At 44.8% G+C, this 115343-nt stretch carries 109 protein-coding genes and 2 tRNA genes (2 of these 111 running past the window's edge); 76 read left to right on the top strand and 35 right to left on the bottom strand.

The genetic code is table 11. From position 1 onward, the window contains the following. From BMW79_RS32260 to BMW79_RS32250, 3 genes are all read left to right on the top strand, one after another. Positions 1 to 268 carry the 3' portion of a 50S ribosomal protein L25 gene (locus BMW79_RS32260; protein ID WP_089903417.1) on the top strand. Its footprint begins 323 nt before the window's first position, so the window shows 268 of its 591 coding nt (coding positions 324–591); the start codon falls outside the window, past its left edge; it ends in the stop codon at positions 266 to 268. Between the two features lie 105 nt (positions 269 to 373). After that, on the top strand, positions 374 to 955 hold the full coding sequence (pth, locus tag BMW79_RS32255; RefSeq protein WP_089903414.1) for an aminoacyl-tRNA hydrolase: 582 nt from the start codon (positions 374 to 376) through the stop codon (positions 953 to 955). Positions 956 to 1008: 53 nt separating this feature from the next. Next, positions 1009 to 1620, top strand: coding sequence for a fumarylacetoacetate hydrolase family protein (locus tag BMW79_RS32250; protein WP_089903412.1), 612 nt, complete (start codon positions 1009 to 1011; stop codon positions 1618 to 1620). 119 nt (positions 1621 to 1739) lie between these two features. Here the strand turns inward: BMW79_RS32250 and BMW79_RS32245 are convergent, their stop codons facing one another. Beyond that, a complete protein-coding gene (locus BMW79_RS32245) occupies positions 1740 to 2174 on the bottom strand; it encodes a MarR family winged helix-turn-helix transcriptional regulator (RefSeq protein ID WP_089903409.1) in 435 nt (144 codons plus the stop codon). 130 nt (positions 2175 to 2304) lie between these two features. On the opposite strand from BMW79_RS32245, the gene BMW79_RS32240 reads away from it, so the two are divergent. Then, complete coding sequence (locus tag BMW79_RS32240) at positions 2305 to 4383, top strand: alpha-ketoacid dehydrogenase subunit alpha/beta (protein ID WP_089903406.1); 2079 nt, start codon at positions 2305 to 2307, stop codon at positions 4381 to 4383. 109 nt (positions 4384 to 4492) lie between these two features. Here BMW79_RS32240 and BMW79_RS32235 read toward each other — a convergent pair whose 3' ends face one another. The 6 genes from BMW79_RS32235 to BMW79_RS32210 form a co-directional block, all read right to left on the bottom strand. Continuing rightward, positions 4493 to 6124, bottom strand: a complete 1632-nt coding sequence (locus tag BMW79_RS32235; RefSeq protein ID WP_089903403.1) for a RagB/SusD family nutrient uptake outer membrane protein — start codon at positions 6122 to 6124, stop codon at positions 4493 to 4495. Between the two features lie 20 nt (positions 6125 to 6144). Beyond that, positions 6145 to 9120 (bottom strand): SusC/RagA family TonB-linked outer membrane protein, encoded by a 2976-nt coding sequence (locus tag BMW79_RS32230; RefSeq protein WP_089903400.1) that lies wholly within the window; start codon positions 9118 to 9120, stop codon positions 6145 to 6147. A 677-nt stretch (positions 9121 to 9797) separates the two neighbouring features. Next, positions 9798 to 10226, bottom strand: a complete 429-nt coding sequence (gene yiaA, locus BMW79_RS32225) for an inner membrane protein YiaA (RefSeq protein WP_089903397.1) — start codon at positions 10224 to 10226, stop codon at positions 9798 to 9800. Positions 10227 to 10374: 148 nt separating this feature from the next. Next, positions 10375 to 10446, bottom strand: a tRNA-Met gene (locus tag BMW79_RS32220). A 262-nt stretch (positions 10447 to 10708) separates the two neighbouring features. Further along, entirely contained in the window at positions 10709 to 12358 is a 1650-nt protein-coding gene (locus tag BMW79_RS32215) for a family 2A encapsulin nanocompartment cargo protein cysteine desulfurase (protein ID WP_089903394.1), read from the bottom strand. Further along, positions 12345 to 13268, bottom strand: a complete 924-nt coding sequence (locus BMW79_RS32210; RefSeq protein WP_089903391.1) for a family 2A encapsulin nanocompartment shell protein — start codon at positions 13266 to 13268, stop codon at positions 12345 to 12347. Before BMW79_RS32210 ends, BMW79_RS32215 begins: the two co-directional genes overlap by 14 nt. Positions 13269 to 13467: 199 nt before the next feature. On the opposite strand from BMW79_RS32210, the gene BMW79_RS32205 reads away from it, so the two are divergent. After that, a complete protein-coding gene (locus BMW79_RS32205) occupies positions 13468 to 14373 on the top strand; it encodes a LysR family transcriptional regulator (protein ID WP_089903389.1) in 906 nt (301 codons plus the stop codon). 36 nt (positions 14374 to 14409) lie between these two features. Here the strand turns inward: BMW79_RS32205 and BMW79_RS32200 are convergent, their stop codons facing one another. Continuing rightward, positions 14410 to 15180, bottom strand: coding sequence for an NIPSNAP family protein (locus BMW79_RS32200; RefSeq protein WP_089903386.1), 771 nt, complete (start codon positions 15178 to 15180; stop codon positions 14410 to 14412). A gap of 99 nt (positions 15181 to 15279) precedes the next feature. On the opposite strand from BMW79_RS32200, the gene BMW79_RS32195 reads away from it, so the two are divergent. The 4 genes from BMW79_RS32195 (at position 15280) to BMW79_RS32180 (ending at position 18551) form a co-directional block, all read left to right on the top strand. After that, entirely contained in the window at positions 15280 to 16392 is a 1113-nt protein-coding gene (locus BMW79_RS32195; protein ID WP_089903383.1) for a suppressor of fused domain protein, read from the top strand. A 150-nt stretch (positions 16393 to 16542) separates the two neighbouring features. Further along, positions 16543 to 17418, top strand: coding sequence for a TraB/GumN family protein (locus BMW79_RS32190; protein ID WP_089903380.1), 876 nt, complete (start codon positions 16543 to 16545; stop codon positions 17416 to 17418). A gap of 13 nt (positions 17419 to 17431) precedes the next feature. Further along, complete coding sequence (locus BMW79_RS32185; RefSeq protein WP_089903377.1) at positions 17432 to 17935, top strand: RNA polymerase sigma factor; 504 nt, start codon at positions 17432 to 17434, stop codon at positions 17933 to 17935. Next, positions 17925 to 18551, top strand: coding sequence for a hypothetical protein (locus tag BMW79_RS32180; protein ID WP_089903373.1), 627 nt, complete (start codon positions 17925 to 17927; stop codon positions 18549 to 18551). The genes BMW79_RS32185 and BMW79_RS32180 overlap by 11 nt, the downstream gene beginning before the upstream one ends. 65 nt (positions 18552 to 18616) lie before the next feature. Here BMW79_RS32180 and BMW79_RS32175 read toward each other — a convergent pair whose 3' ends face one another. Next, on the bottom strand, positions 18617 to 20572 hold the full coding sequence (locus tag BMW79_RS32175; RefSeq protein WP_089903369.1) for a glycoside hydrolase family 97 protein: 1956 nt from the start codon (positions 20570 to 20572) through the stop codon (positions 18617 to 18619). A 76-nt stretch (positions 20573 to 20648) separates the two neighbouring features. After that, positions 20649 to 21920, bottom strand: a complete 1272-nt coding sequence (locus tag BMW79_RS32170; protein ID WP_177192423.1) for an erythromycin esterase family protein — start codon at positions 21918 to 21920, stop codon at positions 20649 to 20651. 315 nt (positions 21921 to 22235) lie between these two features. On the opposite strand from BMW79_RS32170, the gene BMW79_RS32165 reads away from it, so the two are divergent. The 10 genes from BMW79_RS32165 (at position 22236) to BMW79_RS33785 (ending at position 33964) form a co-directional block, all read left to right on the top strand. Beyond that, positions 22236 to 24014 carry a type VI secretion system Vgr family protein gene (locus BMW79_RS32165; RefSeq protein ID WP_089903365.1) on the top strand — a complete coding sequence of 593 codons (1779 nt, stop codon included), beginning with the start codon at positions 22236 to 22238 and terminating at the stop codon, positions 24012 to 24014. 20 nt (positions 24015 to 24034) lie between these two features. Next, a complete protein-coding gene (locus tag BMW79_RS32160; RefSeq protein WP_089903362.1) occupies positions 24035 to 25534 on the top strand; it encodes a zinc metalloprotease in 1500 nt (499 codons plus the stop codon). Position 25535: 1 nt separating this feature from the next. Continuing rightward, positions 25536 to 26012, top strand: a complete 477-nt coding sequence (locus tag BMW79_RS32155) for a hypothetical protein (protein ID WP_089903359.1) — start codon at positions 25536 to 25538, stop codon at positions 26010 to 26012. Between the two features lie 9 nt (positions 26013 to 26021). Further along, positions 26022 to 26960 carry a hypothetical protein gene (locus tag BMW79_RS32150; protein WP_089903356.1) on the top strand — a complete coding sequence of 313 codons (939 nt, stop codon included), beginning with the start codon at positions 26022 to 26024 and terminating at the stop codon, positions 26958 to 26960. Between the two features lie 17 nt (positions 26961 to 26977). After that, the gene (locus BMW79_RS32145; RefSeq protein ID WP_089903353.1) at positions 26978 to 27460 is read left to right on the top strand and encodes a DUF4280 domain-containing protein; all 483 of its coding nucleotides are present in this window, start codon (positions 26978 to 26980) and stop codon (positions 27458 to 27460) included. A gap of 11 nt (positions 27461 to 27471) precedes the next feature. Further along, on the top strand, positions 27472 to 30447 hold the full coding sequence (locus tag BMW79_RS32140; RefSeq protein WP_089903351.1) for a hypothetical protein: 2976 nt from the start codon (positions 27472 to 27474) through the stop codon (positions 30445 to 30447). Next, complete coding sequence (locus BMW79_RS32135) at positions 30444 to 31397, top strand: hypothetical protein (RefSeq protein WP_089903348.1); 954 nt, start codon at positions 30444 to 30446, stop codon at positions 31395 to 31397. Before BMW79_RS32140 ends, BMW79_RS32135 begins: the two co-directional genes overlap by 4 nt. A 179-nt stretch (positions 31398 to 31576) precedes the next feature. Then, complete coding sequence (locus tag BMW79_RS32130) at positions 31577 to 32044, top strand: hypothetical protein (protein ID WP_089903344.1); 468 nt, start codon at positions 31577 to 31579, stop codon at positions 32042 to 32044. Between the two features lie 456 nt (positions 32045 to 32500). Further along, positions 32501 to 33061 carry an RNA polymerase sigma factor gene (locus BMW79_RS32125; RefSeq protein WP_177192422.1) on the top strand — a complete coding sequence of 187 codons (561 nt, stop codon included), beginning with the start codon at positions 32501 to 32503 and terminating at the stop codon, positions 33059 to 33061. A gap of 546 nt (positions 33062 to 33607) precedes the next feature. Continuing rightward, complete coding sequence (locus tag BMW79_RS33785; protein ID WP_143059316.1) at positions 33608 to 33964, top strand: hypothetical protein; 357 nt, start codon at positions 33608 to 33610, stop codon at positions 33962 to 33964. 5 nt (positions 33965 to 33969) lie between these two features. Here the strand turns inward: BMW79_RS33785 and BMW79_RS32115 are convergent, their stop codons facing one another. Next, entirely contained in the window at positions 33970 to 34491 is a 522-nt protein-coding gene (locus BMW79_RS32115) for a GNAT family N-acetyltransferase (protein WP_089903335.1), read from the bottom strand. A 268-nt stretch (positions 34492 to 34759) separates the two neighbouring features. Between BMW79_RS32115 and BMW79_RS34040 the strand changes: the two genes are divergently transcribed. The 4 genes from BMW79_RS34040 to BMW79_RS32100 all read left to right on the top strand — a co-directional run bounded on the left by BMW79_RS34040 (position 34760) and on the right by BMW79_RS32100 (position 40246). Next, on the top strand, positions 34760 to 34915 hold the full coding sequence (locus BMW79_RS34040; protein ID WP_177192421.1) for a chryseobasin-related MNIO class RiPP peptide: 156 nt from the start codon (positions 34760 to 34762) through the stop codon (positions 34913 to 34915). Between the two features lie 30 nt (positions 34916 to 34945). Then, on the top strand, positions 34946 to 36070 hold the full coding sequence (locus tag BMW79_RS32110) for a multinuclear nonheme iron-dependent oxidase (protein WP_245752765.1): 1125 nt from the start codon (positions 34946 to 34948) through the stop codon (positions 36068 to 36070). Between the two features lie 97 nt (positions 36071 to 36167). Continuing rightward, positions 36168 to 37730, top strand: a complete 1563-nt coding sequence (locus BMW79_RS32105; protein WP_089903330.1) for a UvrD-helicase domain-containing protein — start codon at positions 36168 to 36170, stop codon at positions 37728 to 37730. Between the two features lie 143 nt (positions 37731 to 37873). Continuing rightward, complete coding sequence (locus BMW79_RS32100) at positions 37874 to 40246, top strand: ABC transporter permease (RefSeq protein ID WP_089903327.1); 2373 nt, start codon at positions 37874 to 37876, stop codon at positions 40244 to 40246. A gap of 43 nt (positions 40247 to 40289) precedes the next feature. Here BMW79_RS32100 and BMW79_RS32095 read toward each other — a convergent pair whose 3' ends face one another. Beyond that, a complete protein-coding gene (locus tag BMW79_RS32095) occupies positions 40290 to 41729 on the bottom strand; it encodes a RagB/SusD family nutrient uptake outer membrane protein (protein ID WP_089903323.1) in 1440 nt (479 codons plus the stop codon). Positions 41730 to 41742: 13 nt separating this feature from the next. Next, entirely contained in the window at positions 41743 to 44817 is a 3075-nt protein-coding gene (locus tag BMW79_RS32090; RefSeq protein ID WP_089903320.1) for a SusC/RagA family TonB-linked outer membrane protein, read from the bottom strand. A 706-nt stretch (positions 44818 to 45523) separates the two neighbouring features. Here BMW79_RS32090 and BMW79_RS32085 point away from each other — a divergent pair. Further along, the gene (locus tag BMW79_RS32085) at positions 45524 to 48238 is read left to right on the top strand and encodes a hypothetical protein (RefSeq protein WP_089903317.1); all 2715 of its coding nucleotides are present in this window, start codon (positions 45524 to 45526) and stop codon (positions 48236 to 48238) included. Between the two features lie 18 nt (positions 48239 to 48256). Here BMW79_RS32085 and BMW79_RS32080 read toward each other — a convergent pair whose 3' ends face one another. The 3 genes from BMW79_RS32080 to BMW79_RS32070 all read right to left on the bottom strand — a co-directional run bounded on the left by BMW79_RS32080 (position 48257) and on the right by BMW79_RS32070 (position 50270). Continuing rightward, entirely contained in the window at positions 48257 to 48805 is a 549-nt protein-coding gene (locus tag BMW79_RS32080) for a hypothetical protein (RefSeq protein ID WP_143059315.1), read from the bottom strand. 65 nt (positions 48806 to 48870) lie between these two features. Continuing rightward, positions 48871 to 49404: an RNA polymerase sigma factor gene (locus BMW79_RS32075; RefSeq protein WP_245752764.1), complete on the bottom strand. Its 534-nt coding sequence runs from the start codon at positions 49402 to 49404 to the stop codon at positions 48871 to 48873. Positions 49405 to 49439: 35 nt separating this feature from the next. Continuing rightward, positions 49440 to 50270, bottom strand: coding sequence for a hypothetical protein (locus BMW79_RS32070; RefSeq protein ID WP_089903310.1), 831 nt, complete (start codon positions 50268 to 50270; stop codon positions 49440 to 49442). A gap of 210 nt (positions 50271 to 50480) precedes the next feature. Between BMW79_RS32070 and BMW79_RS32065 the strand changes: the two genes are divergently transcribed. The 3 genes from BMW79_RS32065 to BMW79_RS32055 all read left to right on the top strand — a co-directional run bounded on the left by BMW79_RS32065 (position 50481) and on the right by BMW79_RS32055 (position 52618). Then, positions 50481 to 50909 (top strand): lipocalin-like domain-containing protein, encoded by a 429-nt coding sequence (locus BMW79_RS32065; protein ID WP_177192420.1) that lies wholly within the window; start codon positions 50481 to 50483, stop codon positions 50907 to 50909. Positions 50910 to 51372: 463 nt separating this feature from the next. Then, entirely contained in the window at positions 51373 to 52242 is an 870-nt protein-coding gene (locus tag BMW79_RS32060; RefSeq protein ID WP_089903304.1) for a hypothetical protein, read from the top strand. Between the two features lie 13 nt (positions 52243 to 52255). Beyond that, on the top strand, positions 52256 to 52618 hold the full coding sequence (locus tag BMW79_RS32055) for a hypothetical protein (RefSeq protein WP_089903301.1): 363 nt from the start codon (positions 52256 to 52258) through the stop codon (positions 52616 to 52618). A gap of 71 nt (positions 52619 to 52689) precedes the next feature. Here the strand turns inward: BMW79_RS32055 and BMW79_RS32050 are convergent, their stop codons facing one another. The 4 genes from BMW79_RS32050 to BMW79_RS32035 form a co-directional block, all read right to left on the bottom strand. Then, entirely contained in the window at positions 52690 to 53163 is a 474-nt protein-coding gene (locus tag BMW79_RS32050) for a hypothetical protein (RefSeq protein WP_143059313.1), read from the bottom strand. A gap of 918 nt (positions 53164 to 54081) precedes the next feature. Further along, entirely contained in the window at positions 54082 to 54555 is a 474-nt protein-coding gene (locus BMW79_RS32045; protein ID WP_089903294.1) for a DUF6265 family protein, read from the bottom strand. Between the two features lie 216 nt (positions 54556 to 54771). Then, a tRNA-Met gene (locus tag BMW79_RS32040) sits at positions 54772 to 54845 on the bottom strand. A 124-nt stretch (positions 54846 to 54969) separates the two neighbouring features. After that, the gene (locus BMW79_RS32035) at positions 54970 to 57495 is read right to left on the bottom strand and encodes a mechanosensitive ion channel family protein (protein WP_177192419.1); all 2526 of its coding nucleotides are present in this window, start codon (positions 57493 to 57495) and stop codon (positions 54970 to 54972) included. Positions 57496 to 57681: 186 nt separating this feature from the next. Here BMW79_RS32035 and BMW79_RS32030 point away from each other — a divergent pair, with 186 nt between their 5' ends. Beyond that, the gene (locus tag BMW79_RS32030; RefSeq protein WP_089903288.1) at positions 57682 to 59250 is read left to right on the top strand and encodes a glycerol-3-phosphate dehydrogenase/oxidase; all 1569 of its coding nucleotides are present in this window, start codon (positions 57682 to 57684) and stop codon (positions 59248 to 59250) included. Positions 59251 to 59290: 40 nt separating this feature from the next. Here BMW79_RS32030 and BMW79_RS32025 read toward each other — a convergent pair whose 3' ends face one another. The 4 genes from BMW79_RS32025 to BMW79_RS32010 are packed head-to-tail and all read right to left on the bottom strand — an operon-like array spanning position 59291 to position 61466. After that, positions 59291 to 59881, bottom strand: a complete 591-nt coding sequence (locus BMW79_RS32025) for a nitroreductase family protein (protein WP_089903285.1) — start codon at positions 59879 to 59881, stop codon at positions 59291 to 59293. Positions 59882 to 59893: 12 nt separating this feature from the next. Continuing rightward, positions 59894 to 60334 carry an acyl-CoA thioesterase gene (locus tag BMW79_RS32020; RefSeq protein WP_089903281.1) on the bottom strand — a complete coding sequence of 147 codons (441 nt, stop codon included), beginning with the start codon at positions 60332 to 60334 and terminating at the stop codon, positions 59894 to 59896. A gap of 20 nt (positions 60335 to 60354) precedes the next feature. Next, positions 60355 to 60939, bottom strand: a complete 585-nt coding sequence (gene rdgB, locus BMW79_RS32015; protein WP_089903278.1) for an RdgB/HAM1 family non-canonical purine NTP pyrophosphatase — start codon at positions 60937 to 60939, stop codon at positions 60355 to 60357. A 29-nt stretch (positions 60940 to 60968) separates the two neighbouring features. After that, on the bottom strand, positions 60969 to 61466 hold the full coding sequence (locus BMW79_RS32010) for a hypothetical protein (RefSeq protein ID WP_089903275.1): 498 nt from the start codon (positions 61464 to 61466) through the stop codon (positions 60969 to 60971). Positions 61467 to 61597: 131 nt separating this feature from the next. On the opposite strand from BMW79_RS32010, the gene BMW79_RS32005 reads away from it, so the two are divergent. From BMW79_RS32005 to rpsG, 3 genes are all read left to right on the top strand, one after another. Beyond that, on the top strand, positions 61598 to 62698 hold the full coding sequence (locus BMW79_RS32005; protein ID WP_245752763.1) for a branched-chain amino acid aminotransferase: 1101 nt from the start codon (positions 61598 to 61600) through the stop codon (positions 62696 to 62698). 288 nt (positions 62699 to 62986) lie between these two features. Then, complete coding sequence (gene rpsL, locus BMW79_RS32000) at positions 62987 to 63367, top strand: 30S ribosomal protein S12 (protein WP_012789278.1); 381 nt, start codon at positions 62987 to 62989, stop codon at positions 63365 to 63367. Between the two features lie 29 nt (positions 63368 to 63396). Beyond that, the gene (gene rpsG / locus BMW79_RS31995; RefSeq protein WP_089903272.1) at positions 63397 to 63864 is read left to right on the top strand and encodes a 30S ribosomal protein S7; all 468 of its coding nucleotides are present in this window, start codon (positions 63397 to 63399) and stop codon (positions 63862 to 63864) included. A 468-nt stretch (positions 63865 to 64332) separates the two neighbouring features. Here the strand turns inward: rpsG and BMW79_RS31990 are convergent, their stop codons facing one another. From BMW79_RS31990 to BMW79_RS31975, 4 genes are all read right to left on the bottom strand, one after another. Continuing rightward, positions 64333 to 67899 (bottom strand): collagen-like protein, encoded by a 3567-nt coding sequence (locus tag BMW79_RS31990; RefSeq protein ID WP_089903269.1) that lies wholly within the window; start codon positions 67897 to 67899, stop codon positions 64333 to 64335. A gap of 29 nt (positions 67900 to 67928) precedes the next feature. Further along, complete coding sequence (locus BMW79_RS31985; RefSeq protein WP_143059312.1) at positions 67929 to 68369, bottom strand: hypothetical protein; 441 nt, start codon at positions 68367 to 68369, stop codon at positions 67929 to 67931. Positions 68370 to 68436: 67 nt separating this feature from the next. After that, a complete protein-coding gene (porV, locus tag BMW79_RS31980) occupies positions 68437 to 69615 on the bottom strand; it encodes a type IX secretion system outer membrane channel protein PorV (protein WP_143059311.1) in 1179 nt (392 codons plus the stop codon). Between the two features lie 34 nt (positions 69616 to 69649). After that, entirely contained in the window at positions 69650 to 70156 is a 507-nt protein-coding gene (locus BMW79_RS31975; protein ID WP_089903259.1) for a T9SS type A sorting domain-containing protein, read from the bottom strand. Positions 70157 to 70629: 473 nt separating this feature from the next. Between BMW79_RS31975 and fusA the strand changes: the two genes are divergently transcribed. From fusA to carA, 36 genes are all read left to right on the top strand, one after another. Beyond that, complete coding sequence (gene fusA / locus BMW79_RS31970; protein ID WP_218150489.1) at positions 70630 to 72774, top strand: elongation factor G; 2145 nt, start codon at positions 70630 to 70632, stop codon at positions 72772 to 72774. 349 nt (positions 72775 to 73123) lie between these two features. Then, positions 73124 to 73849 (top strand): glycosyltransferase, encoded by a 726-nt coding sequence (locus tag BMW79_RS31965; protein ID WP_177192418.1) that lies wholly within the window; start codon positions 73124 to 73126, stop codon positions 73847 to 73849. Between the two features lie 6 nt (positions 73850 to 73855). Further along, positions 73856 to 74632 (top strand): polysaccharide deacetylase family protein, encoded by a 777-nt coding sequence (locus tag BMW79_RS31960; protein ID WP_089903249.1) that lies wholly within the window; start codon positions 73856 to 73858, stop codon positions 74630 to 74632. A 378-nt stretch (positions 74633 to 75010) separates the two neighbouring features. Then, entirely contained in the window at positions 75011 to 75607 is a 597-nt protein-coding gene (locus BMW79_RS31955; protein WP_089903247.1) for a hypothetical protein, read from the top strand. A 2375-nt stretch (positions 75608 to 77982) separates the two neighbouring features. Beyond that, a complete protein-coding gene (gene rpsJ, locus BMW79_RS31940; RefSeq protein ID WP_012789286.1) occupies positions 77983 to 78288 on the top strand; it encodes a 30S ribosomal protein S10 in 306 nt (101 codons plus the stop codon). A 192-nt stretch (positions 78289 to 78480) separates the two neighbouring features. After that, positions 78481 to 79098: a 50S ribosomal protein L3 gene (gene rplC, locus BMW79_RS31935; protein ID WP_089903236.1), complete on the top strand. Its 618-nt coding sequence runs from the start codon at positions 78481 to 78483 to the stop codon at positions 79096 to 79098. A gap of 1 nt (position 79099) precedes the next feature. Continuing rightward, on the top strand, positions 79100 to 79738 hold the full coding sequence (gene rplD, locus BMW79_RS31930) for a 50S ribosomal protein L4 (protein WP_089903233.1): 639 nt from the start codon (positions 79100 to 79102) through the stop codon (positions 79736 to 79738). A 63-nt stretch (positions 79739 to 79801) separates the two neighbouring features. Beyond that, on the top strand, positions 79802 to 80101 hold the full coding sequence (gene rplW, locus BMW79_RS31925; protein ID WP_089903230.1) for a 50S ribosomal protein L23: 300 nt from the start codon (positions 79802 to 79804) through the stop codon (positions 80099 to 80101). An 84-nt stretch (positions 80102 to 80185) separates the two neighbouring features. Next, positions 80186 to 81019, top strand: a complete 834-nt coding sequence (gene rplB, locus BMW79_RS31920) for a 50S ribosomal protein L2 (protein WP_089903227.1) — start codon at positions 80186 to 80188, stop codon at positions 81017 to 81019. A gap of 68 nt (positions 81020 to 81087) precedes the next feature. Further along, entirely contained in the window at positions 81088 to 81354 is a 267-nt protein-coding gene (rpsS, locus tag BMW79_RS31915) for a 30S ribosomal protein S19 (protein WP_079470771.1), read from the top strand. Positions 81355 to 81449: 95 nt separating this feature from the next. Beyond that, the gene (rplV, locus tag BMW79_RS31910) at positions 81450 to 81797 is read left to right on the top strand and encodes a 50S ribosomal protein L22 (RefSeq protein ID WP_079470770.1); all 348 of its coding nucleotides are present in this window, start codon (positions 81450 to 81452) and stop codon (positions 81795 to 81797) included. A 64-nt stretch (positions 81798 to 81861) separates the two neighbouring features. Next, positions 81862 to 82653 (top strand): 30S ribosomal protein S3, encoded by a 792-nt coding sequence (gene rpsC, locus BMW79_RS31905; protein ID WP_089903224.1) that lies wholly within the window; start codon positions 81862 to 81864, stop codon positions 82651 to 82653. Between the two features lie 55 nt (positions 82654 to 82708). Next, positions 82709 to 83128, top strand: a complete 420-nt coding sequence (gene rplP / locus BMW79_RS31900; protein WP_079470768.1) for a 50S ribosomal protein L16 — start codon at positions 82709 to 82711, stop codon at positions 83126 to 83128. 67 nt (positions 83129 to 83195) lie between these two features. Then, a complete protein-coding gene (rpmC, locus tag BMW79_RS31895) occupies positions 83196 to 83396 on the top strand; it encodes a 50S ribosomal protein L29 (protein WP_089903221.1) in 201 nt (66 codons plus the stop codon). 91 nt (positions 83397 to 83487) lie between these two features. Next, positions 83488 to 83748 (top strand): 30S ribosomal protein S17, encoded by a 261-nt coding sequence (gene rpsQ, locus BMW79_RS31890; protein WP_079470766.1) that lies wholly within the window; start codon positions 83488 to 83490, stop codon positions 83746 to 83748. 75 nt (positions 83749 to 83823) lie between these two features. Then, the gene (gene rplN, locus BMW79_RS31885) at positions 83824 to 84192 is read left to right on the top strand and encodes a 50S ribosomal protein L14 (protein ID WP_079470765.1); all 369 of its coding nucleotides are present in this window, start codon (positions 83824 to 83826) and stop codon (positions 84190 to 84192) included. A gap of 168 nt (positions 84193 to 84360) precedes the next feature. After that, entirely contained in the window at positions 84361 to 84699 is a 339-nt protein-coding gene (gene rplX, locus BMW79_RS31880) for a 50S ribosomal protein L24 (protein WP_089903218.1), read from the top strand. After that, complete coding sequence (gene rplE / locus BMW79_RS31875; RefSeq protein WP_089903215.1) at positions 84699 to 85274, top strand: 50S ribosomal protein L5; 576 nt, start codon at positions 84699 to 84701, stop codon at positions 85272 to 85274. Before rplX ends, rplE begins: the two co-directional genes overlap by 1 nt. Positions 85275 to 85294: 20 nt before the next feature. After that, a complete protein-coding gene (gene rpsN, locus BMW79_RS31870) occupies positions 85295 to 85564 on the top strand; it encodes a 30S ribosomal protein S14 (RefSeq protein ID WP_089903212.1) in 270 nt (89 codons plus the stop codon). 114 nt (positions 85565 to 85678) lie between these two features. After that, entirely contained in the window at positions 85679 to 86077 is a 399-nt protein-coding gene (gene rpsH, locus BMW79_RS31865; protein WP_089903208.1) for a 30S ribosomal protein S8, read from the top strand. Positions 86078 to 86202: 125 nt separating this feature from the next. Continuing rightward, the gene (gene rplF, locus BMW79_RS31860) at positions 86203 to 86757 is read left to right on the top strand and encodes a 50S ribosomal protein L6 (protein ID WP_089903205.1); all 555 of its coding nucleotides are present in this window, start codon (positions 86203 to 86205) and stop codon (positions 86755 to 86757) included. 90 nt (positions 86758 to 86847) lie between these two features. Next, complete coding sequence (rplR, locus tag BMW79_RS31855; RefSeq protein WP_089903202.1) at positions 86848 to 87201, top strand: 50S ribosomal protein L18; 354 nt, start codon at positions 86848 to 86850, stop codon at positions 87199 to 87201. A gap of 51 nt (positions 87202 to 87252) precedes the next feature. After that, positions 87253 to 87771, top strand: coding sequence for a 30S ribosomal protein S5 (gene rpsE, locus BMW79_RS31850; RefSeq protein WP_089903199.1), 519 nt, complete (start codon positions 87253 to 87255; stop codon positions 87769 to 87771). A 92-nt stretch (positions 87772 to 87863) separates the two neighbouring features. Then, a complete protein-coding gene (gene rpmD, locus BMW79_RS31845) occupies positions 87864 to 88049 on the top strand; it encodes a 50S ribosomal protein L30 (protein WP_079470757.1) in 186 nt (61 codons plus the stop codon). A gap of 121 nt (positions 88050 to 88170) precedes the next feature. After that, positions 88171 to 88617 (top strand): 50S ribosomal protein L15, encoded by a 447-nt coding sequence (rplO, locus tag BMW79_RS31840; protein WP_089903195.1) that lies wholly within the window; start codon positions 88171 to 88173, stop codon positions 88615 to 88617. 78 nt (positions 88618 to 88695) lie between these two features. Beyond that, positions 88696 to 90039, top strand: a complete 1344-nt coding sequence (secY, locus tag BMW79_RS31835) for a preprotein translocase subunit SecY (protein WP_089903192.1) — start codon at positions 88696 to 88698, stop codon at positions 90037 to 90039. Positions 90040 to 90209: 170 nt separating this feature from the next. Beyond that, positions 90210 to 91010: a type I methionyl aminopeptidase gene (gene map, locus BMW79_RS31830; protein WP_177192417.1), complete on the top strand. Its 801-nt coding sequence runs from the start codon at positions 90210 to 90212 to the stop codon at positions 91008 to 91010. A 148-nt stretch (positions 91011 to 91158) separates the two neighbouring features. Continuing rightward, the gene (infA, locus tag BMW79_RS31825; protein WP_012789309.1) at positions 91159 to 91377 is read left to right on the top strand and encodes a translation initiation factor IF-1; all 219 of its coding nucleotides are present in this window, start codon (positions 91159 to 91161) and stop codon (positions 91375 to 91377) included. Between the two features lie 70 nt (positions 91378 to 91447). Next, positions 91448 to 91564 (top strand): 50S ribosomal protein L36, encoded by a 117-nt coding sequence (gene rpmJ, locus BMW79_RS31820; RefSeq protein ID WP_073083232.1) that lies wholly within the window; start codon positions 91448 to 91450, stop codon positions 91562 to 91564. A gap of 59 nt (positions 91565 to 91623) precedes the next feature. Further along, a complete protein-coding gene (gene rpsM, locus BMW79_RS31815; RefSeq protein ID WP_089903187.1) occupies positions 91624 to 92004 on the top strand; it encodes a 30S ribosomal protein S13 in 381 nt (126 codons plus the stop codon). Positions 92005 to 92113: 109 nt separating this feature from the next. Further along, positions 92114 to 92515, top strand: coding sequence for a 30S ribosomal protein S11 (rpsK, locus tag BMW79_RS31810; protein ID WP_079470752.1), 402 nt, complete (start codon positions 92114 to 92116; stop codon positions 92513 to 92515). 156 nt (positions 92516 to 92671) lie between these two features. After that, positions 92672 to 93277, top strand: a complete 606-nt coding sequence (gene rpsD / locus BMW79_RS31805) for a 30S ribosomal protein S4 (RefSeq protein WP_089903184.1) — start codon at positions 92672 to 92674, stop codon at positions 93275 to 93277. 71 nt (positions 93278 to 93348) lie between these two features. Further along, on the top strand, positions 93349 to 94344 hold the full coding sequence (locus tag BMW79_RS31800) for a DNA-directed RNA polymerase subunit alpha (protein WP_079470750.1): 996 nt from the start codon (positions 93349 to 93351) through the stop codon (positions 94342 to 94344). A gap of 117 nt (positions 94345 to 94461) precedes the next feature. Continuing rightward, positions 94462 to 94953, top strand: a complete 492-nt coding sequence (rplQ, locus tag BMW79_RS31795; protein ID WP_089903182.1) for a 50S ribosomal protein L17 — start codon at positions 94462 to 94464, stop codon at positions 94951 to 94953. A gap of 108 nt (positions 94954 to 95061) precedes the next feature. Further along, on the top strand, positions 95062 to 95889 hold the full coding sequence (locus tag BMW79_RS31790) for a zinc ribbon domain-containing protein (protein ID WP_089903179.1): 828 nt from the start codon (positions 95062 to 95064) through the stop codon (positions 95887 to 95889). A gap of 138 nt (positions 95890 to 96027) precedes the next feature. Next, complete coding sequence (gene carA, locus BMW79_RS31785) at positions 96028 to 97140, top strand: glutamine-hydrolyzing carbamoyl-phosphate synthase small subunit (RefSeq protein WP_089903176.1); 1113 nt, start codon at positions 96028 to 96030, stop codon at positions 97138 to 97140. Between the two features lie 702 nt (positions 97141 to 97842). On the opposite strand, the gene BMW79_RS31780 is transcribed toward carA, so the two are convergent. Together BMW79_RS31780 and BMW79_RS31775 are read right to left on the bottom strand one after the other, a co-directional pair. After that, positions 97843 to 99042 carry a pyridoxal phosphate-dependent aminotransferase gene (locus BMW79_RS31780; protein ID WP_089903174.1) on the bottom strand — a complete coding sequence of 400 codons (1200 nt, stop codon included), beginning with the start codon at positions 99040 to 99042 and terminating at the stop codon, positions 97843 to 97845. A 107-nt stretch (positions 99043 to 99149) separates the two neighbouring features. Further along, the gene (locus tag BMW79_RS31775; protein ID WP_245752762.1) at positions 99150 to 99560 is read right to left on the bottom strand and encodes a DUF1573 domain-containing protein; all 411 of its coding nucleotides are present in this window, start codon (positions 99558 to 99560) and stop codon (positions 99150 to 99152) included. 218 nt (positions 99561 to 99778) lie between these two features. On the opposite strand from BMW79_RS31775, the gene BMW79_RS31770 reads away from it, so the two are divergent. The 3 genes from BMW79_RS31770 to BMW79_RS31760 all read left to right on the top strand — a co-directional run bounded on the left by BMW79_RS31770 (position 99779) and on the right by BMW79_RS31760 (position 104341). Next, entirely contained in the window at positions 99779 to 102157 is a 2379-nt protein-coding gene (locus BMW79_RS31770; protein ID WP_245752761.1) for an alpha-ketoacid dehydrogenase subunit alpha/beta, read from the top strand. 264 nt (positions 102158 to 102421) lie between these two features. Continuing rightward, complete coding sequence (locus BMW79_RS31765) at positions 102422 to 103378, top strand: D-2-hydroxyacid dehydrogenase (protein ID WP_089903169.1); 957 nt, start codon at positions 102422 to 102424, stop codon at positions 103376 to 103378. A 240-nt stretch (positions 103379 to 103618) separates the two neighbouring features. Continuing rightward, a complete protein-coding gene (locus tag BMW79_RS31760) occupies positions 103619 to 104341 on the top strand; it encodes a response regulator transcription factor (protein ID WP_089903167.1) in 723 nt (240 codons plus the stop codon). 88 nt (positions 104342 to 104429) lie between these two features. Here the strand turns inward: BMW79_RS31760 and BMW79_RS31755 are convergent, their stop codons facing one another. Together BMW79_RS31755 and BMW79_RS31750 are read right to left on the bottom strand one after the other, a co-directional pair. Further along, positions 104430 to 105140 carry a YebC/PmpR family DNA-binding transcriptional regulator gene (locus BMW79_RS31755; RefSeq protein WP_089903164.1) on the bottom strand — a complete coding sequence of 237 codons (711 nt, stop codon included), beginning with the start codon at positions 105138 to 105140 and terminating at the stop codon, positions 104430 to 104432. Between the two features lie 172 nt (positions 105141 to 105312). Beyond that, positions 105313 to 106809 (bottom strand): amino acid permease, encoded by a 1497-nt coding sequence (locus BMW79_RS31750; protein WP_089903161.1) that lies wholly within the window; start codon positions 106807 to 106809, stop codon positions 105313 to 105315. 197 nt (positions 106810 to 107006) lie between these two features. Here BMW79_RS31750 and BMW79_RS31745 point away from each other — a divergent pair, with 197 nt between their 5' ends. The 3 genes from BMW79_RS31745 to BMW79_RS31735 all read left to right on the top strand — a co-directional run bounded on the left by BMW79_RS31745 (position 107007) and on the right by BMW79_RS31735 (position 110338). Further along, on the top strand, positions 107007 to 108284 hold the full coding sequence (locus BMW79_RS31745; protein ID WP_089903158.1) for a dicarboxylate/amino acid:cation symporter: 1278 nt from the start codon (positions 107007 to 107009) through the stop codon (positions 108282 to 108284). Between the two features lie 66 nt (positions 108285 to 108350). Next, positions 108351 to 109031 (top strand): DedA family protein, encoded by a 681-nt coding sequence (locus tag BMW79_RS31740; RefSeq protein WP_089903154.1) that lies wholly within the window; start codon positions 108351 to 108353, stop codon positions 109029 to 109031. Positions 109032 to 109102: 71 nt separating this feature from the next. Beyond that, positions 109103 to 110338, top strand: a complete 1236-nt coding sequence (locus BMW79_RS31735) for an MFS transporter (protein ID WP_089903151.1) — start codon at positions 109103 to 109105, stop codon at positions 110336 to 110338. On the opposite strand, the gene BMW79_RS31730 is transcribed toward BMW79_RS31735, so the two are convergent. The 3 genes from BMW79_RS31730 to BMW79_RS31720 form a co-directional block, all read right to left on the bottom strand. Next, complete coding sequence (locus BMW79_RS31730; RefSeq protein WP_089903148.1) at positions 110339 to 110800, bottom strand: MarR family winged helix-turn-helix transcriptional regulator; 462 nt, start codon at positions 110798 to 110800, stop codon at positions 110339 to 110341. A gap of 219 nt (positions 110801 to 111019) precedes the next feature. Beyond that, positions 111020 to 111961, bottom strand: coding sequence for a malate dehydrogenase (mdh, locus tag BMW79_RS31725; protein ID WP_089903145.1), 942 nt, complete (start codon positions 111959 to 111961; stop codon positions 111020 to 111022). A gap of 98 nt (positions 111962 to 112059) precedes the next feature. Next, positions 112060 to 112515: a peroxiredoxin family protein gene (locus BMW79_RS31720; protein WP_177192416.1), complete on the bottom strand. Its 456-nt coding sequence runs from the start codon at positions 112513 to 112515 to the stop codon at positions 112060 to 112062. Positions 112516 to 112752: 237 nt separating this feature from the next. Here BMW79_RS31720 and efp point away from each other — a divergent pair, with 237 nt between their 5' ends. The 3 genes from efp to accC all read left to right on the top strand — a co-directional run. Then, positions 112753 to 113319, top strand: coding sequence for an elongation factor P (gene efp, locus BMW79_RS31715; protein WP_089903140.1), 567 nt, complete (start codon positions 112753 to 112755; stop codon positions 113317 to 113319). A 132-nt stretch (positions 113320 to 113451) separates the two neighbouring features. Further along, positions 113452 to 113931 (top strand): acetyl-CoA carboxylase biotin carboxyl carrier protein, encoded by a 480-nt coding sequence (accB, locus tag BMW79_RS31710; RefSeq protein WP_089903137.1) that lies wholly within the window; start codon positions 113452 to 113454, stop codon positions 113929 to 113931. 102 nt (positions 113932 to 114033) lie between these two features. Beyond that, positions 114034 to 115343, top strand: partial view of an acetyl-CoA carboxylase biotin carboxylase subunit gene (gene accC, locus BMW79_RS31705; protein ID WP_089903135.1) — the 5' portion only. The gene runs 28 nt beyond the window's last position; only the first 1310 of its 1338 coding nucleotides appear in the window; its start codon is at positions 114034 to 114036; the stop codon falls past the right edge of the window.

Here is a 115343-nt window from a genome sequence, read left to right as displayed (position 1 = left end):
AGGTCAGTCAGTAGGTGTGAAAGCCGGTGGTAAACTGGTTAGCAAACTGAAAGCACTGAAAGTGAAAGCGTTACCTAAGCACCTGGTTGAAAATATCGAAGTAAACATCGATAACCTGGAACTGAACGCTAACATCCGCGTGGAAGATGTGAAAATCGAAGGTGTTGAAATTACCAACTCTCCTCGTATTCCTATCGCTTCCGTGGTAATGACCCGTCAGCTGCGTCAGGAAGAAGCAACTGCTGAAAAAGATGCTAAAAAGAAATAATTTTTTAGATATATTTTTCCAAAAAGCCTCTCTACTTTTAGAGGGGCTTTTTAATTGGAGGATGTGCCGGATATCAGCACTTCCCATGGTCCGAAAACGACTCGTATGAAATACTTAATTGCAGGATTAGGCAATATCGGCGACGAATACAAGCATACCCGTCATAATATAGGTTTTGACGTGGTAGACGATTTTGCGTCCCGGCATAAGGCGTCATTCAGAAACGATCGCCTCGCAGATGTGGCAGAAGTGAAGTGGAAAGGAAAAACGTTTATCGTCATTAAACCTACTACTTACATGAACCTCAGTGGCAGGGCCATTAAATATTGGATGGATAAGGAAAAGATCCCGGTGGAAAACCTGCTGGTGATCCTCGACGACCTGGCCCTTCCGCTGGATGTGCTGCGCTTACGCCCCGGTGGCAGTGATGCCGGCCATAACGGTCTGAAAAGTATCCAGGAGTTGCTGGGTACCAATCAGTATCCCCGCCTGCGTTTCGGGGTGGGAAACAACTATCCCAAAGGACGCCAGGTAGAATTTGTACTCAGTAAATGGAAGAATACAGAAGAACCGGTGGTGGAAGAGAAGATCTGGAAATGTTCGGATATTATTGAAAGTTTTGCCAGTATCGGCATTGCCCGTACTATGAACGATAGTAATAAGCTGACGTTCCCATCTGTGAAATAAATTTGTTCATCTGCCCGCTATCCGTTTTTTTTATACTTTAAAACAAACGCATTATGAAAATTATTTGCGTAGGCAGGAATTATGCCGACCATGCCAAAGAGCTGAAGAATGAGGTGCCTACTGAACCGGTGTTGTTTATGAAGCCAAAGAATGCTTTGCTTCAGAATGGCCATCCCTTCTATTACCCGGAATTCACCACCAATCTGCACTACGAATGCGAACTGGTGCTGCGTGTGAGTAAAAACGGCAAACATATCCAGGAGAAATTTGCGGATAAATATTATGATCATATCTCCGTAGGGATCGACTTCACCGCCCGCGACCTGCAGGATAAACAGAAGGCGAAAGGATTACCCTGGGAAATCGCCAAAGCATTTGATAACTCGGCTGTAGTTGGTAATTTTATACCTATTACGCCGGAGATGGATAAGAAAGACATCAATTTCTGCCTGTACAAGAACAAGGTGATGGCACAAACAGGCAACACGCAGGACCTGTTGTTTTCCTTTGATTTCCTGGTGGCTTATATTTCCCGCTTTTTTACCCTGAATATAGGTGATCTCATTTTTACCGGTACTCCGGCCGGTGTAGGTCCTACCGAAATCGGGGATGCATTTGAAGCCTTTATTGAAAATGACAGTCTGCTGGAATTTTCTGTGAAATAACCGGAATTGTCGCTTTTTTCCGTTTTTATATGTTTTTATAAAATTTTGGGAGATGAGAAACGGATATATCCATTTCCCATCTCCCAAAATTTTTCAGGACCCCATGTAATGAATCCAGCCTACGGAATATTCGCGTAGATAGTATCCAGAATGCGTGTCAGTTCTGCGTAATCGGTTTCCGTCAATGTTTTCCACCCTATTTTCCGCATATCATACACCAGCGATTTCACATCTTTATATTTTTCCACACCTTCCGGGGTAAGTTGTAAATACACTTTGCGGCGATCGTATACATCGGCTTCCCGCTTCACTAATCCCTTCTTAACCAGCAGTTCAATAATGCGGGAAATGGTGGTAATATCCTTGGAGGTATTACGGGCCAGCTCGTTATGCGTAGTTTTTTTGTGCTTATATAGGTTCTCAATCAGTAGCCACTGATCCACTGTAATGTCCTTCTGGTGGGCATCAAACATTTTTTGCCAATAGTTGCGCAATTTTTTGAGCGTAGCATCCAACTTAAAAAAAGAGGGATTACTGACGAAAGTATCAGGCATATTAATTAATTTGCATTAGCAACTGTTGCTATGGCAACTATTGTTTTTGAATTACCATCATCACCAAAACAGTCTTATTGTGTTTAAAGATAGCACAAGCGTTTCAACTTTAAAAGCGCCAGCCTCCAATATGGATGGTAACAGCGGCGAAAGAGCTGAGTTATTAACAGCCTGGCGCCTGATGTGTGAGGCTGGTAGTATGGCCGCCACCTACGAGGCCAACCGACCTCTCTGCAAGTATGTTCACTCCACTTCACGCGGTCATGAAGCCATACAAATAGCCACAGGACTGCAATTGCGGTCATGGGATTTTGTAAGTCCCTATTACCGCGATGAAAGTATGCTGCTGGCCATGGGCTTCACCCCTTACGAATTAATGTTGCAGCTGCTGGCGAAAGCAGATGATCCGTTTTCCGGAGGAAGATCTTATTACAGTCACCCGAACAACCGGGCGGCAGATAAGCCACAGATTCCCCACCAGAGCAGCGCCACCGGTATGCAGGTAATTCCTACTACCGGTATTGCGCAGGGACTGCAATACCTGGAGCAGATCCATTCTTCCCTGCTAAAAGTGGGGCCGGAAGGAGAACTGCCGGTTGTGATCTGTTCACTTGGAGATGGCAGTGTTACCGAAGGAGAGGTGAGCGAGGCGCTGCAGTTTGCGGTGCTGAAACAGTTGCCGGTTATTTACCTGGTGCAGGATAACGACTGGGGTATTTCTGCTACTGCAGCGGAAGTACGCACCATGGACGCATATGAATATGCCGCCGGCTTTAAAGGCCTGGAACGGATGCGGGTGGATGGCAGCGACTTCACCGCCAGCTATGCTGCCATGGAAACTGCGATCAGTTATGTAAGACATGAAAGAAAACCTATCCTGGTGCAGGCTAATGTGCCTTTACTGGGACATCATACTTCCGGAGTCCGTAAGGAATGGTACCGTACAGCGGAAGACCTGGAAAAGCATGCAGCGAACGATCCGGTACCCAAACTCAAAGCCCTGTTGTTGAAACATGGGGTGTCTGAAGCCGAACTGGAAGAGATAGAAAGAAATGCCGCCGCCGATATAAAAGCTGCTTTTGATAAAGCGGTACAGGCGCCGGAACCATCACCTGAAACAGTGACGGAGCACATATTTGCACCGGCGGCCGTAACGGTTGAAAGTGGCACCCGTACGCCTGCCGGTAAAAGTAAAGTAGTGATGGTGGATGCCGCCTTGCATGCTGTGGAGGAAATTATGCAACAATATCCTGAGGCTATCCTGTTTGGACAAGACGTAGGAAGCAGGCTGGGAGGCGTTTTCCGCGAAGCGGCTACCCTGGGTGATAAATTCGGGGCACACCGCGTATATAACACCGCGATACAGGAAGCGTATATCATCGGCGCTACTACCGGGTTATCTGCCGTAGGCGTAAAACCCATTGTGGAAGTACAGTTTGCCGATTACATTTATCCTGGCTTCAATCAGCTGGTGACTGAGATTTCAAAATCATGTTACCTGAGTAATGGTAAATATCCGGTGCAAACGCTGATCCGTGTGCCTATTGGCGCCTACGGGGGCGGAGGACCTTATCATTCCGGCAGTGTGGAATCTACCTTGTTAACTGTCAAAGGGATTAAAGTAGTGTACCCTTCCAATGCGGCGGATATGAAAGGCCTGATGAAGGCTGCATTCCTGGATCCCAATCCGGTGGTAATGCTGGAACATAAAGGGCTTTACTGGAGTAAGGTGCCTGGCACCCTCGACGCCATGACCATAGAACCTGCGGCCGATTACCTGCTGCCACTGGGCAAAGGAAATATTGTGCAACGTGCACATCCGAAGGATACGGCACAGGGCAATGCGCTTTGTATCATCACTTATGGTATGGGCGTTTATTGGGCAAAAGCCGCAGCTAAGGCTTATCCCGGTCAGGTAACGATCGTGGATCTGCGCACCTTGTTCCCGCTTGATGAAGAACTGGTATTTGAGATGGTGCAACAGCATGGGAAATGCCTGATCCTCACAGAAGAACAACTCAATAATTCTTTTGCACAGGCATTGGCGGGACGGATTCAGCAGCACTGTTTCCGCTTCCTGGATGCACCTGTATTTACGATGGGCGCGCTGGATTTGCCGGCAGTGCCACTGAATACCGGTCTGGAAGCCGCCATGCTGCCTACTCCTGCAAAAGTAGAAGCGAAGATCAGGGAAGTGCTGGCGTATTAACAGCATTAAAATTTTACAAAAATAAAAGGCCATCTCTTACGAGACGGCCTTTGTTGTTTTTCCGCATCCGGGTTTTAGTCGTTTATCACATCAAACCCAAATCAGTTTATTAGTAACCGGGATTTTGTACCAGGTTAGGATTGATGCTTGTTTGTTTGAATGGAATCGCAAACAGCTTGTATTTGTCAGCAGATGGCTGATGATCCCACCAGGTTGCAGTAGTGAATTTACCAAAGCGGATCAGATCAGAGCGGCGTTTACCTTCAAAAATGAATTCGCGGCCTCTTTCAGCGAGTAATTCATCCATGGTGAGACTGGTAGTAGTATAAGCTTCTGCAGCCCAGTCTTCCGCCTTGAAAGCACGCTTTTTGCAGGTGTTGATGAGATCAACCGCATCCTGTGTCGCAATTTTACCATTCTTTCTTATCAGTGCTTCTGCTTTGTTGAAGTAGATTTCTGTCAGACGATATAATACGAAGTCGTTGCCCCAGTAGTTTGGATCATCTTGTGAACCCTGGCGATATTTAGCAAAACGGGCGCCGCTATTTTCTTCTCCACGTGTCATGCCACCGGCTCCGGTTTCGCCGTCAGAGTTTCTGCGGATTTCTTTTACAAAAACCAATGGTTTGTTATTGTATTCCTCTGTACCGAGTACGAGGCTGTCGGCTTCGTTTGCACGTAGTGCTTTTGCTTTTTTCTGTGGACCTATCAGCATCCAGTTGGTTTTACGCAGGTCATTGTCTTTGAAAGCATCATAAGCAGAGGGAATTACAACGATACCATTATTGCCATCTACGTCTGCGTTATCGATCTGGCGTTGGCGGTAGTGCCAGAAATCTCCTTGCCAACCGAAGCGGGAGTTACCAGCTCTCAGGTCATAGGTAAGCTGGAACAAGTTTTCGGGAGACTGGCTGTTCGTATTGGCGAAAGCACCGAAGATATTAGGTTCCAGGGCAGGAATAGTTCCTTTCAGCGCGCCGCCTTCACCGGCAATGATTTTATTACAGTAGGTGATACAATCGTCCCAACGTGCGGTACCAGTCCACTCTTCAGCATTGAGATATAATTCAACCAGCATGGAGTAAGCAGCAGCTTTTGTCATGCGACCTACCATTTCACCGGATAATGGTTGCAGCAGGTCCAGGTTTTCTTTGATTTCTTTTTCAACAAATTGAAATACTTCTTTGCGCGGTTTGGTAGCAGGGGAGGCAGAAGAACTGACTAAGGTGTCGATTGGAATATTGCCATAGAGATCCATCAGTTTCAGGTAATGCCAGGCGCGTATTACTCTTGTTTCTGCGAGTAATGTGGTTTTTTCTGCTTCTGTCATACCGATCTTTGCAAAATCGAGTGGTGTCAGATCTTTGATGGTATTATTACAGAAACCCATTCCCCAATACATCAATTTCCATGGAAGCCAGGTGTTGTCATCATTGGCAATCCAGGTATGATTATGTAAGCGTATCCAGTTACCGCCATCGTAACCATGTTTACCTTTCTGTGGCCACGCCAGTTGATCTGCGGATAACTCCTGCAAACGCCAGTAGCCGGTTTGTCCGGTAGGAGCGGCCCAGGCACCGGCGTGTGTGAACGGGCGAAGTATGGCCGACATGACCTCCTGTTTGTTATTGTAGAACTGGTCTGAAATAATTTCGCTGTATGGTTTTTCCTCGAGCTTGGTGCAGGCGCTCAAACCGAGTGCCAGCAGGGCTGCGCTGATATATGCATTACTCTTTTTCATACGTTACAATTTTGCTGCTTTTAAAATCCAAGGTTCAATCCGATAGTATAAGAGCGGGTACGTGGATAAAATCCTCTGCCATCTATACCGGAATCCAATGCGGTATCCTGTAATTCCGGATCGAGACCACTGTAATTGGAGATAGTTGCAATATTACGTCCGCTGGCATATACCCTCAGATTGCGGATATATTTGGTTTTCAGCTGGAAGTTATAGCCCAGGGTAATATTATCCAGTTTTACAAAGTCACCTTTTTCCAGGTAGTAATCAGAGAACTGAGGATCATCATTCAGCTTAGCATTTTTACCGATAGCAGAAGCCAGCATGTTATTAGGTTTCCATGCCTGGTTGCCAAAGTACATATCCTGCAGGTTAAGGATATCGAAACCGAATTTACCACGGAAGAAGATACTCAGGTCAAAATTCTTGTAGCGGAAAGTATTGTTCCAGGATGCCATGTATTTGGGAATACCATTTCCGATAACGGCTTTATCATCCGCATTTACTTCTTTGACGCCTCCAATGGTACCATCTTTCTTGTAGAACTGCCATTTGCCATCATCGGTTAAACCGGCATAACGATATCCAAAGAAAGTGCCCAGAGGACCACCTTCTACAACGCGGATAGCGGAGCCCAGGTTACCTGGAGAAGGAAGATCGCCGTAAAACTGTTCAGTCGCTTTAAAAATCTGGTTGGAGAATGACACCATTTTATTCCGTTGGGAATTGAAAGTCAGGTCACTGTTCCAGGTAAATTCTTTAGTTTTTACAGGCACTGTATTGATTACTATTTCCACTCCGTTATTGGAGATTTCACCTACGTTGGTGAAGATATTGTCCAGGATATTGGAAGGCAGCTGCGCTGTATAGTTGAATAGCAGGTCTTTTGTTCTACGGCTGTATACATCTACGGAACCGCCGATTCTATTTTGCAAGAGAGAGAAGTCAATACCGGCATTGAATTCTTTTTTCTTTTCCCATCTCAGGTCCGGATTTGGATTTTTATTGGGTCCGTAAGTCTGGATCCATTTGCCATACTGAAGATACGCTCCACCTGTTCCCAGTGTCAGCAGGGACTGGTAGCTGGGAATGCCCTGGTTTCCGGTAATACCATAGCCAGCGCGCAGTTTCAGGTTGTTAATGACAGTGATATCCTGCATGAAAGATTCTTTAGAGATCACCCATCCTGCGGATATGGCGGGGAAGTTACCCCATTTGTTGTTGGCACCGAAGCGGGAAGAACCTTCATGACGCAGGATAGCCTGCAACATGTATTTCTGTTTGTAGTTATAGTTAATCCTGCCGAAGAATGCGATCAGCGTATTGTCTATTTTGTTGCTGCTCTGTGAAGGGCGAGGCAGTTTTGGATCATTCAGTGCATTACCTGCGCCGATATTCCAGTCTTCAAAGGCATCAGTGAGGAAGCCGTTGTTATCCATGGCATACTTTTCCAATGTGCTGTACTGGTAGCTGTAACCACCGAGTACGTTGAAAGTATGGTCTGAGTTAACAGTTTTTGTATAGTCAACTGTTGCTTCAAAGGTTTTATCCAAGGCAGCAGAGTTAGCTTTATAAGCATAACCACCACCCTGGTAACTGAGAAGGGAAGAGCGGGAATCTTTTTTCTTATATTGACGATCGGTATATTCATCACGTACAATGGCACCAAAGGCAGAGAATTTCAGATCGCGTATAGGCTCGAGGGTGATACGGGCATCACCGGAATAGGTTTTCTGATCCCTGTCGTACAATTCCTGTTGTAAACGTGCCAGTGGGTTATAGTTATTGAAACCGTTTGTTTCAATGTATTTACCATCAGGACCGATAACCGGTGCGGTAGGATTGCGTTGAACAGCCTGTTCAAAATCGGCGCCTGCGTTGCCGGCTTTGTTGTCGCCGCCACCACTGTTACCACCGTTCAGGTTGGCTTTGTTGAAGTTCCCTGCGAGGTTGAATTGCATCGTGAGCATGCCCTGTAAGCCGGTCTGGTTTACATTCACCCTTCCGCCATATTGTGTACGGCCGTTCTGAAGCGCAATACCATTGGCATCGTTGTAATAGAGGGACGCGCGGTAGTTGCTGTTCGCAGTACCACCAGACGCCGCGAAATTGTGATAATGACTGAGGTTGTTTTTGTCGAGCAGCATATCATACATGTCAACATCGGCTCCCTGATTATTACCTTCGCCTGCTACTTTAATATAGTCGGCAACGCCCAGGATCGCTGGTCTTCTGGCCACTGCTTCCCTTTGCAGATAAGTAGAGTAGGTATATTGCGGATCGCCTGCTTTCCCTTTCTTGGTAGTGATGAGGATAACACCATTGTTACCGCGTGTACCATAGATAGCGGCAGCGGAACCATCTTTCAGTACGTCGAAGGTAGCGATATCATCCTGTTGTAACAGGTCGAGGTTACCACCGGGAATACCGTCAATTACAATCAGCGGATTCATATCACCGGATACGGAGCTGATACCTCTGATCTGGATAGAAGCGCCACTGTTCGGGTTGTTACCTTGTGTTCTGGTAACGGATAAGCCGGCCACTTTACCCTGAATCAGATCCATTGGAGAGCGGGAACCACCCTGGTTAAAGTTTTCCGCTTTTACGGTGGCTACGGAAGTGGTGACTTCATTTCTTTTCTGTGTACCATAACCTACTACTACCACGTCCTGTAAAGATTTTACGGAAGCGGCGAGTTTTACGTTCATAGCTGTGGCAGAAGCAGGTAATTCCTGCGGCAGGTAACCAACGAAGCTGAATATCAGGGTTGCATTTTCCGGCGCCTGAATACTGAAGCTACCATCAGCTTTGGTAATGGTACCTACACTGGTACCTTTCACCTGAATAGACACGCCTGGAATGGCGGTCTTGTCGTTAGCATCCGTCACTTTTCCGGATATGGTTTTGCCCTGTGAAAAGGCAAATAGCGAGAAGAGCATCAGTACCATACTGGCAAAGCAGGTCCGTGCCCAAAACGTGGATCGTTTGTGCATATACGTGTTAATTGAAGTTGGTTAATAAAGAAAAGCCTGAAACATATTGAAAAAACGATTTAGCAATAGGCCTGCAGACTATTATTTACAAGTTTTCAGAACTGGTTTTAATCATTTAATAGTGAAAAAAAATTCGTAAACGTAGTATCTGCCTGGTTTCCGGTCAGGCAGGCAATGGTTTCCCTGATATTCGCATAAGCAAAATGTACGATTCCTTACAGTACTGTTAAAATCAGTAGTATATCGATTTAGCAAACAATAAGAATAACAAGTTAGATCTCTTTTTTATTACCTGGAATACGCTTTAAATTTCTTTTTTATTTCCTTCATACGCGGGTATGTAATGCATGGATTCCCCAATGTTGATCATAGTTTCCTTAAAAAATCGATTTAGCAGTGGGTTCAAAAAAAAAGACTCACGGGAATCTTTTTACAATAACAAGTTAAAATAACACAGCACAATTTCTCTCACTCCGGAATAAAAGTAATATTTATTTGCGTTAAATGAAATCATTTTTAACATTTTTTTTGAGCGAGGCGAACAATATGCATATGCATTTCATCTCCATTGCAGACCACGCGCGTTTTTCACGGATTGGTAACAGATGCAATAAAAAAAGTCATTAGCAGGTTTCCTGCCAATGACTTTGAAATGAAAAGATTTTTTGAGAAGAAAACTAAATATCGGTGCCTTCTTTTGGAAGCGTGACAACTGCTTTTGCTGCCTGGGAATCACGGGTGTTTTTCTGTACTGTAATGGCACCGAATACACTCAGCAAAAATGCGAAGGCATAAAATCCTTTTTCGCTCGGTGCCAGTGTCGCATTCCACAAACCAACCGTTAACAACAGGATGGTAAGGATCATCGACACCCAACTAAGACCATAATAGATGTCGGTCACCGGGATGCCTTCGATTTTATCTCTCACGCATTTCTGTACAGATACAGCGGCAAACAGCCCGTACATCAGTACTGTGAAATAATATCCTTTTTCATTCAGTTGCATAGTAGACGCATTCCACAGGCCTATGATAAAGCCCAGGATACCTGCAAGTACTGCTACCCAGGAGGCGGCAATAAATGCCATTGAAGGTTTTTGTTTCATTGATGGATTAAATTTTAATTCAGGGATTTGGTGTTGGCTAACAAAACTGCTACCAGCTTATTGAGGCCGCTGTAATAATACTATTTATTTTTTATCCGTCAGGGGATAAAAAAAGTCCTGCACTTTTAGTACAGGACTTTTTTATTTGTAGCGAGGAGCGGATTCGAACCACTGACCTTCGGGTTATGAGCCCGACGAGCTACCTCTGCTCTACCTCGCATTGTGGAGTGCAAATGTAGGTAAATAATTTAAACTGCAAAATTTAAATGTTGTTTTTTCTGAGCACAGCCGCGTGTTTCAGCTTGTATGAGATATTCAGGTAAAAATAAAAATGCCTGTAATGCGCTGCTGTGGCTTGTTAGGAGTGTTGATGGTAAGCAGTGTTTTCTTTTCTCTCCGGTGTGAAAATATTTTTCGGAAGAAGAGATGATCTATATTTTTCTGTGAAATGCAAACACAGATCCCCTCCTCTCCCGAAAAAATTATATCCTGCTTTTGCGTAATCGCAGTAAAGTATTTACCAGGAGATCTATATCCGCGCAGCTGTTATAAAACGCCAGGGACGGCCTCACGGTGCTTTCTACACCAAACCGGCGCAGAATAGGTTGTGCACAGTGATGACCTGATCTCACGGCAATACCTTCCTGGTTCAGCGCCGCACCCACCTGTTCCGTCGTGAAATCCTTAAAGATAAAAGACAACACACTGGTTTTGTCGGGAGCTGTGCCTATCAGGCGCAGACCTGGTACATCTTTCAGTAATTGCGTGGCGTATACCAGCAGGTAATGTTCATATTGATATATAACATCAATGCCTATATGATTTACGTAGTCGATAGCAGCGCCGAGTCCAACGGCATCGGCTATATTGCCGGTACCTGCTTCAAAACGTCCGGGTGCAGGATGGTATTGGGTATGCTCAAACGTTACATCTTTGATCATATTGCCACCTCCCTGCCAGGGTTGCGTTTCGTTGAGCAGCGCTTCTTTTCCGTACAATACACCGATTCCGGTAGGACCGAAAACTTTATGCCCGGAAAACACGTACCAGTCGCAGTTGAGCCGCTGTACATCCGCCCGCATATGCGAAACCGCCTGTGCGCCATCTACCAGTACTTTGGCGCCGGCCTGGTGGGCGAGGTCTACGATCTGCTGTGCCGGTGTTACGGTACCAAGGGCATTCGATACCTGCGTAAAGGAGACCAGCTTGGTTTTGGTACTGAGCAATTTCTGGTATTCAGATATGATCAGCTGACCATCTTCATCTACCGGAATCACTTTGATCACCAGTCCCTTTTTTGCCGCCAGTTGCTGCCAGGGCACAATATTGGCGTGGTGTTCCAGGTGACTCAGAATAATTTCATCACCTGCCTGCAGGAATTGTTCGCCCCAGCTTTTGGCTACCAGGTTGATAGCCTCTGTAGCCCCGCGTACAAATACGATTTCATTAACGGAAGCAGCGTTCAGAAAGGCCCGTACTTTTTCGCGGGCGCCCTCATAGGCGTCTGTAGCGCGGGCAGCCAGTTCATGTGCCGCACGGTGAATATTTGAATTTTCGTGTTCGTAGAAATAACTGATCCTTTCAATCACACTTCGTGGCTTCTGAGTGGTAGCGGCATTGTCCAGCCAAACCAGCCTGCGGCCATTTACATGTTCCTGCAGAATAGGAAAATCGGCCCGCACCCGGTTTATATCCAGTGGTGGCTGCGCCACACCGGTAATTCCGGCGGCTTTTTCTGGCAGGAAATAGTAAGAAGTACCAGCTGTGGGCAGCTGGGAAGTGTAAGCAGAAGAAGGAATATTTTTCAACGCCTTTTGCAGTTCCTGTTCAAAGGAAGGATCATAGGCCGCTGACGGGTGCGTTAAAGCAGCCGGAGAAATACCGCTGCCAGCTACGGAAGCAGGGATGCCACCATTACCGGAGAAATGAGGATCCGGTAAACTGGTGGGCGCATGTGTAACATCCGTTACACTTCCCTGTTGCAGCAGCGGGTCCTGGATGGGGGCAGCTGATGTGTAGCCCGTTGAAGGCACATCATTACCGGATTGCAGGGAGTGGAACAACTGGTTGGCCAGTTTCTCCAGCGCGGCAATATCCGGTAATCCATCGGGTTGAAAATTATTTGTATTCATGGTACTTGCCTATTTCAACATCATCCAAAACAGCAATAGCATCATCTACCAGTACTGCCAGTGAGCAATACAACGACACAAGGTAAGACGCAATGGCCTGATGGTTGATACCCATAAAGCGCACGGATAAACCTGGTGACTGCTCTCCTGGTAAGTTAGGCTGGTAAAGGCCTACAACGCCTTGTCTGCTTTCGCCGGTGCGTAAGAGGATGATTTTTGATTTGCCATTTTCAATGGGCACTTTATCGGAAGGAATCAACGGAATACCGCGCCAGGTAATAAACTGCGAACCAAAAAGAGAAACAGTTGGTGGTGGTACGCCCCGTCTGGTGCATTCCCGGCCAAAGGCCGCAATGGTTAATGGGTGCAACAAGAAGAAACCAGGTTCTTTCCACACTTTGGTAATGAGTTCATCCAGATCGTCGGGAGTAGGGGCGCCGGTACGTGTTTTAATGCGCTGGGAAGCCACTACACTGCTCAATAAGCCATATTCCTTATTGTTAATCAGTTCACTTTCCTGGCGTTCTTTGATGGTTTCAATGATCAGCCGCAACTGCTCACTGATCTGGTTGTAAGGTTTGCTGTAGAGGTCTGACACGCGGGTGTGTACATCCAGCACAGTATTCACTGCACTGAGGTTATACTCACGGGGATTATCAATATAATCCACAAACGTTTGGGGTAGTTCGCGTTCATCCCTGCCGGAACAGTCTACGGCTACATTGCTTTCGTCTTTTACTTTGTTGAGCCGGTATACACCCGATTCTACGGGGATCCAGTTCAGCAGCTTTGTAAGCCAGCGGGGAGTAATGGTGGACATCTGCGGCACCGTGCGGGTGGCAATGGCAAGTTGTCTTGCGGCGACGTCGCCAAGGGCAGTCTGCACCTTCTGTTGAGTTTCATCAGCCATGGGGGATCAGTTTTTGAATTTTTAAAAAAGTGGTGTTGTTACCAGGAATGAAAATGTGTGGTGGCTCATTTTCGTCCTGCTGGTGGGTGTAATAAGGCTTAAATTAAGTCTTTTTGTTTAATTATTGACGCGGAAATTATAGTATAAATTAACTGATGAATTTTATTGATAAGCATAAATGTTTTTATAATTTTATGCTATGATCAATTTTGAATGGTACCGTACCTTTAAGGCCATCTACCAGTCTGGCACCTTAACCGGCGCCGCACAGGAACTGCTGATCTCACAGCCCAATGTAAGTCAGCATTTATCCGCCCTGGAAAATTATATCGGTCATCCTTTGTTTGAGCGTAAGCCCCGGCAGATGGTGCCTACCAGCTATGGCAAATTGTTTTATACACAGATCATCGAATCGGTGGAGAAACTGGAAAAAGTGGAAGGCGATTTCAGTCGCAGCTGCGTGGCCCGTTGTATGACAGTCATCAATGTAGGAGCGCCGAAGGAGTTTTTTGATGCCCGGTTATCCGGTAACATCGACCGGATCGGAGATGCTAACCTGGTAGTGGAGTTCGGGCTGACGAAAGACCTGGTAGCAAAGTTGCTGAAAGGAGATCTTAATTTCGTGATATCTACCAGCGCAGTGGAAGAAAAGAACATCGTGAGTGAGCCGGTGCTGCTGGAAAAATTTGTACTGGTGGGAAGCCCGCAGATGGACACGACTCATTTAAAGAAGTTTATCCGTCAGAATGATATTGCGCAGATAGAAGACTGGATGCAGATGCAGCCCTGGTTCGCCTATAGCAGCGACTTGCTGGCCATCCGCCGTTTCTGGCTGCATAATTTCAGGAAAAGGCCGGGATTCCGCCCCCGCTTTATTATCCCCGGTTTCGATTCTATCCTGAAGGCCATGCAGGAGGTACCCGGTATCACTGTGGCGTCGGATTACCTGGTAAAAGACCTGGTAAAGCAGAAAAAACTGCAACTTTTATGGGAAGGGAATGAGCCTACTATCAATACCATCTACCTGGCCTACGATAAAACAAAGGCCACTGCGGTAAATATCGAAGCGGTGAAAGCCCTGTTCGGGGAAGCTGTAACGGTATAAAAAATGGGTGGCAGGACTGGCCCGCCACCCTGGAGATTACAGGTCAGAATAATTTGTGGGTCTTAAAAAGAGAATATCTGATTTAGATACATTGTGACTATATTCTTCCAGGGCAGAAAGACTTTTCCATTTTGGATCCGCAACAAATGCTTTCCAGTGTGCATCACGGTCTTCCTTGTTATTGAATGTAGTCATGTACATCAGATTGGGCATACGTGGTCCGGAAATAACGGACGCATAAAACACCGCATTAAAGTTCAGATTTTTGAAGATACCGATTTCATCGCCGGTATTAAACATCTTTACTTTATTAACATGGTATTTTTCGGTAGGACTTTCATAGCTGCGTAATTCGTATACCCGTTCGCTTTTGGGCGCCTGCAGGGAAGGAGCCTGTAGTACGGGCAGACCGGGAAACGCCAGCAACAGGATCGACTCTATACGGGTATAGGGCATTTTATCCCAGGCTGCGTCCGTGTAGTCTTTCCCGTTATCAACAAATGATTTATCTGCCTGTAATGTTTTATCCAGGTTGGTAAATTGTTCCAGCGATTTAAACGGGATCAGTACATAGATCCTGATATCCGCTGTATCGGCTTCCAGTGGTTTGAAGACGCCGGCCTGCGGGATGCCTGCCTTATGTAATGCCGGCAGGAAAGCCTTTTCCAGGTAAGCATCTACCATTTTTTCCTGATCCTTTGTTTTCAGGTGATAGATTTTAATCTGGTAAAACTGGCGCTCTTTGGCGCTTATGGTAGCAGAACAAAGCATCAGGCATACAAATAACAAGGTGGAATATATCTTCATAAAAATAATTGTATAATTGACAAAATACGGCAAATAAAGCAGGAATTATAACCCTGACAGGAATGCCTTCATTTGCAGGATCTTAAAAAAAATGTAATTATGTCTGAGCCGGTAATACTGATTGACCAGCCAAATAACAGGGGAACGATGTACGCCATAGTGGAACAGGACGAGAGAGTGGCTTATTTTTACCTGTATCCGTCTGAATTACTTACCACTAAATATTCTCCCCGTCCCTGCTGGTTACGTAACCTGCAGCCTGCGCCTCCACAGCGGGATGTAGCTGCTATGAAAGAAGGAATGGCTCCCATGCTGGAAGCCCCCTACTGCAATCATCCGGAAGGGAAGGCGCCACTGGAAGCGGAGCGGATTACGATTGTATGGATGGAAGAAGGAGACGGCGCCGCCGTTTTATATGATAATGAGATATTGGGTGTTATTCCGGGCTGGAGCCTGTATAATGAGGAACATGCGGTAGCCTATGCTGCGGATTGTATCGATGCCGCAGACACCGACCGCCTGATGCCGCTGGGCAAACGGGGCGTGAATGCGATGTACGAACGCGTGGATCAGGCCATTGCTTTCTGGAAAGACTGGGAAGATGAAGCCAGCCAGGCCTGGAGCATTTTACAGGATCAATATATCAAGGCGTATGAGGAAATGTTTGGACCACTGGTACAATACTATGCCATAGACGGTGGTCAATGGCCTCCTATGGGATTGGGTAAATTTGAAAAGGATGGTGTGGTGTACCTGCTTACCCTTGGAGTGAGCATCCGCCCGATGCCCTGGGTGGAATTGTTATACAACGACCGCGCCCCGGGCTTCCGCAGAATGGAACTGGCTATGGCAGTGAGTAAAACTGATTTTACCGATAAAGAAATCATGGCCATGGCCGGATTGATATCCGGTATCGCCGACAGACCCTGGAAGCAGGTTACCTGGTTAGGGGAAGGGCATACTATCTCGGCGGAGTTGCCGGCGCCTTTTGAAAGCGTGATCGTTTCCAGCGCGTTATATAATGGTGCGGCCGTGCCTATACCCACTGTATACAGCGATAAGGTAAATCTTTACTGGCTGAGCCCCATTACCAAACTGGAACGGGAATATGCCCATTCCAGGCCTAACGCGGGGTATGATCTGCTCGAAAGAATGATTCATCATCAACTGAATCATATCGTTACCCAACGGCAGGAACTACCGGCTGACTAAAAAGAGAAGAAGAAAGAATATAAAAGGCCTGCCAGGAGCAGGCCTTTTGCTTGCTGGAGGCGGATTTGAATTTTTTTGAAAAAAAGTGTCGAATAGCTGTAACGAAATGATATAGTCGCCTACTAATCTGAAAAAGAAATTCAAAAGCATATGAAAAATATCTTCAGAAATATCGCAGCAGCTTCGTTGGTAATAACTGGTTTATTTGCAGGCAGGGCATCTGCACAGGCTCCCGCAGCAAAAGACAAATCCTTATTATGGGAAATCACCGGCAATGGCCTCGCAAAGCCCTCTTACCTGTATGGTACCATCCATATGATATGTGAAAAAGATTTTAAAGTAGCAGATAAAACAGAAAAAGCCCTGCACGCGGCTGGTCGGCTGGTGATTGAAGCCAACGTGTTTGATCCGGAAATAAATACCATTTTAGCGAAAGAAATGGCAGCAGAAGTGCCTTTGAGTAAAAAACTATCGCCCGCTGATTATCACGATATAGATTCTATCCTTAAAAAAACATGTGGCATTCCATTGGCGCCGTTTGAAAACTACCGTCTCGCTGTTCTTGTGTCATTGATGGCCCAGAAATCATTTCCCTGCAAGGAATTGAAATCCTATGAAGATACTTTTGTGAAAATGGCAAAGACAGATAAAAAAGAAATTGGCTATTTTGAAGGACTGGCCGAGCAAACCAGGTATATGCTGAAATCGATGAACGACCAGCAGATCATTGACCAGATAAAAGCATTCGACAGTACAAAAATGAATAATGATAAGATGGTGGAAGCCTATAAGGCGGAGGACCTGAATACCCTGTACAGCGCCGTCACTACTCCGGAACTGATGGATGAAAACGGTATTCACTGGTTACTGGAAGTAAGAAACAAAAACTGGGTAGCTAAAATGCCGGAGATGATGAAGCAGGAAAGTACTTTTTTCACAGTGGGAAGTGCACACCTGGCAGGCCCCATAGGAGTGATCAAATTATTAAGAGAGAAAGGATATACCGTTAAACCTATTTTGAACTAAAGCCAGCACCAATTTGAAAACCAAGGAAAAGGAATTTCTTGAACAAGTGGAGGCACATAAAGGAATCATTCACAAGATCTCCAGGATGTACATGGATACGGATGATGATCAACAGGATCTGACGCAGGAAATCATCTATCAGTTATGGAAATCCTATGACTCCTTTCAACAGCAAAGCCAGTTTTCTACCTGGATGTACAGGGTGGCACTGAACACCGCGCTGGTATTCTTCAAAAAAGAAAAAAAGAAAATGCCGGTGACCGATTCCATGCCAGAACACTTAGCTATGGAGGAAAATGCAACCGCTACCAAAGAACTGCAACTGACCCACTTTTACAGGGCGGTGCAAAAACTGGAAAGATTAGAAAAAGCGTTGGTTTTTCTTCATCTCGAAAATTATTCCCACAAAGAAATCGGCGAAAACCTGGGTATTTCGGAAGGCAATGCCAGAACGAAGCTCAGCAGGGCGAAAGACAAATTAAAAGAACTGATTAAAAAACAAGGTTATGAATTTTGATGATATACAATCCGCCTGGAATAACGATAATGATAACAGTAAAGTAGTGATTCCTTCCAGTGTTGATCAATTAAAATCGTTACAGATGCCAGTAGAGAAACTGCGAAAGAACATGCAACTCGAATTTTATGTACAGTTTGGCAGCCTGCTATTGTGTGCGTTTTTACCGAAAATGTTTTACCTGAGCCCAGTAATGATCGCACCTTTTTATGCCATGTACCTGGTGGTAATAGCTATTTCTGTACACTATTTTTATAAATTCTATCTCTTCTATAATAGCCTGCGCACCAATACACTCAGCTCAAAAGATAATCTGTATTCACTTTATTATGAAGCAAAGCTGAATATCGAGATGTATAAAGCTTACACCTATACGCTGTTTCCTTTCGCATTAATTATAGCCGTGATGTTTATGGCCAGCGATAAGGCAAATAAGGCGGCCATAGTTCTGGAACAGGCCCTGGTGCATAAAGGCATGGCTATTGGTATCGCTGTTACTTTTGTAATATTAATACTCATGATCATGATGATCACAGAATCCTGGATCAAAAAGTATTATGGAAAATACCTGACACAGATAGGGCAGGTGCTGGATCAGTTTAAGGAGAATGCGTAGCAGGTAATAAAATAAAAGCGGGCAGATAACCAGTTATCTGCCCCGCTTTTATTTTATATAGATAATCAGTTTTTCCGGACGATTCTCGCAGCCCAGCCACCACCAATGCTCATCACAACGGGTACCTTGGAGTTTTTTGTAACCGTGATCTGTTCCATTTTGTAGTCCTGTGCATTTCTGTCGGCATTAATACCATCTTTCCATACCTGCATGCTATAGGTGCCTTCCGGCAGGAAAGAGCAATCCAGTGTTAAGGTGCGGGCAGTGTAGTTCGTCATACCACCTACGTACCAGTCACCGTTTCCAGCTTTGCGTGCGGTCAGGATATACTGGCCCACGCTGGCCTGAAGAGGAATAGTGGTATCCCATACACTCGGTACTGCCTGGAGAAACTGCATGCACTCCGGCTCTTTGTAGTAATGGGTAGGATTATCTGCCAGCATCTGGAGCGGACTTTCATATACTACGTACATCGCCAGCTGATGACAGCGGGTGCCGATACTCATCGGATTGCTCCAGTGAGGCGCCCAGTCGTTTTTCTGAGCATTCAGCATGGCGCCGGGTGTGTAGTCGGCCGGTCCTGCTGCCATGCGGATAAATGGGAAAGTTACGTTGTGATCCGGCCCGATAGATTTGCTCTGATCTCCTTTACTTTGTTCCAGGCCATATACCCCTTCAAATGAAATGACGTTGGGATAGGTGCGTTGCAGTCCTGCCGGTTTGTAGGCGCCGTGGAAATCTACCAGCATTTTATGTGCTGCTGCAGATTTCGCTACTCTTTCATAGTAGTTGACCATCTGTTGATCATCGCGCTGCATGAAATCCACTTTGATCCCTTTGATATTCCATCTGGAGAATTGGTCCATAGCAGCGTCCAGCTGCTGATCCAATGCCAGCCAGGTGGTCCACAGGATGATACCCACATTTTTGGAAGCAGCGTATTGCGACAATGCTTCCATGTCTATGTCCGGTGAGGTTTTCAGCAGGTTGCGGGTGTCGCTCCAGCCTTCATCCAGCACCACGTATTCCAATCCGTATTTCGCAGCAAAGTCGATATAATATTTATAAGTGGCCGTATTGATGCCTGCGCGGAAATCTACCTGATAGATGTTGTTGTCGTTCCACCAGTCCCAGATGGCTTTACCTGGTTTTACCCAGCTGTAATCGCCGCTAGATGGCTCTGCCAGCTGATAAGGCAGCTCATTTACCAGCAGGTCTTTATCTTCCGGGGCAATCATGATAATGCGCCAGGGTAATTGCGCGGCGCCTTCTTTTTTTGCGATGAAAGGCTCCCGGCTGCTCACTTCTTCATCCCGGTCGGAAGTAATTTTTTTCTGGATCGGATAATGGGGGAATACTCCCTGTAGCGTATTGCTGCCATTGCCTTGCAGCCACATACCTGCGTAGTTCAGCAACGCCGTTTCTGTAATCAGGATTTTTGTGCCATCTACGCTGAACAGTGCAGGCAAGCTGGCGAGACTTTTATTATCACGTATATTATTTACCGTTAGTTGCTGGTAGCGCCGTTCATTGTGGGAGAAAAAACCGTCTTCCACCGGGTACCAGGCACTGTCTTTTGTTTGAAGGGCAAATCCGGCCTGCTCGCTGATTACTTCGTATGCGCCTTTATTGCTGATAAGCCAGCGCCAGGCAATGCCATTGTTATAAGCACGCCATTGCAGGGAGCTGCGGTTTTTGAAGTTGAGCTGCAACTGATCGTAATGATCTTCAATGACAGCGCTTTTCTGTTTCACTACCGGGCGCAACTGTTGCGTTACTGACGATGTTCTGGTGCTGTTTACTTTCCAGGGACCATTGGCCGCCACAGAAGTAGCAAGCCCGATGGTGGTGGGTTGAAGCAACACTTTACCATTGTACGATAACGAATACCGTATACTATCCCTGACGGATACACGTATTTCAGTTTTCCCATCCGGTGAGCGTAGCGTATATTCCTGCGCTGTAGCAGCTATACTGCCGGTGGCGGCCAACCATGACAGCATCCATCCTTTAAGATTCATTCTTCCGGTTTTAAAGTTGTATAATGGCTGAAATTACTCGTTATTTTATAAAGATTAACCGGAAAATGCGGAGGGCCTATCTATCTACCGGGGTTGGGTTTTTTATGAAGAAAACGCCATCCATTATTTCAGGCCAGTTTGCTTTACCGGGGATATAGTCCATCAGCATGCCGTTTTGTGTTTGGCGCAACCAGCCCTTTGCTTTCCGGTAATTGATAAATGCGTAGTTGTAGGTGGTTTGTGCCAGTTGTCCTTCTATGCTTTCCGCAGCAGCAGGGGCCAGTGGCAACAGTTTACCATCGTTGAAATCAATAAAGCTACCGCTATAGCCTGTAAAGCCAATGTTATATACTGCTTGCCCGAAATGCTGGTAAACAGTGGCGCCCATTGGTGTATAGCTGGAAAAGAAGTCGTTGATACCGGCGATATCCGTTTTGAGTTCGTGGGTAGTTTTTGCGTTATGCACATTATGCGCCCATACAATGATCTTTTTCCCGGGATAAGCCTTTTCTGCCAGCCATATCAGGTTTTCTGCCATCTGGAGATCCCGCACACTCATTTCATTCCCGGGAATCATTTCCCAGTAACGGATTGCCTGCGATTCCAGGCTGCATACCACGCGGTACCAGAAACCCGCCGAGGCAATGAAATGATTGGCCGGACTGCCTTCCCCGGAAGGCAACACTTTTTTCAGTTCTGTGAGCTTATCCAGGAAGATCTTTTTCTCTGTTGCGGAGGGCCGGTAAGGACGGGAAGACATCGTTGCGACTGCCACTTTTTTAAACACTTCCCAATCTGCATCTACCAGGTCAGGATTCCTGCTTTTCAGAAATTTTTCAAAGTCGGGCAGCATTTGTGTTTTGGATTTTTCACCGGAATGCTGGCTCTCGAATCCCGTTACCACCAATGAATCGGGCTGTTGTACTTTCGACTGGATATAGTCGAAAAGTGGAATCATCTGCTTGCTGCCTGCGTACATATAAAACAGGCTTCCAGGTATTTCTTGCCGGAAAGGACTGCCCTGGCGCGTGTTTTCCCAGATACGGGCCATATCATAAAAGCCACTTTCAAAGGCCAGTACTTCGAATCCGAGTTGCTCATGGAGATATTTGATCAGTCTTGTTTTTGCTAGATAAGTTGATCCTTCGCCATGCGTTTGTTCTCCGAGCATTACGATACGGGCATTGCCTATAGCGACTTTTAAACCTTTCAGGTCAGAAAAATCCGTATCTGCGGGATCAATACTTTTGATAGCAGTAATACTTTTAAGTGGTATCTGCTGACTGAGGCAGGGCAGGGAAAGGCACAACAACAGGGCTAGCAGCCGGGTAACGGGGACAGGGTTCATGTGGCATACATTTGAGTATGTAAACATAAGGGATCGCTGGCATATTGCAACAATGGCTGAGCTCTTTTTACATAAGCGGTCGACCCGTATTATTTTTGTACTTCCGTGTTTGTATTTCTGCCACTTGTTGTATATTAGTTCCTGATTATTGAAAACAGAAAGGACCATATCTATCTACTGTTGCGTGCTTAACCCGTTTATAGCAACAGCAGATATGTAACCAGTATTAATTCCAAATTTTTGAAGTAGTTGCCCGGTATCATTCCTGTGATGGTAATGGCATTTAACCATATTTAAAACAGAAAAAGCTGCGACATGTCATTGTATACGCACACCTCATTCACTATCGGTGATCATCAGTTTACGTCTTTTCATTCCCTGGTCCTGCATCAGACTATTCACGGACATCACGACTTTGAAATTAAGATCGGCTATGACTGGCTGAGTAAGTTGGGAAAAGGATTATTCAATGCCGGCAAAGAGTTCCTGGGAAAAGAGATTACTATCTCCATAAAACCTGTAGAGACAAATGCGGTGTACAAGCCTTTAAATTTTAATGGTATTGTAAATGGTATCAGTATGGGAAAGGGCAGTGATGGTACCCATGGTTTTTGTGTGATTAAAGGACACAGTACCACCATCCTGCTGGAAGATGATGAACATATGGCCTGCTTTGAACAGAAAACATTAGCTGCTATTGTCAATGAATCACTCAAAGGATGTGGGCCTTATGGTAAATCACCCGCTGTGGATCCCGCTTTGACCGAATCCCTGAAATATATAGTACAGTATAAGGAAACGACTTACCAGTTTATAGAAAGATTGGCGGCCCGTTTCGGAGAATGGTTTTTTTATGACGGCGAGAAGGTGGTATTTGGCAACTACCGTCCGCAGAAAACAACCCTTACCCACCAGGTAGACCTGATTGATTTTAACCTGGATCTGACTGTGAAATCCAATAATAGCCGGCTGTATGGCTATGACTACAGGCAAAATCAAGCCGTTAGCAACGATACGCAGGCCATCCCCGCAGGTAACACTGATGTATATACGAGCCACCTGAAAGAAGTGAGCGAACGGCTCTATAAAAAAACATCACAATATAAGCTGAACCAGTCGTTCGGTAGCAGCGCCAAATCCCAGCTGGATAAATATACACAGGTACAGAAAAAAGGCCGCTTGTCACAGATGGCGGTGCTGAAAGGCAGCAGCCAGCAGAGCGCACTAAAGATCGGAGATATTGTTACGGTCAACGAGTCGGTTCTTTCAAGCGAGCATCATGGAGAATTTGTGGTCACCCGTTTGTCGCATTACTGCACAGAGAATGGCCTGTATAAAAATGATTTTGAAGCCATTCCCGCCGCTGCGGCCATGCCGGTGGTTGATCTGCAGCGCTCACCGGTTTGTGAGGCGCAAAGCGCTGTTGTGACGGATAATAATGACCCCAAAGGACTGGGCCGTATCCGGGTGAAATTTCAATGGCAGCAATCGGGATCTACTCCGTGGCTGCGACTTGTTTCTCCCCACGGAGGCACCGAAAAAGGCTTCTATTTTATACCCGAAGCAGGAGAAGAGGTATGGGTAGATTTTGAAGGCGGTAACCCCGAAGTACCGGTGGTACTGGGCGCCGTGTATAACGGTAACGCCAAAACGGGATTCGGTGACAGCCAGAATAACCTGAAAGTTATCAAAACGCGTAGCGGGCATCTTATCCGCCTGGATGATACCGATGGAGCGGAAAGTATCACTATCACCGACAAATCCGGCAATATTGTTACCATGGATACCAGCGCCCAAAGCATCAACATTGCTGCTATGGAGAATATTACCATCAACGCAAAAAATATCAGCTTTACGGCAAAAGAAAATATACAGGTGAGCGCAGGTAAAAACCTTTCCCAGACAGCGGTGAAAGACTTTAGTCTCATGGCCGCCAATATCAAAGAGGTGGCAGATGATACCCTGCAACGCACTGCTAAAAGCATCGAGAAAACGGCCGAAAAGGTGAGCCTTAGCAGTACCAAAGAGAATATCGAAATGCATAGCGCCAAACAGATTGTGAACAAAAGCGGCGACAAAGCAAAAATGTTTTAACCCGGGATAATATATCACAGATGGGAAATATGATTTCAATAGCGAAGAATATTGTGGAAAATTCTGAGACATCTACCACTTACGCTACCAATGGGGATATCAGTCTGCAGGCTGCCAGCCAGGTGAAGCTCCGCAGCACAGACAAAATTATTTACGACAAGTACCAGGCGCCAGAGAAAAAGGAAAAGGAGCTAAAACAATTTCTCGTACACTTCAGACGCCCCGCAGGCTATAAAGGCGAATATGGTTTCGACTGGCTCCGGGATGATTATATCTACGCTATTAATTATGTGGAGCTGGATAATAATGGCGCTCCCTGTCAAAGTGTAGTGCCTCTGGCCAACGATGTGGCGGCCGTAAAAAACGAGTACACCAAAGAGGTGAAAAGCCCCATAAAGCCCTATGGTAAGGATTATTATCCTGCCTGGTTATCGCTATTCCCACACACCACTGCCCAGCAGTTTAAGCACGGTTCCTCTATGAATAAGAACGGCGCGCAGCTGGACCTGGAACTGGAGGAAATAGAAGACGTGATCAGTGATGGTACGGAAATCATTTTTGAATCAAAGAATCCTAACCTGAAAGTGACGCCACAGAAAATAAATATTGCCGCGCTGATGGGCAGTGGCAAACAAACCCGTTACCGTCCGGGCGGACAGCCGGTAAAGTTTTATCTGCTGAAAGGCGGCATCAATGTAGTGAATACCGACGCTCCGTTACAACAACACGAAGAAATAAAAGTCTATGCAAAGCTGGGAGACAAGAAAGAAGAAGTTGGAAAACTGATGGTATACAACAACCACATTATTCCCAAAATGGAACTGGTGCTGGTGAAAGTTGGAACACAGGCTAATAGTGTGTCTACTATTGACCAGCAGCTGATAAAAGACCTGGAATACCAGTTTAAAAGATCTTCCTTTAACCAGGCGCTCATCCGTGCGGAGATAAAAGCGGATACCACTTTTGAAACCGGTGTACTGCCACTTACAGATACAGGAGTCACTAATTTCTGGAATAATGTGTTGGGTGGTTCCGGTCGTTTTAATACCGATCAATTCCTGAAAGATGTAATCGCATTGTATGAAAAGTACGGCCAGCATAAGCCCGCAGGTGGCCGCATCAATGCAGACGCCAATAAACGGACCTACATTTTTCTGACAGATCTGCCTGCCAGTTATCTTCAGGGACTCGCAGCAGGAGAAGGAGATATCATGAAGGAGTTTGTATGGGGAAATGCTTACGTGGTATTTCTTTCCGGGTTAAAGAACCGGCGAACCCTGCTGCACGAGGCCGGACACTCGCTTGGTCTGCAACACACCTTCAGCGCCGGTGAACCACTAGTGGGGTTAAAGCCGCCACCATATACGCTTTATCAGGGCTATACTGATAACATCATGGATTACACCTGGCAGCTGAATCGCAACCCTAATCCATATGATTCCAATGACAGTATGCGGTCTTTTTTCAAATTTCAGTGGGATATTATGAGACAGGACAGAAGCTTAATTTTAAATTATTAGTATGCGCAGTTGTTTGCTTACCCTTATATGCACGATCACGTTAACGGCTACACTGTTTGCGCAGTCTTCCCCTGATGTAGCCGGGGTGAAATTCGGTGTTTTGTCTGAAGGTATCCGTGTAACCTATCGCGTTACCCCGGATGCACTGGAGCGGAATTGGCTGGATACCGGCAACCGGAAAATTGATTCTTCCGTAGTGAAATTATCTGCCGCCCAATGGCAGCGCAGCCGCTTCGTGATAGATTCCATTCCCTCCCTGTTGTTAACAGCCGGTGCTACCACCCATAGCTGGGGCTGCCTGAGCTGCCGCGATCAACCGGTGATATTGGTAGAAGTGGCGTTTACAGATAAAAGACGGGTGATGTCTTATCGTATCGACTCCGATACCAGCCGGATCCCGGAAGTTATCCGGAGATATGTAAGCAATGTGGAAAATGCAGTCACGCAATTAATCAACGACAGCAATAAAAAAAAGTAGTCATCACGTATGAACCAGCCTTCTTTCCGGTTTAACCCGGTACATCTTCACAGAACTTATGGGGTGACCTATATCGTGGAATCATTGGGTGCTGAGCAAACCATCAGTTATGAAATTACACTGAAGGGCGTGAAGAAAATACCAGGTACCGGTTTTTTGTTTGATATCGATAAGGCGCCTGTATATATTAATCAACAGTTACCAGAGAAAATGATCGACAAGCTGGTAGCGCGTTGTGGAAAAGTATTGTATCCCTTGCAGGTAACGGTAAATGACAACGGGCAGTTTATTGGTGTTGCTAACGCGGCGCAGATAGCCGCTGCCTGGGAAGCAGAGAAACCTGCGCTACTGGAGTATTTTACAGGGAGTGTAACGGAGGAAATAGTGGCGTATATGGACCTAGCGGTGAGCAGCCCCCGGCATATTTATCAATCCCTTTGCCGCGACTGGTTTATGGCACTCTATTTTGCTGATCTGTACCAGCCTGGCAGCGATATCATGGAACGGCAGCTTACCACTGCTTTGCCCGTGATGCCTTATACCGCGCCCGTTTTGTTTAATATTATCCAGCAACCGGTGCAACATCAGACCGATAGCGGTTGCCTGGTGTTGCAACAAAAAGGAACCTGCAGTGATCCGCGCAGTGTGGAAGACCTTTCTGATGAAAAGGAAATTCCGCTTTCACAACAGCTTTATGGTATTCATACACCCTTGAAAGGCCAGGTAGATATTACTTATAAACTGTATCATAAAGATTATTCCATCAATTCCGTTACTGGCAGATGTAGTTTGCCGGGCAAAGACGGAGCAGAGAAAAATGTAACGTTCAGCATCTACCATTTACGGGAAAAAGACAAGGCGCCGGCGCCGGTAATGTCGATACTATTGCCGGAAGAAACAGACCCCGGGAAAAAGAAAAGCATCTTTTCCTTCTTTTTCAAACGTTGAAAAAAATATAAAAGGACATGAGTGAGAAACACCTGGTATGTCAGGGAGCGGTTTGCAAATGCCAGTTTGGTACAACTCCCGATAAGCTGAAAGTGAAAAGTCAGCAGGTACATTATATCAATGATAAAGATGGCGCGGAAAAGCCGCTGGCTAATACTAAAGACATCGGCCAGCCTTTTGAAGCCAATACATTTGGTAGCTGCAAACAGAAAAATAATAACCCCTGTACCCCTGCTGTAACTGCATGGAGCGGTTTCTATGATAAAGTGGAGCTTCCCGGAGGGGCACATATTTTACTGGAAGATAGTAAGGGCACCTGTGCAACCGGTGGAAAAGACTGTATCTCCATCACCTTTCATGGCCAGACAGCCGATATGACAAAGAAGGATGCCGAGAAAGCAGACAAGGAAGTACAAACGCACCTGAATCCCCTCATGGATGTACAAAAAGTAGAAGAAGATTTATTTCTGATCCGGTTTCCGCAAGGGCAACCGTTTTAAAAACAGGAACCATGTCTGATAATAAAAAACTGGTGGTAACGATACCAGCGGCAAAAGGAACGGTAGATGTAAAAAGCGCCACCGCCGTGTTGAAAGAAGCAGGCACCGTGCGGGCGGAAATGAAGCATATACATACCATGGTGGAAAAAGCACCTGCGCCCGCCAAGCTGACCATCCCCATGAAACTTCCGCAGGGCGATCAAACGCCTTATCGCTGGATCTGGTCGATGCTGCGCACCCTTACGTTTAAAAAAACGGATGTCAATGATGCCTTGAAAGGTCCGCTGGTGTTCCCCAACTTTCCCAAAATAGTGGAAGGCGGCGGATTGGGCTGGCTGGAGCCATTAGTGGAAGGAGCGGAGCCTACTAACTCGGCTGCACATGGTTATTTTGTTGCTGCCCGTGGAAAACCAGCCGTACTATCAGCCGAATGGAGAGAGTTTGCGCCCAATAACGATGGTAAAATTATCACTAAGGGAGAAAAGAAATTCCGGGAAAGTGTACAACTGCATATTTATACCCGTGCGATGTATGGCCAGGAAATAAAGATTTTTCTCATGGGCCATAACATGATTATGTCGGACGACAACCTGCCGCCATGGGAGCGCACAGCAGGGAAAGCCGAGATTGAAAAGGGAAAAACCAAGCCCGATGATGCGATAAAGCATTTTACCCGGCAGGTGAAGATAACCGCTATCCTGAAAGATGAAACGACCCGGGGCGATGCTTTACAGGTAACCGATTTCGTGGTGAAAGATAAAGATACCAAGGCGAAGGACATGAAGGTGGCCGCAGGCACCATCACGTATCAGAATTTTGTGCAGAAGGTAATTGTGGATGTATTTCTCGATGACCTCTGGAAGTCGGATAGCGACTCGAAACTGGAAATATATCCCGTGGTAAAAACCAGGGATGGTAAAATCAGTAAGGAGTTTGATAAATCATTTCTGAAAATAAAAGAAGATCCTCAGGTAAAGGAATCTCCGTTGATGTATGGAGGGAATAAACCAGTGCTGGCAGGTGATATTCCTACGAATACCCAACGGTTTCAACCCTGTAAATACGGGATGATCACGGTAGAAGACAAAGATGGCACCCAGACTATTTTCGATGAAAATGTACTGGACAACCGGTCTGATGGCAACCGGACCTTTAATATTGTGGCCGGTAGTGAAACCGCGAAGAAGACAATTAAACTCAGTGTACTCAGCCTTGTTAGCCATGACGATGAATGCACCGCTACACCAAAGCACAAGGGGCATGTGATTGATATCAGCAGCTTCGGTGCGAAAGATTATCAAACCGAAAACCCAAAAGCCGGCATCAAACGGGAGGCGGAAAAAGAAAGCGCCGCCAAAGGGAAGTTTGAAATAAAAGCCAATAACTACAAGTTTAAAAGAGATACCAACGCCGCTTTTTCAGGGGTGATAAAAGTATCTGATGAAGAGCTGGAGTTTGATGCGCAATACAAGTACAATTTCTTTGATGAAAACAACCATCCGCTGTTCAAAAGGATTCTGGGCTATCTCTGGATTCCCGAAGCGCAGGCAGATCATTTTCCCGTAACCATACAAAGTTGCCGCTGGAAACACGTGATTGATTTTGCCGTGTATCCTGATATTAAATGGACGGCGGCCCTGGCCTTCAATATGGAGAAAGCCGACTTTGATGCCTTAAAAACGAAGTTCGCGGAAGCGAATAACGGTAAGGGGATTAAAAATGCGCTGCAACGGTTTACCATGAACCGGCTGGAAGGAGTGGAGAAAGTGGGAAAGGCCGCAGAAGGACGTTTTAGCAAGCCTACGCCGGTACTGGATCATCATAATGAACAACTTGGAATGGAGCTGGGGGAGATGTTTGCGCTGCCAAAAGATAAAGATGCTCCTGCCGCTCCGGTAAAAACAAAAGGTAAGTTCGCAGAATTGCTGGAACTACTGAAAGAGTTCGACTTTTCCATCAAGGTAGAATGGAACAATGATACGGAAAGCGTGGATCCCATCGAGGATATGATCGCGAAGTATTATCACCTGATAAAAGGCGCCTGGCACCTGGTACAGGAGTTCCGTAAAATCATCCACGGCGATCATACTACCAAAGCCGATACAGGCGGCGACGATGGCAAAGACCCGGATGAATTTATAAAGAAGAACGCCGATAGCTCCGACAAAAATATCCAGGGTCTCATTCAACGCATGCAGCGTAAGCCATTTGAATACGAACTGCAATTCCCCAAATTAGGCCTGGCAGCATCGTGGTATTATGAAACCATGCCACCAGCAGAAGGCGACAGCCGTTTATGGGGCGCCGGCAGAACTGTGCTGGTAAAGCTGAACGCAAAGCCACTGGTGGGGATCGACCTGAAATGGGATTTCCTGGAATTGCTTTGTCGCCGGCACCCGATCGCCTATGCTATTTTAAAGGCCGTAGATGCGCTTTTGTATATCTGTGCAGATGACGACAGTAAAGTAGATGTAAGTGTGACGATATCCGGTAAAATAGACCTGGAAGCCACCTTTAAGCACAATACCGTAGGCGGCAATGTGTTTACCAGAACGGCCGGTTCTTCTGCGAAGAAAGAAGAGCTGATCAAGGGGGGCGCCGTGGTATCAGTGAAGCTGGAGTGCAAGTTATATCTGAGTAAAACAGCCACTGCGTTTAAAGTAAAAGTGGTAGTGGCGCTGGGAATAGGACTGGAAGGTAGCTCAGGGCTGGGATTGCAGGCTACTATTGGCTCTGATAATAACGGGCTGTATGTAGGACTCGATCTGATTTTTGAAGGCATAAAAATTGAAGGGTATGTTGAAGCAAAGGTGAATGTAGGGGAGAAGACCAAAGAAGTGAAAAAGAAGGAAGGCGAGCCGGCAAAGCCCGCAGAATACAATAAGATGGTGGACGTCAATCCAAAAGCATCCTTTGAAATCGGGATCGATGAAAAAAAGATCTCATTAGCAAAAATGTACCTCACCAAAAAAGAAGCAGACGGATGAGTAAATCAGCAGTCATCATCACATTCATTTTAATGATCAGCCTGCACAGTTGCGGGCAGGGAACAAATGCAAAAAAAGAAAGCATGAATCAGGGTATCAGGGAAAAATATCTTAACAGTTATAAACTGGTAAAGAAGTATGATTATAATCCAAGGTTTTATTTGGATTTCAATAGCTACAACTGCACTTACGAAATACTCATCAATGATATGCCTGCGTATACGGACTATGGTAGTGGGAATCAGGGCGGCGCCATATGGCCGGTATCCCCCAATATCCTCAAAAGTGGGCTACAGCATATCACGATCCGCGTATTCCCAAAAGTAGATGACGATGATAAAATGGAAGCATTTCTGAAACCACAGCATTGTGGCCTGGAAGTGAAGGTGGTGAGCGGTGATGAAGAAAAGGAAACCCCGAAGCAGTATAAGCCTCTGTTCCGCTATAAAATGCCGGAGATAACAACGGATAACGTACCATACCTGGAGTTTAAAGGCACCTTTGAGGCAGTTGTGCCCTATGAATTGAAAGGCTGGAGCCAGAGCCAGGATCTGCGGAAAGAGGACAAGGCGCAACTGACAAAAGAGGTACTGGCTTTTTATCGCCAGTATCGTCAGCAGATGGCAGATGGCAACATGAGTGCCATTGCGGAGCAGATTTATAACCGGGAACTGGAAACAGAACAGGCCTATTTTCAGAATAAACCCCAGGATGCACAGGATACCTGGAACCGGTTTGACCAGATCAAAGCATATCACCTGGAGATGCTGCCCCTTGAACATTATGAGCTGCGCTTTTTTGGTGATGGCCGCGTGGTGGGGCTGATCCGTACAGACGATGCACTCAGGGGAGAATCGGCGATTACCGGGATTACGGACAATAAATACAAGATGTATAACCTGTTGTTACACAAGCCAGCAGGCAGCCAGCAACTGCAGGTAATAAGATAACATCCTTTTGCAGGGGAAGGAAAGGGGAACCACATCTTCAGAGATGGTTCCCCTTTATTTTGCCGGATATTTTAATATCAGCGTCTTTTTTTTAATCTTGTGTTCCCGGCCTGATGGAATGGTGTTATCCCGAACGTGCCCTTATCCATAAAAATATTCACTCAAAATACATACATATTATGAACCTACGATTGCGCTTTGCCATTGGTATTACTGTACTCGGACTTGCTGCCTGCGGGGAAAAGAAAACTACGGAAGCTGTTGCAGAAGCTCCGCTCAACGGCACCTGGAAACTGGCTTACAGTAAATTGATTAAAAACGGAGATACTACAGAAACCTACCCGGTAAAAGGCCAGGAGATGATCAAGATATTTAACGGCAGCCATTTTGCTTTTTTTAAGCATGATCTGTCAAAGGGGGCAGACAGTGCCACCGCTACCTACGGCTCCGGCGCGGGTACCTATGTGTTAACGGGGGATAAGTATGAAGAGCATCTGCAGTACTGCACCTATCGTGGCTGGGAAGACAAGCACTTTACCTTTACGCTGACACAGCAGGGAGATACACTTATTCAACGTGGCATCGAAAAAATTGACAGCCTCAATGTCAATCACGAAATTGTTGAAGCGTATACGCGTGTACGCTAAATCCACTAAGAAACCGTGTGTATATTGAACGAGCGATCCATATGGATCGCTCGTTCAATATACACACGGTACTGACTTTCAGACAACCATCTTTTCCTCTCTTATCTCTTCTTTTTTATAGGGTTTTATTCTTTAATATGAGGCCCGTTCCCGGCCTTTTATAATCCTCCTGAAGCTTCTTTTAAGTGTAACCGATTGGTTTCGTATTGGTGGATTTGTTAATCCTCTTAATCGGCCATGGCATTGAATCTTACCAATGTTTAAATAGTCGTGCTTAACAACGTATTAACCACTTGCAATGTTTTATAGCGTTACTTTTAAGTTAAGAATTTAAGGGGATGCAAAATAAAAACCACTTTCAGCCAAAGTGTTAAACCACCGGGGAATCTGATTTCCTAAACACCATACAACTAAAAAGAATATTTCCTAAACCAGTCTCTCAAAAAAGGAATGAGAATGCAACATAACAACCAAGATGCCGTCCTGCTGGACATGCTCAAAGATGGTAGTGCCCAGGCATTTACAGAAGTGTACAATAAATATAACCGTTTCCTGATGCTCCTGGCAGTTGATATGCTAAAGGATGAAGATAAAGCACAGGATCTGATGCAGGAATTTTTCCTGGATTTCTGGCAAAAGAAACTGTTTCTGAAAATTGATCTCAATTATCAAAACAGGGAAAGCTCCTCGGTAATGAAAGGCTATCTCTACGCCAGTATCCGCAATCGTTGTCTCAATAAAATTACCCGCGAAAGAAAGTTCTCCTGCGTAATCCCCGATGAATCTTTTGAACCGGCGGACCCCATGGAAAGCAAAGAAATTTATACATTGGTGAGTAAGGCACTAAAAAAGAAAGTACCACCAAAATCTTCTACCGCCTTCCGGTTAAGACATTATGAGCAAAAAAGCCATAAAGAAATAGCGGAAGAAATGAATACCAGTATCCAGACAGTGAAGAACCAGATTGGTACTGCTGTGAAAATTTTACGTGGTTATTTTACACCTGCCCACCTGTAATCCAGGTAACCCCTCATAACAAACTTATCATCTGGCTCCTTATTACCCATCGCCTCCAAAAAGGTAATGGACAAACTATGTCCTTCCGTTTGATGCAGTTGTACAATAGTCGTGGCTGAAACGGAAGGCCTGTAGAGGATTGCCGGGAAATACCCCTGAGCCGGACTCCTTCGTTAGGTTTGCGGAAAATTAAATGTATTTTCGGAATGCAATCCCTGACCTATGTATGTAGTGAAATATTTCATCTTGCCTTTGATATTCAGCATATCACTCCCGCTGTATGCGCAAACCGTAAATGATACCACCGCTGAAACCCAATGGTATTATCCTCCTCGTCCCCTCAGCGATTCCGCGTATAACGCATTTACATGTCAACAAAAATTTGTTTATAACATCAACCATCCTGAAAGCTATAATCAGATTTGTACCCTGATAAGACAACCAGGGTATGAGAGGACGATAAACCGGTATTTACCACCATTTGCAAAGGATTTTAAATGGAGTGGACGTCAGCTCCGTTTCTTCCGCGATGAAAAGATAATGGTAATGACTTTCATAAAAGCTGCCATAGAAGAGGAGATCGCCTTGCAAAAAGTAACCAGAGAGAGTAAGAAGAAGGTAGCTATGAGTTATAAACATGCCATACTGGCCATGAATGGGGTAGAAATGATTCCTTTTCTGCTTAAAACGTATGATCCCGGCACCGATATGGACATGCTTACCTTATTCATGTTGTTAATGATAGACAATGAATATATTCCTTTTATTACTTCGCCGTTTTACTGCGGTTTTTATGAGAATGGGTACTCTAAAAAAAGAGAAGGTAAGTATGCCACCGCTATTGAAGACGAAATCCTGCGCCAGGTGACTGCCTTTTCGAACGAAAAAAAATACCGGAAATAGTACGCTCAGTCACCAATCAGTTTCCAGTAAAGAATTGTGCCGCTCAATCCCCCATGCGGTTTAAACGCATAATAGGGAATTTCTCCGGCCCGTTGATACCCGGATTTTTCATACAGCCCTGAGGCACCTTCTTCAGAAGCCGTATCCAATGTCAGTAAGGTTTTACCCTTTTCTTTCGCCATTCCCTCCGCCCTTTCCAGTAATGATCTCGCTATCCCCTGACCACGATAATTCACATGTGTCATCATCTTGGCAACCTCCGCGCGGTGTGGCTGATTCGGCGGACAGTTCAGCAACAACGTAACCGTTCCAATCAGTTGCGCGTCATCAAAAGCTCCTAATACCACACGTTCCCCACGATCTGCAGCAGCCAGTGATGTTGCCCAGAAGGCTGCCGCCTCCTCCGGCGCCAACGGATGCATAAAACTAACGGAGCCGCCATGTGCCACGGTACTTACCAGTAATTCGGCCAGAGCCGCCACTACAGCAGGACCATTCGTTAATGTTGTAATAGTATATGCCGGCATCGGAATAAAATTTTAGTAAAAATAAATCATCAGTATTTTTTACCCGAAAAAAGGAATGAATATTACCTGACAAGATAATTATGCGCATTGCTTATCTGCCTATTTGTTGCTGACCTGCCTCAAGCAGTCCGCATAAAAGCAGATAGCCGCTACCAGCCATCCAGGTTAACAATATTTTCGCTGTAACTTTTGTCTCTTCCCTACGTTTAACAAGTAACCTGATTTGAAAGCGTGCTGTAGAATTTTTATTCCCTAAAACATTATCAATATGAAATTGCCAAAATCATTACTCGGCGCCATCCTGATCGGTATCACCGTTCAAACCACCACTTCCTGTAACAAGGATAAATCAGTAAAGCCCAAAGAGAAAAAGGAAGTGAAGAAGCCAGGTGAAGATGGCTGTCCCGCTTGCGGAATGGGTTGAGTATCATGACTAACATTTAATTCCAAAGAGGTGCCGGAAATTTTATCAGCAGCCGCCTGTAACCTGGATTCAAATATACTGGCAGCATGTCTTCCCTTAATGGAAGAATCAAGACTGGAAGCCATCGAATGGTCTTTTGACGCCTTGTTTAATGTGAAGGACATCCCATCCTGGTTCCTGGAATTATTGACTGCTTACAGCCATGAAAAAAGATTGACAGGACATGGTGTATTCTTCTCCCTTTTTTCCGGAAAATGGCGGCAGGAGCAGGCCGACTGGCTCAAACGACTCAAGAAGATCAATAGTACGTTCAGGTTCGATCATGTGACCGAACATTTTGGTTTCATGACCGGAAAGGATTTCCATCATGGAGCCCCGCTGAATATTCCCTATACACCGACTACCCTGCGTATAGGACAAGACAGGCTGAAACGGATCTTTGAAGCCTGTGAATGCCCGGTAGGACTGGAGAACCTCGCATTTTCCTATTCCCTGGAAGAAGTGAAAAAACACGGCGCCTTTCTGGAGCAATTGCTGGAACCTGTCAATGGTTTCATCATCCTGGATCTGCATAATCTTTATTGCCAGATCCATAATTTCAATATCCCTTTTGAAGAAATCCTGGCACTGTATCCGTTGCATAAGGTCCGCGAAATACATATCTCCGGTGGTAGCTGGCAACCAGCTCCCGATAACCCGGTGAAAAAAATAAGAAGAGATACCCACGACGATGCTGTTCCTGAAGAAGTATTCGCACTCCTGGAGCATACCATAGCGCGCTGTCCGCATCTGAAATACGTAGTGCTGGAACAACTTGGTAACGCCCTGTACACTGCCAACAGCAAGCATTTGTTTTATACCGATTTCGGAAGAATGGAGAAGATTGTACAAGCTAATAATAAAATCCATAAAGCCGTTTCCCTTCAAACCTTTTTACCGTTATCTCCCATCATCAACGGCGCTGTTATAGAAGATGAGACCTTAAACGCACAACAGCTCGAACTTTCCCGGATACTGGAATCCGCTCATTCTCATCACGAAGCCATTTATCGGCTAAGTCAGTCATCTCTGGCACATTCTGCCTGGCAGGTGGAGGAATGGGAGCCTGATATGATTGCTACCGCCGTCAGTATTGCACAGAAATGGAAGAAGTAAACCACCCTGTTTGTATAATTCCTGTGAAATGATTAATTTATAGGATCATACAGATAGGATGCTGTGTGAGGTTTAACCCTCAAAATTCTCGCCTGTCATGGAACTAACTCAGGAGCAACTTAACATTATAACATCTTCCGGAGATATAAAAATCAATGCTGTAGCAGGTTCCGGGAAAACAACCACCATCATAGAATACGCGAAAACACGTCCCGCTCATAGCAGGATACTTTACCTGGCATTTAATAAATCCGTTAAACTGGATGCTGCCAGGAAATTTAAAGCTTGCGGTTTGTCGAATGTAAAGGTAGAAACTGCTCATTCCCTGGCCTACAAGAAAATTATATTCAGAGATGGATACACGGTAAATCCTCATGGATACAAAACACATGAAATCGCCGATTTACTTGAAATTGCGGGACGAGGGGAAAAACATGGAAAGTATATTATTGCCAATCATATCAATAAATTTATTTCCTATTTCTGTAACAGCAATGAACCAAATATCTACTCCCTGGATTACCTGGACGTGGTGACAGATTCCAAGGCAAGGGCTTTTGTTAAAACCTGTTATGAATATATTCAAAACCAGGCGGCAGATTTTATACAAAAAATGGAGGACGGTGTAATTCCAGTTACGCACGATTTCTATCTGAAGAAATTTCAGTTGGAACATCCCCGTTTGCCCTACGATTATATTCTGTTTGATGAAGGACAGGATGCTTCTGCGGCTATGCTGGATGTTTTTCTCCGGCAGCGAGCCACCAAAGTAATTGTAGGAGATACCCATCAGCAGATTTATGGATGGCGCTATGCCGTCAATTCTTTAGAGAAAACAGACTTCCGGCAATTTCATCTTTCTACCAGCTTCCGTTTCGGACAGGATATTGCTGCATTGGCAGAAGAAGTACTGAAATATAAAACACATTTTACTGCCTATGAACCCATTGCTATTACAGGAAAGGGGAAGGAAGAAAAAGTAAAAACCATCGCAGTGATTGCCAGAACGAATCTGGGACTGCTGTTACGTGCCATAGAATATATTATAGATAGGGACGATATCAAGCATGTTTATTTTGAAGGAAATCTTAATTCATATGCTTATGCAGACGACGGCACTTCTTTATATGATGTATTAAATCTCTTCAATAAAAAACATCATCTGATCAGAGATAGCCTGGTGAAACAAATGACAGATATAGCAGATCTGGAAGAGTATATTGAACATACAGAAGACATTCAGTTAGCCACCATGCTGGAAATTGTAAAGGAACACGGAAATGATATACCAGGTATTATCCGTAAGATAAAAAGCAAACATGTTGCGAACGAAGAGAAAGACAAAGCCCAGGTTATTTTTTCTACCGTTCACCGCTGCAAGGGAATGGAATACGATCATATCATACTGGTAGATGATTTTATAACAGAAGAACGGTTGAAGAAAAACATTAAGGAGCACGGTGAAAAAGTAAATACGCAGAAACTGAATGAAGAAGTAAACCTGCTTTATGTGGCGGTTACCCGCACCCGAAATATTATCCAGATCCCGGATCTTATGATCCCCGCTACCTGTAAGACCTCGCCAAATATTACCATTGTTGCAACAGATGATGAAGAACTGAAGGAAAAAAGCCCGCTGCAACTGGGTATAAAGAAATAATTTCCCTCGTTCGCATCTGGACAGGAATTGTACTGAAAGCGAACAAAACGTTTATTTTTATTTATATAGCTTATTGTTTATAAGTAAATTATGAACTGGTATGTTCTTTTCTGCTCAATACGCAGCCAAAGATCTCAATCCTTATGTTTGGAAACTATTTTAAAATAGCCTGGAGAAATCTTATCCGGAACAAAGCTTTCTCCGTTATCAATATCTTAGGACTCACAATAGGCCTGGTCTGTAGCCTCCTGATATTTTTATGGGTAGCGGATGAACGTAGCATAGACAATTTTCATCAGCAGGGAAGTCAGCTTTACCTGGTATACGAACGACAAATCCTGACAGATAAGACCATTGGTGGGTATAAAACACCCGGTATGCTGGCCGGTGAAATGAAGCGCGCCATTCCCGAAATAGTGAAGGCCAGTAATTTTGCGTGGATAGATGATACTCCCGACCGGCTTACGTTTGAAGAAGGAAATAAAATAATAAAGTTTGATGCCTGCTACGCGGATGCCGATTATTTTCAGATGATGAGCTATCCTTTATTAAAAGGAACAGCAGCTACTGCCTTAAGCGCGCCCGGTAGCCTTTGTATTTCCAATAAAATGGCTGCCGCGTTCTTCGGGAGCGCAGATGCAGCCATCGGAAAAACGCTTCGTTGCGATAACCGAAAAGACTTTACCATCACCGGTGTATTCAAAGACCTGCCGGACAACGTTTCTGCTAAATTTGATTGTCTCATCGATTGGACCAGTTTTCTTGAAGACAACAGCTGGGCAAAAGAATGGGGGAATGTAGGACCAAATACACTCGTTCTTCTGCGAAAGGATGCCAACCCCGCGCAGGTAGAAGCGAAGATTAAAAACTTCCTTGCGAAATATAATACCGATCATCACAAGGTGGAATTAGGCCTGCAGCCCTTTGGAGAAAGTTATCTGAATGGTGATTTCAAAGATGGTTATATCTCCGGCGGGCGCATCGCGTACATCCGGTTGTTTAGCATCGTGGCAATTTTTATCGTATTGATCGCCTGTATTAATTTTATGAATCTTACTACCGCTCGTTCTGCAAAACGAGCAAAGGAAATTGGTATCCGCAAAGTAGCAGGAGCTGCCCGGGCAGTGCTCATGCGGCAATTCCTCAGTGAAGCCATATTGATGACAGTATTGTCTGTGTGTCTGGCATTGGTACTTGTATATGCCCTGCTGCCGCTTTTTAACCAGCTAAGCAACAAGCAACTTGTTTTCCCTCTCTTCAATATTTATTTCTGGATTAGCCTGGCAGGACTTACGCTCGCCACAGGACTCGCAGCGGGAAGCTATCCCGCCATTTTTCTATCTTCCTTAAAACCGGTAAAGGTGCTGAAAGGCGCGCTGAAATCCGGGAGCAATGATATCAGGTTGAGAAAGGGATTGGTAGTTTTCCAGTTTGTATTATCGATCCTGTTCATTACCTCCACTATCATCGTGTCGCGGCAGGTGAAATATATCCAGCAGACCAATCTGGGATATGACCGTGAAAACCTCATTTATGTACCGGTGGAGGGAAACCTAGCCTCAAAATATGAGGTGTTTAAACAATCAGCGCTTAATGCCCCGGGTATTAAAGGCATTTCCAGGATTGGAGAACCTCCTACTGCGGTAGGTAGCAGAACATGGGGTGTTGAATGGGAAGGTAAAACACCGGATAATAATCCGCTGTTTACGCAAACTGCTATCGGGTATGATTTTGTAAAGACCTTACATCTGAAATTGGTTGCAGGGCGCGATTTCTCCCTGGATTTTGCATCAGATTCTGCGGGTTATCTGATCAATGAAGCAGCCCTGAAAGTAATCGGTTACAAAGATCCTATCGGCAAACCGCTTACTTTATGGGGCAGAAAAGGTAGGATTGTAGGGGTATTGAAGGACTTTCACTTTTCATCACTGCATGATGCGATCGTACCGCTGATATTACATAACGGTGAACAGAATGATTATGGTCATATCCTTGTCCGTACAGTATCCGGACAAACAAAACAGGCGCTGGCCAGCCTCGGAGAGATCTGCAAAACACTCAATCCTAAATTTCCATTTACGTATTCTTTTTCTGACGATGCCTACCGGAACTTATATAACAGCGAGGCGGTGGTGAATAAATTATCTACCTGTTTTTCCTTCCTGGCTATATTTATTTCCTGTCTTGGTTTACTGGGACTTGCCATGTTCACAGCAGAACAGCGCAAGAAGGAAATAGGCATCCGGAAGGTACTGGGAGCAGGTATGGTATCGCTGTTTACGCTATTGACAAAAGAATTTGTATTCCTCATTCTGATCGCATTTCTGATTGCTTCTCCCTTTACCTGGTGGCTCATGCACACCTGGTTGCAAACCTTCGCCTATAAAATTCATATGGAATGGTGGATGTTCGCGGTGGCTGTTTTGCTGATCATCGGGGTGGCAATGCTCACGATCAGTTATCAGAGTATCAGGGCTATTTTGATGAATCCCGTCAGGAGTCTGAAAGGGGAATAAAAAAACGCCGTAAGTATTGCTTACGGCGTTTTTTATGTTGTACTTAGTAACCCTTATTTTGAGAGATATTAGGATTGGCTCCTGTTTCCGCTTCAGGGATCGGTTGTAGCCTCCTGAAGTCGGTGGCCTTTACATCAACATAAAAGGAATATGCTTTTACCCCCATATTCTGACGCGTAAAATCGACGTTGGTTCTGGTAAGATCGAAGAACCTTAAACCTTCAAAAGCCAGTTCCTTCCTTCTTTCTGTAATGATTGCGTTGATGAGTGCCGGTCCGGAATAGGTATACGCAGCAAGACTACCATCCCGGTTTTGCGCTACCTGGTTCAGGTATTGCAGGGCGCTTGGTTCCTGGCCCAGCCTGGCGTAAGCTTCTGATAAAGTGAGTAACACTTCTGCATATCTCAGCAGCTTTATTTCATCTTTATCGGTTTTAGCTGCATTCTGGTATTTGTTGATGATATATACCTGGTAGCCGTTGCGGGTGCCATTGATCAGCAGCCCTTTTCGTTTATCCGTGGCGGTATAAAGCGCATAAGTATCATCTGTAGCCAGCAGGTCGCCCAGGCCGCTGCTGGAATAGAGATAGTCCAGTCCTTCCACACCATTATTCGCGGTGGCGGAGTTGTTGATTTCGAAGATAGTTTCCAGTTTATCGGTCCGCGCTACGCCTGATGCCCAGTAGGAACTGAAGCTGGCAGCATCTCCCGCCAGGGCATAACCTCCTTTCTGTACTACCAGCAGGGCGGCGTCACGGGCATTGGCATAATCACCTTTGTATAAATAGGCCCTGGCCTGCAGTGCCTTGGCGGCATACCGGGCAATAAAGTTGGAGCTGGTAGTATGAATAGCAGGAGTTACGTCCGGCATTAGCTGATAGGCACTGTCCAGGTCTTTGATGATCTGGTCATACACCTGTGCCACACTGTTTCTGGCTGGTGTGATAAATGCGCCGCCTTTATCCGTGGAAATGGTAACGAGTGGAACGCCGTCTGCATCGGGTTTTACGGTGTAAGGGGTAGCAAAGTAATTGACCAGGTTCAGGTAGCATAATGCCCGGATCGTATAGGCCTCACCCCGCAGCTGGTTCACGTTATTTCCTCCTGTGAGGCTGGAGCCTATAATCCGGTTCGCCTGCAGAATACTATAATAGCTTTGTGACCACAATAGCTTCGCCTCAGAACTGGAGGCTGTGAAAGTGTAGTTGTTCTGGGCCAGCAGTCTGCTGGAATTGGTGCTGCTGATGTAGATATTATCTGCCAGCAGATCCCCGAATACAACAGCATTGCGGCCGAACAGATAGTAGCCATCCAGGTTCCGGTATAAACCTGCCAGTGCTTCCATCATGTCGCCATCGGTTAAAATGGCCTTCTCAACGGATACGGAAGTAGAAGGTTCTTCATCTAAAAAATTTTTGCCGCAGGAAGTGGCTAACATTACAAATGCCAGCAGGATTGATATATGCGTGTATCTGTTTTTCATCTGTCATTAAAATTTAAAGTCCAACATTAATGCCCACGGTGAATGTTTTATATTTCAGCATGTTCTGATAATCATATCCTGAATAATTTACTTCCGGATCAAATGGTAAACGGTCGTCGAAAGTTTTCAGGAACAGGTTGGTGGCCCTTGCATATACATGCAGCTTGTTCACCCCCAGGCGGTTTACCCAACCGATGTTTTTGAAATCATATCCCAGGCTGAGGTTCTGCAGGCGGATATGATCGCCGCGATACAGCCGGTAGGTGCTGGTAGAGTTATCGGTGGTAGTGGAGTATTTGGGCACATCGGTCTGTTGACCGGGTTTGGTCCAGCGTCTGTCGTAGATAAACTGGTACTTGTTGTAGTTGTAATACGCGCCGGAGGTAAAGTAAATATCAGACGCGCCATACACCCAGTAGCCTAAGTTATAGTTGATATCCACCCCGAGGCTGATGCCTTTATAGGTAAATACGTTACTGAAACCACCAATTGCTTTGGGAACTGACTGCCGGTTGAGCACTACATACGCCGCTTTGGAAATATCGGTGGTAGTAGTACCATGGCCGCCATCAGTGTAGTATAAAGGGCTTCCGGTCTGCTGGTCTACACCGGCAAATTCCTTCATGTAATAAGTATTGAAGCTGTAACCTTCTTTCAGGTAAAACTGGTCGTTGCGTTCGTTGGTGCCTTTGGGTAAGCTGGTGATCACATTTTTATTCAGGGCGAGATTAAAATTGCTGTACCAGTTAAACTGCTTCGTTTTGAGCACGTCTCCCTTGATAGTGAACTCCCAGCCTTTGTTGGCCATGGCGCCTACGTTCTGGCTCACACCCGAGAAACCGGTAGTAGGGGAGGTTGCTACAGAGCGGATCAGGCCATCAATGTTGTTATAATAATATTCTACGGTCAGCATAAACCGGTCGTTGGTAAAACCGATGTCTGTGCCCACATCAAATTTTTTGGATGTTTCCCAGCGCAGGTCATTGTTACCAATAATCGTATACTGGCTACCGTTATAACCGGCATAGCTGTAGCTACTGCTGTAGCTGGCCTGCGGCATCCAGTCGTAGTTGCCCAGGTTGGCATTACCGGTGGTGCCATAAGACGACCGCAGTTTCAGCGAAGAAAGGATATGCTGTTGTTTGAAAAATGTTTCTTCCTGTACGTTCCAGGTGCCGCCTATGGAGTAGAAGCTGGCGTTCCGGTTATTTTTTGGAAACCGGGAGGAGCCATCTCTTCGGAAGGAGGCATTGAGCGCATATTTGTTTTTGTAATTGGCGCTGGCAGTGGAATAGAGAGATGTAAACGCATAGTTGCTGTTCATCGCGTAGGCGGTGGTAGGCGTAGCTGCATTGCCTAATGCTGTCAGATCTTCGTGGGCAGAGGGGAAGCCATTGGCGGTGGCAACCAGGTAATATTTCTTAGACTTTTGCGCCTCGTATCCTACAGATGCAGCTACATAGAAGTTGTCATAACCGGGTATGTCGTAGCGATAATCCAGCTGGTTCCGGGTGAGCCAGTTGAAGTAGCGGGAATAGTAGTTCTTGCCGGTTCCTTTAGCAGCTACACCATCACCCATAGTGGGATTCAGGAAAATCGTTTCTTCCAGTAAATTATAATCAATACTAAAGTAGCTGGTATAATTCAGTTGATCCCAGATATTCCATTTTAATTTCGTGCTACCCAATACCCTGGATTCGGACAGGCGTTTATTATCGTATTTCGCAATCCATAAGGGATTGTATACGCCGGGGAAATTCGTATTCCCGGTGATGCTGGTATTAATGGTACCGTCATCGTTATATGCGCGCTGGAACGGTGTTAATATTCTTGCGGCGTACGTAGGATTACCGGAGTATTGTGTGCTGTAAGGTGTATTCTGATCTACATTGGAGAAGTTGATACCGGTAGATAATTGAAACCGTTTATTGATCTGGTGATCGAAGTTGAAAAGGCCGGATATTCTTTTGAAATCGGCGCCAATAGTGGTGGCTTGCTGATCAAAATAGCCTGCGGAGGCAAACAGTTTTGATTTCTCGGTTCCACCATTTATGCTCACATTGTATTGTTGCTGTTTACCGTTGCGGGTAACCAGGTCGTACCAGTTGTTGCTCTTACCGCTGTTCAGCCCATATTTATCGGCCAGTTCTTTTACCTGTGTGTCGGTATAACCGGAGTTGGTGAGGGCTTCTTTGAACAAGGTAGCATATTGATCCGCATTCAATGGTTTGCCGGCATCGGGTAAATCCATTGGAGTGGAGTTACCTGCTTCCGCATCTACACGCACCTGTGTTTTTCCTGTTTTTCCTCTTTTGGTAGTAATAACGATCACACCGGTGCTTCCACGTGAGCCGTACAATGCAGTGGCGGCGGCATCTTTCAGCACATCAATACTTTCAATATCATTCTGGTTAATACCGGCGAGTGCATTGGAGGTAGTAACAGCGCCGGATAATGCACCGGAGTTAACGATCATACCATCTACCACAATCAACGGATCGGAGGAGAGGGAAAGGGAACCTACGCCCCGGATGCGGATGCTGACATTGCCTCCCGGTTGTCCGCTGGTGAGTGGTGCGGCCACGCCGGCTATCTGTCCCTGCATGGATTGCATAAAGGTAGAGAAGGGTTTGTTTTCCAGTGCAGCGCCGCCGATGGTACCTATTGAGCTGGTATTGGCGGCCCTGGTAGTGGTGCGGTAACCATCTTTGATAATTACTTCATCCAGCAGGCGTACGCCCGCGCTTAAACGTACATCCACCCGGGCGCCTGCTTTGATTTGTTGCGGTGCATAACCCATCATGGTAAAGTGGAGTGTAGCGCCTGCGGGTACCTGTTTGAAATGATAATCACCGTTGTCGTCGGTGGTGGTAGCCATTGATGTGCCGGATACTTTTATCAATACGCCGGGAATGGGTGTGCCGCTATTATCGGTTACTTTCCCGTTTACTGCGGGCGTCTCCTGTGCATAACTTTCATTGAACAGAAGTAGCAGTAGTAAAGTGAGTGTTGCCATTATACGAAAGGAGGAAGCGCCCCGTTTGTATAAGGCATAGAAAATCCCGTTGGTATGGATGTTGAAAACCATATTTTTAAATTACAGGTTAAAAATAAAATTGTGTCAGCCGGAAGATGCTGCGCATAGACCGGTTATCAGCGTGTGATGGCAGCAGAATAGATTCCATTGTCCCTGATTACCTGCCTGGCATAACCTTTTCTTTTTTGTTTTTTATATTGGTTGATAATCGTTCGCATGTTGTTAACAGCATAGCATAGCATAGCATAGCATAGCATAGCATAGCCAGATCAGCGTTCACTGAATCATACTTCCTGCTTCTTATCTATATATGCTGGTATACTAAACAGGCAGTATGAGATGCATGCCCGTTTATTGGCTGATTTTATTTTTGAAAAAGTGAATAGTTGGTAATCCTGGCCATGAGGTCAGGAAGAATTTTGGTTTGTGTGTTTGCTTCTCTTCTTAAATGTTGCGTGGCACTTTATCAGATCTTCATTTTCGGCAGGATTTAAAAAGGTGTCGCCCGCGATGCAATTACCAGTTATCTATACTGGTTAATTGTTTACGAATATACATATTATTTGTAAACAAAAAAGTATTTTTTCAAAAACCATATTTATTGGTACTATGGCGGTCTGATGGGTCATTGTAGCAGCTTACTCAGTTGATAGCTTTGGTTGTTATTAATATTTGTTTACGCTGAGACTTTTATTTTGTATACAAAAAATCACTAAAATCATATTATCTTTAAAATCATCCCGCCAATATATTAAAGATGGATAAACTGATGAACGTGATAGATAAAAGTAAAGCCACATGGCTACCTGCACTCTTATGCCTGCAATCGCTGACAGGTTTTTCGCAACAGCTACCTGCCAACAGGTGGAACGCCGGCAAAGCCACTATCAATGAAAAAACAACCTTGCGGATCTCCGATACGACTCAATGGCTGGTACTGAAAAAAGAAGCCAACCCGGAGCAGTCAGCTCCTGATGTTGTATTTGACGTGAAAGTGCCGAAGGCAGGTATCTATGAGATGATCACTTACGCCACTACCACAGTATCATTGCCGGAATTGATAAAGAAAGGTCCGCTGCCCACTGCTCATATTAAAATACAGATCGATCAGCAGCGACCTACCCAACGCATTGTTTTTGATTCCTGGAATCATTCCCTGCAAACAGCCGGTAAATTCCAGTTAACGGGGCAGCCGCAGAAAATAAAACTTTGGTTGCCAGAAGGTATACGTCTTGGGTATATCGAATGGAAAGAATATCAGCCACCAGCGGTTCCGGAAGCAGCAGCGAATTATACGCCCGCCATCGTACCACCAAAAACAAGACCACGCTTATGGCTAAACGAACAAACATTGCCTGTCGCAAAAGCCCGGTTGAACAAAGGTGAAAACCTGCCTGTATGGGAAAAGGTAAAAAAGACAGCACTCATACCTTTTAATTTTTCCTTTCATCCGGATAAAGAAATGTTTTATAATGATACTATTGAGCGGACCGCAGAAACAAAAGCGTTTTATTATCTCATGACAGGTGATAAAAAGATAGGAAAAGAAGCCGTTCGCATCATGACAGATTACTTATCTGTACTGGAGTTCGGGAATGTGAAGTACGGTGATATTACCAGGGAAGTAGGTCGCGCTATTTACAAAGGCTCACTGGTATACGATTGGTGCTATGATTTATTGAGCCCTACTCAAAAGCAGGCACTCTATAAAAATATGATGCGGCTGTCTATGGAAATGGAAATTGGCTGGCCGCCGTTTGACAACAGCGCCATCAACGGCCATGGTAATGAAGCCCAGGTAAGCCGCGACCTCCTGGCAATGAGTATCGCCATATATGATGAAGATCCGCTGCCTTATAAATATACCTCCTATGTTATCCTGGAACAATTGGTACCCATGCGGAAATTTGAGTATCAGTCGCCCCGGCATAACCAGGGGGTAGATTATGGTGCTTACCGCTTTGGTTGGGAAATGCACGCTGCGTGGCTTTTCTATGGCATGACCGGCAAACCGGTATTTGATGAGAATATCAAAAATCTGCCTGACTACTGGCTTTATATGCGGCTCCCCAATGGAGCTATGTTGCACGATGGAGATGTATTCAATGTAAACACCAATGGAAAGCCTTTCTATTGGAAGCAGCCACAAACCATGCTGTTGTCTTATGCTTATTCCAATAATCCGTTGATAAAAGGGGAGTTTGAAAGAGAAGGTGGTTTACCCGATAACCCGGTACTCTTTCTCCTGGTGAATGACCCTGACCTGAAAGCGGTCACCAGTCCGGCATCGCTGCCGCTTACCAAAAATTTTGGTCCGGTATTGGGTTCCATGATTGCAAGAACCGGCTGGAATAATGAGCCTGGCAGTAATGATGTGATTGCGGCGATCAAAGGAGGAGGTTATCATTTTGGTAATCATCAGCATGCCGATGCCGGCGAATTACAACTTTTTTATCATGGTATGCAGGTTGGATGTATCGGTCTGTATTTATCTTATGGTACTCCCTACGATTTTAATTTCAACAAACGTTCCATTTCGCATAGTATGATGCTAGCCAGGGATCCCGATGAAAAGCTGCTGTTCAGAACAGAGGCAAACGATGGCGGTTCCCGCTTTAGTCAGCGTTTTCCGGTGACCCCCGAAGAAACCCTGTCCGATCCCTGGTTTGATTACGGAAAGGTACGGTCATCCGATTTTGGTCCCTCAAAACAAGCACCTTCCTTCAGTTATTTTAAGGCAGATCTGACGGCCGCCTATACATCAAAAATGAGTAGTTATACCCGTGGCTTCTGTTTTCTGAATCTTGGAAGAACAGATGTGCCGGCGGTGGTGATCTTAACAGATGATATGACTACTTCCAGACCTGATTTTAAGAAATACTGGCAGATAAATACGCTGAAAGCGCCCGTAGAAAACGGTAATGGCATCGTCCTGCACAATGAACTGAATGGAGTAGAAGGTAAAACTTTTGTGGAGATGTTGGTGCCGTCCGCTGCCGACCGGCAAACAGAAATCTTAAGCGGAGACAAAGCCAACAGCACTTTTGAATTTCCGTATAAAGTGAATTCCAATAAGCCGGAAGCCAGCGCCCACCGCATTATGATTTCACCCAAAGCAGCACACCTGCAGGATCGCTTCCTCACTGTTTTTCAGCTAACAGCCGCCGACGCTGCTCCTTTGCCGCTGAAATTTGATCAGACCAGTGAGAGTTATATTATCACATTAGCAGATCGTATAACAGTAATGAGTAACAGCACCGGTTTTATCCGCTCCGCTTTCACGTTAAATATTCCGAAGGATGGAAAGGAATATGAAGTAGTACTCACGGGGATGACACCCGGTTTCTGGAATGTGAAAGGTAATCGCAATTTTAATGCGGAAGTAATGCCCGGTAAGAATACAATGGTATTTAAAGGAACGGGAGGAGAATATGTGATAACTCCCGGAAGAGTGTATGAGACAGGAAAGTAGTAATTGTACAGCACCTGCTTATTTCCTGATGGAATCCTGTTTTACAGAGATTCTGTAATCCTCACTGGTGATGCCTTTCACGCCTCTTGGTTTAGGGTATTTGGGTAAGGTATATATGGAATCAAAAACACGATCAGGGGAAGTGTTGATCGGCAGAAACACGGAGTCCGGTGTTGTAGGAACGGAGTATGGGACAGATATGGGATAACCGGAGGAGTCCCTGTTTGAATGTAAGGTCTCATTATTTAACAGCAGTGTATCTTTTTTAGTCGTGATAGGTATCACAGGCGTACTTTTATTTACACTATGGTTGGGTTTCACCGGACTGTCAGTGAAGGGAGGCGCCTGTTTTACTGTAGGATCGGGTTTCCGGGGGAAAGTATTTTTTGTACTTGGATGCTGATGATAATACCACCATAATAATGCTGCAATTACTATGATCGTTGCTCCGATTACGCCATACCGGGTTGTGCTTTTATACCTGAGCGCAGGTTGCTCATGCTGATCAGGCGGTGATGTCGCCACATCCAACTGCATTTCAATGCCAGCCCAAATACTGTCTGCCATATCCGGCACAGGAATTTGCTCCAGCTTTGCTGCTATTAAATCTTCGTATGGAGTGGTGTTATTCACTATGATTTGATCGCGGTTATTTTTTGTTGAAGAATTTTTCTTGCCTCGCTTAGATGCCATTTACTGGTCCCTTCGCTGATATTTAATTGTGAAGCGATTTCGCGATGGCTGTAACCATCAATGGCATATAATACAAACACAGCATGAGTGGCCCTTGGAAGTTGCCTTACCAATTGTAAGATGGCGGCTGCATCTGTTTTTTCAATGATGCTGTTATTCACAAAGGGCACTTCTTCCGTATCCTGTTCCAGGCTGCTGAAACGACTGCGTTGCTTTATAAGGTTCAAGGATTCATTGATAATGATTTTCTTTAACCAACCGTGAAAATTGCCTTTCCCGGCATCATAGGAGTGAATGCTCCGGAACATCTTCACAAAGGATTGCCCTGTGATATCTGCCGCTTCATGTTCGTCGGTCGCATAGCGCATCGCAATAGCCATAGCGAAGCCGTAAAGCTGCCGGTACAGGCGTTCCTGCGCTTTTCTTTCGCCTTTAAGGCAATCACGGATGATATCATTTAAATCCTGTTCCAACAGTCAGTACGTCTATTTCTGTGCACATTCAATGCTCACCATTTCTCATCATGTACCCTTCTTGCAAAAATAGCAGTGGCGATAGCACTGACCGTTAATTTTTCGCTGGCTTCCAATTCATTGTAAAACCAGATATTCCGGTCTATCAGATCTATAATTGCAATCACCCCATCGCCGGTACTCAGTTCATAGCCAGATAACAATTTAAATGGGAGCGTTCCCGTTTTGCCGTTTGATAATGCCGTTTGTTTAATGCTCAGTGGTTTGATGAAGATGGTATCCTGTCCGTTTGTTGCCAATCCGTTATCGCCCCGTTTGACAAAAGTAAAAGGGTTCTTGTCATTTTCTGCATTTCTATCGTAGATATTCGTCATCATCAATTCCCAGTGTCCCCGCTGCTGTTGGTTGCTGATATTGATAAGCGCTGAAAAGATATACTTATATTGCTGGAGTTGCTCAAAGCTATTGAATACGCTGTTGCTGTTAATCAGCTCATATTCCAGTTTTTTGGTAATTTCTTTTTCGTCTGCGTACACCTCTGCATTGTTTTTCCCGGAAGAAAGTGTATAACGGAACTTTGTTTTTTCCTTTGTTACAGTTTCATTCTTCTGAATACCAATCTGGTTTAAAAGGAGGTTTTCCAGTAAAAATCCCCGTCCTCCCCAGCTCCATACCGGATAGCTGATATGAATACCCCTCTTGATTTTCGACGTGGAAAAATCGCCGGTCGACATTTTATTACCACGCGCCCCGTTCACGTGTTGCATGGTGGCCTGTTGCTTAAACTTTTCCGGAATAGCCAGTTTGATGGAAGTGCCGCAGGCCGTCAGGCTGGCAATACTGATAGTTAATATGATATTTTTCATTTGAAGGTGCCCGTTTTGCATATTCTTTATCCGGCTTGTGAGTGGCTGTATAGCCGACCGTTTCCGGTAATACCTTGTTTTTCATATAAAGGTTGGGTAACGCGCAAAAAAAATATTCTTTCCGGTTTACCCAACGTTCCGGGGAGAGAACAGGTATTACTATCAAACAAAGTTATATCCATTTAAATACATTATATGAAAACAAAAACCATGAAACAGACTTTAATGTCATTGGCTGTCAGCGGCTTATTTTTCTCCTGTCAAAAGGAAAAAAGCGGTTCTCCTGAGTGCAGTATTAATGTTGCCAGCCTCTCCGGCGGCTATAAACTTACGGCTTTACAGTATAAGTCGACTGCAACCGCTGCCGCTGTTGATTATCTTGCTTTTATGGACGCCTGTGAAAAGGACGATATAATAACCCTGGATAGTAAAGGAACCTATGATTATAACGATGCCGGCACAATTTGTACACCCGAAAAGAAGGAACATGGCACCTGGCAGCTGAATGGCAATATCTTAACCAGTGATGGTACTCTGAATGGCACTATTGCCAGTTATGATTGTAAAACATTGATCTATTATGTGGAGAATACAATCGTGCCAGGAGACAGGTTAACCTTTACAATGGCAAAACAATAACAATTATCAGAAAGGCAATTCAGGGAAGGATGTCAGGAATACAGCTATATCAAAATTAATATTCTGCTCCATCCGGATGGAGCAGAATATTAATTTTGATATAGCTGTGAGTTGCCAGCGGCTGGTACCGGAGAGTTATTGATCAACACTGAAACGATCTTATTTTAAAAACAACTGGTATAATGTTAATTTTAGCAATTATCCGTAGGTTTAAATGGGAAGAGGATGTTTTTTATTCAGCAAAAAACAGAACTATTTCCAGATATAGCTAAAATCGCAAATGCGATCAGAAGTAATAGGTGTGTCTATATTTTTATGAATGGTGATTAATTGATTGAAATAATTATTGAAGCAAGTGTAGGCGTCAACGACAAAAAGCACGGTTGTTTTTGGGAGAGGTCTGATAGCCTTTACAAACGGGAGCTAATTTCATTTTCGGAAAGTAACTTCAACATATTGTTATATGACACTAACAGAAAAAAAGCAACAGGAGGTTGTCAATGAATTAAAGGATTGGTTCAATAATCCCAATGCAGAGAATTTTCATTTTCAAGAGCCCAACCATCAGATTGAAATTATACTGAAAGAACCGAAAGTGCAGAAAGCTGTAATTGTTGATTTGAAAACATTGAACAACTGGTATGGGAATAAATTCATTTACCTGGTATTGACAGAGAAAGAGCTTTCTGCGGATGCTGCATTTTTCGCCAGTGGCTACTATCTAAGCGTCATTGCGGAAATTTTTGCAAGAGAGTATCCTGCTAATCCTCCTAAATTGCTGTTCACCGATATGGCGCTATTTCTCAGTAATTGCCTGCGGGCAAAATGGTATGATAAAAGCTATGAAGTAATCAACATTATCAATAAAGGGTTGTCTGACAAATTTCTTAAAGGCGGATTGTCTTCCGCAAAGGCAGCCTGGTTTATTGTAGAGATAGCCAATAAAGCATTCCATATAACAGCAGATTATACCGGTTATAACTATCCACATACACTCGGAATTTACCAACAGGTATTGGATAAATGGAACACCACTAACCTTCATGAAGTGGATGACATGGTGACCGAAATGTGTGAATATCATTTAAGTCAGGCCAATTTTAATGAAGACACATCCTTAGAATTCAGCTTTGTAAAAGAATTTGTTTTTACGTACGAGATACTTGCCTGGTTATCTGTTAGAGAGAAAATGGATATAAAAAATCCTGAGCGCTTTACACATCCATTAATGCAGTTGCCTGTCAATAAATTGCCTGTTCAAGCTATTCCATTCCACCAGCTTAAAAAGTTCGACGATATTTTGAATAAATTGAAAGAGGAATTTCCCATGTAGCGTATTGAATGTTATGAAATATACAAAAGAAGAATTATTAGCAGCAAAGGAAGTGTTGTCTTCAACGATCAGTAAATGTGAAAAAATACAACCAAAATTTAAAGAAGGCACCTCTCAGCATACCCTTCTCAGGAACAGGATAAAAGCGATGTATATTTCGAAATCGCTGATAATGGGTGAAAGGATAGAGAAATATACGAAGGATGAATTGTTGGCAGCACTGCCACCGATATCTTCCATTATCAGCAAGTGCGAAAAAGCACAGCTGAAATTTGAGGAAGGAACGGCTCATTATAATAGCTTCAGGAAAACAATAGGAGCTATGTATGTTTCGAAATCTTTGGTAGTGAATGAAATTGATAGGAGAGAGGATTAGCATTATTAAAACTTAATTGTTAATCACCTACTGTACGCTGGTAATAGGCCCATTGATTGATTTATTAACGCTTAGCCCTTTGTTGGAGAATGATCACCAGATTTAGTCCAATCTTGAGTATTCCGATACCGCCCAAAGCCCAGTGTATCAAATTCATCTTGAGGATGTTCGGCAATAACCCCGAAGACCCTTAAAATAATATTTATCACCTCTTGCCCATAGGCTAATTCAACGGTTCGTTTCCCATCTTTCCAAATTATTCCGGTTTGTCCGCCCTCTCCTCCAAAATAGGTCACTTCTACATATGCGAGAGATTTTTCTTTTATAACTCTTAATATATTCAATTCTATGGAGCCAGTTAAATATTCAAAATCACCGATGCTTTCGGTGACCCCCAACTCATTTATCTGATCGAATAAATCTTTAGTAAGAGGAATCAGTGAAATGTCCTGGCCCAGGCTCACAGGCATTGCTTTATTGTATGATTGGCAAATACAACTTATGTCTCTTGATCTGCCGATAAAGGCATTTAAATAATATCCCATTTTGCAGTGAAGTTATAAATACTGGAATGGTTGTTCAATGGTTCCAGGTGAAAATTATTCTGAATTTAGCGCCTTTTTTTCTGGTAGCTGGAAATGGGAAAATTATTAAACCTGCCCTTTCAAGGCGTTAAAGCTTTGAATCATTCACTGCTTCCCTTTTTTCTTATATCTTAATATTTCATTCCGAAGTGAAACATAAAAAATGCGTGCCGAGACCGATAATATCAGCACGCCCAATATAAGGTAGATACGAATCAGGCATCCATCGCTACCACATGGCTGGGCGCCTTTAATTATGAGTACAAATGATATTAAGATTGCCGCGAATGAGAAAAGAAGGAAAACGGCATTCAGAATTCTTACCATAGTTGAGCTTGAGAGATTAGCAAGATGTCTTTGAAAGTAAATTAAAATAAAAAAGGCTTTTTTTATTACCAGCAGCTCTTTTTAATCTTCGTAGCAGGATCGGGGAGTGGAATATTCATGATTTTTATTACAAAGGGTTTCCATTGGCGTTTTCGATGTGTTAAAGAAAAACATATCTCAAAAGCTCGTCGATTTGCTGCAAATTTATCGTTATTAAGTAACTGCGAAAGTGATATTGCTTCTTATCAAGTCAAGGGGAATTATTTATCATTTGATGCGTTGCCGTCTTACATATTCTCTTTCACAAGCTTTATTGGTTCTGAATTTAGCCAGCCAGAATAAAATGGATTCTTAGGTTCTAAAAATGCACTGTGACCGGCTTGTTGACCTCCTGAATATTGCCAGATGTAGCAAATCAGAGAGGTGAAAAATTAGAAAATCCCATAGAACTTATGTTCTATGGGATTTTCTAATTTTTCGCAGCGGGAAGAAGAGAATTGTTTTATTATTACAAACTTTAAAAGCGATTAATTACTTACCTGATATTTCAGTCTAAAGAATTCTTTTCATCGGGAACTGTCGGATCTGTTCTTTATTATTCGATGTTCCGGATATCTCAGCCAATAAAGAATCTGATGAGATAAGTGCGTAAGTTATTTTCTGTGGAAAATCATGTGCAGGATTCTCAAAAACCAATTTATTGCCCGAAACAAATGTCAGTTTGAAAGATACCGGCATACCACTGTTCTGATTTGTTACTGTTGGGATATAAAACAAAATGCCTTCTTTTTGCAGTAGACTGACAGTCTCCAAAACAATGGTATCCTTTTCTTTTAACAGATAACTTTTTCCGGAATAGCTGGAATCACTATTGCTTATCCAGGTTTCATAAATAGTTCTCTTAGGTGTTTTTTGCTCCCATCTTCCTAGTAGCCAGTTAGCATCAGCTAATCGCTGACCAAATCCATTTACACAGAAAAAGATTCCAATCCCTGTCAGTAAAGCTATTCTTTTAAGATTATTCATAATTGCATGTATTGTATTGAAATTAATAAAAGAGTAGTGAATTATTGCAAAATGATAAACAGGGAGTTTCAATCTGGATAAAGGGCATCTATGGGATCAAGCTGATTTTGAAAATGTCTATGATAAATAGTGTGAAGAGAGCACAGCAAAAAAGCAACTGATATATAACTATTAAAAAAGGCTTCCAGCATTGCTGAAAGCCTTTTAATTTTCCTGTAGCGAGATCGGGAGTTGAACCCGAGACCTTTGGGTTATGAATCCAACGCTCTAACCACCTGAGCTACCTCGCCTTATTCTCCTTTTTGTTCGCTGTAACTACTATCCGTAGCGACTGCTGCTCCAAAACGGGAGTGCAAAGATAACGGCTTAAAAATGAAAATTCAAAATGTATACGGCGTTTTTTTATAAATTTTTTTAAACAACGTCATCAGCAGCCGGTTTATCCCACTTTTTCAGCACGCTTTCGTCTACCGAACGGAGGTGTAAATCCCGCTGTGGATAAGGTAATTCGATCCCGGCTTTATTAAATGCTGAGTAAATATAGGTGAGCACGTCACTGAGTAGTCCACCTGCATTATCCAGGTCAGCCACCCAAAAGTAGACTTTGAAATTCACGGAGTTATCCGCAAATTCGGCTACCTGGATGAAAGGCGCCGGAATGGTCAGGATATCTTTGCGGTCTTTGAAAGCTGCTTTGATAATATCGGTGACTTGTTGAATATCGCTGCCATAGGCTACGCCTAAAGTAAAGCTTACTCTTTTGTAGCGGTTGGTCCTGGTCCAGTTGACGAGTTGCTGGGAGATCAGGTCGCCATTGGGTACAATCACTTCTGATCCGTCGTAGGCGCTGATTTTACTGGAGCGGATGCCTATTTCTTTGACTACGCCTGAGCGGGAGCCTAATTCAATGACATCTCCTACTTCAAGTGGTTTTTCGAATGCAAGGATGATCCCGGATACCAGGTTATTGACAACATTCTGCAGGCCGAAGCCGATGCCTACGCCAAGGGCGCCTATAACGATAGTTAATTTATCCATGGGAATACCGGAGGCGGCGAAAGCCAGTAGCACGCCACCGGCCAGTACGGCGAGTCTTAGCAACAGGAGCGCAGAGCCGAATTTGGTTTTTTTATTGGGATTGGCGCTTTGGCCGGTATTACCGAACATATAGGCGATCAGTTGGGAGGCAACGGTGGCCACCCAGATCACTACGATGAAAATGATAACGCTGCTGAAGGTAAAGTCTGAGTTACCCAGGGTGTGGCGGGATGACAGGAAGTCGAGGATCACATCATAAATGGCATCATACAAATAAATATTCCGGGCAAGGATAATGAGCCAGCCAATAAATCCGAGAATAGAAAGAAAGGTCCTGAGTTTTCTTTGTACATCCTGGTAGTCCATGAAGGAAATAAAGGTGCTGGAATCTTTATTGGCTTCCACCTGCAGGTATACGGCTTCCATCAGTATTTTCACCAGTACAAAAAGGCTCAGTGCCATAACAGTGCCTACTATGGCGCTGGAGCCCATTACTTTAGCGGTACCTACCCTTGCCAGGATTACCATGATCAGAGAGAAGGCACTGGTGAGCATGAAGAGCATCAGTACGGGGCGTGTAAATTTGGGTTGCGCAAAGGTTGTCAGCGACGATTCTTTTAGCAACCGGTAGCCCAACAGGAACGATAATACAGCGCCGATTAACAATCCCCATTGTTCTGCATAAGTGATTTCTATCAGCAGGTTATTGAGGCTGTAAATAAATAGTAGTCCTGTCAGGAATAACCAGCTTTTAAAAAGTGTTTTAGGGAGATGTGTGCTGAAGATGAAGGTCAATGCAGCTGCGTTCAATCCCCAGGTTATTTCTGTAAAAAGAATGGGATATCGTACCGAGAGTACGGAAGATAAGGTGGCTATGAGCACAATAGTACATGCTACCGGGTATCGGTACAGGTAGCGGGCATGTTGGAGGATGGTTTCTCCTTCCTGTTCTGTATGGTTTTGCCGGATCCGCCTGATATTGTTATATACCCACCAGGAAAATAACACCGCCAGTAGCAGCCAAACGAAGAACACGGGCCATTGTATAGAGAAAAATATGACCAGTACTTTGGTGCTTTTATGAAGAGAGTCTTTTAGTACGGGGAAAAAATCAAGGGGATTGATACTATCACGGTGTGGTTTCCATAGATAGCGGTAGTCGCGTGCAAACATATTCGCACCAAACTGTTCTACCCGGTAGTCCATGTCCTCAAAGAGATTGGAGGCTTCTATATAACGGTTGGCTACCTTGTTCTGTAACAAGCCTATTTTCACAAGATTCACTTTATTCACACTGTCTACTGCCCGGAATTTAAGTACGAGGTTAGTGACCTGACCCAGGTAAAAACCATACAGTTCATCTTCCGAAGGCACATTCCGCATGGCAGAATCATTGCGGATAGCGTGAATGGTGTCGTTGATACTGATCAGTTTAGCAGAGTAGGAGAAGAGGTTGGATTGCCAGGAACTCAGCCTGCGCTGCAGTTGTTCCAGCATCACTTTATTTGTATAGATGTCGTTGATGTTGGGAGTACGGCCCAAGCTGGCAATATTGTATTTGATAAGGGCGAGGGAGGTATCTGTCAACGGAAGCCCTGCGCTGATATTGGCAGTATCAAATCCACGCCGGAGTGAACTCATCAGGTCATTCAGCATCAGGGTGTAATTCTCAATGCGGTTAATCAGTATAGCAACGGAAGTATCCGATTTTTTTACCTTGCTGGTATCTTTGGCCAGTGCCTGGATATTTTTCCGGATGGTGGCACTGTCTACTGCTACCAGGTGAAGCGTGTCAGTGGGCTTTTTACTTTTATTACGCTGTGCTGCAGCCTCTCCGCTGAAGACAATGAGGACTGTCAGCAGCAGGAGCTGCAGCAGTTTTCCAAAATTTATGGGAGCCATGTGTACCTGCATATAATTTCAGGGAAAGAATCCCTATGTGGAACATTTTTTATGCCTAAATGTTCCTGAATTTAAAACTTTTCAGCGGCTGGCCCGTTAAGTTTTGGTAATCGGTAGGTTTACTTTTGCTCAATACCTATTTCCGCAGTATTTTGTAAGTAATTGCCAGACCATGAAAACTAGCTTATGAACAGAGAAATGCTCGTTACCTCGTTAAGGAAGGATCTCGAACCCTGGGACATAATAGTGATTGGTGGAGGGGCTACCGGCCTCGGTGCGGCCCTGGAAGCAGTAACAAGAGGTTACAGAACCCTGCTGCTGGAGCAGGTGGACTTCGCAAAATCTACCTCCAGTAAAAGCACCAAACTGGTACATGGAGGCGTACGTTACCTGGCACAAGGCGATGTATCGCTAGTAAGGGAAGCAAGCGTAGAGCGGGGATTGCTCGCTGCCAATGCCCCTCACCTGGTCCGTAACCTGGCTTTTGTCATTCCTACTTTTAATTTCTGGGAGAATTTAAAATATACCATCGGTCTCAAAATGTACGATTGGCTCGCCGGTCGTTTAAGTCTGGGAAAGTCCGTACATATTTCCAAATCAGAAACCGTGGAGCGGTTGTCTACGCTCAAACAGGATAAATTGGCTGGCGGTGTATTGTATCACGACGGGCAGTTTGATGATTCCCGTCTGGCTATCAACCTGGCCCAGTCTATCTCCGATAATGGGGGTACCGTATTAAACTATATGCGGGTAACCAGCCTGAAAAAAGATGAGCAGGGGAAGATCACCGGACTAACGGTGAAGGATACCCTGAATGGAGAAGACGAGATATATCTTAATACCCGCGCAGTGATCAACGCCACAGGCGTATTCGCAGATGATGTGCTGGAAATGGATAATCCGGCGGCGCCCAAATCAATTGCCGCCAGTCAGGGCGTGCACCTGGTACTGGACAGCGATTTCCTGCCTGGTCATAATGCCCTGATGATTCCTTCTACCAGCGATGGCAGGGTTTTATTTGTGGTACCCTGGCACAATAAAGTCGTGATGGGCACTACCGATACACCGGTAAATCACATTAGCCTGGAACCCCGTGCGCTCGAAGAAGAAATTGCTTTTATCCTCCGTACTGCCGGACAATATCTCTCCAGGCCTCCCCAGCGCTCCGATGTACGCAGTGTATGGGCTGGTTTGCGCCCGCTGGCGGCTGCAAAAGCAGAAGGACATAAAACGAAGGAAATCTCCCGCAGTCATAAGATCATTGTGTCTAACTCAGCGTTGGTGACTATTATCGGTGGCAAATGGACTACCTATCGCCGCATGGCGGAAGATGTAGTAGATAAAGTGGAAGAAGTACAGCGCTGGAAAGAAACAACCACTAACACCCCGCATCTTAAAATTCATGGCGCCGCAGAAAATGTAAACTGGGAAGATCCCTGGTATTTCTATGGCAGCGATGTACTGCACCTGCATCAGATGGTAGCGCGGCAGCCTGATCTGCAGGAAGAATTAAGCCGGGAATACCATATTATAAAAGCACAGGTAGTTTGGGCGGTGAGAGAGGAGATGGCCCGTAATATCGAGGATTTCCTGGCCCGTCGTACCCGCCTGCTTTTCCTGGATGCAAAGGAAGCACTGCGTATAGCCCCTGCCGTAGCCAGGATCATGGCGGAAGAATTACATAAAGATGAACATTGGGTAGCCACACAGATCAGCAGCTTCGCAGAAGAGGCAAATGGTTACCTGTTAAAATAAAACAGCGCAGCCCGGAAGCTGCGCTGTATATGATTTAAGCTTACATCCACTTAAACTTCTCATTAAAAGGCTTTACCCTTCTTCCCGGTTGCGCGGGTTCGTCTGAGTAACCGAGGTAAAAGAAACCCATTACCAGGTCTTCATCTCCCAAACCAAAATATTCCTGCATCGCAGGGTGGTAGGTCATTCCTCCTGAACCCCAGTAGGCAGCAATATCCAGGGCTGTAGCGCCCAGCCAGATATTTTCCACCGCACAGGATACGGCAGCAATTTCTTCCAGGGCCGGTATCTTCGGGTTATTGCCACGCTTCATACAAATGGCCAGGATATGAGAAGCCAGGTTACCCTGGTTTTTCAATTTGTCGTAGTTGCCGGAGATATATTTATCTGCGGGGGTAAACTGTTTGTACATATCGGCATGATCTGCACAAAACTGCTGTACTTTATCACCGCTGTATACCACAAAATACCAGGGTTCCGTATACCCGTGAGTGGGCGCCCAGTCGGCCAGGTGCAACAATTGCTGCACCGTTTCGTCTGCAATCTTTCTACCGTTCATACTGGTGGGTTTCACGGTACGACGCGCGGTAACCACTTTCTCTATAGCGTTTGTTGATGCTGTTGTATCCATTGTTAATTGTTTTTATTTTCCTGTTTCCAGGCGTTCCTTCATGTCGGCCGGAAGTTTCGACACTTTACGGATGTTGTAATCGAAATATACCATACCTGTTTTAGCGGCGGCAATGGTAATCGTTTGACCGTTACGTTTAGTGGTGATGCTGTAAAACAAATCAAATCCAAAGGCATTGAATTCGCCTGCTGCTACCGCCACATCGAAGATATCACCATGAAATCCTTCTCCTTTGTAGGCCACTGCTACATCTGCCATGATAAAACCAATATTGGCTTCTTTGTCCAGTTCTTTATAGCCAAGGCTTTCTACAAAACGTATTCTCGCCTCATGCAGGATGGACAGGATTGCGTCGTTGCCCACATGGTTGCCATAATTAATGTCCTGGATCCGTACGGGGATTTGTATACTGAAAGGGAATGATGCCGGTAAATCTATCTTAATCCTTGCCATTATTATTTTTTAGGAAGATGCTAAACGTTTGTTGTTTGTTTCAGGAAAGTGATGAATTTCTCGAAGGCCCGTGCGCGGTGACTGTATTTATTTTTTTCACTCAGTTCCATTTCGGCAAAAGCCCGTGTTTCACCTTCGGGCACAAATATCGGGTCATAGCCAAATCCTTTGGCGCCTCTCGCAGTGGTGGTGATTTCACCTTTGCTTACGCCTTCAAACTGGTATTCCTTACCATCCAGGATCAGGGAAATAACGGTGCGGAAGTGCGCGCTGCGGTCTGTTTTACCTTCGAGCTCCTGTAAAACCTTTACAATATTGTCGGCTGCTTCTTTCTGCTCTCCTGCATACCGGGCAGATAAAACCCCCGGAGCGCCGTCTAAAGCCGCGATCTCCAGACCGGTGTCTTCTGCAAAACAGTTTTCACCGGTCATCCGGTGAATGGTCGCTGATTTTTCAGTAGCATTTGCTTCCAGCGTATCATGTGGTTCCGGAATATCTATGTCGATGCCGGCTTCCAGCAGCGTAATGATCTCAAACTGATCTCCCAGCAGGGAACGGAACTCTTTTACTTTGTTTTGATTATTGGTAGCGAATATCAATTTCATATAGTCGGATGAGAAGTGTATTTATTGTATTAAATGCCTAATAACTGTTTTAATCCGGCCCAGAGCCTGGCTTTGAGTACTTTATCAGTTCCGATAAGCGATAATTCATCGGAAAATAACAGGGTGGTACCATTTACGGTGACCAGTTGGTACAACGGAATATCGCTTAACCCAAGTTGTTCCGGTGCAATCCCAAATACAATGCTCCGTTCTATCTTCACAGCTGTTTGCCAGTCCGGGAAGGTGAGGGAAGGAGCGGAAAACACGTTAATCAGCGACACATCCTGCATTCCCAGTTTACAGGCATTTAATATATTGGTAAGCAGGTTGAATAATTCGTCGTTTAAGTAGGCTTCGTTTTCGTTTTGTATGAAGAGCGCAATGTTTTTTTGATTTTCTCCTAAATATTTGACTTTGGGCACCACTTTTTCTGCGGTCTCAGCCGGCATGCTTTTCCCGGGAATGATGGGCTGGGTAAAGATTTTAGCCAGGAAGTACGGATCAAGTTGGAACTGCTCAAGCGACATGTTTATTATCGTTTAATTTAATATGAAAACCCCTACTGGGGAAAAATCAGTTTATTTGCACTGCCGATCCGACAAGGGTTCGGGAGCACAGCGATTGAAATGTAAAAATATTGAGATAAAATTGATTAACCATGATGGTAGATAAATCAACAGTTAAGGAAGAGGCGCTTCAGAAGATCAAAGTCACCAAAACTACGCAGAGCAGGTTGAGTGAGGTCGATTTCAATAATCTGGCATTTGGTAAAATGTATGCCGACCATATGCTGGTAGCCGATTTTGATGGGAAAGAATGGAAAAATGCGGAAATATTGCCCTTTCAGAACCTGTCTGTAAGTCCTTCCAACGCGGCCTGGCACTATGGTCAGGCAATTTTTGAAGGCATTAAGGCCTATAAGGATCCCGAAGGCCATCCGATGATCTTCCGGCCATACGACAACTATAAACGTTTCAACAGCTCCGCAGAAAGAATGGGTATGCCCCAGGTACCGGACTGGTTGTTTATAGGTGGTATGGATTTACTGATAGACCTGGACCGCAACTGGGTACCTACCGGTGAAGGCTGTTCCCTCTACCTTCGTCCTTTTATGATTGCTGCAGATGAATTTATCGGTGTACGTCCTTCTGATACCTATAAATTCGCCATCATCAATTCCCCATCTGGTCCTTACTTTAATAAACCTATCAAATTACTGGTACAGGATAAATATGTACGCGCTTTCCCTGGTGGCGTTGGTTATGCCAAAGCTGCCGGTAACTATGGCGGTACCATGTATCCTACCATGCAGGCAAAGAAACAGGGCTATGACCAGATTCTCTGGGTAGATGGCTATGAGCACAAATACCTCCAGGAATGCGGTACCATGAACGTATTCGCCATTATAGGCAATACCGCCATTACCCCGGACCTGACCCAGGGCACTATCCTCGAAGGCGTCACCCGCGCCAGCGTGATGGATGTACTGTCTGACATGGGACTTAAAATAGAGGAAAGACCTATTTCTATAGATGAAGTAGTGACCGCCTATAATAATGGCACCCTCCGGGAAGTATTCGGAACCGGTACTGCCTCCAGTGTAGCCTATGTAGAACAGCTGGATTACCTCGATAACCACATCAAGCTGGATACTTCCAGGTATGAGGTGGGAGCAGAAGTAATACAACGCCTGGACGATATCCGCACCGGCAGAACTACGGATACCCGTCACTGGAATTACATAATAGACAAGAAATAAATGCTTTATATATTATTAAGGAGATAAAAATAGGGCCAATAAAAAGGCCCTATTTTTTTATGGTAGTTTCTAACGGATATCATACCTTTGCAATCCGGTTTTTGGTAATCCTGAGCTGCTACCAGAATAATAAGACCTTTCCCTGTTTAAACAGGAAATCATTCCGGCAAAAATATTTTCGAAACAATTTTGTTATTCACACATATAGTTTTACCTTTGCCGTCCCAAAATCCCTTTGTGGGGAATTTGGATGTCATTGTAAACCGACATAAAAAAACTAGGTAAAGAATGCCTACTATACAACAATTAGTAAGAAAAGGAAGAGAAATTATCCGGGCTAAGTCTAAGTCCAGGGCATTAGATAGCTGCCCTCAGCGTCGTGGCGTTTGTACTCGTGTATACACTACCACGCCTAAGAAACCGAACTCCGCTCTGCGTAAAGTAGCGAAAGTGCGTTTAACCAATAAAGTTGAGGTGATTGCCTATATCCCTGGTGAAGGTCACAACTTGCAGGAGCACTCTATCGTACTGATCCGTGGTGGAAGGGTAAAAGATTTACCAGGTGTTCGTTACCACATCGTTCGCGGTTCCCTGGATACTGCAGGTGTGAAAGACAGAAAGCAGAGCCGTTCCAAATATGGTACTAAAAAGGAAAAGGCTAAAAAATAATAATTATAAATAGTCGTAATTTTCAATAAATGAGAAAGCAAGCTGCAAAGAAATTGCCTCTGGCTCCGGATCCTAGGTTTAATGACAAGCTGGTAACCCGCTTCGTTAATAACGTTATGGAACAAGGAAAAAAGAGCATTGCCTATAAAATTTTCTACGATGCTGTGGATAAGGTAAGCCAGATGACCGGTGAAAACGGTTACGAGGTTTGGAGAAAAGCATTAACTAACGTTACTCCAGGTGTTGAAGTTAGAAGCCGTCGTATCGGTGGTGCTACCTTCCAGATCCCTGCTGAGGTTCGTCCTGACAGAAAGATCTCCCTGAGCATCAAATGGTTAGTACGTTTCGCCGGCGAAAGAAACGGTAAGAGCATGGCTGACAAGCTGGCGAATGAAATCGTAGCAGCAAGCAAAGGTGAAGGCGCAGCGTTCAAGAAGAAAGAAGATACTCACCGTATGGCAGAAGCGAACAAAGCTTTCTCTCACTTCAGAATCTAGTTATAGCCTTAACAGGCAACTCAATATATTCGGCAAACAGTTCCTTTTGGAGCTGTTTGCCTTTTTGTGTTTATAACTGCTGTTTATTGCCTCCTTTGCCAGCTCAGGTCTATGCAGTCGCTTAATCCCCCTCTCCCCGGAGAGCTATCTTATAATCACATGCATTGCTGCCATTGTACCATCAGTTCAGAATATAGCATATACTGCTGTTGCTTCCGCTCAAGAAGCCGCTACGGCGCTGCCACTTCACTGCTAACTCAGGCCTCCTGGTAGCTATATACCGCTGTTCTGCTAATCCCATCCCAGGAAATTTTCCGATCAGATAATGCGTTGCCTTTTACTATTACATCGCCAGCTCCGTACGTATCCGTCCTTCTGTTGCCTCCTTTTCTTCCCCAACCGGATACCCCGGAAACAAAAAGGGCAGACACCCTGCCGGATGCCTGCCCCTCACCATCTGCGATTCAGTTATTTTACGTTCACCAACACTTTGATTTTTCCGGCATCCCCGCTAAACTCCTGTAACGCCTTACCAATCACCTGTCCGGGTTTTACTTTATCCGGATCGGCTTTCATGGCGTAACCTGCTTTACTTGAAGTAACCAATAAATCACCCCGGTGAATCACGCCATTTTCATTGCAAACTTTGGTCGGAATTACACCAACTACGCCCATTGGCACTTCAGATGAAAGATCAGCATCCACATCCTGCTCCGTCAGTAATACACCCGGTTTGGTGGCAAATACTCCGGCAACCAATGTAGAATAAGGCTCCGCTGATCTTTCTACCATCCGGTCAGAATGAGTAGCAATTACCAGCACATCTCCTGGCTCATAAGTTGCACGATCACCGTTTACGGCAAATGATTCCGCCACGTCAGCGCCACTTCCCTGCACTCCTCCATTAAAAAAACCCTTTCCTGCTGAATTGATCCTGGCCACATTCACTGTTCCCGGGTTACCGCTTTTAAAAACAGCCAGGTTACCTGCGCTGTGAGTCTCTACCAGTAGGGCTTCCGTCGTATTCGCGGTATTAAAATTCACGAATCGGCCGGCACGACCAGTACCAAAATTGGGTACCCAGCCATAAAATGCGTTTCCAGTACCGTTTACGGTACTCTCCACACCATCACCCGCGTTGGTAGCATTGGCAGTAATACCATTCCCATTACCCTTCGCGATGGCTACCAGCGCAGGACCATTTCCCGATGTGTTCGATGCATAAAATAATCCACCAAATCCACCAGTACCGGCCGATTCACCATAAATGCCCGCAGTACCAAAGTTGGCAAACTGTGAATTTACCTTGCCATGCACTGCCGGTGAAGTACCAAGAGTTTTATCTACTTCAAAATACCCTGCAGTACCATTACCAGTTGTTTTGGCAGTAACTACAGTGTTGGTATTTGTTTCATTGAAGTTTTCAAAATCCGCTGCCTGGCCAGTACCGAAGCTCGGCACCCAGCCATATATTGCCTTACCCGTGCCATTAACATTGGCTTCTATCGCGTTACCATCTTTTTTTACATTGGCCACAATACCTTTACCATTACCATTATTGATAGCTACCAGGGTATTACCATTACCAGTAGTATTGGATGAATAGAATAATCCCGCAGAACCGCCTGTTCCCGCCGATTCAGCATAAACGCCGGATGCTCCGAAATTGCCAAAGATGGTATTCACCTTTGCTTTCACAGCAGGAGCCACGGAGTTAGTATTATCTACCTCGAATGCGCCGGCAGCCCCTGCACCAACATCTCCCGGATCACCCAGGCTATTCGTATAGGCCACCATGTTATCCACCGAGTTGGCCGTATTGTTATTTTCAAATCGTCCGGAGCTACCGGTACTGCTATTTATACCAATCTGGCCATATACGCCGATACCGGTGCCGGCAGTACTGGTAGCCACAAATCCCCGAACCCCGTAACCGCCACCATCATTGCGGCCCACCACGGAACCTGCAATATCGCTGGTAGTTAAGCCTACTACGGCTTCCCCATTGGCGGTATTACTACCTATCACTCCCGCCGCAGTTTGCACAGCGGTGCTGCCACGTACACCCGTTCCACCGGCACTGCTGGAAGTTACACCATCGCCGTTTCCAGTAGTACTTACAGCAACTACATCTCCATTACCAACAGTATTCACGTTAAGAGCAATGTTGTTATTAGAGTTGTTGAAAATAGAAATACTGGCAGGTATACCGTTGTTACTGGTGGCGGTTAAACCCGTGCCGGAATTGCTATTCGCATACACGCCCGTGCCTGATGCGGAAGAGTTGCCATACACGCCAAGACCATTCGGCGTTACACCATACACTCCCCAGCCAGAGCCGTTCTGAGAGCCCCATACACCTATTCCTAATCCACCGGTGCCATTATTGATACCTCTTACTGCCGATGAAAAACCACCAGGTGCAGTAGAGGAAACTATTCCGCGTACCGCCGCAATGCTGGAAGTAGTAGTATTATTGACACCTTCCACGGAAGTGCCATCACCATCATTTGTAATACTGAAAAGAGTAGCAGCGTTGTTTTCGGTGGTCACAAAAGGAATGGTGAATCCTCCGGCAGAAGCTGGCCCGGCCAACCATTGTGCGCCATCGTATTTAAGTATCTGACCCGCTACCGGCGCCACATTACTGATAGGTTTACCTTGTAATTTTGCCACCGTAGGTGCCGGATAATTACCGCTCAGATCCCCGGTCGCGGGGCCATTAGGAGGCAGCGTTGTAGGAATCACACCCGCTGCAATTTTAGCCAGTGTCACCTTACCGTTTCCAATCAATGGATTAGGATAGGTACCCGATAAATCCCCACCTGCAGATATTCCATTGATATTGCCTGCCGGCCCCTGTATACCCTGCGGACCTGCCGGACCAATAGGTCCCGGTATGCCCGCTGGTCCTGCTACACCAGCATCTCCTTTTGCACCTTGTATCCCCGCTGGCCCGGCTGGTCCGATTGGTCCTGCTACACCTGCATCTCCTTTTGCACCTTGTATCCCCGTTGGTCCCACAGGTCCGATTGGTCCTGCTACGCCTGCATCTCCTTTTGCACCTTGTATCCCCGCTGGTCCCACAGGTCCGATTGGTCCTGCTACACCAGCATCTCCTTTTGCACCTTGTATCCCCGCTGGCCCCACAGGTCCGATTGGTCCTGCTACGCCTGCATCACCTTTTACACCTTGTATCCCCGCTGGTCCCACAGGTCCGATTGGTCCTGCTACACCAGCATCTCCTTTTGCACCTTGTATCCCCGCTGGTCCCACAGGTCCGATTGGTCCTGCTGCACCTGCATCACCTTTTGCACCTTGAACGCCTGCTGGCCCTACTGCACCCGGATCACCTTTCGCACCTTGTACACCTGCCGGTCCTACTGCGCCGGGATCCCCCTTTACACCCTGGATACCTGCTGGTCCTGCATCACCTTTGGCGCCTTGTACACCTGCCGGTCCTACTGCTCCCGGATCACCTTTAACACCCTGCGCACCCACCGGTCCTGCTGGTCCCACATCTCCTTTTACCCCCGGTATACCTGCTGGTCCAATCGCCCCCGGATCTCCCTTGGGACCTGGCGCACCTGCTGGTCCGGCATCTCCCTTCGCACCTGCCGGCCCCGGATTACCATTTGCCGCAAATAATGCATAAGGCACACTCATTAACTGGGATGTACCCAACTCAGAGAAGTTGCTGCCATTTATAGATACTTCTACTTTCAGATATTGGTTGGCGTTAGCCCATGGTACGCCGCTATAAGTGCCCGTTAATGGAGTTCCCTTACCTATTTGTAATGTAAACAAACCCACACTGTTGGTGGTGGCCTCCTGCGTTTCCTGGTATTGCACAGGGCCGGCGGCAGAACCGCCAAGTACAGAAAAGCGAACTGTCAACGCCTGGTTGTTAAGAACAGTGCCATTCGTATTACGCGCCACCGCCTGGTAATTGGTACCGGCAAGCCCGCTCTGAGCCCTGGCAGATTGAAAGGATACCGCAAAGAGTAGTATTGCCAGGTAAAATATCTTTTTCATAATAGTTGTTTTTATAGTTTACAGCGGACTTAGCTCTTTTTCTTTACAGGTATATTGTTTACTTCACTGCCCTGATTGGGGATAGCTGCCGGTTTAACCGGGTGTGCTGCCTGCGCCGCTTTTAATTTATCGGCCATTTCTTTTGAAGAGAAGTTGGAAGGAACAGCAGCTCCGGCAGGCGCGGACTTCAGCGAACGCGCCATACTTTTCTTTCCTGCGCCTGGATCTTTATAATTGGTAAACGTCCGGCTTTCAAAAGAAGAAGAAATAATAGCAGCATCGGGTTTGATATGCTTTTCTTTCGCTTCGAGATTTGCAATGTCCCTTTCAAAATCAGGAAACAGCAATTTGAGGGTGTTATTTGTACTTGCTTTCATAGCATCATTTCTGGAAGCCGCCTGCTGCTGTGCATACGTGAAGGGGATAAGGCCTGCAGTGACAAAAAATAAAAGTAGGATCAGTGATTTCATATGATTGAGTGTTATAGATACATGAATGAATGATATGGAGAATACACCGTTATGACAGGTATAGATTTTATTGTGACAGCTGTTCATCGCGTGTACCACCGATGTTGTAAACAAGCGAGAATTTCAGGGTTCTCTTTTGTACCAGCGATTCTCCGGTAGGTATCTGGTAGGCAATATCCAATGCAAGATTGGATACGCGCACACCCAGACCCGCAGAGAAATGTTGCCGGTAACCTTTATTGGGATGCTCATAAAAATAACCTGTGCGTACAAAAAATGCCTGCCGGTAAGCGTATTCGATACCAGAACCAATAGTGAATTCTCTCAACTCTTCATGGAAACCACCCGGTGCATCTCCGAACGAGGAAAAAACAGCATTCACCACCCCTCTGTCAGGATCTTTTCCTTTCAGAATCTGACTAGTTTCAATACCGTTGGAATCCACTGCGTATAAGGGGGGCGTAGGGACCAGCAACTTATTGATATCTGCAGTAATCGTAAATTCATGTTCATGCGTGTGCACAAACGTATAGCCGCCACCGATACGAAGGTTCATGGGTAGAAAACTCTTCCGGTTGTTATCATCGGAGTACTGTAATTTGGTGCCTATATTCGTAAGACTGATACCAACTGAATAGCGGTTGCCGAAGTCCAGCCGGTCTACACTGTTCTGATAGTAGTAACTGATATCTCCGGCCACAGCAGATGCCGGTTTTTGCTGTAAATTATTATATGAACCCTGGCCAAGCTGGCTGCGTACGTAACGGATACCCAGGGCGAGAGACATATGATTTCCCAGCTTTTTCGCATAGGCACCATCTATCGCAAATTCTTTAGGATTATAATCCTGTAAAACGGTACCGTTATCATCCCGGAAAGTGACAGATCCGTAATTAAAGTATTTCATGGACAGCCCGATACCTTCTGTACCATTCCAGGTTTTGTAGCCCGATACGTAAGCCATATTTGACTTATTATTGTTCAGTTCCCACATCCAGGGTGAGTAGTTGGCGCTTACACCCCAATCACCGGCAAATACGATTTTGGCGGCATTGGAAAATAGCGAATTGGCGTCGGGTGTAAGGCCGGTAGTGGCATCGCCTGTACCGCTGCTCCTCGCATCAGGATTGACCAACAGGAAACTGGCGCCGATATTGGGGGGCTTCTGCGTTGTTTTCTGGGCACTGAGTGAAAAACCAGCTGTCAACATACCTCCGAGAAGTATAATTGTATAACCGTGTTTCATGATGTCATGAAGTTAAAGGGTGATCGTGTGTGTGCTATTGCACAATGAGTTTTTCAAAGAATACATTACCGCCTACATTCAGCATCACAGTGTAGATGCCGGAGGCAAAATGGTCGACCGGCAATACCACCGTGCTTTTTCCGGCATTCAGTTCCATAAACCGGTGATAGATGTTTTGCCCTGCCGGGTTGATCACCTCAATGGTGACACTCACACCGGTCAGCAACTCAAATTGGATTTTGGTACTGGTAACTGCAGGATTTGGGAAGAGCATATAGCTCTTCAGGGGATTTACACCGGGGGCGCGTTTGGGAAATTCTTCCGGTTGCTGAAATCCCTGGGTCAGCAACACCTTACCATTGGTAACCGGCAGAATAATGGGTTCACCCACCGTATACTGGATCTGGATGTTCTGCACAATGGCGCTGCCACCATTATTGGCTACTACCTGTCGTTGCAGCACTACCTGGGCCGACGTGGAGAGGCAGGTACAAAGGAGTAGAACCAGCGCATAAATGCAACTGCGTACAATTGTTTTCATATTTCTATATGGTTAATCCGTAAATGATTTAAGGAAAATCGCTACAGCGCTACACAGGAAGACTGATAGTATAACAGAAAATGTCTCTGCCTGGGGTATGGGCGCAGTGAGTAAAGTTTTCACTTCATGACAATCGGGGTTTTAAGGGAACTGATTCCTGGCTGATGATTTGCTCCGTTTTTTAGCTCCTGACTCGTGGGGTGGTGTATTCTTTTATAATTTGCTACGAATTTGAAAGAATTTAAGGACCCGGAAAACTGTAATTTAAATTTTGGTGGAATTTGATAAACAACTGGTTGATACCGCCTAAAAATTGGTTTTCGCCCATCTATTTATCGGGATTAAATATAATGTGATAAATGCCCGCGCTTGTTAAAAAGAAATAACAATTTGGAAAAGCTGGTCATTTTATTTATTGTCAAAAATAAGTTACCTTTGCCCCCCAAATTGCATTATTTAGTCACTTTAATATTATGGCAGACTTAAAATTTCAAAGGAACTTTGGTATTGCGGCGCACATCGATGCGGGTAAAACCACTACCACAGAACGTATCCTGTATTATACAGGTAAATCCCACAAAATTGGAGAAGTGCACGAGGGTGCTGCTACAATGGACTGGATGGCACAGGAGCAGGAGAGAGGTATTACCATCACATCTGCGGCAACCACTTGTTTCTGGAATTTTCCAACCTTACAAGGTAAAGCCTTACCTGATACCAAACAATATAAATTCAATATCATCGATACCCCGGGTCACGTGGACTTTACCGTTGAGGTAGAGCGTTCCCTGCGTGTACTGGATGGTCTGGTGGCATTGTTCTGCGCTGTATCCGGTGTTGAACCTCAGTCTGAAACCGTTTGGCGTCAGGCTAACCGCTACCGTGTACCCCGTATCGGTTTCGTTAATAAAATGGACCGTTCCGGTGCTGACTTCCTGAACGTGGTAAAACAGGTGAAAGAAATGCTGGGTGCTAACCCCGTTCCTTTGACCCTGCCAATCGGTGCCGAAGATACCTTCAAAGGTGTAGTTGACCTGATTACCATGAAAGGTATTATCTGGGACGAAGAAGGTAAAGGTGCTACCTACCAGGAAATTCCTATTCCGGAAGATATGGTGGCAGAAGCGGAAGAGTGGAGAGCTAAACTCGTAGAAGCAGTTGCTGAATACGATGACACCCTGATGGAGAAATTCTTCGAAGATCCTAACTCTATCTCTGAAGATGAAATCCACGAAGCTATCCGTAAAGCTACCATCGATATCGCTATCATCCCGATGATGTGCGGTTCTTCCTTCAAAAACAAAGGTGTACAGAAGATGCTGGATGCGGTTTGCCGTTACCTGCCTTCCCCACTGGATGTTGAAGCTGTGAAAGGTACCAACCCTGACACTGGTGAAGAAATCGAGCGTAAACCAGATGCTAAAGCTCCGCTGTCTGCACTGGCATTCAAAATTGCAACCGATCCTTTCGTAGGTCGTCTGGCGTTCTTCCGGGTTTATTCCGGTCACCTGGATGCGGGTTCTTATGTACTGAACACCCGTACCGGTAAAAACGAACGTATCAGCCGTATCATGCAGATGCACGCTAACAAGCAGAACCCGATCGATTTCATCGAAGCTGGTGATATCGGTGCTGCTGTTGGTTTTAAAGATATCAAAACCGGTGATACCCTGTGCGATGAAAAAGCACCGATTATCCTGGAATCTATGACCTTCCCTGAACCGGTTATCCACATCGCCATCGAGCCTAAAACTCAGGCAGACGTTGATAAAATGGGTCTGGCGATCTCTAAACTGGTAGAAGAAGATCCTACCCTGAAAGCTAAAACTGACGAAGAAACCGGTCAGACTATCCTCTCAGGTATGGGTGAGCTTCACCTCGAAATCATCGTTGACCGTATGCGTCGCGAGTTCAAGGTAGAAGTAAATCAGGGAGCTCCGCAAGTAGCTTACAAAGAAGCACTGACTACCAAAGTTGAACACCGTGAGGTATTCAAGAAACAAACCGGTGGTCGTGGTAAATTCGCGGATATCCAGATCGAAATCGGACCTGCCGATGCAGAATGGTTGAAAGAAAACGATGGCAAATCCTTCCAGTTCATCAATGATATCTTTGGTGGTTCCATCCCTAAAGAATTCATTCCTGCTGTTCAGAAAGGTTTTGAACAATCCCTCAACCAGGGTGTTCTCGCTAACTTCCCGCTGGTGAACCTGAGAGTTCGTCTGTTTGACGGTTCTTACCACCAGGTGGATTCTGATGCGATGTCATTCGAATTGTGCGCTAAACAAGCCTTCCGTGAAGCTGCCCGTAAAGCTAAACCAGTATTGCTGGAGCCAATCATGAAAGTAGAAGTACTGACTCCGGACCAATACATGGGTGACGTAACAGGTGACTTGAACCGTCGTCGTGGTATGCTGGAAGGTATGGACTCTAAAAACGGTGTTCAGGTAATTAAAGCTAAAGTGCCACTGAGCGAAATGTTCGGTTACGTAACTCAGCTGCGTTCCCTGTCTTCCGGTCGCGCAAGCTCTATCATGGAATTCTCCCACTATGCTCCGGCTCCGAACAACGTTGCTGAAGAAGTGGTAGCAAAAGTGAAAGGCAAAGTAAACGCTTAATCATAGCTTTTTATACCGGAAAGGTTGTTCTGCGCAAGCGGAACAACCTTTCTGCTTTTTAGGACTAACTGACATGAACATGCTATTGTCAGGAAAAGAATATTCAATATTTTCGATTGCAACAATAACCTACAACTGAAATTTACTTTTTGCTAACTGCCAGGGTCCTGTTCTACAGGACCTTTTTTATTATTTACATCCTCACGATAGGGGGGGACTTCTGTTTTCACGTCATCAGTATAGTAGAATACAAACCATCTCATCCGGTATTATTTACTGATAGCTATTACATATGTCATTAGAGTTATTGCAAGCACCTCCTACAACTGTGGTATATACATCAGGAGATTTGATCAAACTCACTCCTGGTCTGGATTTGATTCTGCCCTGCTGGAACCCTTCGGGCCCTTGGGTGGAATCTCTCATCCGGCATTACCACGAGGTGACCACCCTTCTTGGAAATGTACCCGTTCAGCTGATTCTCGTCAACGACGGTTCCGTAAAGAATTTTACCCCCCAGCATATCAGCTGGCTGGAATCCGCTATACCCGGAATCATCATTGTCAGCTATGCCCATAACCGGGGCAAGGGCTACGCAGTGAGAGAAGGAGTAAAACGTTCGCAACACGCTTTCCAGGTATATACAGACCTCGATTTCCCATTCGGCGTGGCTGCGGTCAGGGAAGCATACAACAGCCTTGTACAGGGCCTGGACGTGGTAGCAGGTGAAAGAGGAGCCGCCTATCTCCGGGAATTACCCCGCAAACGCCGGGTAATCACCAGGATCAGCCGCTTTATGAACAAAATGATACTGAACCTGAAAGTAAAGGATGCACAGGCTGGCTTAAAAGGATTCAATTCCCATGGCCGGAATGTATTGCTGAATACCCGCATCGACGGTTTCCTGTACGACAGCGAATTTTTATACAACGCCGGCAGGCGTCCCCATATTAAGATCGGTGCACTGGCTGTAGCATGCCGCCCCGGTATTCAATTCTCCTCCTTCCGGCTGAAGCTTTTAATGAAGGAATTAGTCAATTATTGCAGGATCATCACCAGCTCATCCGCTGCTTAAATTTTTATGGAACCAACAAAAAGGATATTGATCAGTGTTGATGTAGAGGAATTTGATATCCCGGAAGAATTCGGTCAGCAGGTAACCCTTCAGGAGAAACTCGAAGTTTCCAGAAGTGGTCTGCAGGCTACACTGGCTTTATTTGACAAGTATAATGTACGTGCCACTTTCTTTGTTACGGCTTATTGGGCACAGCACTATCCCGAATTAATCCGGCAGATGGCTGCTAAACATGAGATCGCCTCTCATGCATACTATCACAGCTCCTTTACAGAAGCGGATCTGGAAGGTTCCCGGCTGGCCCTGCAGGAAATCAGCGGGCAACAGATTCAGGGCTTCCGTATGCCCCGTCTCCGGAAGGTAAACATGGCTGCATTGAAGGCCGCAGGATACCTCTATGATGCGTCCGTAAATCCTACCTGGCTGCCAGGACGTTATAATAACTGGCATTTGCCCAGAACGCTGTTCAAAGAACAGGATACCTGGATCGTCCCTTCCTCCGTATCTCCCCTCATCAGATACCCTTTATTCTGGTTGAGCGTAAAAAATATGCCCCTCTGGATTACCCGCCATTTCAGTAAAAGAGTATTGAAGAAAGATAATTACCTCTCCTTTTATTTCCACCCATGGGAATTGAGCAATATCAATGCCTACACGCTACCTTCCTACATTAAACGGGTTTCCGGTGGCAAAATGCAGGAAAAAATGGATGGATTCCTACGTTTTTTGCATCAACAGGGAACTTTCTGCACCCATGCAGATCTGCTTAAAGCCCAACAGTAGAAGCTTTAGCTGATGATCTCCCTTTTAACCGGCAAGGAATCTTATTTTCATGCAACAACATTTAATTTCAAATGTTATAGTAATAATGAATAAGGTTAAGTAGTCATGTTCAGAGAAAGTAAAAAGGGTCTGTAAAGTCTTTTTTTAGATTTTTTTTGAAAGATGGCTACTTATTATGTTCATTTTCAGTAGTTTTGTGAGACAACAAATCTGTTGTCATGTGAGGTTGTTTGTTGACGATGTACGACTACCCCCCATTATCCCCCTGCCTCTTATTTTTTAGCTGACACCACAGCTCCTGAAGTGCAAATGGAAAGCGTTTGCCTGTTAATTTCTTATTCATTCAACATGTAAATTGTTAAAACTAAAAATCAGACTATGAAAAGAATTCGTCTCTTAACCCTTGCACTCGCGGCTGTATTGTTTGGTGCTACGGCTAATGCCCAGATTCAGAAAGGAAATATTATGGTGGGCGGTACCCTGGCTAATCTGGGTTTAAATTTCCAGAAGGAAAGTACACAGTTTAGCATGGATCTCACGCCAAAGGCGGCCTGGTTTATCAAGGATGGTTTGGCACTGGGTGGTTACGTAAACTTTGGTTTGAGTACGGATAACCCCGGTACCAATACTAACTATGGCGTAGGTGCACTCGCCCGTTATTTCGTAGAAGATAAGAATGTGAGAAAACTTGAATTCTCCAAGCGTACCCGGTTTTTCCTGGAAGCAACTGCCGGTTTTGCTGGTAGAAACGTAGCTAATGGCGCCTCTACAAATGGCCTGGATATCGGCGTAGGCCCCGGCATTTCCTATTTCATTACACCAAATATCGGTCTGGAAGGATTGCTGAAATACGATCTGACAGTAGGTTTCGGTAGTTCTACTACTTCAAACAGACTTAATCTGGGTGTAGGTTTCCAGATTTATCTGCCTTCCGCCAAAGCAAAACAGATTTATAAAGAAGAAACCGGCAAATAAGTAACCGAGCAATACAAAACATGATTGGCAACGGTGGCAGGATATCCTGCCACCGTTGCTTTTTTTGTAAGGTATCCTCACTTTGAAGGAGCGCTGAATGAAATGAACGTGCGAACTCAAAATGAACTAATTGAACGAATGCTTTTTTACCGGAACCATTTATTTTAGTAGAATGTCTGTGATGGCACTGGCAGGGGGATTGCTGAAAACCCCGGAAAGAGTAAGCATTACATCCATAAATACTCCGGTATGTTGAACACTATTCTCCAGGCACTGGTTAAGTTTCTGAACACCGTAACAGGCGCCCTGTAACCTATTTCTGCGTTGTTGCATAAGGATATTTCCTGCAATGGGATTGCCGAAAACCATATGATAGAGTAGGCACAACAGAAAACTACAGCTTTTATGATCCTCGATGCATTAAACACATTTCTGAAGGGCCTGTTAGCGCTGCTGATGTCTGCGCTGGGCGGTATTTAATTTGTGTTGTTAGTTCAAAATACTAACCCTGGTGGCAGATGATCCCGGTACTCCGGATCACAATCTGCAGCTATTGGTAGTTCTCGAATCATGCTTTTAAGAAGAAGCTGATTTCATCAATGTTTAAAGGAAAAATCCCTGGCATTATTGCCAGGGCTTTTTTTATCGCGTTGTAATCCGCTATGGTAGCATATTGAACAGTATTTTATCAGGATACCGAACTGAACAAAATGAACGGATGTAATAAGCTGAATAGCCCCTAATTTCGGCCAACACTTAAAAGAAAGTGTACCTGGGATTGCCGAAAACCAAATCAAAAGAGTAGGTGTCACCCGTAGTAAAAACTATCTTATGGCTTTACTGAATCAACTGCTGGCAACCATTGTTGCATTGCTGAAATCTCTGCTGGGTGGCCTGTAATCAGGACCATTCCATAAGGGATTATTCCGTACTTAAGTGATACTATTTCCCTTACAGACATCATCCTGGAGGCTGACCCACACGCTGGGTCAGCCTCTTTTATGAATGCTGATACCGGGATTTTCATTGAGATAAAAAGCAGTGAATAAACCCTTTTATTTCACATTTTAAAGTTATTCTTTTTTACTGCTGAGTTAACTTCAAACCAGCTGTGGGTAAGGAATGAACATGGTGGCGTGCGTTGGTTGGAATGAACAAAATGAACGACCGCATATTGAATGATAGCTTTTAAATTTAGTTCGTTAACTGAATAACAACTGGGGATCGCCGAAAACCAGGTAATAGAGTAGGCAGTATCTTATAAAAACCTTTTTCCATGGATTTACTGAATCAACTGCTGGCATTAATCTTAGGATTAGTTAAGTCATTATTAGGTGGCATTGGCGGTGGTTTACCGCTTTAATGGTCGGGGCGTCTGACGCACTAAAACCACTTTAATTATTCGGAGAAGGGTTGTTCCAGGTAAGCGGAACAACCCTTGCTCTTTATGGCAGGGGAGAAAAGAAGGAATTATTGATAAATCAGGGCTATCTGTTTTAGTCGTCCCACAAAAATCCGCAAAAGTGAACAGTTCCTGGTTGCGGTTTATATAATTCCTGCTCCTGTGTATCTCCTGCCAGATAAATCCCTGCTCAAGTTCACCTTCTATAAGTGTCATCGTCAGGTTAACTCCTGTTCAAGTCCGCCCTTCTGTACGTGTCATCGTCAGGTTAGCCCTGTTCAAGCCCACCTCTGTGCGTGTCGTCGTCAGGTTAGCCCCTGTTCAAGTCTGCCTTCTGTGTGTGTCATCATCAGGTTAGCCCCTGTTCAGGTCCACCTTCTGTACGTGTCATCGTCAGGTTAGCCCCTGTTCAAGTCTGCCTTCTGTTCGTGTAATCGTCGGGTTAGCCCCTGTTCAGGTCCACCTTCTATGCGTGCCATCATCAGGTTAAGGCCTGTTCAGGTCCGGTCATCACCTGTTACCTTGCAGGCCCGTTTGTGGCATCGCCGTTACCCATTCCTGTTCTTAGGCAATAACCATCCACCGGGGCTCCGGACCGCCGGTTTGCGAAAGCCAGGCATCCGGATCGCCTGGTGCAGGAGCGTACTTAACGGAGGTATCCGCCCATTTCCACATCTCCCGGGAAAATATTTGTAAAGAAATTCTCCTTTTTTTGGTTTTGAAATTTGTTTTCCTATATTTGTCAAAACGAGCATGTGAAGTTACCTTAAGGCTTAACACACACACAATGAATGTTTTCTGGAGCCTTAATGCCAATTAATATCTATCCAATCTCCTTTCTCCTGCCGCCGGCGCTCACTTTTTGCCGGGTCTCTTTTATTTTTTCCTGAGAATTATTTGCCAAATAGAAAAAACGGGTTACCTTTGCCCTCCCAAATTGTATTGGGAAAAAACAAGAAGAAGTTCATTGCATATGTCTCAGAGAATAAGAATCAAGCTGAAGTCCTACGATCATAACCTGGTAGACAAGTCTGCTGAGAAGATCGTTAAAACCGTGCGTAACACGGGTGCCGTGGTAACAGGTCCAATTCCTTTACCTACCGAGAAGAAAATATTTACAGTATTACGTTCTCCGCACGTAAATAAGAAAGCGCGCGAGCAGTTCCAACTGTGTACACACAAACGTTTACTGGATATTTACACGTCTTCTTCCAGAACTGTAGACGCGCTGAGCAAGCTCGATCTGCCTTCCGGAGTGGAAGTTGAAATTAAAGCATAGGACAACAGCAAGGCGGGCGAAAGGCCGGCCTTTTATTGATTTATGGTTATCTTGTTGGTTTCCAACAAGATAACAATTTTAACAACAAACATAGGTCGCGCCTTCTGGGCGGCCGCCCAATAAATGTATTTAAACCGCCCATCCTGGGGATAGCACGAAATCCCCCAGGCGCTGGGTAAAATCATATAAAAAATGAAAGGTATTATTGGCAAAAAGATTGGTATGACCAGTATCTTCGAAGCTAATGGTAAGCAAACTGCTGTTACCATTATCGAAGCAGGTCCCAACGTTGTAACCCAGGTAAAAACCCTGGAATCAGATGGTTACAATGCAATTCAGGTTTCTTTCGGTGAGAAGAAAGAAAAACACACCACTAAAGCAGAAAGCAGTCACTTCGCGAAAGCAAGCACCTCTCCCAAACGTTTTGTAAAAGAACTCCGCAACCCGGATGTACAGAAAGCCCTCGGTGAATCTATCACCTGCGAAATCTTCGCAGAAGGTGAGACAATTGACGTTGTAGGCACTTCCAAAGGTAAAGGTTTCCAGGGTGTTGTAAAACGCCACGGATTTAGCGGTGTGGGTGAAGCTACCCACGGTCAGCACGATAGAAGCAGAGCTCCTGGTTCTGTTGGTGGATCCTCTTATCCTTCCCGCGTTTTCAAGGGTATGCGTATGGCCGGCCAGACAGGTAACGAAAGAGTGAAAGTGAAAGGTCTGAAGATCGTGAAAATATTCCCTGAAAAGAATTATATCCTGGTAAGTGGTTCCGTTCCCGGCCACATTGGTTCAATCGTTTTAATCCAGAAGTAACATGCAAATCGATATTTTAAATATAGAAGGTAAGAAAACCGGAAGGTCTATTGAACTTCCTGAGGAGATCTTTGGTGTTGAGCCTAACAACCACGTAATTTACCTGGCTGTTAAACAATACCTCGCTGCTCAGCGTCAAGGTACCCACAAGGTAAAAACCAGAGCAGAAGTACAAGGTGCTTCCCGCAAACTGCACAAACAAAAAGGTACCGGTGGCGCCCGTAAAGGTAACATCCGTAACCCATTGTATAAAGGTGGTGGTACCATCTTCGGACCAAAACCTCACGGTTGGGGTTTCAAACTGAACAGAAAAGTGAAAGATCTCGCTAAGATCTCCGCCCTGTCAGTGAAAGCTAAAGAAAACAGCATCATCATCGTTGAAGATCTGCAACTCGAAGCGCCTAAAACCAAACAATTCGTTGGTTTCCTGAAGAATCTGAACATCAACGTAGAAGGCAGAAAGACAATGTTCATCACGCCTGAATACAATGACAATGTTTACCTGTCTTTAAGAAACATCCCTACTGTAGACGGTACTGTTCTGAGCGACGTAAACACTTACGACATCATGAACAGCAATTACATCGTGTTCACAGAAAGCGCTGCCAAAATCTTCACTGAAGAGCCTGCAGAAGCTTAGGATGTACAAACCAATTCAATAACAGCTGAAGGCTAACGCCAACAGCTAAATGCTATAAAGAAGATGAAACTTTCTGACGTTTTAATCAAACCGGTGGTATCCGAAAAGGTTAACAAAGCAACCGAAAAATTCAACCGCTACTACTTCATCGTTGACAAAAAAGCCAACAAACTGGAGATCAAAAAAGCAGTGGAAGAGTTTTACGGTGTAACCGTAGCAGATGTAAATACTGCTGTAATGCCAGGTAAAGCTAAATTCCGCTTTACTAAAGCCGGTTTCATCGCAGGTAAAAAACCGTCCTACAAAAAGGCGATCATTACCGTTGCAGCTGGTGAAACTATAGATCTGTATGCTAACATGTAGTGCCGTTCCGGCCTGAACAGCCGGGATGTGGATGTATATGCAGATCACTTTTATATTAATTAACATTTAACTTTTTAGGAAGTAATGGCACTGAAGAAGTTCAAACCAATGACGGCCGGTACCCGCTGGAAAATAGGCAACGCTTACGCTGAGCTGACCTCGGATACCCCGGAAAAAAGCCTCCTGGAGCCTATCAAAAGGACCGGTGGTAGAAATGCGCAAGGTAGAATGTCTATGCGCTACATAGGTGGTGGTCACAAGAAACAATACCGTGTAATTGATTTCAAGCGTGATAAGGAAAATGTACCAGCGACTGTAAAAACTATCGAATACGATCCTAACCGTAGTGCATTCATCGCGCTGGTAAGCTATTCAGATGGTGAAAAACGTTATATCATTGCTCCACAGGGCTTACAGGTTGGTGGTACCGTTATCAGCGGCTCCGACGTAGCTCCTGAAGTAGGTAACGCTTTACCGCTGAAAAACATGCCTCTCGGTACTGTTGTACACAACATTGAGCTGCAACCTGGTAAAGGTGGTGCGATCGCAAGAAGCGCCGGTGCTTACGCTCAGCTGTCCAACAAGGAAGAAAAATATGCCGTACTGAAAATGCCTTCCGGTGAGCTCCGCAAAGTATTAAATACTTGTAAAGCTACTGTTGGTACTGTTTCTAACTCCGACCACGCACTGCAATCCATCGGTAAAGCAGGTGCTAACCGTTGGAGAGGTATCCGCCCCCGCAACCGTGGTGTGGCTATGAACCCTGTAGATCACCCGATGGGTGGTGGTGAAGGTAAATCTTCCGGAGGCCATCCTAGATCAAGAACTGGTAAATATGCGAAAGGTCTGAAAACCAGAAAACCGCATAAGAGTTCTGATAAGCTGATCATTAGCAGAAAAAACGGTAAAAAATTATAGTATTTCTGAATCAGGGATCCGGTAGCAATACCGGATCCCGGGTTTGAAAAATCATAAATCAGTAAGACATGGCTCGTTCCATAAAAAAAGGTCCTTACGTAGACCTGAAATTAGAAACTAAAGTTGAGAAGATGAATACCGGCACCAAGAGGTCTGTTATCAAGACCTGGAGCCGTCGTTCTACTATCACTCCTGATTTCGTTGGTCACACATTCGCGGTTCACAATGGCAACAAATTTATTCCTGTTTATGTAACGGAATTCATGGTTGGTCATAAACTGGGCGAATTTGCTCCTACACGTAACTTCAGAGGACACGTTAACAAGAAAATGTAAATTATAGTCTGAGGTGAGAGGTTTGAAGTATCCGTTCAAACCGATACATCAAACTTCAGGCATCAGACATTAAATAATAAAAGAAATTAATAACAATGGAAGCAGTAGCTAAGCTGAATAATAATCCTACATCTCCCCGCAAAATGCGCTTACTCGCGGACTTAATCCGTGGTCTGGATGTAGAAAAGGCTTTGAATATTTTGAAATTCCATCCGAAACACCCAAGTGTACCTTTAGAGAAATTGCTGATATCCGCTATCGCAAACTGGAAAGTGAAGAATGAAGGTGCAAGGGTAGAAGATGCTAACCTGATCGTAAAAACCGTTTTTGTTGATGGCGGCCGCACCCTGAAAAGAATGCGCCCGGCTCCACAGGGAAGGGGTTACCGTATCCGCAAGAGAAGTAACCACGTAACGATTGTAGTGGACGGTAAAGCACAATAATCCGTGCATATCGGAAACGAGATAGAAACAAAACTATTTAAACTAATAGACAAATAACCAGAACATGGGTCAGAAAACAAATCCTATTGGTAACAGGTTAGGTATCATCAGAGGATGGGACTCTAATTGGTATGGCAGCAAGAAAGACTTTGCTACCAAACTGATCGAAGATAACAAGATCAGAACTTATCTGAATGCCCGTATCAACAAAGGTGGCATCTCAAGAGTTGTGATCGAAAGAACTTTAGGTAAGTTAATCATCACTGTTCATACTTCTAAGCCTGGTATCATCATTGGTAAAGGCGGTAACGAAGTTGATCGCATCAAAGAAGAACTGAAGAAGCTGACAGGTAAAGAAGATGTTCAAATCAACATCCTCGAAATCCGTCGTCCCGAAATGGATGCCAACATCGTTGCTGAAACTATCGCTAAACAGATTGAAAGCCGTATCAACTACAAACGTGCTATCAAAATGGCGATCGCTACCGCTCTGAGAATGGGTGCTGAAGGTATCAAGGTGAAAATCAGCGGCCGTTTAGGTGGTGCTGAAATCGCCCGCTCCGAAGAAATGAAACAAGGTCGCGTGCCTTTACATACTTTCCGTATGGACATCGATTACGCTTCCCTGTTCGCTTTAACCGTTTATGGTAAAATCGGTATCAAAGTATGGATCTGTAAAGGTGAAGTACTGGGTAAACGCGATCTGAACCCGAACGTGTTAACCGGCAAAGAAGGTGACAACCGTGGCACTGGCCATGGCGGAGAAAGAAGAGAACATCATGGCGAACGCAGAGACAACCGTGGTGGTGGCGAAAGAAGAGGCGGCGGTGAACACCGTGGCGGCGGCCGCAGATAGTATCTGGCGGTTGAGCAGACATTAACAATTACTATTAACATTAACAACATAGACGATGTTACAGCCAAAAAGAACGAAACACAGGAAGATGCACAAAGGCCGCATCAAAGGGAACGCTAAAAGAGGCGCTACCCTCTCCTTTGGTACTTTCGGTCTTAAAGCATTAGAACCTAAGTGGATCACCGACAGGCAGATCGAAGCTGCACGTGTTGCGCTGACAAGGCACATGAAACGTGAAGGTAACGTATGGATCCGCATATTCCCTGACAAACCTATCACTGCTAAGCCTTTGGAAGTGAGGATGGGTAAAGGTAAAGGTGCTCCTGACCATTGGGCAGCAGTAGTTAAACCAGGTAGAATTTTATTTGAAGCTGATGGCGTTTCCTTACAGGTAGCAAAAGAAGCAATGGAACTCGCAGCTCAGAAACTGCCCATCAAAGTAAAATTTGTAACCAGCCGCGACTACGTAGCTTAATTAGGTACACAATAACTAAAAATCCGGTAACCCTGCCCCGGCAGATAACCGAATCAAACTCAATACAATGGCAAAAGAAAAGCTGGAACTGAAAGGCCTGAGCGAACAAGATCTGAAAGAGAGAATCTCTGCAGAAGAACTCCGCTTGAAAAAAATGACCTTTGGTCACGCAATTACGCCAATCGAAAATCCAATGAGCATCCGCGCCGTAAGACGCGATATCGCTCGGATGAACACCGAACTGCGTAAAAGACAACTGGGCTTCTGATCCGTCAGTCCCGGTAACCCCGGGACTGCTGACATAGCATTAGTATAACACAATTTATGACCTCCTCACGGAGGGTTAAATACTTTCAACAATGACGACCGAAAGAAAATTAAGAAAAACCAGGATTGGTGTGGTTGCCAGCAACAAAATGGATAAAACCATCACCGTTAAGGTGGAGCGTAAGGTAAAGCACCCGATCTATGGTAAATTCGTGAAAAAAACTACCAAGTTCATGGCGCACGACGATAAAAACGAGTGCTCCATCGGCGATACCGTGAAAATCGCGGAAACTCGTCCTTTAAGCAAAAACAAATGCTGGAGACTGGTAGAAGTAATCGCTAAAGTAAAATAATTAATTATTTGTTTCAAGCTGCTGCCGGCAATCCCGGTTTCAGCCGCTGACTAAACAATATCAAATCTCATTTCGATGATACAACAAGAATCAAGACTGAGTGTAGCTGATAACAGCGGTGCCAAAGAAGTACTTTGCATCCGCGTTTTAGGTAACTCCGGTCAGGACTACGCTGGCGTAGGTGACAAGATTGTAGTAACCGTTAAGGACGCAATGCCTGGTGGTGGTGTTAAGAAAGGTATGGTTACCAAAGCGGTAATCGTAAGAACTAAGAACAAATTACGTCGTAAAGACGGTTCTTATATCCGTTTCGATGATAACGCGGTTGTACTGCTCAATAACTCAGACGAACCTCGCGGTACCCGTATTTTCGGTCCGGTTGCACGTGAGCTGAGAGACAAGGGTTATATGAAAATTATCTCCCTCGCTCCTGAGGTATTATAAAAATATTGCGGTCCAGGGATTTTGACATTTTGTGATTTTTATCAAAAAATGGCAAAATCCCGAAATCCGAAAATATTTCTTATCTTTGCAGCCCGTTTGCAAAACGAGAAAAAACATTAATCAAGCGAAACTATTGTTTCGCTTGGCGTTTATAAATAAATCAAAGTAATGAAAACTAGATTTAAGCCTAAATTCAACATTAAGAAGGGCGACCTGGTTGCGGTAATTGCCGGTGATGACAAGGACAGAACAAAAGCGCGTAAAGTGCTGGAAGTTCAGCCTGAAAAAGCCCGCATTCTTGTAGAAGGCGTTAACATTATTACCAAGCACACGAAGCCAACCGCTCAGAATACCAAAGGTGGTATTGTTAAGCAGGAAGCTCCTATCGCTATCTCCAACGTGATGCTGTGGGACGCCAAAACTGGTGCTCCAACCAAAGTTAACAGGAAGAGAGAAAACGGTAAATTAATTCGTATCGCTAAAAAATCAGGGGAGGAAATTAAATAATGTCAAACACAAAATATACTCCGAGACTGCAGAAAAAATACCAAGAGGAAGTTAAATCTGCACTGATGAAGAAATTCAACTACAAAAGTGTAATGCAGGTTCCTCGCCTGGTAAAAATTTGCCTGAACCAGGGTATCAATGGTGCAGTAGGTGATAAGAAACTGGTAGACATCGCAGTAGACGAAATGACCCGTATCTCCGGTCAGAAAGCTATCGCTACTATGTCTAAAAAGGATATCTCCAACTTCAAACTGAGAAAGAACATGCCTATCGGTGCCCGCGTAACTTTACGTGCTACCAATATGTATGACTTCCTGGATCGTTTGATCGCTGTATCCCTCCCACGTGTACGTGACTTCAAAGGTGTGAACGAAAAAGCTTTTGACGGTCGTGGTAACTACACTATGGGTATCACCGAACAAATCATCTTCCCTGAAATCGATATCGATAAAGTAACAAAAATGTCCGGTATGGATATCACTTTCGTTACAACTGCAAACACCAACGAAGAAGCTTACGAGCTCCTGAAAGAAATGGGTATGCCGTTCAAGGGTATGAAAAAAGATAATCAGTAAATCGAAACGATAATATAATTATGGCAAAAGAATCCGTAAAAGCCAGACAAAGGAAAAGAGAAGCTATGGTAGCTAAGTTCGCAGAAAAACGCGCTGCCCTGAAAGCTGCCGGTGACTACGCTGCACTGGATCAACTTCCAAAAAATGCTTCTCCTGTTCGTCTGCACAACAGATGCCAACTGAGCGGTCGTCCAAAAGGCTACATGCGTCATTTCGGTCTCTGCAGGAACATGTTCCGTGACCTGGCTCTCGCAGGCAAAATCCCTGGCGTTAGAAAAGCCAGCTGGTAATTCAAAGTTTTATCTGTCCGGTATCCCCGGATCTGTGAAACAAAAAAGTTATTTGATTCCCATCTTATTACGATTGGATATCGCATTGTAAACATTTATCAAACTATTTCAACAATGGTTACTGATCCAATAGCAGACTTCCTGACACGCATCCGGAACGCGCAAATGGCCACCCACAGGATTGTGGAAATTCCGGCTTCCAAGCTGAAAAAACGCATTACAGAAATTCTGTACGACAAAGGTTATATCCTGAAGTACAAATTCGAAGAAGATACTAAACAAGGCGTTATCAAAATCGCTTTGAAGTACGATCCAATCTCTAAAGAACCCGCTATCAAGGAATTACAACGCATCAGCCGCCCAGGTCTGCGTCAGTACGCTAAACCAGAAGAGTTTAAGCGCGTGAAGAACGGTTTAGGTGTAGCGATCATCTCTACTTCCAAAGGTGTAATGACCGATAAGGAAGCTAAAGCTCAAAACGTAGGTGGCGAAGTAGTTTGCTTCATCTATTAATATATTGAATGACTGGTTGTTGCTCAACCAGTCATTCACTTAAGTTATCTGACAATTAAGCTCTCTATACGGCGCTGAACACGGATAACCGGTACATCAATATCAAACAACTTTAAATTAAAGTTATGTCTCGTATAGGTAAAAGTCCTATCAAATTGGCTAGCGGCGTTACAGTTACTGTTTCCCCTTCCAATGAAGTAACCGTAAAAGGCCCAAAAGGTGAACTGAAAAGGTCCATCGACAGGGATATGAAAATTGACGTGAAGGACGGCGTGTTAACAGTAATCCGCCCAACTGAACAGATCCGTCACAAAGCACTCCACGGTTTATACCGCGCTTTACTGGCTAACATGGTTCAGGGTGTTACTGAAGGATTCAAGAAACAACTGGAACTGGTGGGTGTTGGTTATAAAGCAGCAAACAACGGTCAGTTACTGGATCTCGCTTTAGGTTACTCTCACAATATCGTTTTCGAAATTCCAAAAGAACTGAAGGTTGCTACACTGACTGAAAAAGGTCAGAACCCTAAGATCATGCTGGAAGGTATCGACAACCAGTTGCTGGGTCAGGTAGCTGCTAAAATCCGTAGCCTGCGTAAACCAGAGCCGTACAAAGGTAAAGGTGTTCGCTACAGTGATGAAGTGGTACGTAAGAAAGCTGGTAAATCAGCTGGTAAATAAAATATTTAATTGGCTAATCAGCTATTATAGCTGGTTAGCTGATTTTAACAGATATCCCGGCAGCATCGGGGTAATAAAATAAAACTCAAAATGAGCACAAAAGTTAACAGGAGACAGAAAATCCGCTATCGCATCCGTAAGAAAATCTCCGGTACTGCACAAGCACCAAGATTATCTGTATTTCGTAGCAACAGCGATATCTATGTGCAGTTGATTGACGATACCAATGGCACTACCCTGGCTTCCGCTTCTTCCCGTGATAAGGATATCAAAGCACAGGCAGGAACTAAAAGCGAAAAAGCTGTACTGGTAGGTAAAGCGCTGGCTGTTAAAGCACTGGCACTGGGCCTCACCACCTGCATTTTCGACAGAAGTGGTTATTTATATCATGGCCGCGTGAAAAGCGTAGCCGACGGAGCAAGAGAAGGCGGTCTTCAGTTTTAATCACGGAGTCCGAATTTTATAATTCTGAACAAGTAATTCTTATAAAATAAAATGGCAAAGAATTCATTCAATAAAGTAAAGGCTGGTGATCTGGAGCTGAAAGAAAAAGTAGTGGCGATCAACCGTGTTACTAAAACTACAAAAGGCGGTCGTACATTCAGTTTCTCCGCACTGGTAGTAGTAGGTAACGAAAACGGTGTTGTAGGTCACGGTCTTGGTAAAGCTAAAGAAGTACAGCAGGCTATCACTAAAGGTATAGACGATGCTAAGAAGAACCTGATCAAGGTTCCTGTTATGCACGGTACCATTCCTCACGATCAGTTTGCTAAAGAAGGCGCTGCCAAAGTATTGATCAAACCAGCTGCTCATGGTACTGGTGTGATCGCGGGAGGTTCTATGCGTGCAGTGCTGGAAAGCGCTGGTGTTACGGACGTTCTGGCTAAATCTCTGGGTTCTGCTAATCCACACAACGTGGTAAAAGCTACCTTCAAAGCTTTAGGCCTGTTACGCGAGCCAATCAGCATCGCTAAAACCAGAGGCGTTTCCCTGAAGAAAGTTTTCAACGGTTGATTTGAACCCGCTGAAAAGCAGGTACCTTCCGGAAAATTTTGAAAATAATTCATTAACAATTAAATTACTCCGCTTTTAGCGGATAGGGGTTTATGGCAAAGATTAAGATCACTCAAGTAAAAAGTGGTATAGACCGTCCTGAGAGGCAGAAATTGACCTTGAAGGCACTGGGCCTGACTAAAATGCACGCTACTGTTGAAGTAGAAGCAACTCCTCAGATCCTGGGTATGGTCCGTAAAGTTAATCACCTTGTAACGGTAGAAACAGTTAACGCTTAATTAAGTAACACTGCTGTGGGATTGTCTGTTGATAATCTTACCTTTACATTTGTGACTTTACCATTTTTATTTTAGAATAAAAGCGAGCGGTTAATTTCCGCGCAAGTAAAAACAATTAATTATGAATCTGCATTCATTACAGCCTGCACAAGGCGCTGTACATAAAGAAAAACGTCTTGGACGTGGTGAGGCTTCCGGTAAAGGTGGTACCTCTACAAAAGGTAACAAAGGTATCCAGCAACGTGCTGGTTACTCCAGCAAAAAAGGCTTCGAAGGTGGCCAGATGCCAATCCAACGCCGTATGCCTAAACGCGGTTTCAAAAATAATAACCGTGAAGAGTACACAATCTTCAACCTGGGCCAACTGGATCATTTAGTTGAAAAATATGGCCTCCAGGAGTTTAATCTGGAAAACCTGTTCATGAACGGTCTGATTAACAGAACAGCCAAAGTTAAGATCCTCGCTAACGGCGAACTCAAAACCAAGGTATCTGTTAAAGTTAACGCGATCAGCGAAAAAGCTAAACAGGCCATCGAAACAGCAGGTGGATCAGTAGAACTGGTATAAGACTTTACGACTGAGGAGACGCCTACGGAGTAGTGCGTCTTTTCATATTTAATAGCGCTATTAAACCTTTATCTTCCTGTGAAGAAATTTATCGAAACGATTAAGAATATCTGGAGTATTGAGGATTTGCGTAACCGCATCCTGACCACCCTGCTCCTGGTCCTCATCTACCGCGTAGGATCCTATATCGCTTTGCCTGGCATTGACGCAAACGCGCTCACCAACTTTGAGAAAAATTCTAATCAGGGTATCCTGGGTCTGGTTAACATGTTTGCAGGCGGATCGTTTTCAAGGGCCTCCATTTTTGCATTGGGTATCATGCCCTACATTTCTGCGTCCATTGCTATCCAGTTATTAACCATAGCTGTTCCGCAATTCCAGAAAATGCAGAAAGAAGGTGAAAGTGGCCGTAAGAAAATCAACCAGTTCACCCGTTACCTCACAGTTATCGTAACAGGTTTCCAGGCGAGTGCTTACGTTGCTTATCTGCGTAATCAGTCAGGTGGCGCTATTATTGCCGAATATGGCACCTTTTTCTTCTGGCTCTCTACTACCGTTTTACTTACTGCAGGTACCCTGTTCGTAATGTGGCTCGGTGAAAAGATCACAGATAAAGGTATTGGTAATGGTACTTCCATCATCATCATGATGGGTATCCTTGCCCGTTTGCCACAGGCTTTGGTCGCAGAATTCTCCAGTAAGGTTGCAGGTGAAGCGGGTGGACCGATCCTGTTCCTCATTGAAATTGCCATCTTTATTTTAATCACCGTAGGCCTGATCCTGCTCGTTCAGGGTACCAGGAAAATACCGGTGAATTACGCTAAACGTATCGTAGGTAACAAACAATATGGTGGTGTACGCCAGTTCATTCCTTTGAAAGTGAATGCTGCCGGTGTAATGCCTATCATCTTCGCCCAGGCGATCATGTTCATCCCTGCAACTGCAATAGGCTTTGCTACTTCTTCTGAAAGTGCTTCCGGCTTTATCCGCATCTTCAGTGATCACACAAACGGCTGGTACAACGTTATCTATGCAGTACTCGTTATCGTATTCACCTACTTCTATACCGCGTTGATCTTCAACCCCACTCAGATGGCGGATGAAATGAAACGTAACAACGGTTTCATTCCGGGTATCAAACCTGGTAAGGCTACTGCCGATTATATCGGTGCTGTAATGGACCGTATTACCCTGCCTGGTGCATTCTTCCTGGCAATGGTAGGTATATTACCTGGTGTGGCGGCTGCCTTCAAGATCAACAGCAACTTTGCTACCTTCTTCGGTGGTACTTCCCTGCTGATCATGGTAGGAGTTATCCTGGATACACTGCAACAGATTGAAAGCCAGCTCCTGATGCGCCATTATGATGGTCTGATGAGCACCGGCCGTATCAAAGGCAGAACAGCCCCGGCTAATGCATAAGTAATTGAACACAAAAGTGTTACAAGAACAATAAAATAGCCACAGAAGCTTCTACGCTTTAGTGGCTATATTATTTTTGAATAAGCGCAGTTAGTCCTTCAGCTTTCAGTTCCGGCACACGCTAAAAGCTTACTGCTGATGGCTAACAGCGAAAAGAAACAAGGATTGTTATGATTCACTATAAGACGAAGGAAGAAATAGAGTTGATGCGCAAAAGTGCCCTGATCCTGAGTGCAGCCCTGGCTGAAGTAGCCAGAACCCTGAAACCAGGTATGAGCACATTGGAAGTGGATGCAGTGGCTGATAAGTTTATCGTTGAAAATGGTGGAACACCTTCCTTCAAAAATTACAAAGGGTTTCCAAATGCTTGCTGCATCTCAGTTAACGAAGAAGTAGTACATGGCATCCCAAATAAGTATGTGCTGAAAGACGGCGATATCCTCACCGTGGATGTAGGTGTATATATGAACGGTTATCATTCAGACAGCGCTTACACCTTTGCTATCGGTAATGTACCCGAAAACGTACTCCGCCTCATGACTGCTACCAAAGCTTCCCTGTACAAGGGCATCGAAAAAGCAATAGTGGGCAACAGGATCGGGGATATCTCCTATGCAATACAGGAGTATACCGAGAAAGAGCGCGGTTACGGCGTTGTAAGGGAACTGGTGGGACATGGCCTCGGCCGCAACCTCCACGAGGATCCTCAGGTGCCTAACTACGGTAAACGGGGAAGTGGTCCGGTAATGAAGGAAGGACTGGTCATCGCTATCGAACCTATGATCAACCTTCGCTCCAAGGATGTTGAATACCTGGAAGATGGCTGGACGGTTGCTACCCGCGATGGCAGCCCGTCTGTTCACTTCGAACATACGGTAGCTGTTGGAAAAGGTAAGGCAGATGTGTTATCTACCTATGTGGATATAGAAAGAGAAGAGAAGAATAACCCCGAACTGAATTCAAATTACTAGTAAGGACTTTGGATTTATCTAATACAGCAAGGGTTTTGAGGGTAAAAAAGACAGGTTTTAGCAAAAAAACTGGCAATAATAATAATAATCCGGGTAAATTTTTCTATTTCAAAAGATAAATGCTATCTTTGCAGTCCTAAAAATTTTTATGGCAAAACAGGCACTCATTAAACAGGATGGAATTATATTAGAAGCCTTGTCGAACGCTATGTTCCGTGTAAAATTGGAAAACGGGCATGAGATCCTGGCCACCATTTCTGGAAAAATGAGAATGCACTACATCCGCATTCTGCCAGGAGATAAGGTTGGCGTGGAGATGAGCCCATACGATTTGTCAAGAGGCCGTATAATTTTCAGATACAAATAAGCGGAAAGAGCGTAGGGGGGATTGGAATTATAATTTAATAAATATCATAACCTTTTATAAAGTATTAATCATGAAGGTAAGAGCTGCAATCAAAAAAAGAAGTGCGGATTGTAAAATAGTTCGTAGAAAAGGTGTTTTGTTGGTAATCAACAAAAAGAATCCTCGTTTTAAACAACGCCAGGGATAATCGATTCCCCTAACGGAATTTGATTTTTTAATCAGAATCATAAAATCTAAAATAGAAATATGGCACGTATAGCCGGTATAGATCTTCCTAAAAATAAAAGAGGAGAAATTGGCCTCACCTATATCTTTGGTATAGGCCGTTCTACCGCCCAATATATCCTGAACAAGGCGGAAATTGATGTAAACAAAAAAGTGCGTGATTGGAATGATGATGATCAAGCTGCCATCCGTAATATCATTAACGGTGAGTTTAAGGTAGAAGGTCAACTGCGTTCCGAAGTGCAAATGAATATCAAGCGTCTGCTGGATATCGCTTGCTACCGCGGTCTGCGTCACAGGAAAGGCTTACCGGTAAGAGGTCAGCGTACACGTACCAACAGCCGTACCCGTAAAGGTAAACGTAAGACAGTGGCTGGTAAGAAAAAAGCAACTAAGAAATAATAAATAAAATCCCAGGTTGAAATCCCAAGTCCGAATCTGAGGGGTTTCAAATGACGGCGAGTCGTGTAAAATTTGGGATGGGAATTTCATATTTGGAATTTAAATCATTATGGCAAAAGCAAATAATACAAAAACTGCTGCTAATAAAAAGAGAGTAGTAAAGGTGGATAACTACGGAGATGTTCATATCTCTGCTAGCTTTAACAACATCATCGTAAGCATCACCAACAAGCATGGTCAGGTTATCTCCTGGTCTTCTGCTGGTAAAATGGGCTTCAGAGGTTCTAAAAAGAACACCCCATATGCTGCTCAGCTGGCTGCACAGGATGCTGCTAAGGTAGCTATGGACTCTGGTCTGAAAAGAGCAGATGTTTTTGTAAAAGGCCCGGGAGCTGGTCGTGAAAGTGCAATCCGCGCTATCGCTAACTCCGGTATCGAAGTAAACATGATCAAAGATGTTACTCCTTTACCTCACAACGGTTGCCGCCCTCCTAAGAAGAGAAGAGTATAGTAGTATATATTTACAGCATCCAGATACCAGATTTCATTAGAAGTTTGGTATCTGGACGTTGTAATTTATTATTAAATAAATGGGTGCATGATCAGGTTTTCAGATTTTTTGAAGAGCATGCATCATTAACTAAAAAATCTAAAGTATATTTAAAACATGGCAAGGTACACAGGACCAAAGACCAAAATTTCCAGAATTTTTGGTGAACCCATTCTCGGTAATGGCAAGTATTTAAGTAAGAACAGCAACCCTCCGGGTCAACATGGCGCTAACCGTAAACGCAAACAATTAGGCGAGTACGCACTGCAGCTGAGAGAAAAACAAAAAGCTAAGTACACTTACGGTTTGCTGGAGCGTCAGTTCCGTAACCTGTTCGACGAAGCTACCCGTAGAAAAGGTGTTGCCGGTGAAGTATTGATCAAATTGCTCGAAGCCCGTCTGGACAACACTGTTTTCCGTCTGGGTATCGCTCCTTCCCGTCCTGCTGCCCGTCAGCTGGTGTCTCACAAACACATTACCGTTAACGGTATCGTAGTTAACACTCCTTCTTTCCAACTGAAACCAGGAGACGTTATCAGCCTGAAAAACAAAACCGCAAACAATTCTGCACTGACCAGCGTTATCCGTGGAAAAAATCCTAAATTCAGCTGGTTGGATTGGAGCGAAAAAGAAATGAAAGGTGTATTCATTGCTTATCCTGAGAGAGAGAATGTTCCAGAAAATATCAAGGAACAACTGATCGTAGAATTGTACTCTAAGTAATAAATAATTAGTCCATGACTCAATAGGGTCATGGACTAACCTCATATTTAACAAATAAATCTATCATATCAATGGCAATTTTAAATTTCCAGAAACCTGATAAGATCGTATTGCAGAAGTCTACAGACTTTGAAGCTCAATTCGAATTCCGTCCATTAGAACCAGGTTATGCTGTGACTGTCGGTAATGCGTTACGTCGCGTACTGTTGTCTTCTTTGGAGGGCTATGCCATTGTGGGTATTAAAATTGAAGGAGCCGATCACGAGTTCGCTACACTGAAAGGTGTTACTGAAGACGTTACTGAAATCATTTTGAACCTGAAACAGGTTCGTTTCAAAAGGATTTCAGAGAGTGATGTAACGAACGAAAAGATCACACTGTCCATCAAGGGTAAAACAGAATTCCGCGCTGATATGATTGAAAAAGCCACCAGTGCTTTCCAGATCATGAATCCGGAACTGTTAATCTGCACCCTGGATCCTTCTGCCAAGCTGGATATCGAACTGACTATCGGTAAAGGCCGTGGTTATGTTCCAGCTGAGGAAAATAAACCCAAAGATGCAGTATTTGGCTACATCGCGATTGACTCTATCTTTACGCCTATCAAAAACGTAAAGTACAGCATAGAAAATACCCGTGTGGAGCAGAAAACTGACTATGAGAAGCTCGTTATGGAGGTGATCACAGACGGTACTATCCATCCGGAAGAAGCAGTTAAACAAGCTTCCCGCATCCTCATTCAGCACCTGATGATCATCACCGATGAAAACATCAGCTTTGATACCAAAGACACTGAAAAAGAAGATGTAGTGGATGAACAAACACTGCAACTGCGTAAGATCCTGAAAACACCACTCGAAGACCTCGATCTGAGCGTACGTGCATTCAACTGTCTGAAAGCAGCTAAAATCAATTCCCTCAGCGAACTGGTACAATACGAACAGGAAGAACTGATGAAGTTCAGAAACTTCGGCCAGAAATCACTCAGCGAAATTGAACAGGTATTAGGCGAAAGAGGTCTGCACTTCGGTATGGATCTGTCTAAACTGAAACTCGAAGAAGAATAGTATTTTCCCGGTTAAGCCAAAGCCTTTGCAGCCGCAATAGCTTTGGCTTAACTACTTTATAACTAACAAGTACCTTACAATTCCTGACACGGTGTAAGGGTTAAAAACAAAAATGTCATGCGTCACGGAGTAAAATTAAACAAGTTAAGCAGAACTGCTTCCCACCGTAAAGCCCTGATGTCCAATCTGGCTTGCGAACTGATCAGCCACAAACGTATCACCACTACACTGGCAAAAGCGAAAGCGCTGCGCGTGTATGTTGAGCCGCTGCTGACAAGAGGCAAAACCGATTCTACCCACAACCGTAGAATTGTGTTCAGCTACCTGCAGGATAAAGAAGCTATCAAGGAACTGTTCAGCACGATCAGTGAGAAAATAGCTACCCGTCCTGGTGGTTACACCCGTATCATTAAACTGGGCAAACGTGTAGGTGATAACGCCGAAGTAGCAATGATTGAACTGGTAGACTTCAACGAAATCTACGGTAAAACAGAAGAAAAAGCTGCTGCTAAGAAAACACGTCGTGCCGGTGGTGCTAAGAAGAAAGCAGATGAAGCAACTGAAACTAAAGCTGCTGATACTGCAACAGAAGAAAAATCTGCTGAGTAATCTTATATCAACGATACGAAAAAAGGACAAAGCCCGGCTTTGTCCTTTTTTTATGCACAAATAAATATATTTATTTCGTAATATTACAGTATCGCTAATAAACCTCCTATGAAATACCTGCACTGTGATAGTTGTGGACATCCCAATCCTTTAAAATCCGAGTATCTCATCTTTTGTGATGCCTGTGGCAAGAAGCTCTTGCAGAGTTTTACCGAGTGGCGCAAGCTCCGCCCCATGGCTTCTTTCCAGGAATATACCCAGGAAGTTGGCATCTCCCTTAAAGAGAAAAAAACAAACGGCCTGCTCACCTGGCTGAAAAGCCAGACACAGCCTGCTAACCGTGGAAAAGTGATCCTGTTTTTTTCCCTGTTTGTTGTATTGCTCGCAGTTACCGGTACCCTTTTCGGGAAAAGGGCTGTATTTACCTTTATATATCCCAAAGTACCCGCCAGCAGTTTGTATAGTAACTGGCATACTGCCACCATTGGCCGCCAGGCGCTGGAAATCAGCACGCCTGTGAAATTGTGGGTACACGACCAGCCATTGGAAGGAGAGGAGGCAAAGGTGATCGAATATGCTAAAACATACAGCAATGAAGATGGAGGCGGTATCCGCATTGCTGTGAATATGTACAGTTATATCAGCAATGTGGCCAATACACTGGAAGAAGCGGTTACCGATTCGCATAACACCATGCAGCTAAAGGAAACTGCTACGGAAATAGACTGCAAATCTGTTCCTGTGCTTATTTCGGGCATGCAGGGTATCCTGGAGGAAGGAAACTATCTTTATAAAGGTGGCATCCGCCTGGCTTTCTGTAACCTGGTAATGATCAAAGGAAGCAACCGCTGGCAGATCCAGATCAGCTACCGTGATGATGACCAGAATGGCCGCCAGGTGGCCCAAAGAATACTGAAATCTGTAAAAATTAAGTAACATATTCATTTCTGGTAAAAAAAATCTGTAATTAACTGTTGCATTTCATACCTTTGCACGGTTTTTTATCCGAACCTTCAGGGCATTTTGTACCCTTGAAGGTTTTTTTTAAAATATAAAACAAGACAGATACCAGAAATGCCTCAGACAAGAACCATCCAACCTGCCATACTGCTGTTAGAAGACGGTACGGTTTTTCAGGGAAAAGCTTTTGGGAAAATTGGCACAGCCGCCGGTGAATTAGCTTTCAATACCGGTATGACGGGTTACCAGGAAGTGTTTACGGACCCTTCTTACAAAGGACAGGTACTGATTATGAACAATTGCTACATCGGAAACTACGGCACCAAAAAGGATGACGTAGAAAGTGGCAGTGTCAAGATCAATGGTTTGATCGCTAAGAATATCGCGTACAACTATTCCAGGAAAATGGCAGATTCCTCCCTGGAAACGTTCCTGACCGATAATGAACTGGTGGCCATTTATGATGTAGACACCCGCGCGCTCGTTTCCCACATCCGTAGCAAAGGTGCTATGAACTGCATTATCTCTTCCTCCATCCTCGACATCGATCAGCTGAAAGCTGAACTGGCGAAAGTACCTTCCATGGAAGGACTGGCGCTCTGCAAGGATGTGACCACGCCGGAAGCCTATAACGTAGGCGATCCTGCTGCGGATATCCGTATCGCAGTACTGGATAATGGTGTGAAAAGAAATATGCTGAAATGCCTGTCCGAAAAGGGCGCCTACCTGCAGGTTTTCCCGACAGACACTCCTTTCGAAGTATGTGAAGAATTTAAACCACATGCCTATTTTATTTCCAATGGTCCCGGCGATCCGGCGCCGCTGACTTATGCAATAGACACGGTGAAAAAGATCCTGGATGCAGAACGCCCGATGTTTGGTATCTGCCTGGGACATCAGCTGCTGGCACTGGCCAACGGTATTCCCACTTACAAAATGCACCACGGTCACCGCGGTTTAAACCACCCGGTAAAGAACCTGAAAACCGGTCTGTGTGAAATCACCACCCAGAACCACGGTTTTGCAGTAGACCCTAAAGCAGTAGCTGCCAGCGAGAACGTAGAAGTAACTCACGTGAACCTGAATGATCATTCTGTAGAAGGTATCCGCATTAAAAACAAACCGGCTTTCAGTGTACAATATCACCCGGAATCAACTCCTGGTCCATTCGATAGCCGCTATCTGTTTGATGATTTCTTTGAACTGATCAAAGCGAATAAAGCGTAAGCCTGTTTAAGATACATCAGCTGAGAGCTACCTGCTCCTGGCTAACCGCATAAATGAAGACGGTCCCGAGGAATCGGGACCGTTGCATTTTAAAAATTCCACGTTATGAAAACAAACGGATACTACCATTGCTGAAAGCGCTGATAATACCGCCCGTTTTATTACATAACAATAATATCGAAAAAAGGTAAACGGAAACGCGAATATTTTTGAAGAAAGATGCAAAACAGCGTCTTTGAGGGAAGAAAACGACTAAAAGGTATAGTTAGGACAAAAAAATACGGCTCTGTGATCAGAGCCGTTTGCCTTTATAAATTCCACGTTATGAAAAACTGATACAAAAATACGATATTTTGCTAAAACGTTTTAGTTAATCTTTGAGTTTTACAGAAGATTGATAAATCTTCTTGTTTTATTAATTCAAAGGTCGGACCAAATAAACGTTCTAAGAAATAATGCAGGTTAAATTTTTCTTAAACAAGTTTAGATTTTGCAGTCCATCGTATTTGTAAATATTTTTATAATTTGATAAATTTTGTCGTTGTTGTTGTTTCTGTATCAAATATACGAAACAAAACATGAAAATTCCAAACGTTGAGTGTTAAATAATTGCTTTTTTATTTAAAAAAAAATATATAGAATTAATTATAATGTATTTAACGGCTCAGCTATCGAATTTTAGACAGCTTTTCTTCTTAAAAATTATTTGGAAGTTTTACCCGGATAAACTTCAAGTGCTTTCTCAAGGCAGACCATTGCATGACTAATGTCGGTTGTATTTAATACATATGCCAGTCTCACTTCGTTCTTTCCTAAACCAGGTGTAGCATAAAAGCCGGTTGCAGGCGACATCATCACTGTTTGACCCTCATGCGAGAAGGATTCCAGGATCCATTGGCAGAACTTATCAGAATCATCGATCGGCAGTCTGGCCATAGCATAGAAAGCTCCACCAGGATTAGGACAGAAAACACCCGGAATATCATTCAGCATCTTTACCAGGATATCCCGGCGGCTTAAATATTCCGCTTTAATAGCGTCAAAGTAATCTGCTGGCAGATCCACTGCAGCTTCACCGGCAATCTGTGCAAAGGTAGGAGGGCTGAGGCGGGCCTGGGCGAATTTCATTACGGAATCCAGTACAGACTGGTTCTTTGTAACGAAAGCACCAATACGGCCACCACAGGCACTGTATCTTTTAGAAATAGTATCCATCAGGATCACATTTTCTTCCATTCCTTCCAGGTTCATGGCGGAGAAATGTTCACCGGTATAACAAAACTCACGGTAAGCTTCATCAGAGAACAGGAACAGGTTGTATTTCAGGCAGAGTTCCTTCAATACTTCCATTTCTTCCTTACTGTAAAGGTAACCGGTAGGGTTATTGGGATTACAGATCATGATCGCCCTGGTACGGGGAGTGATCGCTTTCTCAAAATCCGCCATAGCCGGCAAAGCAAAACCGGTTTCGATACTGGCAGTGATGGTTTTGATCTTTATCTCCGCCTCTACTGCAAAACCATTATAGTTCGCGTAGAAAGGTTCCGGTACAATTACTTCATCTCCCGGATCCAGGCAGGCCATAAATGCAAACACAATGGCTTCAGAACCACCGGTAGTAACAATGATCTGGTTGTGGTTCACCGCAATATTGAAGCGGTCGTAATAGGTAACCAGTTTACGGCGGTAGCTTTCAAAGCCCGCGCTGTGACTGTATTCCAGGATTTTGAAGTCGGAATGGCGCACCGCATCCAACACCGGTTTAGGTGTTTCGATGTCCGGTTGCCCGATGTTCAGGTGATATACTTTCACCCCTTTTTTCTTGGCTGCTTCGGCGAATGGTACGAGCTTTCTGATGGGAGAAGCCGGCATCTGCTCGCCTCTCTGGCTAATGGTAGGCATAAAATTGTTTTGATCTTTTGCTTTGCAAAGATAGGGGATAGGATGGGCAACAAAAAGACCTTACAGCATTGTGCTGTAAGGTCTTAGTATGTTTGAAAGTGTGGTAGTTATTTGTTGTTGGAACCAACTGTACCTGTTAAGTGCAGTTCTTTGTCCTGATCCACTCCTCTGAACTTTACCCAGATGGTTTTATTCTGTTGACCTAAACCGTTTGCACTATAGTTCGCCGTTACTTTACCTTTTTTACCAGGCAGGATAGGCTCTTGTGTCCATTTTGGAGTAGTGCAACCGCAACTGGCGCGGGCGGCTTCAATCAACACTGGCTCTTTGGAAATGTTGGTAAATTCGAAATCAACGCTTACTGGTTTGTTTAATTCAGTTTTACCGAAATCAACAGTTTCTTTGGCAAACTTAACTTTAGTATCAGCAGGATTCTGAGCAGGAGCAGTTTGTGCCCAAAGTGCCGTAGCTAACAGCATGCTTGCAAACAGGGATAAGATAAATTTTTTCATTTTCATATGATGGTTTTAAAGCTACCGGTTAAAAAATATTGATATCTTTCTTGGCTTGAACAAATTTACGGCCAAAAAGTATTACAAACCTTACAATTTATTAAAATCTTATTAAAAAAAATCAGATTATTTTAAATGAAAGATTTGCAACGTTTTTCTACTGTATAATTAACCTTACTTTTGTACTTTAACCATGAGGCATGATAGAAAATAACGAACTAGCTATGAATTTAGAAAGCCGGTTGTCATTCGAAGAGTTCCGCAAGGAAGTGCTTAATGATTACAGGTTGGCCTGCGATAGCAGGGAAGTTAGTCTGCTGGCCCGTAAGGAAGTGCTTACAGGTAAGGCAAAGTTTGGCATTTTTGGTGATGGAAAAGAAGTGGCGCAGATCGCAATGTCAAAGTACTTTCAGCCAGGTGACTTCCGTTCCGGTTATTACCGCGACCAAACTGTTGCATTCGCCACTGGTATTGCCACTCCCGAACAATTTTTTTCGCAGTTATATGCAGATCCTGATCTGAAAAATGATCCTTTTTCAGGCGGCCGTCAGATGAATTCCCATTATGCCACTCCTAATCTCGATCAGGATGGCAACTGGCTGAACCTGACAGAAATGAAAAACTCCGCCGCCGACATGGCTCCTACTGCCGGACAAATGCCCCGCGCACTGGGACTGGCATATGCTTCCAAACTTTTTCGCGAGGTAGAAGCATTACACCCCTTAAAAGGGCTTTCCAATAACGGTAATGAAATCTGTTTCGCTACTATCGGCGACGCCTCTACGTCTGAAGGACATTTCTGGGAAACCATGAATGCTGCAGGTGTGTTGCAGGTGCCGCTGGCCGTGTTTGTATGGGATGATGGTTACGGTATTTCTGTTCCTCGTAAATACCAGACCACCAAAGGCTCCATCAGCGCTGCACTGGAAGGATTCAGAAAAACAGAGGAAACCAACGGTTTCGATATATACAACGTAAAAGGCTGGGATTACGCCGGTATGTGTGAAGTATTTGAAGCGGCTATCCGCAAAATACGCGAAACACATATCCCTGCACTTTTCCATGTGGAGGAAATCACACAGCCACAAGGTCACTCTACCAGCGGCTCCCACGAGCGCTACAAAAGCAAGGAACGTTTATCCTGGGAAAGGGAGTTCGATTGTAATGTGAAGATGCGCTCCTGGATTATCGAAAACGCGTTGTGCGATGAAGAAACCCTGCTGGCAGTAGAAGCAGAAGCAAAAGTAAAAGCACAGGACGCCCGCAAAGCTGCCTGGGAAAAATATATCACGCCTATCAAGGAACAGGTGCAGTCGTTCATCGCACTGGCTTCGCCGGTAGCTGCGCTGGAAGGCGCCGATGCCAACATGGTAAACCTGGCTATCCGCGACCTGCAGAACAGCCGGGAACCGCTTCGCCGGGATATCCTGAAAGCGGCCGCTATGATCCTGCTGAAACATAAGCACCTGAAAGGAGCCGCCGAAGTAGCAGGATTGCAGCACTACTATGATACTTACCTCAACAGCGAAAAAGAAGTTTATAATACTTTATTACACGCTACCGGCGTGAATTCTGCCCTGAATGTACCAGTGGTACCGGCTGCATATGATGCAGACAGCATTACGGTAAACGGTTACGAAGTACTCAATAAATATTTTGATCAGCTGTTCTCCCATAACTCCCGCGTATTTGCGTTTGGAGAAGATGTGGGTAAGATAGGCGACGTAAATCAGGGCTTCGCCGGATTGCAGCAGAAGCATGGGAAAGTTCGTATAGCCGACACCGGTATCCGCGAACTTACTATCATGGGACAAGGCATTGGTATGGCATTGCGCGGTTTACGCCCGATTGCAGAAATCCAGTACCTCGACTACCTGCTGTATGGTCTGCAACCACTCAGCGATGACGTAGCTTCCCTGCAGTACCGCACTAAAGGAATTATGCACTGCCCGATCATTGTACGTACCCGTGGCCATCGCCTCGAAGGAATCTGGCACAGCGGTTCTCCAATGGGCATGATCATCAACTCCTTGCGCGGCATGCACGTATGCGTACCTCGTAACATGGTACAGGCAGCAGGTATGTACAATACCCTGTTACAGGCCAACGAACCCGCACTGGTGATAGAATCCTTAAACGGTTACCGTTTGAAAGAAAAATTACCAACTAACCTCGAAACATATACTGTACCATTGGGTATTCCGGAAGTATTGCACGAAGGAACCGATGTAACCATCGTTACTTACGGCTCTATGACGCGTATTGTGGAAGAAGCGATGGTAACATTACAGGAAGTAGGTGTTTCCTGCGAACTGATTGATGTGCAGACTTTATTGCCTTTCGATATTAATCACAGTATTGTGGAATCTCTGAAGAAAACCAACCGCATCCTCTTTATAGATGAAGATGTACCAGGTGGTGGAACGGCTTATATGTTCCAGCAGGTGATCGAAAATCAGGGTGGTTACCGCTGGCTGGATGTGGCTCCGCGCACCATGAGCGCTCAGGCACATCGTCCGGCTTATGGCTCTGATGGGGACTATTTCTCCAAGCCCAATACAGAGGATGTAGTAAAAGTAATTATGGAGATGATGCAGGAATAATGCATCCTTTTAAGTTATACCGGCGCCGGCTCTTTCAACAGGAGCCGGCGTCGCTTTTAATAGGCGAAGCCACCATATCAGCATTTACTGCTCAAATGGTGGCTTCTTAAAATTAAGCAGTTTGCAGGCTTAGTAATTTCTATTGCTATTATGGCGCAGCAAAGGTGAATGGATTTTTTGAATGTATAAAGTGTTCACAGCTGAGTTAATGATTATTTCATGTACCAATAGATAATGTATATTGGTAGTCAAAAAACGAAGACCATGAAAAATATTGTCGTACTGGACGGGCATACCCTTAATCCCGGAGATCTGGACTGGCGTGGCCTGGAAGCATTGGGCAACGTCACCATATATGACCGCACACCGGAAGCAGAGGTGGCAGCCAGATCGAAGGATGCGCATATTATACTTACCAATAAGGCCATTGTAAACGGAGATGCTATCCGGCAACTGAAACAGCTGGAGTATATAGGAGTGACTGCCACCGGTTTCAACATAGTAGATACACAGGCCGCAAGGGAGCAGCGGATCCCGGTAACCAATGTACCGGCCTACAGCACTACTTCCGTGGCACAGCTGACTTTTGCACTAATTCTGGAGTTATGTCATCATACCGGTTTACATGCCGACAGTGTAAGGGCAGGGGAATGGAGCAGCAGTAAGGATTTCAGCTACTGGAAAACACCACTCACAGAGCTGGCGGGAAGTACGTTGGGAATTGTAGGCCTGGGACAGATAGGACAGGCAGTGGCGCGTATTGCGCTGGCATTCGGTATGAAGGTAATTGCCAATCATAAACACCCGGACAGGGATGAGATGCACGGGGTTACTTTTGTGGACCTGGCCACTTGTTTCCGGGAGGCGGATGTTGTGTCTCTGCATTGCCCGTTGAATCCAGGTAATAAAGAATTTGTGAATGCGGCATTGCTCGCCACAATGAAACCCACTGCTTTCATTATTAATACCAGCCGGGGACCGTTGATCCAGGAAGCGGATCTGGCGAATGCCCTGGAGAAGGGCGTGATTGCCGGTGCTGCGCTGGATGTATTATCCAGTGAGCCACCTGCAGCGGGCAATCCTTTGATCTCAGCGCCCAATACCATTATTACCCCTCATATTGCCTGGGCTACGCAGGCAGCCAGAAGGCGACTGATGCAAACTACGGTGGATAATGTTAAGGCCTTCCTGGAAGGGACGCCAAAAAATATTATCAATTAGCATACCCCGTTGAGCGAATAAACAGGTTATTAGTATGTAGCGTGCAAACAGATAATTATAGTCTTCGGGGTATACGACATGACTGAATGGTTGAAATGAATGATGCCTTTAGTAATGGATAGGGATGGATGGAGGAGATTATAGTTATGTTATTTATTTTTGAATAAAGGTATCAGCTACACTTATCTCAAAGATACCTACGCAACTAAAATCTATTTAATCGCTTAAATCCAACGTTACATGCAATCGAGTATTCTTTTGGTAGAGGACGACGTATTTTTTGCCAAAGTGGTAAAAAGACATCTTGAACGCGCCGGTTACAATGTCAATTTTTGCGAGAATGGCCAGGAAGGCTGGGAAAAATTCCAAAAACATGTATTTGATCTGTGTATCCTGGATGTGGTGATGCCTAAAAAAGACGGTTTTGCCCTTGCTGAGGATATCCGGTCCATGGATGTGAACATTCCCATTATTTTTACTTCTTCCCGGTATATGGAGCAGGACAGGCTTCAGGGATTTGAATCCGGAGCCGACGACTATATCACCAAACCTTTCAACATGCAGGAAATGCTCTGCAGGGTTGAAGTATACCTGAAACGCAGCCGTTTGCTGAGAAGCGAACGACGTGTGGTATACACTATCAGTAACCTGATCTTTGACTATTCACAATATCACATCCGGCACAAAGATGCCGACTCCCATGTTCGTATGGCCCCAAAAGAAGCGGAGTTGCTTCGCTTTCTATGCGAGAATTCTAATAAAAGATTGAAGAAAGATGATATCCTGTCCGTTATCTGGGGACAGGAAGATTTCTTCGCCTCCCGTGTGATGGACGTGTACCTGACACGCCTTCGCAAGCACATTGCACAAGACCCTGCCGTAAAACTCGAAACCTACCACGGTAAAGGGCTTATGTTTATTGCAGATGACCTGGGACGCTCACACACCATCGCTAAAGTCTAGCTGTTTTTGGTTTAGAAAGTTAACCGTATCCAATGAAAAACGTCCGCCAGAAAGGCGGACGTTTCTTTTTATATCTTAATCGCATTCTCTATTTCAGATTGTAGAAAACAGCCTGTACATCATCATCCTGCTCCAAACGATCTACCAGTTCCAGTACTTCTTTCGCCTGCTCGTCATTCAGTTCTACTGTAGTAGCCGGAATACGTTTCAGCTCTGAGCTGATTACTTCCAGTCCTTTTTCTTCCAGGGCTTTGGCCATGTTGCCGAATTCAGTGAAAGCCGCACGGATAATGATATTACCTTCGCTGTCTTCTCCAATTTCTTCCAGTCCGAAATCAATCAGTTCCAGTTCCAGCTCTTCCAGGTTCTGACCTGCATTTTTTACTTTAAACTCACCTACACGGTTGAACAGGAATCCAACGGATCCGCTGTTTCCGAGGCTACCGCCACCTTTGGTAAAGTGCATACGGAGGTTGGCAACAGTGCGGGTAGTGTTATCAGTAGCAGTATCAATGATTACAGCCACGCCATGAGGTGCATAACCTTCATATACCACTTCCTCATAATCAGTTTTATCTTTACCCATAGCACGCTTGATAGCTGCGTCTACACGGTCTTTAGGCATGTTTACACTCTTCGCATTGAGTATGCAGCGACGAAGTGCGGGGTTATTATCCGGATCAGGGCCGGACGCTTTTACAGCGATGGCTATTTCCTTACCGATTCTTGAAAATGCTTTCGCCATCTTATCCCAGCGGGCAAACATGGTCGATTTTCTTACTTCAAATATTCTTCCCATTGGAGTGGTATATGTTTATTGTGACTTTTAAAACAGAACGCAAAAATAAGGATTTTCAGATACCTGCATAACGGTAGCCCGGATTTTAACGAAAGCGGAGAACAAAACGAAAGGAAACCTTGTCGTTCTGTTCTCCGCATCCTATGATAACCGGGAAAGGAATCTCCGGAAATTATTTTATCATTTTACGGGCCTTACTATGTTTTACGCTGTACCCGAAGTACACTATAAAACCAAGACCCAGCCATACGAATAAACGGCCCCAGTTTTCCCAACCGAGACTAACGATCATGGTGAGGCAGAAAGCTGCGCCCAGTAAAGGAATAAATGGTACCATCGGCGTTTTAAAGGCACGTGGTAACTCCGGATTGGTTTTGCGCATTACAATGATACCAATACATACCAGTACAAAGGCAAACAAGGTACCGATACTGGTCATATCACCCACCACATTGTCTGGAATGAATGCGGCAAACAGGGACACAAACACAAAGAACATCCACTGTGAGCGGTAAGGCGTACGGTATTTAGGGTGCAGCTTCGCAAATACAGAAGGTACCAGTCCATCGTTACTCATGGAGTAAAATACCCTGGTCTGACCCAGCAGCATCACCAGGATAACGGAAGAAAATCCCGCCAGGATAGCCACTGTAATGAAAGTAGATAACCAACCATAGCCCGGCATATACGTATCAATGGCATAAGCTACGGAAGCTTCACCACCTGCTTTCAGGAAGTCCTGGAAAGGTGCGATACCTGTAAGCACATAAGAAAACAGGATATATAATAAGGTACAGATAGCCAGTGATACCAGGATCCCGATAGGCATATTCCTTTTAGGATTCTTGGTTTCCTGTGCTGCTGTAGACACCGCATCGAAACCAATGAATGCAAAGAATACGACCCCGGCTCCCCTGAGCACCCCGGCCCATCCGTGGTTCCAGAAATTGGCATAATTTACCTCCTGGCCGTTGTGCATAGTCACGGTTCCGGCAGTAGCAGGAATGGTGAAAGGCGTATGGTTAACGGGATTAATGAATTTCCATCCCAGGAAGATGAACAACAGTACGATAGCCACTTTCGTGATAACGATGATGTTATTCACAATGGCAGAACCCTGTGTACCCCTGATGAGCAGTAAAGTAAGTGCCAGCAGGATGAAAATGGAAGGAACGTTCATAATACCCTGTACACCTGCATCGGATGTTTCAAAAGGACTGTGACACCATTGATAGGGAATGGTGACATGAAATACGTTGGTGAGCAGTTTGTTGAGGTACTGCGACCAGCCAATGGCTACGGTAGCGGCGCCCAGTGCATATTCCAGCACCAGATCCCATCCGATAATCCAGGCAATAAATTCTCCTAAAGTGGCATAAGAATAAGTGTAGGCGCTTCCGGCGATAGGTATCATGGAAGCAAATTCTGCGTAGCATAAGCCAGCCAGCGCACAACCTATAGCCGCAATGATGAAGGAAATGGTAACGGCGGGTCCGGCATGTTGACCAGCTGCCGCAGCTGTTCTTACAAAAAGTCCTGCGCCAATAATAGCGCCGATACCTAAGGCAATCAGAGAACCTGCACCAAGCGTCCTTTTCAGACCCTTTTCAGATTCCCCAGCTTCGGCCATTAAAACAGACAGTTGTTTTTTAGCAAAGAGTTTGCTCATACGCAGTCGTATTGTGGTTGATGTTTTAAGGTAGTTTAGTTGTTGTTGTTTGTTGTTGATCGCCAAATATAATATCTAAAATCAAAAACGGACAGTTTTATTTTGGCCTCTAAAGCGCATCTTTAGCAGCTTAACCTTATTTTTGGGAAATTTTCCGGTTACAACTTTTAACTATTACAAGATAATTCTACCTACGCATGAAGAAATCGTCGAATCTGCTTACACTCTATATTTTCATTGCCATGGTAATCGGAATAGGCACTGGTTACGGTGTTTTTGTTACCTATGGTAATGCCCCTGCCGTGGCAGGAGCTAAAGATACTCCGCAGATCTTCGCTGATAACATCGCTATCCTGACAGATATCTTCCTGCGCCTGGTAAAAATGATCATTGCTCCGCTGGTGTTCTCCACCCTGGTGGTAGGAGTGGCTAAACTGGGCGATATAAAAGCGGTAGGCCGCATTGGTGGAAAAACCATGCTGTGGTTTATCAGTGCAACCTTTGTATCATTGTTCCTCGGTTTAATACTGGTAAACCTCATGAAACCGGGGTTGTCCCTGGGATTGCCACTGCCAGATGAACATGCGTCTTCGGGCATCGCCAAGGCTGATATGACCCTGAAAGGGTTTTTCCAGCACGTGGTGCCGGACAGTGTGGTAAACGCGATGGCTCACAATGAGATATTACAGATAGTGGTATTCGCTATTTTCTTTGGGGTGGCAGCAGCTGCCATCGGTGAAAAGGCAGATCCGATTGTGAAGTTACTCGATAGCGTAGCGCATATCATGTTGAAAGTAACCGGATTTGTGATGAATTTCGCGCCGTTCGCTGTTTTCGGCGCCATGGCAGGTATTATCGCTTTAAAAGGGCCGATTGTACTGGTCACCTACGGTAAATTCATTGTACAGTTTTATATCGGACTTTTCAGTTTGTGGGTAGTGATTTCACTGGTAGGGTGGCTGATACTGGGTAAATCTGTATTTAAGCTCCTGGGGATGATCAAGGATCCGCTGTTACTGGCATTTGGTACTGCCAGCAGTGAGGCTGCCTATCCCCGTACTATGGAAGAGCTCGAAAAGTTTGGTTGCGACAGCCGTATTGTTAGTTTTGTATTACCCCTGGGCTATTCCTTTAACCTGGATGGCTCCATGATGTATATGACTTTTGCCAGCTTATTTATTGCACAGGCCTATGGTATGCACCTTTCCATTGATCAGCAGATTACCATGTTGCTGGTATTAATGATTACCAGTAAGGGTATTGCGGGTGTGCCCCGTGCCTCTCTGGTAGTGATTGCAGGTACCCTGTCGATGTTCAAAATCCCGGAGGCAGGTCTTATTTTGCTGCTTGGCGTTGATCACCTGCTGGATATGGGCAGGTCTGCTACCAATGTTATCGGAAACGCAATGGCTACTGCTGTTGTTTCCAAATGGGAGAACAAACTGACTCCGGCCAAAGATGCTTCGAATGCCTAACTTAACAAATGCGTAACAGTTTATTGATTATTTTACCACTTCAGAAATAGAAATAGCGTACATAGCATGGACCAGATTATTGAGTTATTTAAACACCTCATTAATCCCTCGTGGATTATTGAACATGGTGGTCTTTACCTGTTACTGGCAATTATTTTTGCAGAAACAGGTCTTTTCATTGGTTTCTTTCTGCCGGGAGACTCCCTGCTCTTTGTGGCAGGTATCTACAGCGAAGACCTTTGCCGCAGCTTTTTTGATCTTCCATTTGTGGTAGTGATGTTCCTGATTGCCACTGCCGGCGTGCTCGGAAACATGGTGGGCTTCTGGTTTGGTAAAAAAACCGGTCCTATTTTATTCCAGAGAAAAGATACTTTCTTCTTTAAGAAAAAGCACCTGCACCAGGCACATGACTTTTTTGTAAAGTATGGTGGCGGTGCCATCTTCTTTGCGCGCTTCCTGCCGATCATCCGTACTTTCGCCCCTATAGTGGCCGGTGTAGTAGGAATGGACGGTAAGAAATTTATGTTCTTTAACATTATCGGTTCTTTTGCATGGGTATTTTCCATGATGCTGGCCGGTCATTACCTGGACAAAGCATTCCCTAATCTGAAAGAGCACCTGGAATTGATTATCCTGGTGATTATATTGATCACTACCTTACCTGTACTGATCAAAGTGATCTTCGGAAAGGCAAAACATCCACACGCTCATCCGGTGGAAACAGAAAAAACAGATACTCCATTATAATTTTTTATATCTTTAAAAGGGCCTTTATGAGGCCCTTTTTTTTATTCCCGTTATCAGTCAACCAAATTAAAATGAAAACCGACAATCGTTCTGTCTCCATTTTCAATATCGCCGTTATAGTGGCGTCCCTGGGCTATTTCGTAGATATTTATGATCTCCTTTTATTTACTATTGTGAGGGTGCCGAGTTTAAAGTCACTGGGCCTGCCGCAGAGTGAAATTGATGCGGGTGCAGGTATGCTGCTGATCAACATCCAGATGGTGGGGTTACTCGTCGGAGGGATTTTCTGGGGTATTATAGGAGATAAGAAAGGCAGGTTAAGTGTACTATTCGGTTCTATCCTCATTTATTCTGTTGCGAATATTGCCAATGGTTTTGTGCAGGGAATCAACGGATACCTGCTCTGGCGTTTTGTGGCTGGTTTCGGACTGGCCGGGGAGCTGGGTGCCGGGATTACCCTGGTATCGGAGATCCTGCCAAAGGAGAAGCGGGGATACGGTACGATGATCGTAGCCACAGTAGGAGTTTCCGGGGCAGTGGCAGCTAACCTGATCGCCAAATTGGTGGGTGACTGGCGCATCTGTTATTTTATTGGTGGTGGATTGGGGCTGGCATTGCTGGTTCTCAGGGTGAGTGTGATGGAATCGCATTTATTCAATGCGGTAAAAGCGTCTTCCGCATCGAGGGGCAGTTTTGTGGCTTTGTTCACCAACCGGGACCGGTTTATTAAATACCTGAAATGTATGCTGTTGGGCACTCCTACCTGGTTTGTGGTGGGGATACTGATTGCTTTTTCCAATAAGTTTGCCACTATTATGGAAGTAAAAGGCGCTATCAGTCCGGGTGATGCTATTGCTTTCTGTTATGCGGGGCTGGTGCTGGGTGATTTCGCTTCCGGGTTGATCAGCCAGTTGTGGCAAAGCCGGCGTAAGGTCATGCTGCTGTTCCTGGTATTCACAGCAGTGATGGTTACCGTTTACCTAAACCTTCATGGGGTGGAAACATGGGTATTTTACACGGTATGTTTTATACTGGGTATCAGTGTTGGTTTCTGGGCCATTTTTGTAACGATTGCAGCAGAAAGCTTCGGTACCAATTTAAGGGCTACCGTGGCTACTACAGTTCCAAATTTTGCGAGGGGGATGTTGCCGTTGATCTCAATTCTGTTTATAAAAGTACAAAACTACTTTACTTACCTTCAAAGCGGGGCTATAGTGGCGGTGGTTTGTATCGGTGTTGCGTTGATTACTGCCTGGAAGGTGGAAGAAACGTTTGGCAAGGATCTTAACTACCTGGAAGAGATTTAGTTAATGATAGCTTTCGAGCATTTTATCCAGTAATTTATTCAGTTGAATAATTTCTTTTTCGCTTAATGACTGAAAGGCGTTGTCCAGTTGTGTGAGTTCGTTGTCGATGGTTCTCAAAAGCTCCAGGCCTTTATCATTGATACGGACGTCTACTGCGCGTCTGTCCATTTCACTGTTTTTACGTTCCACCAGGTCTGCCTTACGGAGACGTTCTACCAGGCGGGATACATCGCTCATTTTGTCCAGCATCCGCTCTTTCAGTATGTTGATGCTGGCAGCCTGCGGATGTTGTCCGCGGAGAATCCGCAGTATATTGAACTGCTGCATGGTGATGCCATACTGTTTAAAAAATTGCTGGTGACGGGACGTTATCCAGTTACCGACAAAAATCAGGCTTATCAGGCCCCGCTGATTTTCGTTTTCAAATGCTTTCTGCGTGATCAGTTTTTCCAGGTTAGACATACATTCAGAGTTAAAGCAAATTTTATGAAACTAATTAGAACTGTTTCATTTAGATTGTCTTAGACAATATCAGGATCGGGGTAAAATTACGAATAAATGCGGATTATTATTCAGGAACGGAGGATAAAAGATCTGGGGAGATGAAAACGGATATTCCGGTTTTCATCTCCCCAGACAATTAATAAAGAACAGAATCGGTGAATGCAGTTAATTGCCTGATCAGGCAGTAGCAGTCTGCATTTTATCCAATACGTCCATAACTTCCTTTACATGTTTGGCAGAGGTATTGAGTAATTCTTTTTCTGCGTCGTTGAGTTGCAGTTCAATGATTTTTTCTATACCATTTTTTCCCAGTACTACGGGTACGCCCAGGTAAATATCTTTCAATCCGTATTCACCGGTAAGCCAGGCGCAAACAGGGAAGATGCGTTTTTCGTTCTTCACGATGGCTTCCACCATCTGGGCTGCAGCTGCACCCGGTGCATACCAGGCAGAGGTACCGAGGAGATTCACGATTTCGCCGCCACCTACCTTGGTGCGTTGGATAATAGCTTCCAGTTTCTCGTTGGATACCAGTTCTGTTACAGGAATACCGCCTACAGTGGTATAACGGGGTAACGGCACCATCGTATCACCGTGACCACCCATCAGGATGGCCTGGATATCTTTGGGAGAACAGCCTATTTCATCTGCCAGGAAAGCGCGGTAACGGGCGGTATCCAGGATACCGGCCATACCAAATACTTTGCTGCTGTCTTTTTTGGCAGTGAGGTAGCTGCAATAGGTCATTACATCCAGTGGATTGCTCACTATAATGATGATAGCATCCGGAGAATGTTTTGTAATATTTTCAGTAACCGATTTCACGATATTGGCGTTGGTAGAAATCAGGTCATCCCTGCTCATACCCGGTTTACGGGGCAGTCCTGAAGTGATGACTACTACATCGCTGTTAGCGGTTTTGGTGTAGTCATTGGTGACCCCGGTAATTTTGGTACTGTAATAATCAATGGGAGCTTGCTGCCATGTATCCAGTGCCTTGCCTTCAGCCGTTCCTTCTTTAATATCCAATAAAACCACCTCCTGCAGAAAATCTTTGTGGGCCAGTACGTTGGCACACGTTGCGCCTACATTCCCGGCTCCTACTACTGTAACTTTCATTTTGTCTTTAGCTTTAAAAGTGAAGAATGAATGTGATTAAACAAATGTAATGATTCGGCATTACAATAATCCGCTGAAAGCGACATTTTCACAAAGCATTATTTGTTCAGGTAAAACAGCAGGGAATCCAGCTTGGCTGTTCCTTCAAAACCTTTTACAAACTGTTGTTTCTTATCATATATATACAAACCGGGGAAGTAATGGAGGTCATAAAAGTACATGATCTGCCGGGTTGGTTCGCTGGCCATAATGATATTCGGGTAGTTCTTGATCTTATATTGATCATAATATTCCTTCATCTGCTCTACTTTGAAGGGAGTGATCATTACAATCTGTGTTTTTTTGAACTTGTCAATATTTTTCAGCACTTCCTCAGTGAGGTGTTTGCAATGGTCGCAGTCAACACTGAAAATGAAGAGCATGGTCTTCTCATTTTTTTTCAGGTCATTCTTCGTGATAGTGTTGCCATCAACGAGGCTCAAGGGAAACGCGGGTATAATCGGGTATTGTAAATAAGGTGCTTTGGTGCTGGAATTAGCAGGCGTCTGAGCCATCAAAAACACGGGTAAACAGCTGAAAATAACTAAAAAGACGTAGCGCATACTTGAAAAAGTTTCTTGATTTGAGTTTAAAATTACCGGATAAATGTCATTTATTGAATAAAAAAGACGAAAATTGGGCCGAAAAGGGACTATTCTGTCTAATTTTGGGAATTAGTTGCTTGTTCATATGCGAAAATTTTTACTTTTGCAATCCGTATAAATTTTTAACTTAAAATCAGTAACCTATTTATGGCTACCACCGCAGATATCAGAACAGGATTAATCATCAAGCTGGACAACAGCTTGTATTCTGTTGTAGAGTTTGGTCAGAACAAAACCGCCCGTGCAGCCGCCAAGGTTTGGGCTAAATTGAAAGGCGTTGACAATAGCCGTTCTATAGAACATACCTGGAACTCAGGTGATACTATCTTTCCAATCCGTATTGAAAAGAAGGCTTTTCAGTATTTATATAAAGATGATACCGGCTACAACTTCATGGACAATGAAACTTTTGAGCAGATCGCTATGCCGGAAACAGCTATCGACGCTCCTCAGTTCCTGAAAGAAGGCCAGGAAGTAAGCGTACAGATCAACACAGAAACTGAACAGTACATGGCTGTTGAGTTACCTGACAAGATCGTTGTACTGGTAACCTATTCTGAGCCTGGTGTGAAAGGTGATACGGCTACCCGTACCCTGAAACCGGCTACTGTTGAAACAGGAGCTACTGTAATGGTACCGCTGTTTGTAGACGAAGGAGAACTGATCCGTGTGAATACCAAGAACGGTGAGTACATCGAGAGAGTAAAAGCATAAGCATAAGACATTCTGGAATACTGATTTTCGGAGAAGGAACTTTGTTTGGGGGGAATTATCTTCCGGAGCAAAGTTCCCGAATGCGTGAAAAGTATCCTCATATTCTATATTTCTAAACCAAAAACTGTCTACATGGACTTTAAACAGATTCAGGAACTGGTAAAAATGATCAATAAATCAAATATCAGTGAACTGAGCATTGAACAGGACAAGTTTAAGATTACAATAAAACAGAAGGATAACGAAGTTCAACAAGTAATCACTGTTCCTGCAACCATGGCACCCGCGCCAGCAGTAGCCGCTGTAACTCCTGCAGCTGCACCTGCCACCGCAGCACCAGCCGCTGCACCAGCTGCTCCAGCTAAGGCAGATAACCTGGTTACCATCAAATCTCCAATGATTGGTACCTTCTACCGCAGTGCCGGTCCGGACAAAGCAGCCTTCGTAAACGTAGGTGACGAAGTAACTTCCGGCAAAGTAGTGTGCATCATCGAAGCAATGAAGTTATTCAACGAAATAGAGAGTGAAGTAAGCGGAAAAATCGTGAAAGTACTGGTAGATGACGCATCTCCGGTAGAGTATGATCAACCTTTATTTTTAGTTGAACCATAATAATAGCCTTTACCCGTTAGCCTTTAGTTGTTAGCTCCGTGCTGATGGCTAAAGGCTAACAGCTAAATGCTAGTCGCTATTATTAAACTTATAAGGAAAACAATGTTCAAAAAAATATTGATTGCTAACCGTGGTGAAATTGCCCTCCGGATTATCCGTACCTGTAAGGAAATGGGTATTAAGACGGTGGCAGTTTATTCTACAGCAGATAAAGACAGTCTGCATGTGAAATTTGCCGATGAAGCAGTCTGCATAGGCAAACCACAAAGCTCAGAGTCTTATCTGAACATCCCTCACCTGATGGCTGCTGCAGAGATCACCAATGCAGATGCTATCCACCCTGGTTACGGCTTCCTGGCTGAAAATGCCCGTTTTGCTGAAATCTGTGGTGAACACGGTATTAAGTTCATCGGCCCTACTCCTGATATGATCCGGAAAATGGGAGATAAGATGACCGCCAAAGAAACCATGATTGCAGCCGGTGTACCGGTAATTCCAGGTTCCGAAGGTTTGCTCCAGAGCGTGGAAGAGGCTAAAACGATCGCCAGAAGCATGGGGCTTCCGGTAATCATCAAGGCAACTGCCGGCGGTGGTGGTAAAGGTATGCGTGTGGTATGGGAAGAAAGTGAGTTGGAGAACGCCTACAACATGGCTAAAAATGAAGCCCGTGCCTCTTTCAGCAATGACGGTATCTACATGGAGAAATTCGTGGAAGAACCCCGTCATATTGAAATCCAGGTGGCGGGTGACCAATACGGTAAAGTATGTCACCTCAGTGAAAGGGATTGCTCTATCCAGCGTCGTCACCAGAAGCTGGTAGAAGAGTCTCCTTCTCCGTTTATGACGCCTGAACTGCGTGAGAAAATGGGGGATGCTGCTATCAGGGCTGCGAGTGCTATCAATTACGAAAGTGTTGGTACCATTGAGTTCCTGGTAGACAAACACCGCAACTTCTACTTCATGGAAATGAACACCCGTATCCAGGTAGAACACGGCGTTACGGAAGAAGTAATCAATTTTGACCTTGTAAAAGAACAGATCAAGATTGCTGCTGGTATTCCTATCTCCGGAAAAAATTATACGCCACAGATGCACGCCATCGAGTGCCGTATCAATGCGGAAGATCCTTACAACGATTTCCGTCCTTCTCCGGGTAAAATCACTACCCTGCATATTCCGGGCGGACATGGAGTGCGTGTGGATTCTCATATCTACGCAGGCTATGTTATTCCTCCGTACTATGATTCCATGGTAGCGAAAATTATCACCATGGCGCAAACACGTGAGGAAGCGATCAATACCATGGAGCGCGCACTGAGCGAGTTTGTTATTGAAGGTGTAAAAACAACTATTCCTTTCCATCAGCAACTGATGCGTGATGAAAACTTCCGTAAAGGTAACTTTACGACCAA

This window comes from Chitinophaga arvensicola (genome assembly GCF_900110835.1).
GTDB lineage: Bacteria > Bacteroidota > Bacteroidia > Chitinophagales > Chitinophagaceae > Chitinophaga > Chitinophaga arvensicola.
The sequence above is the reverse complement of the archived record's forward strand: the minus strand, read 5'-3'. Positions and strand labels throughout refer to the sequence as shown.

Bases quoted from the DNA above. Each gene is read 5' to 3' on its own strand.
- rpsH (WP_089903208.1), top strand. From the start codon at position 85,679: ATGGTTACTGATCCAATAGCAGACTTCCTGACACGCATCCGGAACGCG.
- rpsD (WP_089903184.1), top strand. From the start codon at position 92,672: ATGGCAAGGTACACAGGACCAAAGACCAAAATTTCCAGAATTTTTGGT.
- rplO (WP_089903195.1), top strand. From the start codon at position 88,171: ATGAATCTGCATTCATTACAGCCTGCACAAGGCGCTGTACATAAAGAA.
- BMW79_RS32010 (WP_089903275.1), bottom strand. From the start codon at position 61,466: ATGTCGCTTGAGCAGTTCCAACTTGATCCGTACTTCCTGGCTAAAATC.
- BMW79_RS31990 (WP_089903269.1), bottom strand. From the start codon at position 67,899: ATGAAAAAGATATTTTACCTGGCAATACTACTCTTTGCGGTATCCTTT.
- BMW79_RS32005 (WP_245752763.1), top strand. From the start codon at position 61,598: ATGATGGTAGATAAATCAACAGTTAAGGAAGAGGCGCTTCAGAAGATC.
- BMW79_RS31975 (WP_089903259.1), bottom strand. From the start codon at position 70,156: ATGAAAACAATTGTACGCAGTTGCATTTATGCGCTGGTTCTACTCCTT.
- rpsM (WP_089903187.1), top strand. From the start codon at position 91,624: ATGGCACGTATAGCCGGTATAGATCTTCCTAAAAATAAAAGAGGAGAA.
- BMW79_RS31765 (WP_089903169.1), top strand. From the start codon at position 102,422: ATGAAAAATATTGTCGTACTGGACGGGCATACCCTTAATCCCGGAGAT.
- rpsG (WP_089903272.1), top strand. From the start codon at position 63,397: ATGAGAAAGCAAGCTGCAAAGAAATTGCCTCTGGCTCCGGATCCTAGG.
- BMW79_RS31800 (WP_079470750.1), top strand. From the start codon at position 93,349: ATGGCAATTTTAAATTTCCAGAAACCTGATAAGATCGTATTGCAGAAG.
- BMW79_RS32105 (WP_089903330.1), top strand. From the start codon at position 36,168: ATGGAACTAACTCAGGAGCAACTTAACATTATAACATCTTCCGGAGAT.
- rplQ (WP_089903182.1), top strand. From the start codon at position 94,462: ATGCGTCACGGAGTAAAATTAAACAAGTTAAGCAGAACTGCTTCCCAC.
- BMW79_RS32230 (WP_089903400.1), bottom strand. From the start codon at position 9,120: ATGCACAAACGATCCACGTTTTGGGCACGGACCTGCTTTGCCAGTATG.
- BMW79_RS34040 (WP_177192421.1), top strand. From the start codon at position 34,760: ATGAAATTGCCAAAATCATTACTCGGCGCCATCCTGATCGGTATCACC.
- BMW79_RS32090 (WP_089903320.1), bottom strand. From the start codon at position 44,817: ATGGTTTTCAACATCCATACCAACGGGATTTTCTATGCCTTATACAAA.
- BMW79_RS32050 (WP_143059313.1), bottom strand. From the start codon at position 53,163: ATGGGATATTATTTAAATGCCTTTATCGGCAGATCAAGAGACATAAGT.
- BMW79_RS32145 (WP_089903353.1), top strand. From the start codon at position 26,978: ATGAGTGAGAAACACCTGGTATGTCAGGGAGCGGTTTGCAAATGCCAG.
- yiaA (WP_089903397.1), bottom strand. From the start codon at position 10,226: ATGAAACAAAAACCTTCAATGGCATTTATTGCCGCCTCCTGGGTAGCA.
- BMW79_RS32080 (WP_143059315.1), bottom strand. From the start codon at position 48,805: ATGGCAGACAGTATTTGGGCTGGCATTGAAATGCAGTTGGATGTGGCG.
- porV (WP_143059311.1), bottom strand. From the start codon at position 69,615: ATGAAACACGGTTATACAATTATACTTCTCGGAGGTATGTTGACAGCT.
- rpsC (WP_089903224.1), top strand. From the start codon at position 81,862: ATGGGTCAGAAAACAAATCCTATTGGTAACAGGTTAGGTATCATCAGA.
- rplE (WP_089903215.1), top strand. From the start codon at position 84,699: ATGTCAAACACAAAATATACTCCGAGACTGCAGAAAAAATACCAAGAG.
- rpmD (WP_079470757.1), top strand. From the start codon at position 87,864: ATGGCAAAGATTAAGATCACTCAAGTAAAAAGTGGTATAGACCGTCCT.
- BMW79_RS31750 (WP_089903161.1), bottom strand. From the start codon at position 106,809: ATGAGCAAACTCTTTGCTAAAAAACAACTGTCTGTTTTAATGGCCGAA.
- BMW79_RS32125 (WP_177192422.1), top strand. From the start codon at position 32,501: ATGCAACATAACAACCAAGATGCCGTCCTGCTGGACATGCTCAAAGAT.
- BMW79_RS32160 (WP_089903362.1), top strand. From the start codon at position 24,035: ATGGGAAATATGATTTCAATAGCGAAGAATATTGTGGAAAATTCTGAG.
- BMW79_RS31760 (WP_089903167.1), top strand. From the start codon at position 103,619: ATGCAATCGAGTATTCTTTTGGTAGAGGACGACGTATTTTTTGCCAAA.
- BMW79_RS32140 (WP_089903351.1), top strand. From the start codon at position 27,472: ATGTCTGATAATAAAAAACTGGTGGTAACGATACCAGCGGCAAAAGGA.
- carA (WP_089903176.1), top strand. From the start codon at position 96,028: ATGCCTCAGACAAGAACCATCCAACCTGCCATACTGCTGTTAGAAGAC.
- BMW79_RS31720 (WP_177192416.1), bottom strand. From the start codon at position 112,515: ATGGCTCAGACGCCTGCTAATTCCAGCACCAAAGCACCTTATTTACAA.
- rplP (WP_079470768.1), top strand. From the start codon at position 82,709: ATGTTACAGCCAAAAAGAACGAAACACAGGAAGATGCACAAAGGCCGC.
- rdgB (WP_089903278.1), bottom strand. From the start codon at position 60,939: ATGAAATTGATATTCGCTACCAATAATCAAAACAAAGTAAAAGAGTTC.
- BMW79_RS32170 (WP_177192423.1), bottom strand. From the start codon at position 21,920: ATGAACCCTGTCCCCGTTACCCGGCTGCTAGCCCTGTTGTTGTGCCTT.
- rpsE (WP_089903199.1), top strand. From the start codon at position 87,253: ATGGCAAAGAATTCATTCAATAAAGTAAAGGCTGGTGATCTGGAGCTG.
- BMW79_RS31755 (WP_089903164.1), bottom strand. From the start codon at position 105,140: ATGGGAAGAATATTTGAAGTAAGAAAATCGACCATGTTTGCCCGCTGG.
- BMW79_RS32095 (WP_089903323.1), bottom strand. From the start codon at position 41,729: ATGAAAAACAGATACACGCATATATCAATCCTGCTGGCATTTGTAATG.
- BMW79_RS32085 (WP_089903317.1), top strand. From the start codon at position 45,524: ATGGATAAACTGATGAACGTGATAGATAAAAGTAAAGCCACATGGCTA.
- BMW79_RS31780 (WP_089903174.1), bottom strand. From the start codon at position 99,042: ATGCCTACCATTAGCCAGAGAGGCGAGCAGATGCCGGCTTCTCCCATC.
- BMW79_RS31770 (WP_245752761.1), top strand. From the start codon at position 99,779: ATGAATTTAGAAAGCCGGTTGTCATTCGAAGAGTTCCGCAAGGAAGTG.
- BMW79_RS32115 (WP_089903335.1), bottom strand. From the start codon at position 34,491: ATGCCGGCATATACTATTACAACATTAACGAATGGTCCTGCTGTAGTG.
- BMW79_RS32020 (WP_089903281.1), bottom strand. From the start codon at position 60,334: ATGGCAAGGATTAAGATAGATTTACCGGCATCATTCCCTTTCAGTATA.
- BMW79_RS32100 (WP_089903327.1), top strand. From the start codon at position 37,874: ATGTTTGGAAACTATTTTAAAATAGCCTGGAGAAATCTTATCCGGAAC.
- BMW79_RS32055 (WP_089903301.1), top strand. From the start codon at position 52,256: ATGAAATATACAAAAGAAGAATTATTAGCAGCAAAGGAAGTGTTGTCT.
- infA (WP_012789309.1), top strand. From the start codon at position 91,159: ATGGCAAAACAGGCACTCATTAAACAGGATGGAATTATATTAGAAGCC.
- rpmC (WP_089903221.1), top strand. From the start codon at position 83,196: ATGGCAAAAGAAAAGCTGGAACTGAAAGGCCTGAGCGAACAAGATCTG.
- BMW79_RS31735 (WP_089903151.1), top strand. From the start codon at position 109,103: ATGAAAACCGACAATCGTTCTGTCTCCATTTTCAATATCGCCGTTATA.
- BMW79_RS31960 (WP_089903249.1), top strand. From the start codon at position 73,856: ATGGAACCAACAAAAAGGATATTGATCAGTGTTGATGTAGAGGAATTT.
- BMW79_RS32200 (WP_089903386.1), bottom strand. From the start codon at position 15,180: ATGAAGATATATTCCACCTTGTTATTTGTATGCCTGATGCTTTGTTCT.
- BMW79_RS33785 (WP_143059316.1), top strand. From the start codon at position 33,608: ATGACTTTCATAAAAGCTGCCATAGAAGAGGAGATCGCCTTGCAAAAA.
- BMW79_RS32025 (WP_089903285.1), bottom strand. From the start codon at position 59,881: ATGGATACAACAGCATCAACAAACGCTATAGAGAAAGTGGTTACCGCG.
- map (WP_177192417.1), top strand. From the start codon at position 90,210: ATGATTCACTATAAGACGAAGGAAGAAATAGAGTTGATGCGCAAAAGT.
- rpsL (WP_012789278.1), top strand. From the start codon at position 62,987: ATGCCTACTATACAACAATTAGTAAGAAAAGGAAGAGAAATTATCCGG.
- mdh (WP_089903145.1), bottom strand. From the start codon at position 111,961: ATGAAAGTTACAGTAGTAGGAGCCGGGAATGTAGGCGCAACGTGTGCC.
- BMW79_RS32210 (WP_089903391.1), bottom strand. From the start codon at position 13,268: ATGGCTGATGAAACTCAACAGAAGGTGCAGACTGCCCTTGGCGACGTC.
- rplX (WP_089903218.1), top strand. From the start codon at position 84,361: ATGAAAACTAGATTTAAGCCTAAATTCAACATTAAGAAGGGCGACCTG.
- BMW79_RS32195 (WP_089903383.1), top strand. From the start codon at position 15,280: ATGTCTGAGCCGGTAATACTGATTGACCAGCCAAATAACAGGGGAACG.
- rplW (WP_089903230.1), top strand. From the start codon at position 79,802: ATGAAACTTTCTGACGTTTTAATCAAACCGGTGGTATCCGAAAAGGTT.
- BMW79_RS32215 (WP_089903394.1), bottom strand. From the start codon at position 12,358: ATGAATACAAATAATTTTCAACCCGATGGATTACCGGATATTGCCGCG.
- BMW79_RS32175 (WP_089903369.1), bottom strand. From the start codon at position 20,572: ATGAATCTTAAAGGATGGATGCTGTCATGGTTGGCCGCCACCGGCAGT.
- BMW79_RS32060 (WP_089903304.1), top strand. From the start codon at position 51,373: ATGACACTAACAGAAAAAAAGCAACAGGAGGTTGTCAATGAATTAAAG.
- rplC (WP_089903236.1), top strand. From the start codon at position 78,481: ATGAAAGGTATTATTGGCAAAAAGATTGGTATGACCAGTATCTTCGAA.
- rpmJ (WP_073083232.1), top strand. From the start codon at position 91,448: ATGAAGGTAAGAGCTGCAATCAAAAAAAGAAGTGCGGATTGTAAAATA.
- BMW79_RS31775 (WP_245752762.1), bottom strand. From the start codon at position 99,560: ATGAAAATGAAAAAATTTATCTTATCCCTGTTTGCAAGCATGCTGTTA.
- BMW79_RS32205 (WP_089903389.1), top strand. From the start codon at position 13,468: ATGATCAATTTTGAATGGTACCGTACCTTTAAGGCCATCTACCAGTCT.
- BMW79_RS32240 (WP_089903406.1), top strand. From the start codon at position 2,305: ATGGATGGTAACAGCGGCGAAAGAGCTGAGTTATTAACAGCCTGGCGC.
- BMW79_RS32035 (WP_177192419.1), bottom strand. From the start codon at position 57,495: ATGGCTCCCATAAATTTTGGAAAACTGCTGCAGCTCCTGCTGCTGACA.
- BMW79_RS32030 (WP_089903288.1), top strand. From the start codon at position 57,682: ATGAACAGAGAAATGCTCGTTACCTCGTTAAGGAAGGATCTCGAACCC.
- rpsN (WP_089903212.1), top strand. From the start codon at position 85,295: ATGGCAAAAGAATCCGTAAAAGCCAGACAAAGGAAAAGAGAAGCTATG.
- BMW79_RS32130 (WP_089903344.1), top strand. From the start codon at position 31,577: ATGAACCTACGATTGCGCTTTGCCATTGGTATTACTGTACTCGGACTT.
- BMW79_RS32245 (WP_089903409.1), bottom strand. From the start codon at position 2,174: ATGCCTGATACTTTCGTCAGTAATCCCTCTTTTTTTAAGTTGGATGCT.
- BMW79_RS32065 (WP_177192420.1), top strand. From the start codon at position 50,481: ATGAAACAGACTTTAATGTCATTGGCTGTCAGCGGCTTATTTTTCTCC.
- BMW79_RS32235 (WP_089903403.1), bottom strand. From the start codon at position 6,124: ATGAAAAAGAGTAATGCATATATCAGCGCAGCCCTGCTGGCACTCGGT.
- BMW79_RS32165 (WP_089903365.1), top strand. From the start codon at position 22,236: ATGTCATTGTATACGCACACCTCATTCACTATCGGTGATCATCAGTTT.
- BMW79_RS32070 (WP_089903310.1), bottom strand. From the start codon at position 50,270: ATGAAAAATATCATATTAACTATCAGTATTGCCAGCCTGACGGCCTGC.
- BMW79_RS32180 (WP_089903373.1), top strand. From the start codon at position 17,925: ATGAATTTTGATGATATACAATCCGCCTGGAATAACGATAATGATAAC.
- BMW79_RS31730 (WP_089903148.1), bottom strand. From the start codon at position 110,800: ATGTCTAACCTGGAAAAACTGATCACGCAGAAAGCATTTGAAAACGAA.
- BMW79_RS32150 (WP_089903356.1), top strand. From the start codon at position 26,022: ATGAACCAGCCTTCTTTCCGGTTTAACCCGGTACATCTTCACAGAACT.
- rplF (WP_089903205.1), top strand. From the start codon at position 86,203: ATGTCTCGTATAGGTAAAAGTCCTATCAAATTGGCTAGCGGCGTTACA.
- BMW79_RS32155 (WP_089903359.1), top strand. From the start codon at position 25,536: ATGCGCAGTTGTTTGCTTACCCTTATATGCACGATCACGTTAACGGCT.
- BMW79_RS32190 (WP_089903380.1), top strand. From the start codon at position 16,543: ATGAAAAATATCTTCAGAAATATCGCAGCAGCTTCGTTGGTAATAACT.
- BMW79_RS32045 (WP_089903294.1), bottom strand. From the start codon at position 54,555: ATGAATAATCTTAAAAGAATAGCTTTACTGACAGGGATTGGAATCTTT.
- BMW79_RS31745 (WP_089903158.1), top strand. From the start codon at position 107,007: ATGAAGAAATCGTCGAATCTGCTTACACTCTATATTTTCATTGCCATG.
- BMW79_RS31955 (WP_089903247.1), top strand. From the start codon at position 75,011: ATGAAAAGAATTCGTCTCTTAACCCTTGCACTCGCGGCTGTATTGTTT.
- rplN (WP_079470765.1), top strand. From the start codon at position 83,824: ATGATACAACAAGAATCAAGACTGAGTGTAGCTGATAACAGCGGTGCC.
- efp (WP_089903140.1), top strand. From the start codon at position 112,753: ATGGCTACCACCGCAGATATCAGAACAGGATTAATCATCAAGCTGGAC.
- accB (WP_089903137.1), top strand. From the start codon at position 113,452: ATGGACTTTAAACAGATTCAGGAACTGGTAAAAATGATCAATAAATCA.
- rpsK (WP_079470752.1), top strand. From the start codon at position 92,114: ATGGCAAAAGCAAATAATACAAAAACTGCTGCTAATAAAAAGAGAGTA.
- rpsS (WP_079470771.1), top strand. From the start codon at position 81,088: ATGGCTCGTTCCATAAAAAAAGGTCCTTACGTAGACCTGAAATTAGAA.
- rpsJ (WP_012789286.1), top strand. From the start codon at position 77,983: ATGTCTCAGAGAATAAGAATCAAGCTGAAGTCCTACGATCATAACCTG.
- rplB (WP_089903227.1), top strand. From the start codon at position 80,186: ATGGCACTGAAGAAGTTCAAACCAATGACGGCCGGTACCCGCTGGAAA.
- BMW79_RS31985 (WP_143059312.1), bottom strand. From the start codon at position 68,369: ATGAAATCACTGATCCTACTTTTATTTTTTGTCACTGCAGGCCTTATC.
- BMW79_RS32135 (WP_089903348.1), top strand. From the start codon at position 30,444: ATGAGTAAATCAGCAGTCATCATCACATTCATTTTAATGATCAGCCTG.
- fusA (WP_218150489.1), top strand. From the start codon at position 70,630: ATGGCAGACTTAAAATTTCAAAGGAACTTTGGTATTGCGGCGCACATC.
- BMW79_RS31790 (WP_089903179.1), top strand. From the start codon at position 95,062: ATGAAATACCTGCACTGTGATAGTTGTGGACATCCCAATCCTTTAAAA.
- pth (WP_089903414.1), top strand. From the start codon at position 374: ATGAAATACTTAATTGCAGGATTAGGCAATATCGGCGACGAATACAAG.
- rpsQ (WP_079470766.1), top strand. From the start codon at position 83,488: ATGACGACCGAAAGAAAATTAAGAAAAACCAGGATTGGTGTGGTTGCC.
- rplD (WP_089903233.1), top strand. From the start codon at position 79,100: ATGCAAATCGATATTTTAAATATAGAAGGTAAGAAAACCGGAAGGTCT.
- BMW79_RS32250 (WP_089903412.1), top strand. From the start codon at position 1,009: ATGAAAATTATTTGCGTAGGCAGGAATTATGCCGACCATGCCAAAGAG.
- rplR (WP_089903202.1), top strand. From the start codon at position 86,848: ATGAGCACAAAAGTTAACAGGAGACAGAAAATCCGCTATCGCATCCGT.
- rplV (WP_079470770.1), top strand. From the start codon at position 81,450: ATGGAAGCAGTAGCTAAGCTGAATAATAATCCTACATCTCCCCGCAAA.
- BMW79_RS31740 (WP_089903154.1), top strand. From the start codon at position 108,351: ATGGACCAGATTATTGAGTTATTTAAACACCTCATTAATCCCTCGTGG.